We start from the raw sequence: 115,343 nt of genomic DNA on the forward strand, positions 1-115,343 counted from the left end.
CATACTGTCAAAAAAGGTCTGCATAGGAGTCTTACCGTAGCAATACTTACCAGAATGAGGTCTAGCTCTATTGTAAGAATGCAACTAATGATCAACATCTAACTGAAGCTCTTCCAAAGTACTATAAATCTTTTTCCTAAAGATAATATTGTAACATTCGTCTTGCATAGTTCTATGAAGCCTTTCACATATACCATTAGTCTGTGGAGAATAAGCTTTGGTTCTAGAGTGATCAATATTTTCTATTCCCAAATATAGCTGGTACGCATGATTCCCTGGTTTGCCACAATACTCCGTACCTCTATCGGTTAAAATGCGTAGCAATGGAACTTTCTGTTCATCAAAAAATGGTATAACTCTATCATTGAGAAGATCTGCAGCTGTTATGGCAGTTTTCTCCGTATAAAGCTTAGCGAAGGCCACTCTAGAGTAGGTATCAATAAAAGTTTGTTGATAAATTCGTCCAATACATTTGATATTGCCTACATAATAGGTATCTTGACTACCTAAGTATCCAGGGTGTTGTGTCTCAATTTCGCCATGTGCCTCTTTTTGTTCCTTAGCTTTTTCTAAAGCAGTAACTTGCTCCTCTGTCAAAATTATACCATCTTGTACTACCTTCGCTTCCAGCGCTTTCAATCTCTTTTTAAAATTTTCAAGATCGTTTCTTTGCCATATTGATCTTATCCCGCTAGCAGATATTAGAATTCCTCTCTTTTTCAGTTCATTTGCTGCTCTTTCTTGTCCATATGCTGGAAATTCTATTGCTATTTCAACTACTGCTTTTTCTATATTCTCTGATACTCTATTTGCATATAATGGCTTACTTTTACTTATCTCATGTAATCCCTCTTCTCCTCCTGTTTCATATAGTTCTTTGAATCGGTAAAATGTATCTCTCGAATATCCCATCACTTTACATGCCTGCGATACATTCCCTAATTGTTTTGCAAGTTCTAGCAATCCTAACTTTGGTTTTAATATTTTTTCTTGTGTTGTACTCATATCTGACACTCCTTTAAAATTTGTTTATATTTTTATCTTACTCTATTCGCTTGTCAGATTAAGTCTAAACTATTACAGCTTCCAATGACCGCTTTTCAGCTGACATGTGATGCTGCAGAAGAAAAGTTCATCATACTCCAAAAATCATAAGCATAGGAATGACTTTTTTAGAAATTATCTTAAGTTATTAACTTAATAGGGTTTTCCCAACAAAAAAATACAAAAGGAAGGTAAAAGGTGGCCCTACCTCCGCTTGACTGTAGGGCTTTTGTTATCAAGCTAGCTCTTTCCAGGTACTTGTTGTTGGTTAGCTATTCCTAAGGGAGGTTCATCTAACTTAAGCACTGAATATGTAGTGCCACCAGCAATAACTCCTATTACTAACGCAGCTGCTACAGCTATACCAACTATAGCCAATATTGATAATTCAACACCGATAACACCGCATCCAATACCCACTGTCAGTGCAGTTATAACACCACAAACACTACCTGTTATCATTGCTTTACTACGTGATTGAGCATTTTCTATCTCTTGTAAAAGATCTATCTTACTTCCAATATAAAATTGGTCCCATAAATGAAAACTAATCAATTTAAGATTTGGAAAGTTATCACTTTTTAATAATGCTTTTGCACCTTGAAGATCAATAAAGTTACATTCTAAATTAAGCGTAGTAAGATTTTTAAGGTTCTCGCTCTTAGCTAAAGCCTCTGCTCCTTTGTTACCGATCTTGTTCCATTTTAAATTAAGCGTAGTAAGATTTTTAAGGTTCTCACTCTTAGCTAAAGCCTCTGCTCCTTCTTTACCAAGCTCATTATCTTCTAAATTAAGCGTAGTAAGACTTTTAAGGTTCTCGCTCTTAGCTAAAGCCTCTGCTCCTTCTTTACCGATCTTGTTCCATTCTAAATTAAGCGTAGTAAGATTTTTAAGGTTCTCGCTCTTAGCTAAAGCCTCTGCTCCTTCTTTACCAATACCACAACAGCTGAGAGAAAGTTGTGTAATATTTTTTTTCTCTTGCAAAAAGCTTAGCAATTTCTTGATATCTACTCTTTGATTCTCCAACAATAATTCGTTGTCATTAACATGCTTATTGAAATTCATTTCTATATCTCCTTATACTTCATTAGTTATTATATTAGCAAATATTTTAATGATTATCAATTATGTTAACAAACTAATAAAAGATTGTAGAAAACACCACACTCCGTAGCGTTACAAAAAATTTGATCGTTTACTTTTTATAAAAAACACAAAAAAAGATCGTATATTTGTGAGAATAATTTAAACAAAAGCGGCGTTGTGTAAATAAAAACGTGAAATTGTTACAGCAAAGTTAGGCAATTTGGTTCGTATGTAAATGTGGTAAAAGTAGGCTAATATAGCTAGTTTTAAGATATAGTAGAATTATTATGTAGAAAAGTTCGTATGGTACACATGGTAGACCGGCGGATTCCAAAACGAACTCTTCTCACCGCCCTTGGTTTTTGGTGCTGGAAATGGTCATATTGTTTAGGTTCTTAATAATACTTAATACTAAATTAACAGTAATCCATTTGAGAATAGCAAAGAAAGATCAGGATGAATTTATAGCGAAAATGAATCTTTTTTGTTAGCATGGTTGGGCTTATTTTAACTTTACTCGCGTATGGAGTTTTCCACTACTGACTTTTTCATTACTACAGCCTAACTTTCTCACCATTTTTTTTCGATAAAGCCAAAACTTATAATCTAAAAAAGGTTGTTGTATACCAAAAATATTTATGCTATAGGTACTGAAGTTTACACAATTTAGTAACAGCTTTATAGTGTAAAGAAAGGCTAGTATCATTAGAGGGTTTATGCAAATATCTGAGCTTACCACAGAAACTTCAACAACTATAACAGAGGCTTCTATTGAGAGCCCAAACAGCGAGTTATTTGATGCTGTAAAAGAAGGTAACCTTGATAGGGTTAAGGAGCTTATAGAAAGAGGAGCCAGCATTAACACTAAAGGTAGTGATGGCAATACCCCTTTACACTTAGCTGCTAAAGTTGGCAATTTGAGTATAGTAACTTACCTTGTAGGTAAAAGAAATGCTGATCTTTATGTAAAAAATAAATATGGACAAACACCTATATATCTTGCTGCTAAAAATAATCACTTAGACACAGTAAAATATCTTGAAGGTATTGTTCCTGTTCTTGAAGGGATAGATGCTATTGTTGGGATAGCCGGCGGGGTTGTAGATATACTTCAAAAATTTGGTGTATTGCCAAGTGAAGAATCCAAGGACTTTCAGAAGGTTTTTGATGCTTTAGGTAAAAATTATGCTGCTATTGAAGAGGTTGGAAATAAAGTAGACAGAAATTTTGCAGAAATGAAAGAGGTCTATTATATGGTTAGTAGGACTTTACTAGCTATAGAAGGAACAAGGCTTGAGATGCGTCAAGGGTTTCAACGTGTTCTTGATAGTATAAGGGAATTAGGGACGATTGATAAAGTATCAGATATCATCACATTTATAGATGATTTCACAGAGAGTGTAAAATTTATAGAAGGGCTTCATTCAAAGGAACGTGTTGATGAACTTGAAAGGAATGATAATATTTTAGATACGTTAAATAAAGATATTACATTAGATGGTAAATTACGTGGTAATTTAAAGAATATTATACATTATCATGCCTTTCCACAAAATGCAGAAGATAGCACGGGGTTTGCGGCATTTCATGTATTGTATTATGGAACGCAAATTTGTGTTTCAGCAGCGTTTTTTGTACTTGAGCAATATTCTTACCTTGCTGATTACTACTATAATAAAGGTGAAATAGATAGATATAATAAAAATTGTAGTCTTCTTCAATTAAGGTTTAAGAATTTTAAAGGGCTGCTTTTTGGCCAGGATGGTATAATCGATAAGGTAATTGATATACTGGTCAGGGTACAACAAGATCCAGACTTTGTCTTCGTTAGGAATGCAAGAGAAGATGTATTTAAACTTCTGCCAGAAAGGATTACATCTCTCGAGCAAATTAAGGACAAGCTTCAAAATATGGAGTTACCTATAACAGAAAACCAACCGAAAAAAAGAACGGGAGTACCAGACTTTAGCAAATCAAACGTAACAACACCTATTGGACAATGGAAAGAGGGTATAAAAGTAAGTTATGCAATACAATATAGAGAAAATAGTACTTACTCACAAATAGGTGAGTGGTCTGATCCAGTTGCAATACACAAAAAAGCAAATCCATTTCTTATAATACCTGGAGCAGGAAAAGAAGGTAGGGAAAGACTCATTTTTAGGAAATTTAATAATGGCGAGTCGCCAGAATTGGTTGGAGTAATAAAAGGTAAAGACGAAATAAGTTTCAGAGATATCAGTAGGGATGTCTATGATGCTGCACTAAGTTCAGATGAAGATAGCGCTAGGGGTGAGATCAAAGTTTTACTGTGCAATGGTGCTGATATAAATGAAACTTTTGATTATGGAAGAAAAGCAATTCATGCTGCTGCTCAAAGTAATAACTTTAATATTACGCTAGACCTTTTAAGTTTAAACGGGACTAACATCAATGTGCAAGATGCAGATGGTTATACACCGATCTATATAGCTGCTGAAGCTGGATACGTAGATTTTGTAAAATCTTTGATAGATCATGGGGCAGATCCCAATATAAAGACTAATAAAAGTAACCTCACCCCTTTACATATTGCTGCCTACCAAGGTTATTTTCCAGTTGTTGAAACTTTAATGCTAAGCAATAAAGCTGATATAAATGCAAAAGACAAAGATGATTTTACTCCTTTACATAGTGCTACGTTTAGTGATTCTTCTCCTACTATTCGTGTTTTATTAAATAGCAATAATACTGACGTTAACGCAAATTCTAAAGAAGGTTTAACACCTTTGCACCTAGCAGCAATTAAGAACCATGGTGATGCAACTAAAATTCTACTAGAAAGTAATAGAGCTGATGTAAATGCTGAAGCTAAAGGTAATTTGACAGCTCTCCATTTTGCAGCATCAATAGGAAACCTAGAAGTAGCTAAAGTTTTAATTGAGTATAATGAAACTAATGTAAATGCAAAATCAGCCGACAATTTAACACCACTTCATTTTGCTACTTTTCTTAAAAAAGAAGATGTTGCCTTGGAGTTGTTAAAAGCTCAGGGTATTGACGTAAATTCAAAAGGAAAAGGTGGTACTATACCTTTACACATTGCAGCAATAACTGGACAAAATAATGTTACATCATCTTTACTACAAAAGGGAGCATTAACAGAAGAAACAATCAAAGGTAATTTAACAGCTCTGCATATTGCTGCTATGCATGATAAGGATAAAATCATTTCTACTTTAATTGATGAGGGTCATGCAAAGATGGAAGCAAAGACTGTTAATGGTTCAACACCTTTACATTTAGCTTCTTTTGCTGGTGCTAGCAATTCAACATTATTGACTTTATTAAAAAGGGGTGCAGATACTAGATTATATGATAACAATGGTTACATTCCTGTTCATGTAGCGATTTTAAACGGTAAAAATGAAACTGTTAACATATTGGTAGAATATGAAGATGATCTTGTTAATGTAGCTGACAAGAATGGAGAATTCCCTCTCCATTTAGCTGCTAAAACAGGTTATGTAGATATAATAAGTTGTTTATTAAATAATAAGGCTGATTTGAATGCTAGGGACAATTATGACTTAACTCCTTTGCACTGGGCTGCCCAATACAATAATACAAAAGCAATTGAGCGTCTTGCTGCGGAGAAGGGAACTGATTTGGATATTAGAAACAATGATGGCAGAGCTCCTTTGCACTTGGCTGCCCAATACAATAGTTCAGATGCAATTAACTGCCTTGCAGCGTTAGGAGCTAATTTAAATATTCAAGATAATTCTGGCTGGACTCCTCTGCATTTAGCTGTAAAAGGTAAAAACTTAGGTGCAGTTAAGTCTTTTGTAGCAGAAGAAAAGGCTGACTTGAATATTAGAGATAATGATGGGTTCACTCCCTTGCATTGGGCTGCTAAAGACAATTACTTAAGTGCAATCAAGTACCTTGCAGAGAAGGGGGTTAAGTTAGATATTAGAGCCAATGATGGCAGGACACCTTTACACTTAGCTGTTATAGGCAATCTCTTCTATGTGATAAAATACCTTGCAGCGTTAGGAGCTGATTTAAATATTCAAGATAATTCTGGCTGGACTTGCCTGCACTTAGCTGTTCAAGGTGGAAACTTAGATGCAGTTAAATTCCTTGCAGCAGAAAAAATGATTAACTTGAATATTAGGGGTGAAAATGGCATGGCCCCTCTTCACTTAGCTACTCAAGGTGGTAATTTAGATATAGTTAAGCCTCTAGTGGAAAATGGGGCCGATGTTAATGCTAGAGATAATAGTCCGTGGTATGGTGGTATCCCTTTAAATTATGCAGCCATTTCTGGGCACTTAGATATAATTGTGTATCTTGTAGAGAAACGTGCTAAAGTTAATGCTAAAGACATATCTAATACTACACCTCTGCATTGTGCTGCTGCCTCTACACAGAGTAGCTTACCTATAGTTAAATGTTTAGTAGAGCATGGGGCTAACGTTAATGCTAGGGGCATGGATAACAAAACCCCTATTTGGGGAGGAGGAGCGGGAGCAAATTTAGATGTAATTAAATATTTGGTAGAACATGGTGCCTATACCCGTATCCCAAGTGATCAAGGTTATACTCTTGAAGAGTATATTGCTCGTGAAGTCCTTCCTCGAATTTATGATGAAGCTGTAAGAAAGTCTTACTATGAAATACTGGATTACTTACGTTTACACAGAGTTAGTGGTATTGAAAACAGTGAAGCAGATTGTAATAAGGGCAATGGTAGTCAAGTGAAGAGTGACGCAAGCATGTTATCTTCTTGGGTTAGTGATTTAGCACGTTGGGTTAAGGGTTTACTTTTTGATGGAAGCGCAGCTAATCGTCAGGAACCGGTACTTTTTTATGTTCACAATAATAATACCAATTCTAGCGCTAGGGTTATTTCGACTATACAGAACCAGACTAAAAATCAAAATAGTAGTTATCACTTATCATATAAACCTCTTCCTATAGGTTCAAATAATCAACCTGAGATAGCAGCAAGTAGTGGCACAAGACCATCTTCATGGACGAATGGTTTATTTGGTTGGGTAAAAAGCTCTATAGGTGAGTTATCAAGTTCTAAATCTGAGGAAACATCAAGCACTCCAAGTCCAATCTTACAAGTTGATGCACCAACAGATGTAAATGGTACAATAATGTTACTTGACGTGCTGGTTAGAAATGTTACGGGTCAAAAGTATATATCTTCAGTAGAAAACTCTATTTCTTTATTAGAAGTACAGAGCTATGCATTAAATGTTACAGAGGGATTTGAGAAAGTAGTAAGGCAGGCTGCAAAGGATAGCAAAATATCAATGCATCAATTAAATATTGATTTTGTGGAAATACAGAAAGAGGTTACTGGAAAGGTCATGGGCAGTAAATTTAATGAGATTCCAGGAATTTTAAAATCACATATAGAGAAAGCATGCCTCGGTAGAGGAGCAGGTAAGTTAAGTTCGAAGAAGTTTGACAAGTTTATAGCGCAATTTAATAAGGGGCTGGATGTTGTACTAAACCAATCAATACAACAGATATTACACAATGGAGATGGTACATTAGAAGTTGGTGGTGCAAAAAAACAGCAAATGAGTTTAGAGCCTCAAAGTTATTTAAGTAATGCTTCTATTCAAAGCCATTTGACTCAGGATAAGGCTAAGATAGTTTAATTTCTTAACTTTTGAATTTCATCTACCGAAAGGCCGGTAATTTGAGCTATAACATCTATAGAAACACCGGCTTTAAGTGAATTTTTTGCAACTTCAATTTTACCTTCAATTTTACCTTTTTCATGACCGACTTGTATGCCTTCTTGTCTACCTTTTTGAGTAGCATCATCAAGTTTTTGTTCTAAAATAGCCTTATTACCACCACACCAATCTATTACTTCTTCTGATTTATGTTTTCTTTTGTATCGCCACGTATACTCTTTACATAATTCTTTTCCGTACTCTATCAACCAACAGAAGTTTCCTTTTGATTGCCTTGCCAATAAAGAACAAGGATATGAGTAAGTTTATACGGAACTTCTATATTCTGATCTGTAATACTGACAAAAGGATTTGGCATTTTTAATGCTGTTGAAAAAACATTACTCAATAGTTGAGCAGTTTCTAATGGCATTTTTACTATATGCTTATCACATAACATTTGTGCTGAAATTAATGGGTTTTCATGTAATATAAAGATATTCATCTTTTGAAAGACAAAATCAACTTAAGTTTTTGATCTCATCAACTGTAAGACCAGTAGTTTGAGCTATAATATCAATAGAAACACCAGCTTTTAGCAAGTTTTTTGCAACTTCAATTTCTCTTTCTTTTCTGCCTTTTTGATGGCCGATTTGGATGCCTTCATGAAGTTTCTCTTCAAGACTAGATAAATAATCATCGGTACGTTTCTTAGCTTGGTCATAAGCAAGACGTTCTTCTTTACTCCAATTATATTGGTTCAGCTCATCATAAGCCCTGCCAATAATTAAATCACTTCCTATTATTTTTTTTAGATCCTCTTCACTTGTTTCACCGGCGTGTTTAAAAAAATAACACCATTTCTCTACTATATTTTCTAATTGATCTTCTCTTTTTTTAAATTTAGGTAACTCTATAAAAGTAAAACTAAAGTCTCTGAGATCATGTTCAAAGGTCATCTTATCAAAAGTAACGTGATCAGACTTATAAGCCAGCTTATTAGGAAATAAGATGAAATCAGCAATAGCAATAAAGATAACGCCTTTAAGATCATGATACTGGTCACCTACATCAGCTTGACTTGAATAGGCCTTAGCGGCATAATATTGGGCACGTTTTTCAAAGCCAGTAGTTTTAGCGACTTGCATCTCAATTATTGTTTTTATTCCTGTAGAATCAACACAGAGAACATCAACAATGCTTTGCTTTTGAGAGGCGATGACAGGGTCTTGAATGGGACTGAGAAAGGAGACATCTTTAATCTTATTGTCATCGGTAAGACCTAGTATATCATTGAGAAAGTGAATAAGAATATCTTTATTTTTTTCGGTACCAAAGATACGGCGAAAAGCTATATCATTGCGAGCATCAAGAAACTTGGAAAGAGCCATGATAAGTTAACCTAAAAAGCATTAATAATTATACACAATTGTGAAGAAATATTCAACTAAAATTAAACTACAGGAGAGCTTGCCATAAAATTTTAGCCTGGGTCTTTTACAATTATTTCTGTTTTGAAATTAGTGAAGATGCCTAATAGAGATTGATTTTTATTAACATTAAAGCTATATCTTCATCAGACTGAGAATTGAAAATATGGCAATAATTCTTTTAGACACAAAAACTATAAATCGTATAGCAGCGGGAGAGGTAATAGAGAGGCCAGCGAGTGTAGTAAAGGAATTAGTAGAAAATGCAATAGATGCTGGAAGTTCAGAGATAGAGATCAAAATAGAAAGTGGTGGACGTAACCTTATAACTGTGACAGATGATGGAAATGGAATAGAAAAGAACGATCTGGAACTAGCACTTATGAGGCATGCCACTTCAAAATTAAGCGATAGTGAGTTAATAGAAATCAAGCACCTTGGGTTTAGGGGAGAAGCTTTACCTTCAATTGCAGCAGTAAGCAGAATGAAATTATCATCCAAGGCAAGTGGAGCAAAGGAAGCATGGTCTATAAGATATGAGGGAGGAGAAAAAATAAGAGAGATTACCCCTTGTTCTTTGTTGCAAGGTACATATATTGAAGTTCGTGACTTATTTTTTGCTACACCAAATAGACTAAAGTTTCTAAAAACCGAAAGGGCGGAAACACAAAGTATTGTTGATATTGTGAATAACTTAGCGATGATTAATTATAGTATTGGGTTTACTCTCACTTCTGGTAATAAAAAGCTCTTAAAATATGTTAAGCAAACTTCGCTGTTCAACAGATTATGTGAAATAGAAGAAGAATTTCAAAGCAATTCACTGGAAGTTAAAGAGGAAGAAGAAGGCATCAAACTTAAGGGACACATCTGTAAACCTAATGTCAATCGTGGCAACTCAACTCAGATTTATACGTTTGTTAATGGAAGGCCAATAAAAGACAATCTACTTGTTGGTGCAATTAGATATGCGTATCACGATTTTATTCCAAACAATAGGTATCCTTTTGCAGTGTTGCATTTAGAAGTACCATATGACCAAGTAGATGTAAATGTGCATCCAAATAAATCGGAAGTAAGATTTCAGAATAAAAGGCTAATATATGAAATAGTGAGAAGAGGGATAATAAAAACACTATCAACGAGATTTGCAGCGGGTGATCAAGGTATTGAAGAGGAGCTAATTTTTAATGATAGTAAAAGCCAAGAGCAGGTTGATAGTCAAGAGAAAAAAGATCAAAAAGAGTTTTATGAAAAGAGACCAAGTCTTTTAGAAAATCGTCTAATGAAAGAATTCAATGCACCAGATGAAAGAAGGCAAAGCTTACCAGAAACGTTTAAATATGGAGAATCTCCACCCCAAAAGGGAACGATGGTTCTAGAAAGGGAGCAAATTGATTTAATAGAGGATCATCCCCTGGGATATGCACGCTGTCAGGTCTACAATACTTACATTATTGCTGAGGCTAAAGGCAAATTAATTATAGTAGATCAGCACGCAGCTCATGAGAGATTGATATACGAGTGCTTAAAGCAAAAATCAAGCATGAAAAGACAAAAACTTCTTCTTCCTGAAACAGTTGAAATTAAAAACCAAGCTGGAATGGAGATGGTTGAAACTTATAAAGATAAGCTTTTTGAAATGGGTTTTGGTATTGAAATAGAATCAGAAGATAAAGTAAGGGTGAAAGAAATACCTGCAATCTTGGGAACAATAAATGTGAAAGAGATGGTGATGAATATAGTTGATAGATTAATGGAGATAGGAGATGCTCTACCTATAGAAGAAAAAGTGTTAGCTACCATTGCGTGCCATGGAGCTGGAAGGGAAATGAAGTTGGAGGAGATGAATGAGTTGATGAGACAAATGGAGGAAACACCTTATGCTGGGCAATGCAATCACAGAAGACCAACGTATATAGAAATGAAACTAAGTGATATAGAAAAATTGTTTGAAAGGAGATGAGTTCAGTTTGTCAAAAAGGTTCCCAATTAAGTATACGTAACGGCTCTTCTGATTATGAGTATAAAATGTGAAAAAAGAGAATAAATGCTCTAATTTTTTAGATTACAAAGTAATAGGACAGGAAGTAAGAAATCGTAGGTTAGCAAAGGGATATACTCAAAAAGATTTAGCAAAAAAAATCGATACAACATATCAGGTAATACTGCAATATGAAAAAGGAACACGCAGAATTTCAATTAAGAAGTTATATGAATTAGCAGAAGCATTATCAACAACTGCTAGAGATCTAGCTTGCGTACAAGAAGTATCAAATGAGGGAAGGTATGAGGGAGAAGAGGTATTAAATCTAGTAAGAAGACATAGAGAGATTAAGGATCAAGAATTACGTGAAACGTTTTATTTATTAACTAAATTCATCCGTATTAGTGAGGAAGAAAGTGGAAAGGCGGTAAAAATAGAAGTAGCAAAGGGTTTGGTTAAGGAAGGAGTTTCTGCTCATGTTATTTCTCAAACGACCAGTTTATCTATTGATGAATATGATAATGATGAGAAAAAAATTTCCATTCCGTATAAAGTAGGTCAAAGAATAAAAGAATGGAGGTTGAGAAGAGGATACACTCAAGAAGATTTAGCAAGTAAAGTGGGTATAATAAATCAAAGAATATATGAATATGAACAAGGACGAGCTGGTGTTTCACTTGAAATGTTAGATGAAATAGCAAAGGTACTATTAATTAGTATTACAGACCTACTTCCAGAAACAACAGAAAATGAGAATAGTGAAGTGGAACTATCAAGGTTAATAGAAGAATACAAAAAGATTAAAAGCCAAGAACTACGTAATGTACTAATAAAATCTCTGTTTGAAAGCATACAAGTTTGCAAAGAGAAAGTGAAGAGAGTAGAAAAGATGAAAATTACAAAGAATTTAGTTAAGGAAGGAATTTCTATCAATATTATTTTAAAAACAGTAGACATCTCTTTGGACGAAATTCAACAAATTTAAAATAAAAAATCATTATCTATTAACATCTTTACTTTTTGATGAAAAAATAAGTAAAAAAGATTGAAAAATTGATTTGACTTCACTCAAAAGCTATGGCCTTATGCCAATGCTGACAAAAAAACAGCAGTAAATATATAAAAACATTTTGTTATTAGTGAAGGGTAATTTTTATGAATAATAAGAAAGATCGTAGAGAAGAAATAGAATTCAGAGCATTAGAAAGCAACGGTAAAGCACTACTTGATCGTGAAGTAATAGAAACGTTTCTAAGTGCAGTGCATGACAGGGAAGAAGCTCGAATTATTGCTAGAAAGCTAATAGATAGTTTTGGAATAGGAGGAATTTTAGGCCAGGAAATAGATGACTTGAAAACTATAGAAGGGATAACTGACTCTACAGTAGCAGTAATTTTATGCCTAAAGGAAGCTTCAAAGAGGGTACCAAGAGAAGAGTTAAAGAAAGGACCTATAATGGATAACTTGGAAACCATCGTAAAATATTTAAGGGTGAGTATTGGTTATTCAGAGGAGGAAAAGATGAAAATAATATATTTTGATCAAAAGTGCCGTTTAAAGGGGGAAGAAGTGTTTACTGGTACAGTGGATAAGGTACCTTTTTACATAAGAGAAGTAACAAGAAAGGCATTAATAAGAAAAGCGACGTCAATAATAATATCGCATAATCACCCAGAAGGAAGGTTAAAGCCATCTGATGAGGATCAAGCTGTAACTAAAGACTTGGCTGAAGCTTGTCAGACTATAGGGATTAGGTTACTGGATCACATTATCATTACAAGTGTTGGATATTTTAGTTTTAAAGAGCAAGGACTGTTATAAAGCAGATATTTGAAGATTTTCATGAGTTGTTTAACTACTTGAATGAAGAAAGTATTTGCAAGTACATTAACCATTGCTTCTAATTAATGAGAAAGTATATATTGAATTAATAATAAAGTCGGTTGTAGACTTAGTAAAGTATATTTAATAGCGGAGGCTAATATGAGTAATAAAATAATTGTACCTTTTGATGATCAAGAAGGAGGTACTTACGAGTTAAACATTGATCTTGATAGATTATCAAAAGGTGAGGTGTTAAATGCTATTGTAGGAATAGGTGGTACTAAGGAGCAATCCACCTTTGTAAGCAAAATTAATAAGGCTAAAAAGCCTGAAGAAATAGCACCTTTCCCTGGTAGAGAAGTTCGCGAAAACAAAATCAACTATGGGAAAGGATTTGACTATGTTTATGGCACAAAACCTGTAAGTGATCAAGAAGATAAAAATCCATTTGCTTCAGCTTTGAAAAAAATAAAGCCAAGTGCAGAAAAGTTGAGCTGGTTTAAGAGTGCTGTGGTAAGAGCAAAAAGTCCAAATGAACTGCACAAGGTTGTAGACGAAGCACTAGCTGCTGGAGCAAGGCTAAATGCATGTAATGATGGAGAGTGGAGCCTCGCGGAATATGTGATACTGGGCACACATTTTCATAAATTTGATAAGGCTGATCGTAAAAAGCTAATACGTAAATTAATGCTAAACGGTGCAGAGTTTCATGATACTTTATTGGAGAATAAATTGATAGGTGAAATCTATAATGAGCTACAACCAGAAGTTCAGCCACAATGAGAGACTAGAAGAACTAGAGAAAGCTGGCGAAAGTGCTGTGCAAGAAGGAGGATTAATAGATGTTGAAATAGATAATACAACATCGTATATAGAATTTTCTGGGGATAGCAAGGTAGAGGTAGCCAAAATACTGAGAGAGCTAGGAAGTAATATTTTAAAAATTGGCAATGATGCAGTTGAGGTTAAAAGTGAGAAGGGAGGTATAAGAAACTATATCGATATGTCAGATGAAAGCTCTATTATATTAGAATTTCCTACAAGCATTGGTAAGCTAAATATTATATTGTACCACGATGTAAAAAAATATGATCAAGTACAAGTCAGAGTAGAAAATAAGGAAATGTGGTCTAAATTACAAGAAAGAGGCGAAGAAATAGGAAAAAATTGTCTTTTTGCTGGAGTAAAACTTAAAGAAGCAGTAGAAAAGGGAAGTTTTATGAGATGTGGCATATGGAATAGCAAGCAGCTTATGAAGGAGGTTGATAGCCCAAGTGAAAAATTGTCTTCATGGGTAGATAAAGTACGTGAAAATAGTAAAGAAACTTTTAGGGGGCTTTAATTCATTTATTTTAAGGTTCCAGAGTCTACCATTATATCTGGAGCCTTTGAGCTATAGTAGAAAATATTATATGTATGGTTCTTTGTATGGAAAAAAGTCTAGACTGTGAGGTAGGGCAAAAAGTAAAAAATTGGAGGTTAGAGAGAGGGTATACTCAGAAGGATTTAGCGGAGAAGGTTGGTGTAAAGTACTGGGCAATACTGCAATATGAAAAAGGGAGTCGTAAAATTCCAATTAAGAAATTATATGCTATAGCAGAAGCATTATCAGTAAATGTTAAAGGTCTAGTTTGTGGAGAGACGCTACCAAATGAAAAAAGATATTTTGAAGATGAAGAAATATTAAATTTAGTAAAGGGTTATAAAGATAAAGAATTAAGCGAGGTATTTTATTTATTAACCAAATTTATTCGTTTGAGTGAGGAAAGAAGCAGAAAAGCGGTAAAAATAGAAGTAGCAAGGGGTTTGATGAAAGTAGGAGTTTCTGCTCATGTTATCTCTCGAACAACTAACTTATCTATTGGTGAGTATGAGGAGAACAAAATTCCGGTTCCATACAAAGTAGGGCAAAGGATAAAAGAGTGGAGATTGATACGAGGATATACACAAAAAGATTTAGCGAATAAAGTTGGCATAACAAATCAAGGAATATACGAATATGAACAAGGGAGAGCTGCTGTCTCACTTGAAATGTTAGATGAAATAGCAAAGGTATTATCAATCAGTATCATAGATCTACTTCCCGAATCAGATGAGGATAGTGAAGCGGAAGAAAAGCTATCAAAGTTGATAGAAGAATACAAAAAGATTGAGAGTCGGGAATTACGCGATATGCTAATCAAGTCTTTATTTGAAGGTATACATGTTTATAGAGAAAAGGTCAGAGAGGAAAAGAAGATTGAAGTTGCAAGGAATTTAGTGAAAGAAGGAATTTCTGTTGATATTATCTTGCAAACGACAGGCTTATCAAATTATATGATTGAGAAATTTTTGTGATTTCATAAAAACTTAGCCAATAGTGGATTTTTTTGTGATAGAATATATGTTTGCTTCTGTAGGAAAAACAGCTTTTAGAGGATTTATCTATGATAATTCAGAGCATATTGGCTCAGTAAGCTACGAGCTAGGGAAAAAAATAGAAGGTTGTAGGATAGTACAAGGGTATACTCAGGCAAAATTAGCAAGAAAAATTGGTTTAACACATAAGGAAATACATAACTTTGAACTAGGGTGCAAGGCTATTACAATCAAAGAATCGTATATAATAGCAGGAGCATTGTCAGTCAATGTTATAGATCTACTTCCAGGACCAACAGTACTAAGAGAAAACAGTTGGTATGAAGATGAGGATAAAGAAATAGTCTATCTAACAAAAATACATAGAGAAATTAAGGATCAGGAATTACGCAAGAAGCTGTATCCATTAGTAAGGTTTGTATATATTAGCGAGAAAATTAGCCAAGAAGAAGCGAAAATAGAAGTAGCAAAGAATCTAGTGAAAGAAGGAGTTTCAGTTGATATTATTTTCCAAGTGACTCGCTTATCTACTTATGAATATGATGATATAGAGAAAGAAATTTGTACTGATTCTATACTCTACAAAGTGGGGAAAAGGATAAAAGAGCAGAGATTAATACGGGAATACACTCAGGAGGACTTGGCAAATAAAATCGGTTCAACACCTAAAGAAATACACGACTATGAACGAGGATATACAGACATTCCAATTGAAATATTATATAAGATAGCAAAGACATTATCAGTTAACATTAAAGCTCTTGGACTAACAGAATATGAAAATGAGCCAGTTTTGAGGTTTGTAGGTAAATGCGAAAAAATTGAGGATCAAGAATTACTGGATACGGTAGCTAGATCTTTATCTGAAGGAATGCAAACTGGTAAAGAAAAGGTTAAAAAAGCAGAGAAAATCAAGATTGCAAAAGATCTAGTTAAGGAAGGTATTGCTATTGATATTATTGTGCGAGCAAGTGGCCTAACTGCTGATGAGTGTGAAAATTGAATGTGTTTAAGATATAAGTAAAGTTAGTTAATGATTTAACCAGCAGAATTTGCTAACCAACTTTTTTGGCTCAGTTGAATTTTGCTTGGTATAAATTAAGATATGAAATCGCAAAGTTTATCTATTAATTTCTGGTTGTCCTCTATCATTGCATTTGCCTCTTGCTGAAGAGATTTGATATTTTTGAGTGTAATATTGTCCATCTCAGTCGATGCTACTTTCAATTGCGATTGTATTCTTATATATTTATCGTCTATTACTTGTTCTAGTTGATAATCAACGCAATCCAATCCAGAGGCAAACATCACATTCAGTAGTGGCTTGATCCACCCTATTTTGCCAAATTTCCTTGAGTTAGCATACTTTATACTTCTATCTGTTCCACCAGTGCCTATTGATAGCAGTATAATCTCATCATTTGGAAATAACCTCTTACCACTTGCATATGCACAAGCCGCTGGATTATTTGCAAACACTCCACCATCTATCAATACTCTCTCTGTTTGGCTAATTTTCAGACGTTTTGGTGTGAAGTACGTTGGAGCAGCTGTTGTAGCTCTGAGTGCATCTTTCAACTTAATGTTTTTTTCTTTCCAACTTTTGAAGAAAAATTCACAACTATTGTGAATGTCATAACTGGTGAGTAGTAGATTACTCGCAACATCGGCCATAGTACTTTCACCAAAGTATTTGTTGAGAATAAATTCCATATTTCTATATGAGTACTGAGAACCACTCAGCCAAGAAGCAATTGATTTTCTCCAAAATGATGATTGAAAGATATATGCTCCATACTCTTGGTAAAGTTCAACCAAATCATTGGCAGAGTATTGAAGTTTATTGCTTTTACAAAGTCCAGCAACAATAATCCCACCGGTTGAGGTTCCTGCCATTAAATCAAAAATCTGGGAAATTGGCTTTTTTGTCCTAGATTCAATTTCTGCTAGAATAATGGCAGGTATTATCCCTCTAATGCCACCTCCATCTACAGATAAAATGTACTTTGTCACTGTAAAATTTATTTGTGTTTGTGAATAGCTTCAAGTTCGTTGACTTCTTCAGTGAGATTTTTCACTCTCTCTTCAAGTCGATAGACTATTTCGATTAGTTCTTGGTTTTTTTCTACAAATTTATCATGGATATGTACACGTAGGTCGAGTTTTGCCAACCACCAGATTAACCCTACAGTCTGTACAACTATTGTTATTATTACCGCTATTGGGATTTTTTGCTTTTTCATGTGAAAATATTAACTTGTTATGGATAGTTTTGGAAATTTATATGCAGATTATAGAAAACTTACAGCTTTAGTGATTACTTTTTGTTGATTCGTATTGATCTTCTGCTTTAGCAAGTAGCTTTATGATTTCCTTGTAAGGTTTATCTTTATTGTGCCTTGACCTTAATACAGCTACATCTCTTGGATTTTTTCCATCTGTGTCTCTAATGGTAGGGTCTGAACCTTTGTCTAATAAAAATCTAATTATCTCCAATTTGCCTTCATATGTAGCTGCATGTAAAGGTGTCCATCTTTCATATTTCGTAGCATTTATATCAACTCCTTTTTCTACTAGGAATTTTACAACCTCTGCACATCCCTCTTCTGCAGCATAATGTAGTGCTGTTAATTTAGGGATCTGCACATTAATATCTAATAGATTTTCTACTAAGAATTTTACAGTCTCTAAGTTACAATTTTGAGAAGCAATGCGTAATATCGTTTTATAATTATCTGCAGCCTTTGCCTTCATGTAGGAATAGGTAGCAATAATACATACTATTACTGTTATAAGCCACCAAAAATGCAGCTTGTTTTTTGTATCTTGACCCAATTTATCCATATTCAACATCTTTTTAATATTAAATAGATCATTTACTCATTTTTTATTAACATTACTTACTCAAAGATGCTGACAACATAGTAAGGTAACCTGAGCTATTTAAAGTATGCTCCGCTCTATTAACTATCCATTCACCATCTACCGCTTGGTTAAAGTCTATAAGATTAAGTTTAGCTTCTGCAAATAACTCTGGATTACCAGGTATAGTGATATCCAATACTGCATTATTTCGCTTTAGTTGTTTTAACTTAGCATTTGCTGCACTTAGTGCTGATTCTGCATTTGAGTACATTTCTAACATAATATAACTTGGCTCGCCGCTACCAACTGTTTCTTTAATAGTTTCACCCTTTTCATAGCTATGCCATTTTGCCACTACTGAATTATACTTATCACGTACGGTAAAATGCACTTTCCAGTTAATTGTATCTTGAGGTCTAATAGTCGTTGTTCCTAAAGCTTTTCCTGTGGCTGATTTTGCCATATTCTTTGAAATAAACAATATATACCCACCAGCTAATTTTGCCATTGCTTCACGCTCTGTTGCGATCTTTGTTAACAGACTTATATCACTTTCATCTGCCTGATTAATATGGGGTATCAATACATTCTTAAATTCCTCAGCGACTTTGTATCCATATCCATGTTTTTGGGCTATTTCTTTTACTAAGTTTTCTATGGTAATTTTGCGCCATTCTTTTGATACTTTTGCCTTCAAAGATATTCTTAAATTTGTTGCATGAGCTTTGATTAGTAGAGTCTTAGGTGGACCCTGTATAGTCACTTCGTTGACTGTATATATACCCATTGGAAAGATTCCAATTTCCTTATAACCTAGTGCTATGTTCAATTCATTCGGAATATCTATGCCTTCATCCCTGTAATCAACACACACTTCAACTACATCATCTATTATTCCTGATTCATCTGTAAGGTGCAATGATATAACTCTATCTTTAATTGATTCACATTTATCTATTATAAAATCTGGCTGCATTTATTCCCAGACCTTTAATTTTGACTTTTGTACTATTTTCTTAATAGTAGGAAGCTTTATCTTTAATCCTGCGGGCAAAAAGCTTCCATATTCTGCCAAACCCAAGTTCTCTGCTAGTACTAATTCCACTACTCCATCAGTAAATCCGTAATGTTTCCAGCAAATCAGATCTAACATCTCATTTTCTTTACTCACATAGTATATAGTCATCTATAGCTTTTTAAACTCAAACTAAATTCAATTTTTCTCGGTAGTCCATTAGGTAAAAAATACATCTGCTTTTCTTCTAACCTAGTAATTACGAATTGTCCTAAAATATTACCTAAACTATCTACTAAAATATGTGGTTTTTCAGTTTCTTTCACACTCTTTAATTGATTTAGCACGTTGAGATTATGCAGATAAATCATTCCTTCTAAATCTATATTTTCTACACCTTGACCGATATTTTGTAATAGTGGCATATTTTCAATACACTCAATCGTGCTCCAACGATTTTCTCTGCTATACTTTAAACTTGTGGAAGCAAACTTATACGGACCAAGAGATAGCATCAATAAAATGTCTCTACCGTATCAAATAAAACATCACGTGACTTTTCTCTTATCCTTTTTATTACTTCATCTGCAAGACTACGAACATCTTGGTTAGGTTCTGCTTTAATGCTGATAGTGTAATTATTAGTGATGTTCTGAGTTTTATTTTGTTCTTTATTTTCAAACTTACTCCTTGCAAATATCTTATCGCTCTCTGTCTCCTCAATAAGGCTTTTGACTCTGAAGCTATTTTTATTTCTCTTTGAAAATTCTTTAATTATACTGTTACCTAGCACAGGATTTCCACTGTTGAGAATATTACTTTTTAGGGGAGTGTGCACTGCTTTTACTTCAGTTTTTCTTTTTTCAAACTCTTTCAGTGGGCTATTTCCCAATACTTTTCCAAATATACTTTCACCTATCCATGAAAAAGCTTCTTCTATGGGTTTTATTATCGATTTCCAAAAGCTAGAGAAAAAGTCTTTTACCTTTTGCCAGTTAGTTATAACAAGTGCTGCGCCAGTGACAAGTCCAGTAATTAAAAGTCCTATAGGGTTACTCATTATAGCGAGTGTTACTGCTCTTAGTCCTGTTACTACTGCAGGAAAAACTGTAGCTGATAAAAATGAAAATACTCCAAGTAGGTTTGCTTTCAGACTAAAAATCGTACTTCCTAGCAATGTAAATCAGTATCCTAGTCCCACTGCTACAACTTTTAAACTTATCAAGGCTGCTACAGTACCCATGATTGCTTTGGTTAAAGTTGGATATTTTTCTGCAAATAACGCTATGCTTCTAGTTTTTTCTTGTAAAAATTCAGCTATAGATTTTAAAGTAGGCAGCATCACTGAACCCAGGTTCATACCAACTTCAGCTATTGCGTTGCGAAGAAGTCGTAATTTACTGGCTGTGGTGTCTACACGGTTTTGAAATTCTTTCTGCAACGAGCTCTTGTACTCTTCTGTGTCAGCTAGTAACCTTATAGCATTTTCGTATTTGTTAAAACTTCCAGCTAATAATGCAATATCATCTTGATATTCCTGACCGAAAAGTTTCATAAGGATTGTAGAACGTTCCTGGTTATCCATTTTCTTTAGAGTTTGAAAAAAATAGAGTAATGCTTCTTCGCCGTTTTCGCTTATTCTTTGTACTATTTCTTCTGCAGTTATGCCCATTTGCTCTAATGCTGCTTTAAAATCCCCTCCTTGTTCTTCAGCAGTCTGAAGTTTACTAAGTAGAGCATTTATAGCAGTTGCAGCTTTTGCTGGTTGTTTACCTAAACTAACGAAGGCATTTACTAAACTACTTGTTTCCTTGATGTCAAGACCAAATTGTTTTGCAGTACCACCAACTATTGCTAGAGCTTCAACCATATCTTTTGCTTTGGCAGCAGTGTTATCTGATAAGTGATTGATTACATTACCAACGTATTCCATTTTACTAACATCAATTCCATAAACGTTAGAGAGTTTAGCTATAGAATCACCTGCTTGCTCTGCAGACATATCAAATGCTGTAGACATTTTTGCCACTGTTTCTGTAAACATAAAAAGATCTTCTTTCTTGATACCAAGTTGACCACCACTTGCAGCTATTTGTGCCAGTTCTGCGGCTGATAATGGTATAGTACGTGACATCTCTTTTAACTTCTTTGCAAATTTAGTTGCTTCATCCGTTCCTTTTTTAAAATCTACCACTTTTGTAACATCAGCCATAGCACTTTCAAAGTCAATTGCAACTTTAACTGGAGCTGCAAGCGTTAGCCCTAGCCCAATAGTCTCTATAATTTGTGACTTAAAATGTGCTTTGCTTGCTAAAAAACTTTGGTGACTACGTATTGCAGATCCAAGCTTACCATACTTACCTTTTAATACTTCAATAGAAGAGCCAAGTTTATGTTGGTCACTTACTAAGTACTTAATATTTCTTCCACTTTTCCTTACTTCTTCATTAAATGAATGCAAAGCATCTCTCTTTTTCAAATATGCTTCTTTTGCTTTTATTGCAGAGGTTTTGGCCTTGTCAAATTCTGCTTTTAAGGTTTTGCTCGGTTTCTCTATTGCCTTCATTTGTTTAGCTAAAGATTTTACTTGATCTTCAAAGCCTTTCCATGACCTCTTGCTAGTCAAAACATCATGACCTAACTGCTTAAACTTTGATACTGATTTTAAAGATGAGTCAAGCTTTCTTATATTCTCACCAAGATGAGTAAGTTGACTGCTACTTCCTTTTATTGCAGTACTGAAACTGCCATCTAGGACTGCTCCAATTTTTATAGATAACGTTGACATTGTACCTTCCTCGCTGCTTCATGCCATAAGATAAATTCACTGATTTCCATATCAAGCAAAGGCTCAATTCCACTACCAATAATAGAACTGAGCTCGATTACTTCTGACCTCAAGTTTTTTGGGTAATTGGTGAAAAAAAATCCTTTAATACCTCTTGTACTTTTACATAATCAGCAATATCTAACTCTTCAATTGCTTCTTTTGCAACTGATGTTAGATTGGCAGTCAAAGTTGCTTCCTTATTCAGATCACTACCATTAATTCTCTCAATAGCTAGATAATCTCTAACTTTTGGACGTCTAATGGTAAGCTCTGATACAGAAATACCATCAACTGTTATTGGATTATCAAGTTTTACTGTTGTCATACTTTCTCCTAAAAAATAAAATTCTAAAATCTTTTTAAAACTAAACCTAAATACCTAAGACCGCTTGTAACAAAGCCATCTGATCAATACCATTTATCTTTCTCATCATATTTTCAGCATCGATTTCTATCAGCTCATTACCACCTATCGTAAGTTTATAATAATGGGCAGCTACAGTACACTTCAGCGTTGCTTTTTCAGCAGGTTTCCAGTTACCAAAATCAAATTCTTTGAATATGCCCCTAAGGTTGATAATTACTCCTTCAATATCATTACTTCCACTTCCTTGCATTCCACCTCTGAGCGTCAAAGATACAGAATTTCCATTTATCAACCCAAATAGCCGAAAGAGCTCTGTATCGTATTCAGAAAAAGTGAAATCTGCTTCAAGCTTCTCCATGCCCATATCAATATTTATTGGAATATCCATACCACCAGCTCTGTATTCCTCTGTTTTTATGGTAAGTTTTGGCAAGGTTATTTCATCTATTTTTCCTGCATAACCCCGACCATCTACGAATACATTAAAATTCTTTAAAATCTTCGGTAACATTTTTCTCCTATGATTATTGTCCAGTAAAAATTTCAAATTTTGTAAAATCTTTAAAAACCCAGTTATTTTTAAGAGTGTAGAAAATAGTTATAAGAAATTTCCTAGCAGTAGCAGTTATAGCCTTAGCAGAACCACGCTTCTTTTTTATATGTTCATAAAAGCTTTTCAAGTAAGGACTGTAACGTACAGCAATCCAAGTACATTGAACTAAAGAAGTACGCGCTATTTTTGACCCTCGTTTGGTAATTCTTCCAATTGTACATTGCTGATTAGATTGAGAAACTCTTGGCACAACTCCAAAATATGCAGTAAGTTTCTCAGGTCTACGGAAATCATTAATGTCTCCAATTGTTACAATAAAAACAGCTGCAGAAATTGGACCTATTCCCTTTATGCTGATAAGATTGCTGAACCCAGGAAGTTGTTTAGCGAAAGCTATAATTTCCTTTTCAAGCTTTTTAAGGCTTTCTCGGATAGCTTCTAAATGATAGCTAATCACTTCAATTTCAACTTTTTCTAAAGGATCCCAATTATGCTTTTGAGTAGCACGTTCAAATCCTACTTTAGTTGTAAGTACTTCTTTTTTAATTTTTATTCCATGGTAATTAAAAAGACCATGAACTTTATTGATTAAAGATACCCGTGACTTTACTAACTGATCTCTCATTTGAAGAAGAGAAGCTAACTGCTGGCATTGTTTGTTTTTGCACCTTGCCTCAGGCAACATATCTTTGCTGAGAAAGAAAGCAATAGCTCGTGCATCATGCTTATCTGTTTTGTTCACAGAGCGACGAACAACTTCAAACTGCCCAGGAGCAATTATTACTATGCGTTTAACGTAAGGTGAAACTGCATCATAAAAGAAACAGCTGTTACCTGTTGCTTCTATGGCTACTTCATCTGTTTCTTGAAGATCTTTGGTGAAATTATCCAAGTCTTTTAAGCGAAACGTTTGAATATGCTCAGGTTTCCCTTCCTGTAAGGAACAAACAGTAAAACTATTGGTATGTAAATCAACTCCAATGTGACGCATATTTTTTCCTCCAATTGCATATTTCAATATATCAGAGTAGAATATTGCCGGTTGTTCCAAACTCCTATACGAGGTCATCACATTTTGTGAGCCTCACGATGATTTTCGGTGGCAGGGGCAGTTAATCTCCCTGACCTTACCCAGAAAAAGTAGACAGAAAGTTAAGACGTTTTTGAAGTAAAATAAAACGTTTTTTCAAAGAGGTGTGGTATGACAAAAAGAAAAGAATATACAGCAGAATTCAAAATTGAAGCTATAAGACTAGTAAAAGAAACAGGTCAATCATCAGCAAAAATAGCAAGAGATTTGGGTATTAGCGGTGATTCATTAAGCAGATGGGTAAAAACATACAATGATAGAATGTCTGGAGTAGATGCGTTTCCAGGAAAAGGGAAAGTAGCTCATTGTGACAAAGAAAAGTTTGATTTAAAGAAAGAGCTGGCAAGAGTAACGAGGGAAAGAGACATTTTAAAAAAAGCCCTGGGATATTTTGCAAACCAAAAAGAGTAAAATATTCTTTTATAAAAGAACATAAAAAATGCTATAAAATACGGGAATCATGCAGATTTTTGAACGTATCTGCTTGTGGTTATTATAAATGGATTACTAAGGAAAAAAACAACAAAAAATCAATAAGAGAAGAGCTCATACAAGATATTCAGAAGGTATATCGAGCATCACAATGCAGATACGGAGCTCCTAAAATTCACGCTGAATTAAAGGCTTTAGGTAAAAATTATAACATCAAAACAGTGCAAAATGTTATGCAGAAAAATGGCATTCAAGCTAAGCTTAGACGAAAGTTTAAAAGTAAAAAACCACAAATAGACAATAGAGTTATAACTCCTAACATATTAAATCAGAATTTCATCGCTGATCAACCTAACAAGATATGGGTAACTGATATTACGTACATAAAAACTAATGAAGGATGGTTATATTTGGCAGCAATAATAGATTTATATTCACGCATGGTGATTGGCTGGTCAATGAGTAATGCAGTAAATAGGCAATTAGTTATAGATGCGTTATTCATGGCTATTGGTAGGCGCAAATCTGCTAAAAATCTACTATTTCATAGCGATCAAGGATCGCAATACACCTCTAAAAATTATCAATTTTTACTAAGTACAAAAAATATTACTTCTAGTATGAGTCACAAAGGTTGTTGTTATGATAATGCTGTTTCAGAGAGCTTTTTTAGTTCACTTAAGAGAGAGTTACTCATTGATACTTCACAACACTCTGCACAACAAGCTAAAACCGCAATATTTGAATATATAGAAATTTTTTATAATAAACAGCGTAGACATTCTACTATTAACTATTGCATTCCTGAGCTTTTTGATTCATCATTCTCATAGCAAAAACGTCTTAACTTTCTGTCTACTTTTTCTGGGTAAGGTCAGTCGGTTTTTGCTGTATCTTTATACCACTGCCCTAATTCTGTTTTGAAATAGCCATTATCATCAGACCAACCATAGTCATTATATCGATTAAGAATGCCAAACAGAAAAGGTAATGATTCAGGTTCAACCATATTGCGCTTTCTTATCTCTTTTATAATTGATGACCCATTTGGCACATCATTAATCGAGTTAAATTTAGTTGTAAGGATTTTTAATTGGTCTTCTCTAGTTTTTATTTCTTTCATAACTGATGAACCAGTTGGTATATCGCTTATGGCTTTAAGGCTATTTAATGTGTTTCTTATGCTATTTAGATCTCCGGCATTATTGATGGTGGCAACATGTGAATCTTTTCTGCTATCAAGTAGTGATAAATTTGTAATTCCTTTTTCATCTATTTTCTTTAATGACTTTCCTTCTAATTCAGAGATTGCTGCTAATGCATTGTTTTTACTACTATCTAATTTATTTAAATGACTTGTGCTACTGTCAAGAAGTTCTTTTAATTTTATGTCAGTCATCTGTACAATATCAAGTACTGTACTTTGCCCAGCAATAGACTCTAGAGATTTTGCGAGATATGCGAGTTGATCAGGGGTAGCATTTACAGATAGATCTTTCAGTCTCTGATGCAATGCATAAACTACTTCTTTGGCGATAGTCATCTGTTATTACTCCAAAAATTCAAAAAATTCTCAAAATTCAGTCGTTCAAATGCTTTTTGAAGATCGTTATGTTTACTTTCCCTCTCACTCATATCTTCATCTATTTTTTCTACCGCTTTGCGAATACGTACCACATCTTGCACAGCAATATTCTCTGGATGTGGTAAAGGATATCCGCGCCTCGTTTCATTATTTGGCATTTTTTTACGTTATAACAATCCGCAAGTTTTTTACCTTTGGCCGATAGACAACCGTTCCACTTAAAACTAATTTTATCCTTGTCTCATTGCCATTAAAGTTTGTCAGCACATGAGTTCTCTCTACCCAATTTTCTCCAATTGGTTTTCCTGATGTTAAATTTACTAATTGCCAATCCACATTTTTTTGCACATATGCTTTTACATCTGCAGTGCCAGGTATTAGCGCATCATATGTTATGGTGATCTTGGTGTTAGCTCCTGCTGTAATGCTTCTTGTAACATAATCCCCAGACTCTGAAAGATTACCTAGAACTAGCTGTAACCCTGGATATAGCACTGGACTTTTTTCTTTTGACCCTTTTAAATTTGCCTTTACTGTTAACTCTCCAGATAGTCTTTCACGCAGCGCGAGCGGCAAATTATCAGACAAAAAGTTTTCTCTTCCCTCCTTATATGTTAAAACAAGTCTTTATAAATGTTATAGAATGGCAATATAAGGACATATGGAGAAGAGGAACCGTTTCCCTTCTTGGTTATAAGAACCGTTTTTGAGCAAGGTTCTCTTCTCTGTTTTATATACTGAAAGTTCCGAACAACTGATTGAGCTTTTAGGCTCGTATATAAGGGTGGAAAATGCAGTATTCAATATTATTTTATGGAGGAATTATGAATTCACCAAATACTATTGCTGGCATTGATGTTAGCAAAACTAAACTAGACATCCACATTCATCCACTTAGTTATTATAAAACGTTTGAAAATAACGTACAAGCTATTGATCAAGTGCTTGACTTTCTACGTTTGCATAATGTAACAAAAGTTGGATTAGAAGCTACTGGTGGATACGAAAAACTATGCGCTTACACTTTACTAAGCAATGGTTTTGAAGTATATGTCATTCAACCTAGATGGGTTAGAAATTACGCAAAAAGCCTTGGTATTAGTACTAAAACTGATAAAATAGACTGTAGTATCATCTCACGTTATATTAATAATACAGACATGCGTGTTACTCCTTTAAATGTTAATAATACTGATTGTTTGAAGCAAAAACTATCTCGCAGAAATCAACTAGTGGAAATGGCAAAGATACAGAAAACCCAAGCTCACCAGATAACCGATGTATCCATAATCAAACAAATAGAAGAATTGCTTGTAATTTTACAAAATCAAATTCAAATCTTGGAAGATGAAATAATGGTATTAATTGATCAAAGTCAAGAGCTTAAAAAAAAATACATGTCAATAACTAGTATACCAGGTGCCGGTAAAACTTTGGCTATTACTATGATCTGTTACATGCCAGAACTAGGAACTCTTAAACATAAAGAAATATCTAGCCTTTCTGGAATTGCGCCATTTAATCGAGACAGCGGTTTTAGTAAAGGAAAAAGGTGTATTCAAGGCGGTAGATCGCAAATTAGAACAGTTTTGTATATGTGTATCCTTAGTGCACAAAGGTACAATTCTTATATAAAAATCTTCTTTGATAGACTATATGATCAATACAAAAAACCATATAAAGTTGCTTCTACTGCTGCCATGAGAAAATTACTTATTCTTGCTAACTCTTTAGTAAGAGATGGTAGAGTGTTCACTAAGGAATATAGCCCTAATTCTGCTTTTATCTAGTACTAGCGTAGCTGTGAATAAATACGTCTACATAAACTTTAAGTATTTATTCACAGCTACATCAATTTTTCTATTGACTTTTAACACAACTGCTCATCTGTTAAGATAAATTCTACGTTGGTGTCAAATGCTACTTTTTCGACGTTCGTCAAAACAATTAAATCTGACACATTATTTGCAGTAACTTTTCTCAGATCAATAACGTGAGAATTTTCACTAAATTTTGCAGCTAGTAGTCGAAACATTAAATCTAAGTTTTGATGTGGTGTCCAGGTGCTTGCATTGCTAGATGACAGTAATACTCCTACTTGATATGGTTGACTTGTTACCCAACGGCTATTTACTGCATCATACTTGCCAAGCTCTGCTATTTTTACTGCAGTATCTGCATCATCAGTAAGTAGTACTATCGCATACTCCTCTCCTGCATGGCAAAACATTGGTGACCATTCTATACGTGTTGCTGTGCCATCTATCTTTATATCTTTTGGCTCAATATAACTTTCAGCAATGACAGTCTGCGAGGGCATTCCCACTGCTGTTTCTCTAATCTGCACAACAACACGTTTTTTGCCTTTATTTATGAACCATAGCTCTACACCTCCTATGTGCCTGCTTTCGTTTAGAGTAAATGTCTGGGCTAAAGGATCAACTCTTCTTGCTGCGATAACTCTTCTTCTTTCCTCTATGGTAATTGTTTTTTTACCAGTATACGTTGCTTCTCCATAACTGCCTTTATCACCGAAGAACTGCACTAACTTAGTCCCAGCAGGAATGTTTCTTGGTACAGTAAATCTTCCTTTTATTTTTCCTCTGTTATCAGCAATAAATGTTGCGATCATGTTTTTCTTTCAAATATTTTCTATGCTTTAGGTTGAATAAAAATTCCATCAAACTTTAATTCCTTAAGCTTTTCACCAGTTGCAAAACCTTCAATTTCAAAATCTTGTATTGCCTCTCGCATAAACTCTTCCTCTTTTGTACTACTGGATAAAAGTTCAGAAACTTCAGAAGTAGTAAATTCTCTGGTTACTGGACTTTTCCAGTTTGTTCTGACTTCTGTCCAGTGATCAATGTTTTTATTTATGGTAACTTTTGCCGGGACTGGATCAAAAGCTTGATATGGATTGATCTTTTCTCCTTTGGTCTGTAAAAGCTGCTCCAGTACCGGTTCAAGTTCATATGGCAAAAGATATCTTTCCCCACCTTTTTCAATATCTGCAACTTCTACATCTATTGGCAGAACTAGCTCTCTATTTACTATCGCTGCAGTCTGCGAAATTCCTTGATCACGCATATCATCATCGAAGAACGGATCTACAAATACTCCTTTTTTGGTGGTAGGTTCTCTTGAATTTGCATCATTGCGTAAACGTTCCTGTGCAACAAGTGCATAAAGATCATTTATTCCTTTTTTCATTGCTTCAAGCTCATTCATCGGTACAGCATGAATAGCATTATTCACTATTTTTACCCCTTCGCCTTTTTTCCACGTCTGATGAATGTAGCAGAGCAAAAGTTGTCCACTAGGCGCTCTAGGCATTGATGGTCGCCAAGGGTGAGAAATTCCTTTTATTCTTCTTACCACTCCTTTGCTATCGATAGTAATTAAATCATAGCGGGGCATTTTCCAGGTGTAATCAATCAGAACCAAGCTGTTATCAACTGCTCCTTTTACTTTGCATCCCTGTTCACTTATATCTTCAGGGCTTACATGAGTACGACAGCGGTAAGTTATTTGATAACTACTTCCAGGAGCTGGTTCTTTACCTGGTAATGACCAATCAACGTTTCCTGCGTTTAATTTGTAATCTATACTATTTTCATAAATAACATTGCCTTGTTTAACTTGAATAATCTCAAGTACTGCAGAGTCAGGTATCGGATCAATAGCTCCAGAGTATGAACCATGAGTAACAGTAATGGTTTTCTGAACAGTTATATCTACTTTTTTAATTTCACTTATTGGAAAATCATTAACCTTCAGTTCCATTACTCTTTGGCTATTTGGCTGAAAAGTATGTGGTTCTGATTCAACTGATTTTATATCCGGATCTTCATCAAAAGAAACACGAATACTGTGAGGAAGTTCAATCTCATAGCCATCAACATGAGCTTTGCCCTCATTAATCACAAATATTTTTTTTCCTCCTTCTCCCTCTTCCTTTTGCAGGAACATTACTTCAAGACCATTTACGACGTAGGAACCATTTGCTTCTTTGTCATAACGAGCAAGAGCAGTAGTTACTATGTTTGCTTGTGGAGGTGGTGAATGTTCTATTAATACTCCATTTTCAATGTTATAGATTGGATAAAACTTTCCTTCAGAAAAACGTGGAGAAAGACCTTCTGCTTGATAACCCCAAATGGTGGAAACTTTAAGCCTTGCAGCTCCTACTTCTTGATAATTACGCGTACCAACTGCAGGATCACGAAGATTTTCATCCTCTAGTTCTGTAATGGTGGATTCTATATAATAAACACCTATGCGAACTGTAATATTAAGTGGAATAACAAACTCCTCTTTTTCGACTTTTCTAACTGCTCCACGAAGATAGATTTTTCCAGCTTCAAGTGTAACTTTTTCCCCATCTATGATGCAATTAGCCCCAGTTATAACATCACCATCACGGAATATCGCATCTCCTATGCCTTTGAGCCTCAAAAGGGCGTAATCTTGAATCTCATTTAATTCTGCTGACTGCAAACCTCTTCCTGCAAGGAACAAGCTTTTTTCGTATTCTTTGTCAGAGCGATTATAATAGTTATTCAAGGTCATCAATTAACCTCTGCCTTATAAGGTATTATTACCATAATCTCCTCTATTTTATCTGCATTAGTTGCTTTTATAACCCAATCACTTTCTAACGGTTACTTTATGGGTATTTCTATCCCAAACATTACTACCAAGTTTTATATCCACCTGACTTTCATCTGAGATCTTTGGTATGAGGTAAATACCGTTATAACTTAAATCAATTTCTGGGTTTTTAATCTCTGCGGGAAAAGTAGGTTTAAACTTAAGCTCTGATGATTGTTTAAATCTTTGCCACTCTTCTTGATCAAACTCGCTTAACTTCACTGCCAGCATATCATTTCAGTTTTGGCAGAGCTTTTACTTTATTGCAGAGCTCCTCGCCACCATCAAACGCAGTATAATCAAGATGAACAATTACATCAGAAACCTTCGTAGCATTTCGCAGTTTCAATATCCAATCAGATACCGCCCCTGTACCTTCAAATGGTAGATAACGTTCATCATTGAAGTTTAATTCAAATAATCCACTGTCTGCTTGGTTTCCTTTTGATATTGCTATCTGTTGACCTGTTTTCCAATTTACCCTTATCGACTTATTTGATTCATCACTTTCACCAAGTAATGATTTTATTGCCTCAATGTCAGGTTTAAGTACTACTCTATTGCCTGTTTGCTGCAAAGTAGCATGAATATCCTGATAAGGAGCAACTTCTGCTCTAATAGTAATCCTTATACTCTTGATCTTACGGCAATAATGACCTGGAAAATCAAGGTCAAACATCTTTTCTGTTAATGCAAACTTACAGCTTCCTTTTGTTTTTAAGTCATTGATTGCAATAGGGTTTAAAGGTATGGTCTTAGTAATTTCTAGAGCTCTTTCATTGTTATCAAGATACTCTTTAGCCATCTGCTCAAGAGCAAATTTCAAGCTATGACCTGCAAGTAATCCTTCTTTTAAGCTATTCCAAGAGCTTGCTGTAATAAATACTCTATCGTTATTCAGCTCATACTGATAAGTTTTTTCCACTTGTTTTACCATCTCCAAGGCCATCTTATAAGCTTGGAAATATATTATCGCTATTTGCCCTTTCATCCAGTCATAGAGCTCTTTACTTGTAAATTTACTTTCAAAGAATTCTCTTTTTTCCTGGTTTTGTTTGATTGACTCCTTATGTACTTTAAAGTCTTGCTCAGCAATAGCTTGGTTAATTTGATTAGCCTCTATTGTATGATTAATCTGCTTCACATCACAGGTAGCTAACTTTTTCTGTAAATCCCAATCCTCATCACGTCTTTGATAACTTGCTATAATGTTGCATAATTCAGCACCCTCTCTCATATTATCTGCTAAGGCACTGACAGATTCTGCTCCTGCTTCTACGGAAAAACCGGGATGAAAACCGCCATTAGAAAAGCCAAATATTGTAGGTGTCCAATGAGTTAACGCTGCAGCTCCAAATGTACCAGAAGCTCCAAGTCTTGTTGCAATTGCTCCAGAACGCAAAGTTACTCCTGTTAATTCAAGAGCTGATAAACCATGGAGTAATCCACTAAGAATTGGTAAATCAGAAAATTACTGACCTTACCCAGAAAAAGTAGACAGAAAGTTAAGACGTTTTTGAAGTAAAATAAAACGTTTTTTCAAAGAGGTGTGGTATGACAAAAAGAAAAGAATATACAGCAGAATTCAAAATTGAAGCTATAAGACTAGTAAAAGAAACAGGTCAATCATCAGCAAAAATAGCAAGAGATTTGGGTATTAGCGGTGATTCATTAAGCAGATGGGTAAAAACATACAATGATAGAATGTCTGGAGTAGATGCGTTTCCAGGAAAAGGGAAAGTAGCTCATTGTGACAAAGAAAAGTTTGATTTAAAGAAAGAGCTGGCAAGAGTAACGAGGGAAAGAGACATTTTAAAAAAAGCCCTGGGATATTTTGCAAACCAAAAAGAGTAAAATATTCTTTTATAAAAGAACATAAAAAATGCTATAAAATACGGGAATCATGCAGATTTTTGAACGTATCTGCTTGTGGTTATTATAAATGGATTACTAAGGAAAAAAACAACAAAAAATCAATAAGAGAAGAGCTCATACAAGATATTCAGAAGGTATATCGAGCATCACAATGCAGATACGGAGCTCCTAAAATTCACGCTGAATTAAAGGCTTTAGGTAAAAATTATAACATCAAAACAGTGCAAAATGTTATGCAGAAAAATGGCATTCAAGCTAAGCTTAGACGAAAGTTTAAAAGTAAAAAACCACAAATAGACAATAGAGTTATAACTCCTAACATATTAAATCAGAATTTCATCGCTGATCAACCTAACAAGATATGGGTAACTGATATTACGTACATAAAAACTAATGAAGGATGGTTATATTTGGCAGCAATAATAGATTTATATTCACGCATGGTGATTGGCTGGTCAATGAGTAATGCAGTAAATAGGCAATTAGTTATAGATGCGTTATTCATGGCTATTGGTAGGCGCAAATCTGCTAAAAATCTACTATTTCATAGCGATCAAGGATCGCAATACACCTCTAAAAATTATCAATTTTTACTAAGTACAAAAAATATTACTTCTAGTATGAGTCACAAAGGTTGTTGTTATGATAATGCTGTTTCAGAGAGCTTTTTTAGTTCACTTAAGAGAGAGTTACTCATTGATACTTCACAACACTCTGCACAACAAGCTAAAACCGCAATATTTGAATATATAGAAATTTTTTATAATAAACAGCGTAGACATTCTACTATTAACTATTGCATTCCTGAGCTTTTTGATTCATCATTCTCATAGCAAAAACGTCTTAACTTTCTGTCTACTTTTTCTGGGTAAGGTCAACTGAGAAATGTTATCAATCCAGATTCGGGCATAATACTCACTCACCATACAAAAAAACTATCCAAAAAAATGTTAGAAGAAGATCCATTTCAAGGCCTAAGTGGTGCTGGATCTTTACGTGGATTTTATAGCACTGGCATGGTGATGTTTGCTCATGATGAGGAAAGCACTGTCCGTCAAATAGTATTTGAGCTTCGTAATGGTGAACGTGTAGCAAATAAGCTTGTTGATAAGATAGATGGTCGTTGGAAGCTTGCAGACCAATGGAGTAACTGATTTTTACTTAATTTATAGGAGACAATATGTTATCAGATTTTTTAACTGATTTTAATAACGCAAAACTGCAGAGCAATTTAATACCAAAAGGTACAATAGTCAAGGTAAAAATGGCAATTAAACCAGGAGGTTATGAAAATTGGTTCACTAAAAGCTACACTACTGGCAGCATCTATTTAAACGTTGAATTTACTGTCACTGAAGGTCCATATGCAAAACGCAAGATTTTTCAAGTAATTGGTATTAAAAGTGGCAAAGCAAGAGTTGAAGGAGAAGATACTTGGGGAGAATCTGGTCGTTCTATGCTTAGAAGTATTTTGGAGTCAGCACGGAACATTCATTCAAATGACACTTCAGAAAAAGCAGCTATTGCTAGAAAAGTCAACTCTATAGCTGACTTTAACGGGGTAGAGTTTACTGCAAAAGTTGGTATTGAAGCTGATCGGTATGGAGAAAAGAACAAGATTGCTACGGTTATTACTCCAGAACAATCTGAAGTTGATTGGTTGCCATTTTGAAGTACGACGAAGAGAAGCTCTGGATTGCTGTAATTGAGAGAGCTATCAAAGATGCAGCAGGAAAAAATCCAGAGCTAAAGAAAGAAGCAATTAAATGGTTTGATTCAGAGTCTTTTGAAACTGTTTGTGAGCTAGCTAATCTCAGCTCTAAGCGTATGAAAAGTATGTATGGGGGTTTTATGCAGAGAAAGGAAATAAAAGGATTATTGATTGATAATATTAAGAAGTGTGTACCTTACCTAATTCCAAACGGTAATTTTTATCGAGAGAGGACTTATGTTGGCAATTTTGATGGGAATACGATTACAGTTAAAATAGTAGGTAAAGAAACTGGAAACTGGCGTAATTTTACTAAAGGAATCAGTGGTGATATTATCGATCTTTGGACTTTAGTTAAAGGTGATATAAATTCCGCTAAGAAGTGGTTAAATACTAAAGAAAACACAACAGAACATAAAATTACATCGTTTTCAGCAAGGCATTACTTGAATGATAAATCACCAATGCCAAAAGATATAATAGGCCCAAGAATTTTAACTCCAGGCGGTCTTTTGGTTATAGGCGGAACTCCCAAAATAGGAAAAAGTAATTTTCTACTTTCCATGTTAGTACATTTAGCTGCTGGAGTATCATTTCTTGGTATGAAGCCTGCAAAGCCACTTAAGATATTCTATCTACAGGATGAAATGGAATATGATTACATAAGAGAGCGCTTACAGAAGCTAAGAATCAGCAAGAAAATCCTTGGTGAAGGAACAGAAAACTTAGTTATTACTAAAAAAGTACAGTTAACTTTGAATGTGGAAAAAATAAAAGAAATTATGTCGGAAAATCTCGATGTAAAAACAGTTGATCTTATAGTGATAGACTCTCTTTTTGATTATAGGAGTATGATCTCTTTTTTGCAAAATGGTATTGATGAACTACGCTCTATCTATGGCTGGAGTAATAGTTACACATTATACCAAAAAAGTGTCAACAACCACGTTAAAAAAGAATCCATTTCAAGCATTGAGTGGTGCTAATGTTTTAAGAAGTTTATATACATCTGGAGTAATGATATTTAGGCCAGAAAGGAATACTCTGCAATTGATATACGAACTTAAAAACGGCAAACCAATACCAACAAAATTCATAAATATGGTTAACGGACGCTGGATAGCTACAGCTTAACCAAATTTCTAAACTTTAAATATATTGGAGATTTTATGGGTATCTATTGTGATTTTAATACTGCAGCTCCACGAAAAAATGCACCGTTAGTAGAAAAAGAACAACTTAAAGCTCAGCTTCTGTTAAATATCAGATCATGCCTTTCTTATCTATTGCCAAGAGGGATTTTTTGTGGTGATAAGTTTTATGTAGGCAATATACAAGGTGATAAAGGCAAGAGTCTAGTAGTAGAATTAAGTGGCAGTGAAGCTGGCCTATGGCATGATTTTGCAACAGGAGAAGGTGGTGATATCATTGATCTTTGGGCAGGAGTACATAGAAAAAGTACGAGAATAGAGTTTCCTGAAGTAATGGACTCTATAGCTGAATGGCTTGGTCATTTTAAAAAGATCAAAACTGACAAAACTGCAGGTAATCCAACTGCATATTGGGATTATTACGATGAAAACGGCCAAGCTATTGTTAGAGTCTATCGTTATGATGATAATAATGGAAAGCGATATCTTCCTTTTAATATAAAAAAGTCCGACTTTGGTGCACCGAAGATAAGGCCACTCTATAATATTCCAGGTATTTTGAAGTCCGATAAAGTTATTCTTGTTGAAGGAGAAAAATGTGCAGAAGCGCTGATAGAGAAAGGAATAACTGCAACAACAGCAATGTCAGGAGCAAATGCACCTATTGAGAAGACAGATTGGACTCCACTTAAAGGTAAACACATTATTATATGGCCAGATGATGATGAACCAGGCAAACGATATGCTGAAAATGCTGCAAAAAAGCTGTTAGACCTTGGAGTTGCATCACTTGCTGTGCTTGAAATTCCTCAAGATAAGCCTGAGAAATGGGATGCCGCTGATTGTGTAAAGGAGGGTATAAGCATTGAAGAATTTTTAGCTTCAACTCCTTTACTTACTATTGATACCCCATCTACTGACATTCCAAATACTTCAAATATGAAAAGTTTAGAAAGATCTACAAAACAGCCGCTTAACATTTTAGACTGGAGTGTGAGTCGTTATTTAGGTTCAGTACCAATACAAAGGTTTCTTGTTGAAGGTTTATTTCCTTTAGGTGTTACCTCAATAGTAGCTGCTATGGGAGATACAGGTAAAGGTATGCTACTCCTTGACTTGGCACTTAAGGTTGCAAGTGATGCAGATCAGATATGTGGTTTTGGTTCCCTTGTTACAGAGCATGGATCAGTGGTGATTTTTTCAGCAGAAGATGATGCAGGTGAGATACACCGTCGTCTTGATCGTCTTGATCCTGGTAGCAAGAGAGCAGAATATCAAAATCGATTATTTATTATACCTATTCCAAATACGGGAGAGCCCTTTTCTATAGTGAAAAGCAACATGCGTGGTAAATGTCCTGAAACTTCAGATAAATTTGAAGACATCTGTAGACAATTAGATAAAGTAAAAGATCTAAAACTAATAGTATTTGATCCACTAGTATCATTTGTCCATGCTAATATAAACTCAGATCCAGAAATGGGGTATTACGCAATGGGGTTACTTGCAAACTTAGCAAATGAAACAGGAGCAGCTGTAATTGTAGCACATCATATGAGAAAACCCAAGTGCAGTGAACCGATTACGACTGTGGAACAGGCAAGAGATGCGATAAGAGGTACAACTGCACTTGTTGATGGTGTGAGGTGTTCTTTTGCATTATGGCCTGCTTCAAAAGAGCATCAGAATACTGTGTTTAATACATTAAAGGTTAGTAAAGTTAATAATGCAGTATACCAAGGAGCTATAGTTAAGTCTAATGGAGCAACAGATAGGAATATAAGAACTTACTTACGCTCCTCAACTGGCTTGCTTGAGGATATATCTGAGGAATTTAAGCTTGGAAAATTATCTGATGAATACTTAAAAAAGATACTGATGCAAGCTATTGCAGTGTCAGCAGAAGAAGGTCATCCGTTTACTCATACAGGTGGACCAGGAGTGTTTCAACAACGGCATAGATTACCAGCTGCATTTCATGGTGTTAGTAGGCATAGACTTGAACGTTTAGCACAGGAACTATTAAACGAAAGAAAAATAGTAAAAGGTATGGCTACAAACTCAAAAGAGGATAAATGGCTTGATATCAAAACTGGTTCTTTTGCCAGAGGAGAAGGTAAGTTTAAGCTAGGTGCAGGAAGGTTTGAAATAGGTAACTTCTAAAAAATACTTAAAGCTCACTTATGAAAGTTTTGTGGGTTCATTTTGTCTCTCTGAAAGTAAGGTTTTAAGAACAAAAAATGAATTCCACACGACCAAATTTCCATGATTTCCGGAAAATTTATCAAGATTTGGAAATTAGAGTATATTCACACTTAAACTATTGAAATTCGTTGATTTTTAGCCATCTAATATAAGAAATATTACGTTTCCATTTCCAAAAAATTTAGCTAATTTGGTAATACTCAAACCCGCTACAGTGGCTGATTTCCACTTTCCGAGAATCTTATATATTATATATATATAAATAATAATAAATGATATAATAATAAACTAATATAAAATACAATAACTATAGCAATGGTTCATAGTAACTTTTGAGCAAAAAGAAAGAAGTTTGGAAAAGTAGTCACTAATAAAAATACAACACAGAGACAAAAATATGAGAAACCTACTATTGCATTTTGAACAACTTGGAAAAAAAGATGAAGGACCTAAAAGTGAAAGACAAATGCTTACAAAAGACAAAACAATTTATAATAGCATTTTAAAAAGACTCTATGACCCGAGGGTTAATTATACCACCTTGACCTAAGTTAGTCATGTAGGGTAGCTTAAAACTCGATTACGAGGCATCTTAATACCCCAAACTTTTATTTATTAGAAAAAACCCTACAACTAGTCTATCATGCTTTTTGTTGATTGCAAAGAAAATTTTTTGAACCTAAAGAACAAATGGTTAGTAGACTTTTTGAAACATTATTTTTGCAATAGCTTTACTTCTACCATAAGTTTAACAGAGGCTCTAACCCTCATCTTTTTTTTAACAAACGCATAACGCTGGTCTACTGAGTTTAATAGCTGAACTAAGAATTCAGATCTCCGGATTTTCCGGAATACTCAATAACTTCCAAGTGAGCTGGGTCTAGTTGCTTTAATAAGGCTTTTATGCAAGCGCGATGAAGACTTGAGGTAGAAAAGATTGAAGAAAGCAAAATAAACAGCTTTATATTCTTAATTTTTTTAGATGAGGCAAAAGCTGCATTTTAAAGCTATCTGTAACTTTAGGGTGTAAACACTTACTAGCCACACTAAAGAACGCTTATAATGCCCTCTAAAACGCAAATAAAAGGCATCTTTAGTAAACTAACTAGTAAGTTTAACACATTTTTTACACTTTGCAAAGAAAATTTTTCAAAAAAGATTGAACAACTTATGGTGAGTATAAGGGGTTATGGAGACTATTATGGGAATACAACAACTTTTATCGCAAACCTCTGAGCAATTAATTGCAAAACTCTCAGTAATGAAATTAGCAAATTGTAGAGGTAGCTCAAGGAAAAAAGTTTGAAGTTACTGCCATAGAAGAAGAAACAGAAGCTCGTAAAACTTGATTGCCCCTTAAAATGGAGACAAAGATCTAAATTTATTTATTTACGTCTCTAATTTTATCTAGTATAATGGAGACAAAGATTTATATTTTGTGTTTTATGTCTCCATCATTTATTGGTAGGCAAACTGAGTTAAAACAACTACTGGAGCTTACAGACAAAAATACTGCATCTTTTGTAGTAGTCAAAGGAAGGCGTCGTATAGGAAAAAGTCGTTTAATTCAAGAGTTTGGTAAGTATTTTGAACAATATTACTCCTTTATAGGTTTGCCACCAGAAAGGCATACTACAACGTCCTACCAACTTAATGAATTTTCTAGACAAGTTGCTAGACAATTTAATACATCTTTTGCTAGGTATGATGACTGGAGCGATTTACTATGGGCAGTTGGTGAACGTCTACTATCAGGAAAAACATTATTGCTGTTTGATGAAATTTCTTGGATGGGCTCAAAAGATCCAACCTTTTTAGGCAAAATAAAAAATTTTTGGGATACGCAGCTAAAAAATAATAACAAGTTAATTTTCGTTGTTTGTGGATCAGCTTCATCCTGGATCGAGAAAAATATACTTAGCAGCACTGGTTTCGTAGGGAGAATATCGTTAACTTTAACACTCGGAGAATTATCACTTTCTGATTGCAATGAATTTTGGCCGAAAAATATTTCAGCATATGAAAAATTTAAGGTGCTTGCAGTAACTGGCGGAATTCCAAAGTATTTAGAGGAGGTAAATTTTAAACATAGCGCTGAAGAAAATATTAAAAGGCTTTGTTTTACAAAAGGTGGGTTTTTAGTTGAAGAATTTAATCAAATATTCTCAGATTTATTCATGCGAAAAACGGCTTTTTATAAGCAAATAGTCAGAGCTCTTTCTACTGGAGCTAAAGAACAAGAAGAAATTTGTGCTACTTTAAATATCGTAAGACATGGACGCATTTCTGAGTATCTACATGAGCTTGAGCTTGCTGGTTTTATTGCAAAGGATCATACTTGGAGTATAAAAACGGGTACTGATTCACGACTCAGGAGGTACAGACTTCAAGATAATTATTTAAGGTTTTATCTAAAATATATCGAAAAAGATCTAGGGAAAATTAATCGTGACACCTACTCTATAGGGTTCTTACCAGAGTGGTATACAATTATTGGGCTTCAATTTGAAAATTTGGTGCTGAACAATAGAAAGAGTATACATAATATCTTAGGAATTGATGGAATAATAAGCGAAAATCCATTTTTTCAGAAAAGAACGCGTAATAGTGCAGGCTGTCAAATTGATTATATGATTCAAACGAAGTTTAACACTCTCTACATTTGCGAAATCAAATTTTCAAAAGATAAAATTGGTCATTCAATAATACAAGAGGTACAAAAGAAAATAGATGCACTAAATCGTCCAAAAGGCTTTTCATGTCGTCCAGTCCTTATCCACGTCAATGATGTAAGTGATGATGTTATAGATAGTGATTACTTTTCAAACATAATTGATTTTGGAGAATTGTTGAATTGTAAGTGATGTTTTTTCTGACTTTAAAAAATAATAGTTTCTACAGTTATTCTTAAGTTTATAGAGTTTGCTAACATTAGTATCTTTAGCTTTACAAGAAGGGAATGGAGCCAAAATAATCTCTCTACTACAATACCATTCTTTAAAACGTCTTTAGAGGGCTATTATAGCGTTATTGATGATTTAGATAGGTTTTGTATGTTTTTACCAAAAACTCATGTAATCTCTTTTCAGCTCAAGTAAAAAGTTGTTTCCAAAATGGAAAGGACTCAAATAGCGAAGATTTCTGTTGTAAAAGACATAATGCTCTTTTTAATTTCTTAGCTGTCTTAAAATTATTTTAACTTTTTTTCAGAAACTCCCGGAAAAAGTGGTCGGTATATATTAGTATAGGGGCATTGAATGTAGATGTGCTTCAAACACAAAAGTCGGCAAACGAACAGAGTAGAAAAGATTGAAGAAAGCAAAAGAAATTTAGGCTTTTACGTAATTGAGAATTTGTATTTTTTTTAGATAAGGCAAAAACTGTATTTTAAAGCTAGATGTGACTTTAGGGTAAAATACCAACCAAAGAACGCTTCTTTAAAACTTGATCACAAGCCTTGTCACAAATTTTACTTTTTCCATTGTAACATCTTTTACTTCTCTTCAACACAGTTAACGAACTACTTTTATCAGCACAGTGAAAGGGTTAATACGGTAGCCATAATCTTTACGCGATGATCCAGGCCAACCAACTGTTTGAATCACATCATTACGTTCGATGTTTAATCCTAACTTTTTAGCTAAGGTGGTTTTTATTGTTCTTTGGATTGTGTTTAGTGGTTTTCTGATGTGATGTTCTGGGTCTGCTTCTGGATCAAGATTTAGGCGTTTTTCTATTTCAGTTATGCTAAGCAACATGTGTTTTTCAGGAGGTAATTCTTTTTTACAATCATGCAAAAATTGTTCAAATAATATGCGAAAAACCTTCATACATGCTACAGCTTTCTTATTTAGAATCTCTATATTGTTTACGTAAAGTGAGCCCTCTATCAATTGCAACTTTAATAATTCCTTCTCTTTAGGAGGTTCAATTAGATTAAGTGCAGTATGTAAGATTTGCATTGAAGTATTTGGTATTAACTCTGGTACTCCTCTTTGTACTGCTTCTTGGAATACTTCAATTAAAGTCTTATGCTGAAAGAAAAGGTCAACCATTTTTACTGTGGGCAAATCAAGAGGTATGTTTGATGGATTTTTTCTCAGTATTATTAATACAGTTGGATTAGCTTTAAGCTTATCTATCGTTAAGAATGTTGGATTGGTGCAAAAATCAAGTATGATTAAACTTACAATCTTACCTTGTCCACCAACATGATAAACTCCGCTTTCCACTTTTTGCCACATAAAATTTGTATCACTTAGCTGACCTTCAAACCAATGCATGATTTTCTCTGGGTTTAAATATACAGATAAGCGATGAAATCTTTGCTTCTTGTAGGTATTAGGTAAAATATCACGGTTGCAATTTTCACAAATTATATTATCGCATGCTTCGTTAAAGTCCTCATCAATGAAAATCTCATTGTTACAGTATGGATCAACTATATTTGGCCAATCTAATTTATCTTGTCTACGAGAGCAGATAATGTAAGACCTCTCTTGCATCTTAATTAATTCAAGATCTGACAAATACCTTGCTGCTTCGATGTAATTTTGATTTGGATTAACCCAAGAGCTGCCAGAATTAAGAAGATCAGAGATTTGCTCTTGGCAAGATTGTAAGACCATAAAATTGTTTTATGTATGCTTTAAAATCCTCTCTTTCCCTTTTATTCAGAGGATGTTCAGAGTAGTAAATTGCTATGTACTCATCACTTCGCTTAAAAAATAAGCCTATCTTTTTGCCTTGAAATATTACTTTAATCGACTCTATAAATGGCACTATGTCTCCTACAAATGGCTTTAAAACATGTAATTCCGGTGCAATAGGATCATATGGAGCAACAGTCAAAGTGATATTAGTATAGCTGTAATTGAAACGATTTGACTGAAACTTTAACTCAAAAACACGAATATTTGAATCAGATTCATTAATACAAGTTTCTATAAATTTATGCACCTGTTCCGCGAAGTTTTTATCCTGCACATCTACAAAAATACATTCGCAGCCAAAGTAACAACTTGCAATGCTATTTGCTATTTCTATAGCTTGATCGATATTTCTAGCACCAAGATCTACCTGAGTGCCATTTAGTAGAAAATCCAAAATCATCCACTCTGCCTTATGGCCATGAATAACTTTGTTTGAATTTAACAACAAATCTATATCGCTAGCTTTTCGTATTAACACATATAAACGATTCTGATGATAGAAGAAACCTTGTAGTTGATTCTCGAAACTGTCATTTCTCTTAATGTTATCTTCTTTCAGTATTTGTTGTATGATTTCCTCTGAGATAAAGTCCTTAAATGGAGTACTTGGTCGTCTTGGTATTTTTTGTAAGGCAAAAGACATGAAACTCTTTCTTTGTATTTTTTCAAAGTGATAGACAGACTTTAAAAGATTGTAATCTGCATGAAACAGTAGAAACAGCAAAGACTTCTTATCATATTTATTATTATTTTTTACAAGGTAGGATTTCATGAGTTCTGTAGTTAATGCAGATCTTGCAATTTCACTGACAGTAATTTCTAGTTTTGCACGGTCAAAACAGGTAATCAAGTAGTAAGTAACGAGAGAATCGGAATAATTAGCAATCACTTTACGTTTGTATTGTACAGATGTATTATCGTAACTTTCATCATCAAAGAGTTGAGCATTTAATTTATCTTTAAAGGAGTTTTGAAAAATAATATTTAATTGCTTACCAGAAAGTGAATCTATCCAAGACTGACGTATTTTTGTATTGTGAAAACGGTCAAGCAAATGGTTAACAGGGACTTCTAAATCATCTTCCCAAAATTTACGATTTGGATAAATGTTCATAAGAAACTAACCACACCATGATAACATAATAGACTATTTAAATAGTTAAGATAGAAATCTGAAAGTCTTGACCAATAATTATGCAAGGGCTGTTTACTGATTTTTAACCAAGTTTTTTCTAAAAAGTTTGCTTAAGAAGAAGATTTTTTGGACAAAAATTTTTCAAATCCTGAATATATATTATATAGCACTCTAGCGAAACAAATTCTGAATATAAATGTCAATCCTAACACTGGACCTTGGCAAGCAAACGGGCTGGGCAATTCTAACAGATGGAATAATTGAAAGTGGAAGCAAAGGCTTTCATGGTAGTCGTTTTAGCGGAGGTGGCATGTGCTTCTTGAATTTTCGTAATTGGCTTAATTCTTTGAAACATGAGTTCACTGCAGTGTATTTTGAAGAAGTGAGAAGACATCTAGGAACTGATGCAGCGCATTGCTATGGCGGTTTTCTCGCAGTTCTGTCTGCTTGGTGTGAAGAACATCATGTGCCATACAAAGGTGTTAATGTTAAAACTATAAAACGCTTTATAGCAGGCAAAGGTAATGCAAGTAAGAGTGAAGTTATTGAAGCGATACGTGAAAAAAGTTTTTTACCTAGAGATGATAATGAGGCCGATGCTTTGGCATTAATGTTCTATATTAGTAAAGATATTAATAAGACGAAAAATCCATAAAAAGTGGGTCCTTTCGGCCATACTGGCGGGTTTAGTGGGTTTGACCCCAGGCCTTCTTTAGCGTCAGAGATATTTTGAATATTAACTTTTTAATTATTAAGATATGAATTTAGCAATCCACTACTATCCTGTTGAAAACCTCGTCGAATATAAGCGTAATCCTCGTAAAAATGATGACGTAGTAAACAGAATGTGTGCTTCTATTCGAGAATTCGGTTTTCGTATTCCAATAGTTGCAAAAAGCGATGGAACTGTGGTTGATGGTCATTTAAGACTTAAAGCAGCAAGAAAACTTGGTATGGAGAGTATTCCAGTTGTTTTAAGTGATAATTTAAATGAACCACAAACCAAAGCTTTTCGATTACTGGCAAATCAATCAGCTAATTGGGCAAAGTGGGATGATGATCTTTTAAAGGTAGAAATTCAAGAGTTAGAAGATTTGCAGTTTGATCTTAAAATGACTGGATTTGAATTAGAAAAAGTTCAAAACTTTCTTGATGATTTAGATGATGAAAAAGAAGATCTTTCTGACTTAGTTGTTGATGACAAAAAGGTAGAAATAACAAAACCAGCTGATCTATGGATTTTAGGTGATCATCGAATCTATTGTGGTGATAGCTCTTTAGTTGAATCATATAAAGCGGTATTAGATAATAAAATGGCAGATATTACCGTATGTGATCCTCCATATAACGTTGATTACGGTAGCAGTCAGGAGAGAGAAGAGAAAAAAATATTAAATGATAATCAAGGTGAAAAGTACGAACTTTTTCTCTACGACATCTGTTCCCATATTTTAGCATATACGAAAGGTGCAATTTACATCTGCATATCATCATCAGAGTTTTCAACGTTACAAAAAGTATTTGAGGAAGCGGGAGGGAAATGGTCAACATTTATCATTTGGGCAAAGAATCACTTTACGCTAGGAAGATCAGATTATCAAAGACAATACGAAGCAATGCTCTATGGATGGAAAAGCGGCAATAAACGTGAGTGGCATGGAGGTAGAAATCAAAGTGACCTGTGGTTTTATGATAAGCCAATACATAACTCACTGCACCCAACAATGAAGCCAGTAGAGCTAATGGAGAAAGCAATAGTTAATAGCAGCAGACCTGGGGATACTGTACTTGATCCATTTAGCGGTTCTGGCAGCACACTGATTGCATGTGAGAGAACAGGAAGAATTTGTAGAACAATAGAGCTAGATTCAAAGTTTGTAGATGTAACCATAAAACGTTGGCAAATATACACAGGTAGGGAGGCAATTCTTTCTGGTACTGGTAAAACTTTTGCAGAAATTCAAGAAGAAAAACAGTAAGAAAAAAGTGGAAGGGATAATGCAAATAGAAATTTAGTAAGCCTGAGTAGTTGTAATATTAATTTACTGGTATATACTGTATTTTAATAAGTTTAGCGTAACAAATAACTTTGGATTAAATGTGATGCACTCAATGAATCAAGCAAAGACGTCAGCTGGAGTAGTAACGTCGCAAACAAGTAATGAAACATCGTTGTTTTCTGAAGAAGTAGAAAATAATGTTTCAGATTCTACACTATCTGTTAAGAAGAGAATTGAATTGTTTGAAAAAGGTACGAAGCAAACACCTATTATTAAGGAGAAACATATGAAGCAAACTTGTGGTAGTCATGATCTGAAGCAGTGCAACACTGAATACAAGGCAGCTTTGTTTTCTGAAGAAGTAGAAAATAATGTTTCAGATTCTACACTATCTGTTAAGAAGAGAATTGAATTGTTTGAAAAAGGTACGAAGCAAACACCTATTATTAAGGAGAAACATATGAAGCAAACTTGTGGTAGTCACGATCTGAAGCAGTGCAACACTGAATACAAGGCAGCTTTTTCGAATGTGATTAGAAATGGTAGTGATAGCAGTATTACACTAGAAATGGATGAGGCAGGTGCTGATCAATTTGATGCACTTTCATCATTAGATGAGGGTGAAGACATAGAGGACGAATTGAATGCAGTTTGTGAGGCAAATGGAATAGGATATAACGGTGGATATTATCCTGATCAGTTTAATGTGGCATTCAGCACATCTTCCAACTGCCAAACATATGACAAAATAGATGTGCATGAAGAGGATAGAAAATCAGGGGATAAGCCAAAGTCATCACCTAAAATCGTACAGCAGGACAATAGTAGGAGTGTGGCTCCACCTTCACCTAGAACAGCAAAAAATCATGTGTCAAATGTTATACAGTCTATTGCACCATCAAAATCATCATTAGAAGTAAAATCATATAACGAGGAAAATATAGAGGAACTAGCTAATGGCGAGCTTATTTATTCAAAAATAAACCAAGATACAAAATCTCCAAAAAAGGTTTTAGAAGGGAGTGATAGTGGAATAAGTGGTAATAGCTTTGGAGTACAAAGATCAGATCTACAGAAACTGAAAGATAACTCAATATCTGATAGAGAGGGAGCATCAGAAAGGTCATCTATTGACACACTTAGTGATATATCTTCAAATATTTTGCTACATGAAAGTGATCAAACAAATAGTGGAGGAGTGAATTCAGAAACTCCATTAATTAAAAAAGAAAAGAAAACAAATAGAATTTTGCCAAGAGTAAAATATACAGTGCAGCAGAAGGAATTTATAATTTTCGGTATAGCTGCTGTTGCACTTAGCGTTTCTGCAGCTTTGGTATATTTACAGAATAAAGCACAATTAATTGCATTTTTTGCAAACAGCCCTCTCTATATTACCATGCCAATGATAGCAATTACTTCATTGCTTGCAATTAGCACAATATTTTGTGGAATAAAGCAATTTAGAGATACTGAGGAGTGTCAAATAGGGGGAAAGAATGCGAATGAAACTTTGAATCAGGTGCTAAAGTATCAACCAAAAGATAAAGTAATAAAATCAGTCAAACTGGAATACAGCAATGGTACTCATTCACATTTTACACTTAACGCTTGGAAGGGTAAGAACAACTTCATTAATATTGACGACAAAGTCATTAGTAGAAGAAATAAAGTAGAATCAGTAATCAAAGATAGGCCATTATTTACAGCATTATTAAGCAGTTTGGTTGCTGCAAATATAGTATTGCCTTTATTACTGTATGTAGAAGGTGGTATTAATAGTGTACAGAAGTTTTACCAGAACGCTTTGATTAATAACGTAGGGTTATCACTACTTATAGGCTCGAGTATACTTGCACTATCAGTGATATTCCTTGGAGTACATTACTACAGAAAAACAAATTGCACAAATCTTGTATATTGTGAGGAAAGAATTGAACCAGAAAAAGTTAATGGAAAGTTCATTGAGGAAATAAAGGAAGCAAGGACAAAAGTGCTTGAAGAAAACCATAGTAAAGATGCCAAATGCAGCAGTTTAACGCTAGAGCAAGTAGTGGTTGAATCTCATAACTACAAAGATGCAATTTATAGTATTAGTTGAAAATAGCCAAATTTCACTATGTAAAAAGAAAGCAGCTATAAACCGGAGTACTTCGCTCTATGTTAGTAAAATATCTCTAAGACGCTGGCAAGTATAAACAGGTAGGGAATTGCTGATACTGGCAAAACCTTTTCAGAGATTCAAGAAGAAAATTCGTAAAAAGGAGCAAAAAGAGAGGAGGAAAAGAGTGGAAAAAATCACACAAACGGAATGGGCAAGAGAGATAGGAGTATCAAAGCAATATGTCTGTTATTTAGTAAAAAATTGACCAAGAAATAGCAGAAGATCAAAAGCGTGCTGATTCTCTCAACCTTTTCTTTGATTCTGATGTCAGGACACAAACAAAATAAGTCTCGTGTAATAGTTTAGACTTAATCTGACAAGCATGAATTATCTGACAGAAGAATCGACGAAGTCAAAACCGATATCAGAATCTGCTTTAATGTTATCAATATTTTTTTGGTAAGCAATATGCATACTGTCAAAAAAGGTCTGCATAGGAGTCTTACCGTAGCAATACTTACCAGAATGAGGTCTAGCTCTATTGTAAGAATGCAACTAATGATCAACATCTAACTGAAGCTCTTCCAAAGTACTATAAATCTTTTTCCTAAAGATAATATTGTAACATTCGTCTTGCATAGTTCTATGAAGCCTTTCACATATACCATTAGTCTGTGGAGAATAAGCTTTGGTTCTAGAGTGATCAATATTTTCTATTCCCAAATATAGCTGGTACGCATGATTCCCTGGTTTGCCACAATACTCCGTACCTCTATCGGTTAAAATGCGTAGCAATGGAACTTTCTGTTCATCAAAAAATGGTATAACTCTATCATTGAGAAGATCTGCAGCTGTTATGGCAGTTTTCTCCGTATAAAGCTTAGCGAAGGCCACTCTAGAGTAGGTATCAATAAAAGTTTGTTGATAAATTCGTCCAATACATTTGATATTGCCTACATAATAGGTATCTTGACTACCTAAGTATCCAGGGTGTTGTGTCTCAATTTCGCCATGTGCCTCTTTTTGTTCCTTAGCTTTTTCTAAAGCAGTAACTTGCTCCTCTGTCAAAATTATACCATCTTGTACTACCTTCGCTTCCAGCGCTTTCAATCTCTTTTTAAAATTTTCAAGATCGTTTCTTTGCCATATTGATCTTATCCCGCTAGCAGATATTAGAATTCCTCTCTTTTTCAGTTCATTTGCTGCTCTTTCTTGTCCATATGCTGGAAATTCTATTGCTATTTCAACTACTGCTTTTTCTATATTCTCTGATACTCTATTTGCATATAATGGCTTACTTTTACTTATCTCATGTAATCCCTCTTCTCCTCCTGTTTCATATAGTTCTTTGAATCGGTAAAATGTATCTCTCGAATATCCCATCACTTTACATGCCTGCGATACATTCCCTAATTGTTTTGCAAGTTCTAGCAATCCTAACTTTGGTTTTAATATTTTTTCTTGTGTTGTACTCATATCTGACACTCCTTTAAAATTTGTTTATATTTTTATCTTACTCTATTCGCTTGTCAGATTAAGTCTAAACTATTACAGACTCCTTTAAAACTTGTCTATATTTTTATCTTACTTTGTTTGCCTGTCAGATCAAGTCTAAACTATTACACAACTAATTCACTACGGCAACTGCACCGTGACAGTGTTTGTATTTTTTTCCAGAGTTACAAGGGCACTTGTCATTTCTTGAAACTTTTGGAAGTCTGCTATTTTTAGTAGAGCGTGACCTATTGCCTATTTCTTGATTGTCTAGCAACTTAAAGTGCGCTAGGCGGTGAATGGTAAGCTCCCTCCACTTTTCAAGCATCGACTCAAACATTAAGAAAGCTTCGCGTTTAAATTCATTCAGTGGGTCTTTTTGCCCCATGGCACGCAAATTTATGCTTTGTCTTAGGCTCTCTAAGACCGAAAGGTGCTCCCTCCATAAATGATCAAGTGTCATGATCATCACTTGTTTCACTATCGTATTCCACAAATCTGTAGTTTGTTGACTATTGAAATATTTTTCTTTCTCAGTAAAAAATTCTTGTATCTTGTCATTTATATAATCCAAGGCTTCTTGTTTATTCAAAAACTCTGCTAGATTAAGCGTTATCCCGTATCTTATGTGGAATTCTTTTGCAATATCTTCAACATAATCTTCGTAATAACCACTTTGTACTATACCTTCTATTATATCCTCATTTACTTCACTATATACTTCAACTAAATCATTGATTTCATTGTTTAAAATATGATTTCTCTGCTTAAAAATAACTTTACGTTGATTGTTGATTACATCATCAAACTTTAGCAAAGACTTCCGCACATCATAATTTCTAACTTCAACTTTCTTCTGTGCTTTTTCAAGTGCTTTATTAATCCATGGATGATGAATAACCTCGTTGTTCTTTAGTCCCACTCTTTGCAAAAAATTCCTCATTCTATCAGAACCAAATATCCTCATTAAATCATCTTCAAGTGATAGAAAGAACTTAGAAAGTCCAGGGTCACCTTGGCGGCCAGAACGTCCACGTAATTGATCATCTATTCTCCTGCTTTCATGCCTTTCGGTTCCAATAACACATAAGCCACCAGCTTTTATAGCAATTTCCTTATCTTTTTTTACTCTTTCGACTATTTCTTGATATTTTTTTTCTCTTTCATCAGCATTTTTTATTTTCTCGAGCTCTATTTTTGCAATCATTTCAACATTTCCACCAAGCTGAATATCAGTTCCACGTCCTGCCATGTTTGTTGCTATAGTAATGCTGCCTGGTATTCCAGCTTGCGCTATTATATACGCTTCTTGTTCATGATAACGAGCATTCAATACTGAATGCTTAAGAGAATGGCTTTTCAAAAGATCGGAAAGTTTTTCAGAATTTTCAATACTCACAGTGCCAACAAGCACTGGTTGAAGACGTTTGTGACATTCCGCTATAAACTTCAATACAGCACTAAATTTTTCTTTTTCTGTGCCATAAATTTCATCATCAACATCTATTCTTTTAACAGGCACATTAGTTGGAATTTTTACTACATTTAATCTATATATATCACGAAATTCTTCTGCCTCTGTTGCTGCTGTTCCTGTCATACCAGAAAGTTTGTTGTACATACGAAAGTAGTTCTGAAATGTGACTGATGCTAAAGTTTGACTTTCATGCTGAATTTCAAGATTCTCCTTTGCCTCCAGTGCCTGGTGAAGACCATCAGAATATCTCCTACCTTCCATCATGCGCCCAGTAAACTCATCAATAATTACTACCTTACCGTTTTTCACTATATAATCTTTATCAGCAGTAAACAGCTTATGTGCACGAAGTGCTTGATCTATATAATGAGTCAGTATAATATTGCTAGTATCATAGAGCGAGGAATTTCCAGGAATGAGGTTATACGATTTTAGTAATTCCTCCACTCGTGAAATGCCATTTTCAGTGAGGAACACTGCTCTACTCTTTTCATCGACTTCATAGTCAGAATCAACTAATTTGATTACTATTTTATTGATATGCTTATATATCTGATTATTTTCCTCAAGTGGGCCAGAAATAATGAGCGGAGTACGCGCTTCATCAATCAGTATGGAGTCTACTTCGTCTACTATTGCATAATTGAAGCCTCTCTGAACCATATCTTCTTGAGAAAATTTCATATTATCTCGTAGATAATCAAAGGCAAGTTCATTATTTGTTGAGTATACTATATCTGCGCTATAAGCCTTTTTTCTCTCGTCGTCTTTCAAATTATTTGTAATAAATGCAACAGAAACTCCAAGAGAATTATATAATTTACTCATCCACTCTGTATCTCGTTTTGCAAGATAGTCGTTAACAGTTACGACGTGCACACCTTTTCCTTCTAAAGAATTTAGATATGCAGCTAAAGTTGCGACTAGTGTCTTTCCTTCTCCTGTTTTCATTTCTGATATCATGCCATTATGGAGAACCATGCCACCAATTAGCTGAACGTCGAAATGCCTCATGTTAAGGAATCTTCGTGATGCTTCTCGTACAACCGCAAATGCAGGTACGAGAAGGTCATTTAGTGTTTTTCCATTTTTCAGTTCTTGTTTTAATTCCGCAGTTTTACTAGCAAGATCCTCATCAGATAAGCTCTGCATTTCTTGCTCTAGCGCATTAATCTGCTGAGCAATTTTTCTGAAGGATTTTATTATCTTCTTGTTCATTGATCCAAATATCCTTTTTATAAAAAAAAGTGACAACGTAAAGATGAAGAATATAAGAATAGTTGTTAAAACTAACGTAGAGTCTGGCATAAACTTAGGTAAAGTTTTATTTAATATGAGATTATATTACTAAACGTAATCTGCGGCAATTAGATTCAGAAAATCTTTATTTACAAACTAAGGAAAAGATTCTTGCAGATGAAATGTAAAAGAGTCTATTTATTTTATTAAATATTATAATTAATAATTAAACTTTCTTGATAAATTATTAAAACAGTGTTAAGCTACATGTATAAAACGGTTAGTGGAGTTACAATGTTAAGCAATATTATAAAAGTAAAATTAGAGAAAAATAGTTGTCCTTTTGAAGAATTAGAAGAATTTTTTGCTTCATTAAAATTTGGTATAGCTGTTCTCATAATAGTGGAAACAAATGAAGAAAAGCAGAATCGACAGCTTGACGAAAAGATTTAAAAAGAGGAATGTTTTTCCTGGCTCTGTTTTTTATAGCAAACCAATGATGCTCAATTTTATTGAAATCTGGAGAATATGGAGGCAGATACAGAATGTCTGCACCAACCCTTTTGGCAAATTCGACAATCTTTTTAGACTTATGAAAAGTTGCATTATCTAAAATCACTGTTTGTCCAGGCTGTAAAATTGGTGCCAGAAATTGCTCGAACCAGCCATTAAAAACCTCTGTATCACAATAGCCTTCAAACGTCATAGGTGCAACATTTTTCCCTTATTTAAAGCTGCAATCATGCTAACTCTCTGAGTTTTCTTACCTGATTTTAGTGCATTCTCCCTTTCTGCAATATCCGTATAGAGAAGGGTGCTAACCCAAAAGCTACTGATGGTGGTGGCAAAACTCCTCTGCAAAGGGCTACTCAGAAAGGTCATTCAGATATAGTTGAATACCTCAAGGGGAAAGTGCCACGAATCACAGAGAGACAACAAGTTGCAACAGAAGTGCCGCAAATTACAGAAGATTATAGCAATATATCTTTACACTTTGCTGCTGAGCAAGGTAATTTAAACGCAGTGAAATATTTTGTAGAAAAAGGTGCTGATATTAATGCTAATAATTGGTATGGCGGACACTGACCTTACCCAGAAAAAGTAGACAGAAAGTTAAGACGTTTTTGAAGTAAAATAAAACGTTTTTTCAAAGAGGTGTGGTATGACAAAAAGAAAAGAATATACAGCAGAATTCAAAATTGAAGCTATAAGACTAGTAAAAGAAACAGGTCAATCATCAGCAAAAATAGCAAGAGATTTGGGTATTAGCGGTGATTCATTAAGCAGATGGGTAAAAACATACAATGATAGAATGTCTGGAGTAGATGCGTTTCCAGGAAAAGGGAAAGTAGCTCATTGTGACAAAGAAAAGTTTGATTTAAAGAAAGAGCTGGCAAGAGTAACGAGGGAAAGAGACATTTTAAAAAAAGCCCTGGGATATTTTGCAAACCAAAAAGAGTAAAATATTCTTTTATAAAAGAACATAAAAAATGCTATAAAATACGGGAATCATGCAGATTTTTGAACGTATCTGCTTGTGGTTATTATAAATGGATTACTAAGGAAAAAAACAACAAAAAATCAATAAGAGAAGAGCTCATACAAGATATTCAGAAGGTATATCGAGCATCACAATGCAGATACGGAGCTCCTAAAATTCACGCTGAATTAAAGGCTTTAGGTAAAAATTATAACATCAAAACAGTGCAAAATGTTATGCAGAAAAATGGCATTCAAGCTAAGCTTAGACGAAAGTTTAAAAGTAAAAAACCACAAATAGACAATAGAGTTATAACTCCTAACATATTAAATCAGAATTTTATCGCTGATCAACCTAACAAGATATGGGTAACTGATATTACGTACATAAAAACTAATGAAGGATGGTTATATTTGGCAGCAATAATAGATTTATATTCACGCATGGTGATTGGCTGGTCAATGAGTAATGCAGTAAATAGGCAATTAGTTATAGATGCGTTATTCATGGCTATTGGTAGGCGCAAATCTGCTAAAAATCTACTATTTCATAGCGATCAAGGATCGCAATACACCTCTAAAAATTATCAATTTTTACTAAGTACAAAAAATATTACTTCTAGTATGAGTCACAAAGGTTGTTGTTATGATAATGCTGTTTCAGAGAGCTTTTTTAGTTCACTTAAGAGAGAGTTACTCATTGATACTTCACAACACTCTGCACAACAAGCTAAAACCGCAATATTTGAATATATAGAAATTTTTTATAATAAACAGCGTAGACATTCTACTATTAACTATTGCATTCCTGAGCTTTTTGATTCATCATTCTCATAGCAAAAACGTCTTAACTTTCTATCTACTTTTTCTGGGTAAGGTCAGTAGTAGAAAAGCTCATAGAGAAAGGTGCTGATGTTAATGTTAAAAATAATAACGGTCAAATACCATTAGATATTGCAAGAAGCAGAGGCTATTCACAAATTGTTGAATTTCTGTCATCTTATCAGCATGAGAGTCGTAATCGTCGTGATATAGTACCAAGCAATTCATGGATGAACAATAGTGTTGTCAGTTGGGTTAAAGGTCTAATATCGTCTACAGGATCTCCAGCTTTACTTACTTCTAGAGGACACAATAGTACTACTGTTACTTCTGTACCGGAAATAAACTACTACTGTAGTAAATAACACACTATTATTAGGTATTCTAGCTGCTAGTCTGTTTAACAAAACACAATATAAGCAACCAATTCATGAAAGTCTTTTATCACCAAGAGAGCAGCTTATGAGGAATATAGACGACTCAAGTAGACTTTTGGAGGAATCTCTACAAAAAGCTAAAGAAGAGGAATGGGATAGTGCTAGTACTGATGTGAATGAAGTAAAAATTAGTGACAATAAGACTGGAATGTGGAAATGAATGGGGATTTCTCTAGCTTAATATTTATTCTTTTTCGAGATTGTGTTGGGCTAAAAGAAAACTACAGGCTGATCTATTTCTTCGATCTTTGTACTCGGCCTTAGCGTATTATACAGCTCAGTATGCTAATATAACCAATCATTTTCCGTATTAAAGGTTACAGCGTCACTATAAAACATGGCTAAGCGAGAGAAGGAATGTTTGGCTCTTACGCAATAACTTTGGAGTTCTGGGATTGTTTCATATGCATGTTTAAGATTATCACTATTTTTATTATATAATTAAGTTTCAGTTCCTGTAACACTAGTTTACCTCCATTCTTTAATGTAATCCGTAATCGAACTAATAGAAGATTTATCTGTACTGAAATTGGAAAAACAGATTTGCAAACACGCATCACTCAACTGCCAGTAAAGAAGAAAATTTCTCTAGAAGTTAATAAAGGTAGAAACCAAAGATCAAGGAAAGCTAATATTGAAGTTAAGTATATGAAAGCCTATCAGATCTTCTTCAATTTATGGATCAAAAGACACAGTGCATAAAATAAGTGATAAAATCCCTGTATATGTTGGTAAGTGCAAAAGAAACAAATCCTCCTGAAGGATTGGAAGCTATTGATTGGACTTTGCTGACTAATGTACCAGTTAATAGCACTTTAGATGCTATAGAAAGGATAAATTGGTATAAGCTAAGATAGAAAATTGAGGAGTATTTCAGGGTTTTAAAATCAGGATGTAAAATAGAAAGCTCTCGTTTAACTACAAAGGAAAGGCTACAGAAATTAATTGCTATAAAGAGCATTATTGCATTTAAAATTTTATATTTAACAAAAGTCGCTTTATCAAATCCCATGGAAACCTGTACTAAAATTTTAAGCAATGAAGAGTGGAAGGCCCTTTTCATACGTGAGCATAAAGTAGCTACATTGCCAGAAGAACCTCCAAACATAAAACAAGCTATTATTTGGTTAGGAAAATTAGGTGGATTTATGAATAGAAAAAGTGATAATTTACCAGGGGCTATGACTCTATGGCGGGGCTATGAAAATCTTAAGGAGAGCATAGTTATGCTTCACATCATGACCTCTCAAAATTGTGGGTAAAAGTGAGGATTTAAATCTGGCGAGTATGGAGGCAAGAACAAAATTTTACACCCAATATTTTCTATCAAATTTTTTGTCCTTGCAGATTTATAAAAACTCGCATTGTCGAGAACAATAGTCTGTCCAGGTTTAAATACAGGAACAAGTATATTTTCTACATAAGCATCAAAAATCTCGCTGTTGCAGTAGCCTTCAGGAAGCTTTAACTTTTCCTTCATTCAGTGCTCCAATTATGCTTACCCTCTTTCTTTGAAACCCTGGGCAAATAACCTCTTTCCTCTTTGAGACCACCCATATTCATAAAATTCATTTATTCCAAACTCATCTATGTATATCAAGTTTTCTTTATTTCTTTCTTCTACTTTTTTTATGAACTCTTTGCGTTTCTCTTTATCTCTTTCTCGATAAAGAAAAGTTTTTTTTATATGTATAGTTTACTTTGCTAAGGTAGTTATATACTGTGCTTCTACACATATTACCAAATTCTTCAATTATCTTTTCAATTCTAATATCCTGATTTCCATCCAGAAATTTGATAAATCTATCCATATCTTTAATCTTATGGCCATATCCTTTGTGATAGCCTGAAGATGGTTTCTGTTTCTTTTTTCCTTTTCCTCCACAAATATATTGGTTTTATGCTCACTTTGAATATTTGACTGATTTTTTTTATCGTCACTGTTTTTTTATCGACTCCTTTGAAAACACGTTCTTTCAGATCCTCACTATATGGACTTGGCATCTTCTTCTTTCTCATTACTTATTATACCATTCTAACCAATTTTGCCATATAGCTAAACCTTTCTTGGGTTAGCTATAGATGATAAAATATTTGATTCTAGTTCTTTATAGTCTACTAATCCGGTAGTTCTATTTGCTTGACTCATTTCAAACCTCCATTTTTTATATCAATTTATTACTTTTCTTTTCGGCTTGACACACTTTTTTGAACGTTCCCCACTTTTTCTATCAACTTTTCAAATTCTTCTACAGTTAAGCCTGTTATATTACGAAAATTTCTTGGGTGTTTCTTTATATTGTAGTAACTAAAGCTCATTTTTTTACCTTACTCTATCTGCTTATTCCTCTTCTACCTCTCTCCCATCATTTTATCATTACCTTTTGCAGCAGGTCTATTGATGCATGAGTCTGGAATCTAGGAATTCTGATTATATATTAAGTTAGTAAGTATAAAAGTTATGTAAAAATACAACGTTTTTAGTGAGATTACGGAAAGCCAGCGTCACACGCTGGAATGACATCTTTCTTGGTGGACTCAAATCATAATGTTTGTACGGTTGTGGACTTATAACTAAAGCAATCTAGAAAATTAATGATATTTTATTCCCCGGAGAACGCTCTATTTTGTTTTCCAACTCTAGTTCTAAAAGAGCCATTAGAGCTATGTTGGCAGAAAGTCCACTTGCTAATATAAGTTCATCTATATCAACAGGTACAGAGTTAATATGATCAACTATAACATATTTTGCCTGTTGCAATTTTTCTTGTTTTTGGTCAGCAACGGTATCAAATAGATTTTTTTGCTGCAGAGGTAAACTAAATCTCACGCTCTCTACTATATCATCAGCGGATTCAACAAGTTTAGCGCCGTTCTTAATTAAATAATTACTACCACTACAGCGTGAATCTAAAGGGAAACCAGAAACTGCAAACACCTCTCTTCCTTGATTCAAAGCAAAATCTGCTGTGATGAGAGAACCAGACTTTTTTGATGCTTCAATTACCACAACACCGAGTGAAAGGCCAGATATAATTCGGTTTCTTTGGGGAAAATACTGAGGCTTTGGTTTAGTAGCAAATGGAAGCTCAGTAATTACTAATCCGCCATTTTCAGTGATTCTTTTGTATAGATCAAAATTTTCTCTTGGGTATACTACGTCAATTCCGCTTGCTGTAACAGCAATAGTGGGGTAATTTTTGTATATTACACTGTTTGCTGCAGTATCAATCTCTCTTGCAAGACCAGAAATTATGATGAAACCAGCTTCGCTTAAATCGAGTGCCAACTTATTGGCAAAATTTCTTCCATTCATTGAAGAATTACGTCCACCGATTATTGCAATTATCTCACGACTTAATAATGATACATCACCAAGTGTAGTTATTACAGGAGGACAACCAGAGATATTCCTTAAAATTTCAGGGTAATCTGGATCACATGCTGGTGTTATTTTGGCTCCAATTTTTTCTGCATTCTTAATTTCTTCCCGTGCATTTTGAATTCCATAATCCTTGTTAGTCAACTTATTAAGATATTTAAGCACTTCATATAGCGACCCACATGCTCTAAGTATACTAAAGAACTTTACTGGTCCCACAGTTCTAGCCAAGCTTAGCCATATTTCTAATTCTTCGTTATTTAATTTATTTATCTTCATAAAAGGCTTGAATTTCTTATCAATTTAGTGTACCCAAGATAATGTAAATATACAGTGTTTTATGACGCATTTTGTTACAGATAAATGCATAAAATGTAAATATACGGACTGTGTAGAAGTATGTCCCGTTGACTGCTTTTATGAAGGTAAAAATATGCTTGTGATTAACCCAGATGAGTGCATTGATTGTGGAGTATGTATACCTGAGTGTCCAGTGGATGCGATTGTAACTGATGATTCCATAAAAGATATTATAGAACTAGACGAAGGCTTGCTGAACAATGAACAAAAAATCTTTAAATCATTTTACAACATAAACGTAGAATATTCGCAAAAATGGCCAAACATTACAGCTAAAAAGCAACCCCTAGATGCAGCAGAAGAGTATAAAGAAAAAAAGGATAAGACAGCTTATTTTGATGAAAATTTAGGGTCATAGAGTACAAAAATAGACTTACATTTTTTTGATTAAATAGACATTGAATTGTAAGCGTCTATTTCATCTGCCATAGACGATAATTGTGCACTCTCAAAACGGAGATTGTTTGCAATATCTACTAATTTCTCACTAATTTGTGAACGAGGTTCAGGCACTGGAAAGAAAGCGTCACATCTAGTCTTGCATAGAGGTTTATCTGTTTCATTGAACGCCTCTTCACAGTTTTTGTGGCAAATATGAAATAGGTTACGTGCCTGAGACGTTAATGAATTCGAGTTTTGTGTAGGTATAACCATAATATACTCCTAAATTAAAAAACTAACGCCACGGTAGCATTTATGTGTTAATAAAATTGTAATATTTATATCAGCATAATTACTTTCCAGATAAGTTTACTTTCTTGAAAATTTCAGGAAAATATTGTACAATTACTCATGAACTTTGGTAAAACTTACGGCAAATGCTAATGTATCTTTCAGTAAAAAAACTTTACAGCATTTTACTAAACTAGTTGAGCTTACTAAGCAGCCCACTCAAGAATTAGCAGAAAGGTTATTTAATAGATCATGAAATGGAACTATCTGTAGTTGCTGATCAATATGACATTGAAGGTGTAGAAACAGTTGATTACAAAGATGTAAAGTGGAAATCAAGTGGATTACAAAATTAAATTTTTAAAGAATATTACTGAAAAAGATCTTCCAGTTTTACTTGCAATCTGGTGTCTGATCATAAAGGAACCAGTTTGCATGACACCATCTGCAAGTTTCAATATCTGTACAGCTGTGGAATTTTTCAAAGCGTTTTTTCTATTGAAGATAAAAGTATCTTTTATATATGATATATAGCAAAATATTAGGGTGCTTATGGTTCCAACTATAGCAATTTTAAGTGGTGGATTTTCTTGCGAAAGAGAAATATCGCTTATGAGCGGAAAAGCAGTAAAGAAGGCGCTTGATAGCCTTTCATATAATGCAATAGAAATAGATGTTGATAGCAACATTGCTCAAAAGCTTAAAAAAACTAATCCCGCTCTTGCTTTTATTGCTCTACATGGACCTTATGGTGAAGATGGCTGTATTCAAGGTTTACTGGAGATTTTAGGTATAAAATATACACACTCAGAAGTTATGGCTTCGGCTGTTGCTATGAATAAAGTGATGTCAAAGCATATATTCCATTCTCTTAATATCGACACTCCAAGAGGCTATGTAATTAGTCGAGAAGATGTGCTAAAAAATAATATTAAAGTTGATTATCCGTACGTCTTAAAACCGATTAACGAAGGCTCAAGCATTGGAGTACACATGATTTTCTCACATGAGGATTACTTAGAGCTGAAAAATAACAGTTCTACTATAATGGAAAAGATGATCATAGAAGAATACATACCGGGTATAGAGTTACATACTGCTGTGTTGCTGAACGAAGCAATTGGCACTATGGAAATACGACCAAAAAATAAATTCTATGATTATGAAGCAAAGTATACAGATGGATTTGCAGAACATATATTTCCTGCTAAAATTCCTGACAACATATATAGAATGACCTTGGAACACGCACTAAAAGTTCATCAATTTTTAGGATGCAAAACTGTTTCCCGCTCAGACTTCCGTTATAATCCCCAAAATAACACTTTAAAAATGCTTGAGATTAATACACATCCTGGCTTTACTGAATTATCGTTAATACCAGAAATTGCAAAATTGACAAAAGGAATTGATTTTAATGAATTAATTAAAATTATTGTCAAAGACAGTTTACACCACAAGAATATTAGAGATCAAGCCGATGTTGAACAATGTTACTAGAAGACAAAGGAGTTTTTTGCGCAAGTGTGCTTTCATGATTATAACTGCACTTTTCCTTACACTAGTACTTTATAGTTCACTTGATAAAATAACAAATCGATTCAATTACTACTTTACTTGGTGTAACGATCGCTTATCGAGCTTATTAATTAGCAATGGATTTTCAATCGACAAAGTAACCGTTACTGGAAACAAATTTACAAATGAACAGGACATTCTAAGTTTAGTAGATAGAACACAACCTATCATGTATGTATCACTCTCAAAACTAACAGATAATATACAATCTGTAAGCGAATGGATAAAACATGTAAGAATTTATAGGATTTTACCCAACACCTTACGCATTGATGTAAATGAACACAAACCTTTTGCTCTTTGGAAAGATGATAACAAAACTTCAGTAATTGACTCTGAAGGTAAAGTAATCGTAGATGATTACCAGATAGATAACCTCGTTATAATCAAAGGACAAAATTCGTTATCAAGCCTAAAATTCATTAAATATATACTAGAGAGGAAAACTCAATTAAGTGATCATATTTCTTCTTGTGTTTATGTAGGCAATAGAAGATGGAATATCATACTCGATGACAGTGCCACAGTAAAATTGCCTGAAGATAATCCTTATAGCGCATGGGATTATTTAAGCCACTTGCAAAATACAACCGACTTTACTTTTAGCAATTGGAGCATAATTGATATACGTGTTGCTGATAAGATCCTTGTGAAGAAGTGATCTGCTCGGTGCTCCTTTTCATGTCATGCAAGTAGCCCTTTCTCTGACCTGACCTTACCCAGAAAAAGTAGACAGAAAGTTAAGACGTTTTTGCTATGAGAATGATGAATCAAAAAGCTCAGGAATGCAATAGTTAATAGTAGAATGTCTACGCTGTTTATTATAAAAAATTTCTATATATTCAAATATTGCGGTTTTAGCTTGTTGTGCAGAGTGTTGTGAAGTATCAATGAGTAACTCTCTCTTAAGTGAACTAAAAAAGCTCTCTGAAACAGCATTATCATAACAACAACCTTTGTGACTCATACTAGAAGTAATATTTTTTGTACTTAGTAAAAATTTTTTGTAATAGTTTAGACTTAATCTGACAAGCGAATAGAGTAAGATAAAAATATAAACAAATTTTAAAGGAGTGTCAGATATGAGTACAACACAAGAAAAAATATTAAAACCAAAGTTAGGATTGCTAGAACTTGCAAAACAATTAGGGAATGTATCGCAGGCATGTAAAGTGATGGGATATTCGAGAGATACATTTTACCGATTCAAAGAACTATATGAAACAGGAGGAGAAGAGGGATTACATGAGATAAGTAAAAGTAAGCCATTATATGCAAATAGAGTATCAGAGAATATAGAAAAAGCAGTAGTTGAAATAGCAATAGAATTTCCAGCATATGGACAAGAAAGAGCAGCAAATGAACTGAAAAAGAGAGGAATTCTAATATCTGCTAGCGGGATAAGATCAATATGGCAAAGAAACGATCTTGAAAATTTTAAAAAGAGATTGAAAGCGCTGGAAGCGAAGGTAGTACAAGATGGTATAATTTTGACAGAGGAGCAAGTTACTGCTTTAGAAAAAGCTAAGGAACAAAAAGAGGCACATGGCGAAATTGAGACACAACACCCTGGATACTTAGGTAGTCAAGATACCTATTATGTAGGCAATATCAAATGTATTGGACGAATTTATCAACAAACTTTTATTGATACCTACTCTAGAGTGGCCTTCGCTAAGCTTTATACGGAGAAAACTGCCATAACAGCTGCAGATCTTCTCAATGATAGAGTTATACCATTTTTTGATGAACAGAAAGTTCCATTGCTACGCATTTTAACCGATAGAGGTACGGAGTATTGTGGCAAACCAGGGAATCATGCGTACCAGCTATATTTGGGAATAGAAAATATTGATCACTCTAGAACCAAAGCTTATTCTCCACAGACTAATGGTATATGTGAAAGGCTTCATAGAACTATGCAAGACGAATGTTACAATATTATCTTTAGGAAAAAGATTTATAGTACTTTGGAAGAGCTTCAGTTAGATGTTGATCATTAGTTGCATTCTTACAATAGAGCTAGACCTCATTCTGGTAAGTATTGCTACGGTAAGACTCCTATGCAGACCTTTTTTGACAGTATGCATATTGCTTACCAAAAAAATATTGATAACATTAAAGCAGATTCTGATATCGGTTTTGACTTCGTCGATTCTTCTGTCAGATAATTCATGCTTGTCAGATTAAGTCTAAACTATTACAGCCCTTCCCAGGCTTTGTTGAATAGCGAGTAGAGATGGGAGGCTTTGTTGAATGGCAAGGAATGAGGAGGAGTAATGAAAGGAATTTACGAGGCAAATTTGAAAATAGGCATACCTATATCAGTAAAGTTATTAATCAAATAGCATTTTAAAAGCACCTCTTGAGAGCGATTTACCTCAGATTTATTCTTAAAACTAAATCCAAATGTTTTTTTGAGCCTCAGGAAAAAACTCTCGATACGTGAACGTATTTCATACCTTGTCTTCTTTTTCCAGTGGGTAAGTTTTCCTTATACTAATGTTGTTGTTTCTTTCTGATAGATAATCTATATTGCTGCAGATTTTTTCTTGGCTTTATGATGGGTTTCAAGTTGTATTGATTGCACAACTTATATAAATTATCTGTATCATAAGCTCCATCTGCACGCAGAGACTTAATCTTATAGATATCACCCATTTCCTTTAGTATTTTAGATGCTATCATGTGAAAGAAAATTAGTATATCGAATTGCTATTGCCTTTTTGCTGTTTACGTCCAAAGCAACATGTAGCTTTCTTATTTGATCTGTACCATTATACTTCCTTATCTTGGCGTTATCTTTGTTATGTTGAGTACTGTTACTATAAATATGCATTACAGTACTATCTATAGCAATTTCAATATTCTCTATGTCATTTTTATCTGTTCTGTGGTCACATAATTTCAAATTAAGTTTGACGAGAAGCTTGTGAATACTTGGAGATTCTTCACTATACTTTGTAAATATCCTTTTATAAATCCAACTGCTTGCCTTAAGCCTATTCTAAATAGATTAACGACTATATGTACTGCAATAACAACCTTATCGCTATAAATCTCCAGGAATTTTTTCTGAACTTTCGTACCAGTTTTCTATAGCTTCATCGATAAAATGAAAGACATTTCCTCTTTTTTCTAAAAATTGATTATACTCTTTAATGATTACTGACTTTCATCTTCTTTGGCATATACTCTACAAAATGTTCATTTCTTAATAAAGTAACCACTTTCTTTAGATTTTCTCCCTTTTTTCTCCCATCTCTACTCGCTATGCAACAAAGCCAACTCGGGTTACCTTACTATGTTGTCAGCATCTTTGAGTAAGTAATGTTAATAAAAAATGAGTAAATGATCTATTTAATATTAAAAAGATGTTGAATATGGATAAATTGAGTCAAGATACAAAAAACAAGCTGCATTTTTGGTGGCTTATAACAGTAATAGTATGTATTATTGCTACCTATTACTACATGAAGGCAAAAGCTGCAGATAATTATAAAACGATATTACGCATTGCTTCTCAAAATTGTAACTTAGAAACTGTAAAATTCTCAGTAAAAAATTTATTAGATACTGATACACACATGCCTAAGTTAACTGCGTTACATTACGCTGCAGAAGGGGATGTTTAGAGATAGTTAGGTTTTTAATAGATGAGGGAGTTAACGTAAACATTATTAACAAGTATGTAAGCACAGCACTACATAATGCTGCATATTATGGTGATTTAAGGATTATCAAATTTTTGCTAGAAAAAGGCGCTAATCCTAACATTATAAACGATGATGGAAAAAAACCTAGAAATGTAGCTGTGTTAAGGTCAAGGCATAACAAAGATAAGCCCTACGATCAAATATTCAACCACTATGGATTTCAATCCATAGTGGTTGAATGCTGAATGACTTTAAGTTTAAAATTGAGAAAGTAGTTGTTATATATATCAGCAAGTATGAGTTAAATTTGTATTATGGACTTGAATAAATTTACCGAAAAAGCAAAAAGCCTAATCCAGAGCGCTCAAATGAAAGCATTGGGAGCTGGGCATCAGATTTTTATGCCTGAACATTTACTTAAAGTAATGCTTGAAGATGAGTCAGGTTTAGTTCAGGATTTGATAGGCACTTGTGGTGGAAATATTCAGAATATTTCTGATGCTGTGAGTAGTACAATTAAAAAGTTTCCAGTGGTTGGAGGACCAGGTAGTGGTGGACTTCAGCTTTCAAGAGAGGTAGCAAAAGTTTTTGATGATTCAATTGGTATTGCGAGGAGAAATAAAGACACATTTGTTACTGTTGAGCGGTTGTTGCAGGGCCTTGCTGCACAAAAAGATGAAATTGTAGGTAAAATTTTAGCAGAAGGTGGTGTAACACCGCAAAAATTAAATTCAGTTATTGCAGAAATGAGAAAAGGTGGCAGTGCAGACTCTCCAAATAGCGAGGAAAAATTAAATGCGGCAAAGAGGTATACAAAAGATATTACAGAGCTTGCTATGCAAGGTAAGCTTGATCCTGTAATTGGTCGTGATGAGGAAATCAGAAGAACTATGCAGGTATCGTTGAGGCGAACAAAAAATAATCCAGTACTGATAGGTGAACCTGGTGTTGGAAAAACTGCAATAGTTGAAGGTTTAGCAAACAGAATTGTTGCAAATGATGTACCACTTGGTTTGCGTGATGCAAAAGTTTTAGCTTTGGATCTTGGTGCATTAATTGCTGGAACAAAATTTAGAGGGGAGTTTGAAGAGAGACTAAAAGCAGTGATTAATGAGATTTCAAAAGCAGAGGGAAAAGTTATTTTGTTTATAGATGAGCTTCATACTTTAGTGGGAGCAGGAGCAACAAGTGGTGCGATGGATGCTTCAAATTTGCTCAAGCCTGCTCTTGCGCGTGGAGAAATTCGCTGTATAGGGGCTACAACTTTGGATGAGTATCGTCAACATATAGAGAAAGACCCTGCGCTTGCAAGGCGTTTTCAGCCTGTGTTTATTTCTCAACCGACTGAGACTGATACTATTTCAATACTGAGGGGTTTGAAGGAGAGGTATGAGGTGCACCATGGTATTAGAATCACAGATGGTGCAATAATCGCTGCTGCAACGCTTTCTAATAGATATATAACAGATAGGTTTTTACCTGATAAAGCGATCGATTTAATTGATGAAGCAGCAAGTAGGGTTAGAATTGAAATGGACAGCAAGCCTGAGGTTGTTGATGAGCTTGAAAGAAAGATTATACAGCTGAAAATTGAGTCAGAGGCTTTGAAAAAAGAAAGTGATGAAAACTCTAGGCAACGTTTAAAAAAGATAAATGAGGAAATTGAGAGTCTAAACAGTAAATTTGCTGACTTAAGCAGTAAATGGCAGATGGAAAAGAATAAAATAGCTAAAATACAAGAAACTGCTGAAAAATTGGATAACGCGAGGAAAGAGCTAGAATTGGCTCAGCGCAATGGAAATTTAGGAAGGGCAGGGGAGTTGATGTATGGTGTGATTCCTCAACTTGAAAATGAGTTAAAAAATCAGGAAAAAGTTACTGATAGTTTCCTAAAGAAAGAAGTTACTGAGAGTGATATTGCAAATATTGTTTCAAAATGGACAGGCATTCCAGTTGATAACATGATGCATAGTGAAAAGGAAAAGCTCCTTAACATGGAAAATGAAATAGGAAAAAGAGTAATAGGGCAGAGAGATGCAATTGAAGCGATAAGTAATGCAGTAAGGCGCTCCCGTTCTGGTGTTCAGGATACTAATCGACCTTTTGGTTCATTTTTATTCTTAGGTCCAACCGGAGTTGGAAAAACAGAGTTAGCAAAATCTCTTGCCGAATTTTTGTTTGATGATCAATCAGCACTTCTACGCTTTGATATGTCAGAGTATATGGAAAAACACTCCGTTTCAAAGTTAATTGGTGCGCCTCCAGGATATGTTGGTTATGAACAAGGTGGCAGATTAACCGAAGCAGTAAGGAGAAGACCATATCAGGTAATTTTGTTTGATGAGATAGAAAAGGCAAATCCAGACATATTTAATATATTACTGCAGATTTTGGATGAAGGTAGACTCACCGATAGCCATGGCAAATTAATTGATTTTCGTAATACCATACTAATTTTAACTTCTAACCTTGGAGCTGAGATGATGCTAAGAGGAGCTACCGAATCTGTGAAAGATGAGGTGATGAAAATAGTTAAGTCAGCGTTTCGTCCAGAATTTTTAAATAGACTGGATGAAATTATTATATTCCACAGCTTAACCAAAGATGACATTGATAAAATTATAGATGTTCAATTCTCTTATTTACAAAAGATGCTTGCTAAGCGTAAACTGAGTATTAGTTTATCGCAAGAAGCTAAAGAACTAATAGCACAAACTGGATATGACCCTGAATATGGAGCGCGGCCTCTGAAAAGGGTAATACAAGAATGCATTCAGAATAATCTAGCTAAGTTAGTTTTATCGGGGGAAATAGTAGAAGGAGATGAGCTAATAGTGTATACTTCTGGTAACGAAATCTTAGTTAAAAAGATCTAGATTCGCTGTGTATTTTTGTTTTGAAAAATGTGTATAAATCATAATGTTAATGTTGAGTCTTTATTTAAGCTAGTTGATCAAGGGAATAAAAAAGAGAAAGAAAAAATTAAAGAGTTTATACAGTACTTTTATAATTTTGTTTATAATAGTGACCTAAAAGTCAACGATAAATTTCTTTTATACATTGCAGAAGATGCATACAACTTCATTCTTAAAAAAGAAAAAGAAGAAAGTAAATTGGCAGTAAGTAATGTAAATGATATTTCAGGAATAGAAGGCAATTTCACTATAATTAAAATCACAAATTATGACATGCCCTTTTTAGTGGATTCTGTCATTTCCACTATTAAGTCACACGGTTTAACTATATGCTATTATAGTAACAGCATAATTAATGTTCAAAGAAAAAATAGCCTAATAGATAAAATTCATCTTTTGGAAGAAAGTAATGGAATCAAAGAGTCAGTAATATATGTAATTATTAAAGGCATAAGTGGTAGCTTTGTTGATACACTAGAAGAATCTCTACGAAAGACGCTAAAAGCAGTTAACTGCGTTGTAAAGGACTGGCAATTGATGCTCAAGAAGCTTCTTGAGCATCCGGCATTGGATGCTGGAAGCAGAGATTTTCTAGCTTGGTTGAAAAATAACAATTTTGTATTTTTAGGTTATCAAGAATACATTACTAATAAAGAAGGAAAGCTTGCTCTAAGTGGTAAGGAAAGCCTCGGGTTAATGAGAGCAAGTGAAGAGTACCAAAATTCATCAATTTCTTCTGAAAGCTTGAATTCTTTATACATACTAAGATCAGACCTAATCTCAATAGTTCATCGGCGTACCTATATGAATTGTATAGGAGTGAAAGAATTTAATGATCAGGGTGATGTAATAAGGGAACAGCATTTTTTTGGGCTATTTACTTCTATAGCAGAAGTGCAAGATATTCGAACTATTCCGGTAATAAAGGATAAGATTACAACAATAGAAAAAAAGGCAGGATTTGTTCCTGGTGGCCATAACAATAAAGCTTTAATTTCCATTTTACAGTCATTTTCTTGTGACGAATTATTCCAATCAAATGAAGACGAGTTATTTGAAACTTGCACCTCGATCATGTCTCTTGCGATTAGACCAAAAGTCAAGTTATTTTTGAGAAAGCTAGGGAACTTTATTAGTTGCATAGTACTGATACCGATGCGTTATGCTAGCGCTAGGCTAATGTTCAAGATACGTGATATATTGAAGGATGAAACAAGTGCAGGAAGTTCAGATATTTATAACAATCACATTATCAATGAATATGATCTGATGAAATTACATGTAGTACTAAAGGCCAAAAATGCTAGCGTTCTTGATGATGAAGTTTTGCATATCGAAAACAAATTAAGAAACATTACGGAAAAGTGGGAAGATCGTTTTATAGACAATTTATATAATACTTTTAGCACTGTTGAGGATGTATTCATCCGCTATTCCAATGCATTTCCGGTAAGCTATCAAGAGGATTTTGAACCTCATGATGCATATTACGACATGAAAAAATTGGAGATAGTAAGGAAGAAAGGAGTAAGTGAGGTTGATTTGAGACTTACTTGTGACAATCTTAACTATCAGTTAAAAGTTTACACTCCAAGCAATGGTGGTCTTGAATTATCAAAGATATTAAAAATTACTAAGAATTTAGGGGCAAAAATTCTATCTCATAATGGTTATTATATAGAAATCAATGGTGGAATATGGATACACCACTTTGTGTTGTCAAGAGTCGATGAGTTAATAAGTGACATTACTCTGAAAGAGCAATTTGAAATAACGCTTGCAAAAGTGTTCAACAAGGAAATTAAAAATGACTATTTCAACAGTTTGATCATTATTGCTGGGCTCAAATGGAAGGAAGTGCTTCTTATTAGGGTGCTAAGTGCCTATCTAAAGCAGACGTTATTTAACTATAACCCAGAATATATCCAAAAAGTGGTCTCAGAGTACCCAAAAATAGTGAAATATCTGATACAGCTATTTCGTGCAAGATTCAATCCTAATATAGATATTGATAGAGCAGAAACTACTAACATTTTCCAGGAAAAAATTGAAGAACTACTAAAAGAGATCAGCAACGTTTCACATGATTACGTTTTGCGTTCGATATTTAACTTGATAATGGCAATTTTGAGAACCAGTTATTATCAAGATGATAAGCCATACTTATCTATCAAATTTGATTCAAGTAAAATAAATGGTTTACCTGACCCGCGCCCATACCGTGAATTGTATGTTTATTCAAACCTTTTTGAGGGAATACATCTAAGAGGAGGGAAGTTGGCTCGTGGTGGTTTGAGATGGTCGGATAGAACGGAAGATTTTCGCACTGAAGTTTTGGGACTCATGAAAGCCCAGATGACAAAAAATGCGGTCATTGTACCTGTTGGCGCAAAGGGTGGGTTTGTAATAAAGCAAGTTTATAAAGACAAAAACATTTTAAGGGAGAAAGGTGTTGAATGCTATAAGAATTTCATCAGAGGAATGCTTGATATTACTGATAATGTAGTTGATGGCAAAATAACTCCACCAGAAAATGTGATTAGGTATGACGAAGATGATCCATATTTGGTAGTTGCAGCAGATAAAGGCACTGCTTCATTTTCTGATTATGCAAACGAAGTATCCTCTGAATGTAACTTTTGGCTCGAAGATGCATTTGCATCTGGTGGATCAGCAGGTTATGACCACAAAAAGATGGGTATTACAGCAAGAGGTGCATGGATTGCAGCACAACGCCATTTTTGGAGAATGAATAAGGATATTTACCAGGATACAACTGTTATTGGAATTGGAGATATGGCTGGCGATCTGTTTGGAAATGGCATACTGCTTTCAAGAAATATACGTTTAATCGGCGCATTTAACCATATGCATATTTTCATTGATCCAAATCCTGATTCAGCAAAGGGTTTCGCAGAGCGTAAACGCCTTTTTGAATTACCGTTTTCAACTTGGATGGATTACAGCAAAGATTTGATTTCTCGTGGTGGCGGGGTATTTGAGCGTAGCAGCAAGCAAGTAGACATTTCTCAAGAAATGAAAAAGTGCTTTGATATAACGGAAGATACACTATCTCCAAATGACTTGATCCGATATCTGCTCAAGGCAAAAGTGGATTTCATATGGAATGGAGGAATTGGCACATTCGTTAAGGCAAAGAGTGAAAGTCACGTTATGGTTGGTGATAAAGCAAACGATGAATTAAGAGTAAACGGTCAGGATATTAGAGCTTCTATGTTTATAGAGGGTGGTAACCTTGGTTGCACGCAGCTTGGAAGGGTAGAATATGCTAAAATAGGTGGGTATATCAATGCAGATTTTGTCGATAATTCAGCAGGAGTAATATGTTCCGATCTTGAAGTTAATATCAAAATTGCTTTTATGAAAGTAGGGAAAATTTCCTTAGAAAAAAGGAATGAAATACTGACTAGCATGATAGACGATGTTGCATTTAAGGTGCTTGAAGACCATAACAGGATTGAAACAAAAGCATTGCTTCTTGAGTGCTTACAAGCTAAAGAAAGATTAGAGCAGCACCATAAATTATTACTCAGTTTAGAGAAATTTGGGCTGCTAAACCGAGATGTAGAATTTCTTCCAACTGAAGAAGAGGTAGCAAGAATGTTAACTGATGGAGAAGGTTTCTGTTCTCCTCAGCTTTCTGTTCTGATGTCTTATGCAAGAACAGCAATAAAAAATGAAGTTATACACTCTGAGCTACCTGAAAAAGATTTTTTGTGCTGTGATTACTTACTAAATTACTTTCCACAAAGGATAGTAACAGAGTTCAAGGATTCCATATTGAAACACCAACTTTGTAGGGAAATTATTTCTACTTGCATTACAAACGATGTAGTAAATAGGATGGGCTGTATATTTATTAATAATTTGGTTGAGAGTACTGGAATTAAAGTACATGAAGCAGTTAACATATATATCGTTGTTAATCACCTATATAATTTAAGTAGCCTTTGGCAGAAAATTGATGAATTGGATGGAAAAATTGATGTTGATTCATATTTGCAAGTAGTGAGAAGTGTGCAAAAATTTATTGGTAGGGTATCATTTTGGTTAGTAAAAAATCTTGGTAAGCTTAATCTTGTAGAACTAGATGGTGTTACAAAATTTAGGGGTGCAATTGAAACTTTAGGCCATGATATTTTAGATGAGCACCTATTAGAGGTCTATAATCATGGATTAGCTTCTTTGTTAGAGCTTAACATAAATAAAGATCTAGCAAAAAGGGTTGCTGATCTACGTATTCTTATTTATGCGCTGGACGTTATATCTGTTGCTGAGCAGACATCTTTGTCCATCCTTGAGGCTGGTAGAATATACTTTGAATTAAAGTCGCTGCTAAGATTTGATATGATTAGAACAGTTGCTGGCAAGATGAAAAGCCATTCTTCCTATTGGGATCGCAGCTTAATTAATGATTTATTAGATGATTTAAGCAATTATCAACATAAGCTAGCTGTTAAAGTTATAAAAGCTACTGATAATCATGTAGACAAGGTTCAAACTTGGGCTATTAATGATAAGGATTATATAGAGCGCTACAATAGCTTTTTAGATGAGATGGTCGCTTATAAACTTGATTTAAGTAAATTAATACTCATAATCAGAAGAGTTAAAATACTTGCTTCATAGGAAAAATGTTTAATATAGGTCTGTCAGAAGTTTTAGTTGTAGCTTTAGTGAGTATAGTTGTTCTTGATAAGAGTAAAGTACCTGTGTTCCTTAGTCTTATTAAGAATATATACAGGTATTTTATGGTTATAAAATCAAGGTTCAGGAGTTTAATGAAAGATGCAGGAATTGAAGACTTATATAGTGAGTGTGACGTTGAAAAAGTCAATTATATAGTTGGTAAAGATGGTAAACTTTATCCTACCTATGATGTAGATAATACAAAAAATGACAGCAAAGATCCTAGTAGTAGATGATATACCATCTAATGTTAAGCTTTTGGAGGCTCAGCTAAAAGCAGAGTACTATACAGTTATTGTAGCTTATGATGGCGAGGAGGCGATAGATTTAGTAGCGGAACAGCAGCCAGATATTATCTTACTTGATGTCATGATGCCAAAAATGAGTGGTTTTGAGGTTTGTAAGAAGCTAAAGAATGATCCCTTAACGACTTATATTCCAATAATTATGGTAACTGCGCTGCATGACACTCATGATAGAGTGGAAGGAATTAATGCTGGTGCGGATGACTTTCTAACTAAGCCGATAGATGAAACTGCTTTATCTGCAAGAATTAAGTCTCTTGTGCGCTTAAAGATGATAATAGATGAGTTGTGCTTGAGAGGAGAAACTAATGCTGAGATTGGTGGAGTAGCAGAAAGCAGTATTATGGATTATTCTAATCAGATTTTTGATGCTAACATACTTGTTGTAGATGAGGACACCTTTCAAGCAGAGCAGATACACAATGTTCTAAAGCAACGCTTCAGATCAATTAAAATACTGCACGATCCAAAAGAAGCATTAAAGGTTGGTATTAAGGATAATTACGACCTGATTATTTCTGACATGCAGTTTTCAAAAACTGACGGCCTACGGTTGTGTTCTAAGTTTCGTAGTAAAGTAGAAACACGTTATACACCAATTCTGATCCTTTCTGAAGATTATGATAAAAGCAATTTAGTAAAGGCACTTGATGTAGGTGCTAATGATTATTTAACAGTACCTTTAGATGAGAGTGAATTAATAGCTAGGGTTAATTTGCAAGTGAAACGCAAAAGGTATCAAGATGCCTTGAGAATGAATTTATTTAATAATGTAGAAATGTCTATAAAGGATCCATTAACTAACTGTTATAATAGAAGATATTTTGATGCACACTTAAGAAATATTGTTAAGGATTCTGTGGAAAAAGATAGAAGTTTATCTCTTATGATACTTGATATAGATTATTTTAAGATGGTGAATGATAACTTTGGGCATAATGCTGGAGATGAACTTTTAAAGGAAATACAGAAAAGAATTTCTGAAAATATCAGAGTGACAGATTTATTAGCTAGGTTTGGTGGTGAGGAATTTGTTGTTGTAATGCCAGATACCAATGTATCAGATGCGTATACTATTGCAGAGAGAATAAGGAAAATTATTGCCAAAGAACCTTTTATACTTGTGGGTAAAAATACAACCCATAATGTAACTGTGAGCATTGGAATTTCAGCAATGCAAAGATCTGACCTTGATGATGTTAAAAAATTTATAGTACGTGCTGACAAATATTTATATAAAGCAAAAAACAGTGGTAGAAATAGAGTGGTTACTGGTTGAAGTTCTTTCAAATAAGTAGTAACTAAGATTCAAATGATAGCATAAAATTTCTCAACTCCGGAAATTTCGCATTTAACTGCAGAAATAGATATTTATTTAAAAAATACCCTGTAATTTTTAACCCTAGTCTGAATTCTTGATATGAGTAGCTATTTTGTAGGTTGTTATTGTATACATCATGCAACATCTGTGGAAAAGGTAGTAATTTATCTGCATAACAGTCACCTACTTTTTTTGACACTGCTCTACCAGTTTTTGGAGAAATAAATTGTAGATTTTCTTTCACACCTGTTACAGCACATTTTGATAGGTCTAACTTAAATCCAAGTTGCGTAAGAAGCAGAAGCTCTAAGTTAAGGTAATGACTTTGCCAAAACTGGCTATTATGTTTTATTACATCGATGAAGTGTCTAAAATTATCATACAACTTGATGCAGGATTCACTTTCTGGAAGCACTTTTTCTAATATAGACGAGAAAGAAACAATAGCAATGCTTTTTAACCTATCTTGAAAGAAATGATGAAATGGAGATTCAATCAATTCGCACTTTAAAAAACCTAGATTTTCAGGTAGCTTAGCACTCCATTCTGCATGTAATAGATTACTTATTTGAAACTTATAATTGCTATTGTTTGTTAACCTAGTTAATCCTCTGCACTTTCCATGATTTTTTGTAAATAGAGAAAGAATTAAATTTTTATCACCGTATTTTTTAACAGCTATAATAACACCTTCATCTTTCCATCTCATTTAGAGTATATTGACCATATGATATTATAGAGATAATAAAATTAGTGTAGCAAATTTGAGTTTAAGTCAACTGAAATATATTGACTTTATGTGCAATATTAGCTTTAAACCAGTAAAACAAGCTGCTTAACATATGCGCCCTCTCTATTTTAATTATATTCTTCTTTTGTTTCTATGTTGTTTTTTGCTTTTTTCAATGAAAGCCCAAACGGATGATTCGTCAGTTATTCCTATACCACAAAGAAAAAAAGAATTAGTTGAGTTAGTACAACCGAGGCAAATTATTGAAATACAGGAAATTGATGAGGGTATTCCAATTCCCAAAAGAAAAAAGGGTGTAGAAAGAAAACTAAGAGAAGACATCAAAGAGGTGAAAAATGAAATAAGAGATAAGAAAAATATTGAGAACAAAGATGATCAATTGGCTGTAACAGAAATTATTAATTCTATAAGGGATAAACTGACAGAGTGTTGGAGCATTCCTGAGGGCATAGTTTATAAAGAAAATTTTAGTATAAAAATTAACTTATTATTATCCAGTAAAGGCGAGATCGTTGTAGCCAACGTAGCAGATAGTAGTTCTTATCAAAATAATCCTCTTTTTAGATCAGCAGCAGATAATGCAATGCGTGCAGTATATAAATGTAGCCCGTTAATTGGCTTACCTGCTGAGCAGCATCACATTTGGCGCGAAGTCACGTTAGATTTTATTGTCCCAAATTTGAGAGAAAAACCCTGGACTTAAAGTCCATCCTTTTAAGAATATAATTTTAAGGTGAAAAATCTCAAAGAATGTGGAATATTATAGAAAAAGCAGTCACTCTGTATATATATCACATAGTGTGGATAACAAAATATCGATATCCAGTATTAGTTGGAGATATTGGACAGAAAGCTAAAGAAGTTGTACAAGAAGTATGTGCAAATAATCAAGTAGAGAGGTAGAGTTGCGTCAACATGTATACGTTTCTGTACCCCCATACTTGAGTATTAGTAAGTTAGTGCAGTTAAATTGTAATAGTTTAGACTTAATCTGACAAGCGAATAGAGTAAGATAAAAATATAAACAAATTTTAAAGGAGTGTCAGATATGAGTACAACACAAGAAAAAATATTAAAACCAAAGTTAGGATTGCTAGAACTTGCAAAACAATTAGGGAATGTATCGCAGGCATGTAAAGTGATGGGATATTCGAGAGATACATTTTACCGATTCAAAGAACTATATGAAACAGGAGGAGAAGAGGGATTACATGAGATAAGTAAAAGTAAGCCATTATATGCAAATAGAGTATCAGAGAATATAGAAAAAGCAGTAGTTGAAATAGCAATAGAATTTCCAGCATATGGACAAGAAAGAGCAGCAAATGAACTGAAAAAGAGAGGAATTCTAATATCTGCTAGCGGGATAAGATCAATATGGCAAAGAAACGATCTTGAAAATTTTAAAAAGAGATTGAAAGCGCTGGAAGCGAAGGTAGTACAAGATGGTATAATTTTGACAGAGGAGCAAGTTACTGCTTTAGAAAAAGCTAAGGAACAAAAAGAGGCACATGGCGAAATTGAGACACAACACCCTGGATACTTAGGTAGTCAAGATACCTATTATGTAGGCAATATCAAATGTATTGGACGAATTTATCAACAAACTTTTATTGATACCTACTCTAGAGTGGCCTTCGCTAAGCTTTATACGGAGAAAACTGCCATAACAGCTGCAGATCTTCTCAATGATAGAGTTATACCATTTTTTGATGAACAGAAAGTTCCATTGCTACGCATTTTAACCGATAGAGGTACGGAGTATTGTGGCAAACCAGGGAATCATGCGTACCAGCTATATTTGGGAATAGAAAATATTGATCACTCTAGAACCAAAGCTTATTCTCCACAGACTAATGGTATATGTGAAAGGCTTCATAGAACTATGCAAGACGAATGTTACAATATTATCTTTAGGAAAAAGATTTATAGTACTTTGGAAGAGCTTCAGTTAGATGTTGATCATTAGTTGCATTCTTACAATAGAGCTAGACCTCATTCTGGTAAGTATTGCTACGGTAAGACTCCTATGCAGACCTTTTTTGACAGTATGCATATTGCTTACCAAAAAAATATTGATAACATTAAAGCAGATTCTGATATCGGTTTTGACTTCGTCGATTCTTCTGTCAGATAATTCATGCTTGTCAGATTAAGTCTAAACTATTACAAGTAGTGTACACACTAGACAGACTATCAAGAGAAACAAAAGACAGCATCGAAGTAACATCATTTTTTAGAAGACATAGAGTAAATTTTGTAGCAGTAACGCAGATATTTGACAATAATACGCCAATGGGAAAATTTGTACAAACGGTATTGTCAGGAGCAGCACAACTAGAAAGAGAAATGATAGTAGAGAGAGTAAAAAATAAAATAGCAACATCAAAGGAGCAGGGATTGTGGATGGATGGAACTTTACCGCTTGGATATGATGTAAAGGATAAAGAATTAATAATAAATGAGAAAGAAGCAAAGTTGGTAAAACATATATTTGAGAGGTATATAGAGCTGAAGTCAATGGCAGAATTGGCAAGGGAGTTAAATAGCCAAGGTTACAGAACAAAATCAGATATCTTTAAAAAGGCCACGGTGAGAAGAATAATAACAAATCCAATATATATGGGAAAAATACGGCATTATGAGAAAGAGTATGAGGGAAAGCATGAAGCAATAATAAAAGAGGAAAAATGGCAAAAAGCGCAGGAATTGATAAAGAATCAACCATATAGAAAGGCGAAATACGAGGAAGCGTTGCTAAAGGGAATAATTAAGTGCAAGGGCTGTGATGTAAACATGACTCTGACATACTCAAAAAAAGAGAATAAAAGGTATCGATATTATGTGTGCAACAATCATTTAAGGGGAAAGAATTGTGAATCAGTAAATCGAACAATAGTTGCTGGAGAAGTAGAAAAAGAAGTGATGAAGAAAGCGGAACACCTATATGAAAATTGGGGAGGAAAAGCGGAAGAGTGGAAAAATTTAAGTTTTGGAAAGCAGAAAGAAATAGTGAAGAAATTAATAAAAGGAGTAATGGTAAAAGAAGGTGGAATAGAAGTGAGTTCTGAATCAGAGGAAAAATTTATACCAATGAATTTAAAGAAGAAAGGAAACAAATGTGTGGTAATAGAGCCAGAAGGGAAAATAAACAATGCGCTACTCAAAGCAGTGGTAAAAGCCCACCTATGGAAACGTCAGCTAGAAGATGGAAAATACGCCAGTGTGAAGGAGATGAGTGTTAAAATTAAGATAAGCATGAGGAGAATACAGCAAATTTTAAGGTTAAATTATTTAGCACCAAAGATTAAGGAAGACGTGGTAAATGGGAGGCAGCCAAGAGGTTTGAAGTTAGTGAATTTAAGAGAAATACCGATGTTGTGGAGTGAGCAGTTGAAGAAATTTTATGGGTAGTGCTTGATTGAGAAATTAATAAGTTATTAATGAAAAAAGTATATACAAGTAAAAATTGTAGAGGAAGAAATATAATGCCACAGTTCAAAAATATCGAAAACAGGAAAAATATAACCTATAAGTTAGCATGTAATGAGGGTAAATTAACAAGTAAAGACAAAAAAATTCTTAATTTGGCAAAGAAAATAGAGAAAGATGCAAATGTTGTCAAAGAACTCAAAAAACTTGATAAAATAGAGGAGATTTTAATGGTAGAGATAGTTCGCAGATGTGAAGGTAGAAGAGAGAGACTTACGCTATTACAGCAAGCTTTACTTTATAGTCAAAATGCAACTTTGGGATATGTTATTAAAAGAGCTGAGGAATACAAACTTTTTGAAAAGATTTCTGGTAAGAGAATTGTCTCAGAGCATTTAGGTGATCATGGAGAGCTAATAAACACAGCTTACAGTACTGTTGTATGTGAAAATGGTGTAGTACAAAGAAAAACTTTAACTTGTGATAGGCAAGAAGATATTAGGGAAGCTGTTGATGATTATAGAAATAATTTTGATTTCAAAGAGCAAAAAGTTACAGAAACTGGTACTCAATCACATAAGGATATTAATGAAGATAAAGAAGATTTTCAACTGACATTTGAAAAGAAGGAGAAAGCTGAAACCGAGGTTCTTCTTCCTAAAGAAAAAATGGTGTCAACACAAAGACTAATATCATTAGATCCAGTATTATTAAACGACGAATATATAGGTAATGTTAATCTAACAATGATAGAACATGCTGAAGAAAAAGCGATGTCAACAAGAAGACTGATAAAAGTAGATAGGTCATTATTAGACAATGAAGATAACAAAGACTTTCAACTGACATTTGGAAACAGCAAAAAAGCCCAAAACTCCTCAATAGAAACGCCAAATGCTACTGACAGCTCCTCTTTAGTCGTATGTTTTGATGGCGATGCAACAGACAAAAAAGACAACCCATCAACCAAAACAACGCAGCAAAGACAAGTAATCCTAGCTGGTTTTGTTGGTACAGCGTTATTCGTAAGTAGTGCTGCGTTGTATATCCTGGAAATGCACGTTATAGTCGTAGTTGGCGGGATTGTTGGATTGGTTTGTATAGGTTTTGCACTACATAATTCATTCAAGCTGAATACCAAGCTTGAGAAAGTATAGAACATTCCGCTCATTCTTCTTTAAATTGTTAATCAACTAATAACAGGTAGACTTTTTTTGACTTAAGTTTATATCTTAAATCATATACCTTTAATGACCGAGGACACACTGCAAACAGTAGGTTTTACGCCTTCCAGATGAGTGTTTACCTTCAAAGCATTATCTAAATTATGTTTTATTTGTGTATTTATTTCGAAATTAAATCCTAATTTTTCACAGAGTTTTTGAAAAATTTCTCTAATAACATCAAACAAGTTCTTACCTCCCTCTTTATAATTTTTTAATTCCTTAGGAATAGTAAGTGACAATTCGCCATCTTTATAAGTTACACCATCTTTACTATCTTTAGACTCAAGTGTAAATTCAAGTGATGTAGATAGATCACACACTTTTTCTTCTGGATTATCAAGCTTAGTTACAGGTATTTCCATATCAGACTTTACTGTTATTTTATTATGGTCAGTATAATGAATATTCATTACTTTTTCAGGGTCTCTTGGCGTTAGTTGATGATTGATCAGTGCAGCATGAAACTGAATAAACATACCAGCTCCATATCCTGCTTGATTACAATTAGTAACTAACTCTTCTAAGATAGAGTTACTGGGAACACCTTCTGCAGCGTATCGAAATATTTCCTTAAAAACTTCTTTAGCAAATTGCCGGTAGTTTCTACTCTCATCCTCTGCTTTTGGTAATAGATGGGTATACTCTCTTCCAGCATTGTAAAATCTCTCAAAATCTTTTCTATAAGATTCAGTTTTCTGATAGTTAGGAGTCTCAGGATCTTCAAAGTGATTTTTCCATAACTCAAGTAATGCATTCTGAGCAAGTTCTTTTTCAAGACTTTCCAGAACTGAATTAACAAAAGCTTTACCACGATCCGTGTCTATCTCTCTTTCTTTTTTATTCTTAGAATTATATATATCGTCACTACTAAAAAGTTTGCTACCGTGATATTTAGCTCCTTCTATCAGAGTACTAATTAAAATCTTGTCTATAACCTTTCCATTGATAACAAAATTCATTCTAGGAAAATCCAAATACATAGTTTCACCAGAATATGCTAATTTATTATTGTTATCAGCATTTAATTTACTAAAACCAAATTCTTTGATTTGAGCCTTTAATGTAATTATTGGATTAGCTTCTGTCATAATACCCCTTTGTCAAAGCCTTAAAGCTGATTATACTATAAGAATTATTAATGAACTACTAACAATATATGAGCGTGGCAAAGGCTTTGTATTTTGCAAGAGTTGCTCTAGCTTTATATACCCAGGTCATATGTAACAAATACAGCGAGACAAGAATTTAATTATAACAGCAATATTATAAATAATATGACATCCTTCTTATAATAGCAAGCCTCCAAGCTGGAAGCCTGCTATTGGTTACTTTACATCAATTTTCTTAACATGTTTTTCAGACTTAGGTACACTTATATGTAATACTCCGTCTGAGAAATTAGCAGATATTTTATCTTGGTCCACATTAGCTGGAAGTTGAAAAGACCTATAGAAAGAGCCATGATACCTCTCACGATGGTAATATTGCTTATCTTCTGACTCTTTTTCGCATTTCTTTTCACCTTTCACTATTAAATTATCACCAGATACACTAATATCTACATTTTCTTTAGAGATACCTGGCAATTCTAAAGATAGGCAATAGTTTTGCTCTGTTTCATATAAGTCACAAGCTGGCAATACACTGCCATCTCTTCTGAGAAGTCCAGGGTTAGTTCCCATAAAGAAGCTATTGAACATGTCATCAACAGCTTTTTGCAGACCCCTTAAGCTAAAACTATCGCGATTATTGTTTTTATTTGAATGAACTAGATTACTCATGTTATACCTCCTTGTCATTACTCATGCATTATATAATCATTCTATTCACAAGTTTCAATATTGTGTTATATAGTTAAAATAAACGTGGACAAGATTTTCTAAAACTAAATTGATGTCACGCTTTTTAGTAATACTTGGTTTACTGATTACAGGAATAGGTCTTGTTTATCCTCTAATAGAAAAACTTGGCATAACAGGGGATATCTATATTGAAAAAGGTGTTTTATTTTCCGATCACTACTTCACTTTTGATAAGCTTTATAATAAGCCTCGTTATGCTACTAATGAATAAGTTTCGTTAGTGGAATTGAATTTCTGCCAAAGTAACCTTCGCCTTAATATTTCAAGATAGGCAACAATAGAGAAGTTTAAGTTATGCAGGTGTGGTTTAGAAGTTTTTAGTGAGTATCAAAATTTACTCAAAGTATTAGAATTTTATGTAAAAAAAAGATATTGACTTGTGATTTAATGATAACTAAGGTATACTGATTAATGATGAGAGGGTAGTATGCCAAGTTTTTTTGATAATTCGGTAAAGAAACAGCTAGAACTAGCAATTGATAGAAAAGATCCTAAGTTAGTCCAGATTCTCTTGGGATCGGAATTCTGTCAGCTTTGGCAATATTGGTTAGCACATGCAATGATTTCGTATAACATGTTAGCGATAGAACGAGATACACAGTGTAATTTACCTTTAAAAATTATCGAAAGGCAAAGAGAGGTTCTAGAAGGATCGTTGGAATTACTTAGAAGTAGAAAGCGAGCGTTAGACGAAGGTGGACAAGTTGTTCTGTTACGAGAGGAAGAAAGACGCTTAACTGATATACAAGATTTGATTTCTAAGCTATTTAGAGATGCACGTCAAATAGTTGAGGATCATAAAAGAATTATAGAGCAAGAAAATGTACCAGGTACAAATTTTCTATACTGTACTCAGAATGAGGCTATTATGAGCGAAAGTAATAGCACTGGTGCAGTTGGAGACAATGAAGTAGGGATTCCAGAGTACACAGCTCATTCATTACGTAATGTAAGCACAGTCACTCAGTTAAATTTTGTAGAAGGATGTAATGTTCTTGTTGATGAAATGGAAAAGATGATTGTAAGCACAGTATGGGAGCAAACTAATTTCTCTACTAGGGTTGGGTACTATTTAAATGAAATAAATAATTATGTAAGAGGTGAAAATGGTCAGGTTTTAGATGAAGCTGTAAATTACATACCAAACAACAGGTACTCTGATCTACTTAGAGGATGTTTAGCAGTGTTTAGGCCATTAGTTAATGGAATGCAAGTGGTAAACAACTATATGAATAATAATTTACAAAATATAAGTTGTGTAGACAGTAAAATAAAGGAAGTAAGTGGAATAAACAGTAAGCTAAGTAGTGTTGCAGCAGAAAAGAGTAGGTTGAAAAAGAAGCTATTGGAAGCAAGGGAAGAAGTAAAGGAAAAAGCAGTTGATAGAATGACAGACGGGAAGTTATTTGATAAAGAATTTGTACATACAATGTACGAAAAGTTGTTAGATTACTATCTAATGAAAGCGAGGAAAGATAACAAGAGTGTGTTACACAGTGATATAGAAAACAATGGTGTAGATGAGGTAAAAAGGAAAATTCTCAACCAAACTAAGGAGGTGAATGTTGATACTATTGCTGATCTATATAAAGTATGCATTGAATAAAGAGCAGGAAGCTAGTGTAAAAGTAGTCAGTGTGTTGCTGCTCAATCTTGCTCATATTGGGGATGTTTGTAAGGGCCATATAGAAATATGTCAAAATGAAGAAGTAAGGAATTTAAGCAAAAAGTCAAATAACACAATAATGATAGATGTGCACGATAGTTTATTTGATTTTGATGATAAGTTAGTAAATTTAGTATCGGTATTTCCAACAAAAGAGGGTCATTTTGAGAAAAGAAGCAGTGAAGATAAGATTATGCTGGAACAAATAGGTGGAGAGAAATACAAGGATATAGTTAAGGAGCTAAAAAGATTAAAGGATGAATTAGAAGAGAAAAGGAAGATATAGGAAAATAAAGAGAATCGAAGTGAATGGTGGATTTTTAAACCATTTTATATGATTTACGATTTGATTTATCAAGGTCTGAGCGAAGGACAATATTCAGTGATAGATAGCCAAGCTGTAGAGTTACATAGAAGGGCATTGTATGCAGATCGGTTTGCTGATGAAGGAATTATGTATGATTATGTAGAAAAAGCAAAAATAGGAAATGTAACAGGTGATAAAGAGGTAAAAAAGTATATAGGACGTTTATATGGTATTGCAAATCAAGGCTGGGGGAAAGCAAAAGGACAGTATACATTTGGTAGCTTTTTAGAAGATACGGGTAGAATGGCAGAGGAATTAAGGAAGCGTAAATTGCAAGAGGAAACTGAAAAGTCTCGAAGGGAAGTATGTGGAAGGCAAGAGGCGGAACAAAGGGCAGAGCAGGAAGCTCAAGCAAGACAAAGTGCAGAACAAAAGGCTCAACAAGAGGCTCAAAAGGCTCAACAAGAGGCTCAAAGGGCAGAACAGCTTAAGCAAGCATTGGAGCAAAAAGATTTAGAGAGAAAAGTAATGAAAAGTTGTGTGAAAAAGTTAGCAAAATTTGATGAAGAACTACAAAGTGCAATAGATGAAGAAAGTGAGGGCAAAATTGTAAAAGCAGCTATAGATTGTAGGGTAAGGTCTCCAGAAGAGGTAATTGATGCAATAATAAAAGAGATAGAAGTTAATAGGGAGAAAATAATAAAAGAGGGAAGAGTAAGTGATGAGATAATCGAAGCAAGTGTAAGAAGTTTCTCAAATCAGGGTACTTCACTTAGTGATATAGACGTCAGTCAAGGTATAAGTGTAGGAATGGGTAAAGATAGTAGAGCAGGTTTTTCCTAAAATATCTGTTCAGTAATGTAAATTTGCCTGAATAGTTTTTGGACGTATGAAATAAACTGCCAGGCATAGTAGAAAAGTGTTTTTTATGGGCAAAATGTTTTTAAATAGACATCTCATTTAGCACCATAAAAAGTTGAATTATTTACTTTTTTCAAAAATATAAAAATAGTACGTATATTTGTGAGAACGCGTTGTGTAAAAATAGGTTTATAAAAATAAAAGTGCAAAGTTATTGCAACAAAGCCAAAGAAGTTAGTTCATATGTAAATATGGTGGAAGTGAGCTAGTATAGGTGGTTTTAGGGTATAGCAGAGTTGTTATAAATAAAAGTTCACACGAATCCGGCGGTAGACCAATCCATCCCAAGAAAAACAGTTCTCACGTTCCTTGATTTTAACCACTGGAAATAGTTATTTTACTTAAATTTTTAGTAAAATATATTGCTAGGTTAGCATTAATTCATTTGATATGAGAACGAAAAACTGAGGTAAGTCTATAGTGAAATAGATACCTGTTCAAATTTTCAGCTTTTTGCATAAAATACTAAAAATTAGATAAATTATATTTAATCTATCTTAGCCTTACGACCTTGCCTATGTAATCATTTTCTACCACGTCGCTAATAGATACTAAATTAGGTAAATCTTTCTTGTCAGTAAATTTATTTGACCTGACAAGGCTGGCTTTAGCTTAAGAAGATGTTAAAGTAAACCCTCTTCTTCAAGAATCTTATCTTTCTTCCTTCAACCTTACTTACACTCTCTGGACTAAATATGTACGTTTCACTACAAGTACACCCAAATCGTGAGCACTTCCATTGGTAAAGATTATCTATAAAACTGTCCTAAGTTATCTCGTACGTTAAGAACATCCTTAACCGATATTAGAGTATCTGGTCCTCGTGCACCGTTATTGAATACAGCATACGATAAAACCATTTGATCTCCATCAGTAACACGTTCACATCCTCCACATTGCGTATATCGTTGTAATTGTCGATTCGCTTCTGCACTTCTTTGTCGTACCTGCCCTGCAGTTCTGGCAAATTTTAGCTCTATCCCAATTGGATGAGTATCATCTCTTTCCACAAATCTTGACAACACTAGATCTATTCTTCCACCTCTTTCTAATTGAAACTCAATAATTACTCTAGCAGGATTGCCAAGAGTATAAAATAACCCATGTAATACAGCTTGAAATTCAGCTTCACTTGTTACCAATCCTTGCCTTAACGGAAACAACACATTAGAAATTTCCTGAAATAATTGCGTATGCCTGTTGACATCTTGCCAGCCAGTATTCATCATTACACTTGCGGCTCTGTGCACTTGTCCAACACCACCTATTCGTGAAAGATTACCTTGGAAATGCCCAAGATAATTTCTTGAATAATCATCAGGTGACTGAAATGGTGTTAAAACAACGTTTACTTGAGGATTACCATCAACCATTTCACACAATATTTCACGCACTCTAGCACCTTGCCAATGTGGACGTAACAGATCTAAGGCCATTACTGGAAATTGGTGACGCAATATTCGACGGATATTAAGCACAACTAGTGAATTAATATTTAGTGCAAATAGAACCATGGTCAAAGCTCTCTCTCGAACATTTATTCCTGTAGCTCTTTGTCCTTGCTGGCCTAGCATTCTATCATCATTATGGTAATTAAATAGATATTTTGTTACTCTTACCAAATTTCCACCTATCCGAGCAGTACCTTTTTCAAATGCAATACTTGCAAATGCAAACCTAGATGTGTAGGAAAATGGATTAGAACCAGGTACCGCACGTGTACAAGAGGCTGGATATAATAAATAATTTTCTACTGACCTTACCCAGAAAAAGTAGACAGAAAGTTAAGACGTTTTTGCTATGAGAATGATGAATCAAAAAGCTCAGGAATGCAATAGTTAATAGTAGAATGTCTACGCTGTTTATTATAAAAAATTTCTATATATTCAAATATTGCGGTTTTAGCTTGTTGTGCAGAGTGTTGTGAAGTATCAATGAGTAACTCTCTCTTAAGTGAACTAAAAAAGCTCTCTGAAACAGCATTATCATAACAACAACCTTTGTGACTCATACTAGAAGTAATATTTTTTGTACTTAGTAAAAATTGATAATTTTTAGAGGTGTATTGCGATCCTTGATCGCTATGAAATAGTAGATTTTTAGCAGATTTGCGCCTACCAATAGCCATGAATAACGCATCTATAACTAATTGCCTATTTACTGCATTACTCATTGACCAGCCAATCACCATGCGTGAATATAAATCTATTATTGCTGCCAAATATAACCATCCTTCATTAGTTTTTATGTACGTAATATCAGTTACCCATATCTTGTTAGGTTGATCAGCGATGAAATTCTGATTTAATATGTTAGGAGTTATAACTCTATTGTCTATTTGTGGTTTTTTACTTTTAAACTTTCGTCTAAGCTTAGCTTGAATGCCATTTTTCTGCATAACATTTTGCACTGTTTTGATGTTATAATTTTTACCTAAAGCCTTTAATTCAGCGTGAATTTTAGGAGCTCCGTATCTGCATTGTGATGCTCGATATACCTTCTGAATATCTTGTATGAGCTCTTCTCTTATTGATTTTTTGTTGTTTTTTTCCTTAGTAATCCATTTATAATAACCACAAGCAGATACGTTCAAAAATCTGCATGATTCCCGTATTTTATAGCATTTTTTATGTTCTTTTATAAAAGAATATTTTACTCTTTTTGGTTTGCAAAATATCCCAGGGCTTTTTTTAAAATGTCTCTTTCCCTCGTTACTCTTGCCAGCTCTTTCTTTAAATCAAACTTTTCTTTGTCACAATGAGCTACTTTCCCTTTTCCTGGAAACGCATCTACTCCAGACATTCTATCATTGTATGTTTTTACCCATCTGCTTAATGAATCACCGCTAATACCCAAATCTCTTGCTATTTTTGCTGATGATTGACCTGTTTCTTTTACTAGTCTTATAGCTTCAATTTTGAATTCTGCTGTATATTCTTTTCTTTTTGTCATACCACACCTCTTTGAAAAAACGTTTTATTTTACTTCAAAAACGTCTTAACTTTCTGTCTACTTTTTCTGGGTAAGGTCAGGGCTATCAAGTGGCATCTATGAGGCAAATTTTAAGCTAAACAAGTCAATCAATATAGCTACTTTGCCAAAAATTGGCTATTATATGCTCAGTAGTGAGCTTGTTGTACGTAATCATATTACGAAAGAGGAAGTAAAGATCCCTAGAGATTTTCATTATCTTAAAGTTGTTAAATCCAATCACGATGATTGTAAGTTAACGTTTTGTAATTTTTTAGGTAATGAGTTTTTTGAATATAAAAAGTATGATCCACAATATTCTGGTATCTCAGATGAATATAAATTCGTGGATTTTGGTAGTGTAAAAAAGACTAATAATCTAAAATTTAAGGAGTATGTTGGTCATGCACCTAAGTTTTTTGCTGTAGAAGGCTCTATTGAGCCTGGATCTGAAAACCATGTAATTGATCTATTTGAGCTAGTAAGAGACGGTAAAGGCAAAAAAGTGGGAACACTTGCTGATGAATTTGGTTATTTTGATGATCAAAATAAATTACACTACTATAATTATCACAAAAGTGCAGAAAGTAATACTTATGATCCTGAAAACTTCAGTGTAAAAATGATAAATTTAGATGTGAAGAAAATTGATAAATTTCATCTTATTGCAGAACAAGGTGATATAATCATTCATCCTATTTTGGAAAATTTAGACATATTTTAAAGTTTTTTTAGAGTTATTATAATTAGGTTATGGAAGTTGAATCAGTAAAAAACAAAAGTTATTTCAGGAAAGCAGTAGAATGGTATTGCCACAGATACCTGTTCTGCGTTGTAGAAAGATCTTGGATGGCGTTAATAGCGTTACTTCTCTTAGTATGTTTGTTTTTATCATTACTAAACATATACCTATTACTTCCTGTTAAAAAAGATTTAAATTTTGTGAAGTACACGAACCACACAGAAGATGAGTTTTCTACAATACATAAACTTAGTTTTAGTGAAAAAGAAGATGAATACACTTCCATAGCAAGGTACTTGGTAAGTCAATACGTTGAAGCATACGAGTCCTCTCAGATCGTTGAATCAAAGTATCAAGAAAATTTTATAAAAAACAATTCTACATATAAAATCTATCAAGACTTTCAGGAAAAAGTAAACAATGAAGCTGTTTCATCCACAAGAAAAATTACCAACACAAACGTAACAACACTATCTATTGACCGATCGATCAAGGACTTAGTTACATTTGCTGGAAATGCAACTGTAGTTTTTGCAGCTGAGCAAAATAAGAAAATGAAAGACTATGCTGTGGAGGTTAGCTTTACTTTATCAAACATGAAAGCAACTCTAACTGGTATAATACCATTTAAATTTATTGTTAACGGCTATAAATACAGGTGATTACATTTAAAAAATTACTTGGTAGCTAAAAAAATAACTAAAGTGCATACAGCAGTAACAACTGGAGGTAAAATTAGAAGCATTGGTGTCTTTTTAATAAAATAATTTCTAGAAGGTTTTAAGAAAAAGGCATTGTAAATTATCGGTAAGAAGTATAGAGCGTTGAGTATAGTACTGACAATTAACACCAGAGCTACAAATACAGAAAGTGTTACATTACTAGAGTTAAAAACAGCTTGAAAAATGAAAAATTTGCTCCAAAAAGTCGGAGCAGGTGGTACCCCTATCATGGACAATGCACCTATAGTAAATGCTATCATACTAATTGGCATACTACGTCCTATACCGTGAATTCTATCTATGTATTTCTCACCTGTTTTCGTTATTATTGCTCCAGCAGTGAAAAACAAAGTGATTTTTGCAAATGCGTGGCAAACTAATTGAAAAATTGCAACCCTCATGCTGAGCTCACTAAAAATTGAAGCAAATAATATAATGTAGGACAACTGAGAGATGGTAGAATAAGCAAGCAATTTCTTTAATTCCTTTTGTTTTAACGCAATCAATGATGCAGTAATAATAGTAAATCCAGCAGCGTACGGAAGCCATCCTCCAGCAAACCAACTTTGCTGTGCAAAACGTTGCATATTATCGACGCCGAAAGTGTATAATATAACTTTGATAATGATGAAAACTCCGGATTTCACAACAGCAACAGCATGTAGTAGTGCGCTTACAGGAGTTGGTGCAACCATTGCTTTTGGCAACCAAAAATGCATTGGCATTAATGCAGCTTTTCCTATTCCATAAATCAGCATAGCAAAACACACTGCAATAAAAGTTATGAACGAAGTATCAAACTTGAATATTCCACCTCTTACAAAGTCTAAAGTATGGAATTCATTATATAAGAGGCCTATTGCAGGAAAAAATAACACTAAAGAAGAGAAAAATAGTAAACCAAAGTAATAGCGTCCTGCAATTACTGATTCATTTGTTGAGTTGTAAGTAATCAGAGGGTATGTACTAATAGTTAGAAGCTCGTAAAAGACAAATGTAGTGAGCAAATCTCCAGAAAAAGCAATAAACATTGCACAGCTAATCGCTATTGAAAAAAAGCATAGAAAACTCGAGTAGTTACTATCAGCATAGTTATTTCGCATATAACATATTGCATACATACTGGTTAGTACCCACAAAAATGATATTAATAAACTGAATATTGCTCCACTAGACTCTAACTTTAAACTAATATGCAAATTATTACCAAAGTCCATGAGAATAAATTGAGAATGATCACCATACACCAAATATAAAGTGCATAGAGATGTATATGCAAATAGAAGCATAGAAGAAACAACAGTAATGCTATTGTTCACTCTGGGCCATTTACTAGTAAAAGAAATAGCTAATGCACTTAAAAGTGGGATCAACGCAGTAATTAACAAATAATTCTCAGTAATAAAAAGTGGCAAGGAAAGAGATATTAAAACAAAATCCATTAAGTAATTCATCTTTCTGTTTAGGTAAAGCTAAAATTATATTCAAGTTATAGAGAATTTGCTATTTTTTAGTTGTATATCGGAAGTGTTAAATAAACCATACGCATCAAGTTAAGAAAAAGTGGCGTAAGGAAGAAAGGAAATAGGAAAAAACTATTTTATATATTAAGTAATAAAGTTAGTAATTTATAGATCTTTCTAAAAAATTATCTTATCCTAGATAAGAATTTCCTAAAAAAATAAATGTAACAAATAAAATGCCAATCTTAAATATTGCTATGTTTCACGATAGCTTCTTAATTTGGCACGTATGGTTTGTTAAACACTTCCAGAATTACTCAAAACCGCTACAGACTATATCTTTCTGTATAATCTTTAAATGCACCTCTATTGGAGTCAAAATGTAGCTTCACACTGCCAATTGGCCCGTTTCTTTGTTTTGCAATGATCAGCTCTGCAATATTTCTAATTTTCTCCATTTTCTCTTGCCACTCTCGATGTTTATTACTTCCTTCATTTGGTTGCTTTCTTAATTCATAATATTCTTCTCTATAGAGGAACATTACTATATCCGCATCCTGCTCTATGCTTCCTGAATCACGTAAATCAGAAAGTTGTGGTTTTTTATCATCCCTTTGCTCAACAGAACGAGAGAGCTGTGATAGTGCAACAATGGGAATATTTAGTTCCTTTGCAATTGCTTTTAAACCCTGCGTCACTTCTGAGATTTCTTGCACTCTATTTTCACTACTCCTTTTTGTTGTTCCTCGAATTAACTGCAGATAATCGATAAAGACCACCTCTACATTATATAGTTGATAGAGAAGACGTATTCTGGTACGAAGAGCACTAATTGATAATGCAGGAGTGTCATCTATGATGAAAGGTAATTCGGATAGATCTGTACTAGCATTAATGAATTCGTGTAATTCAAAATCACTAATTCTCCCAGTCAGTGCCTTATAATAACCAATGCCTGAATCTATAGTAATCAATCTTGCAGTCAATTGCTCTGCTGACATTTCAAGTGAGAAAAACGCTACGTAGTGTTGTTTATCTGTTCTTTTTTGCAAAATCTTACAAGCATTAAGTGCGATGTTCAGCGCCAATGCTGTCTTTCCCATTGAGGGCCTTGCAGCTATAATTAACAGATCAGATTTCTGCAAACCACCAAGAAGCTGGTTTAGGTCTTGAAGTCCGGTTGTAATACCTAGAGCCTCTGGGTTATTCTTCAGCTTGCTGATCTTCTCAACCACATCTTTAATTGAACTTGCAAGCTTTATATATGTCTTATCACCTTGCTTTTTTACTGCTAAGTTGAACAACTTTGTCATTGCCTGCTCAATTTGTACCTGTGCAGGATTTTCAATATCGTAGTTGTAACTATCGTCAACTATCTCCTGCCCGAGCTTGATTAAGCATCTCCTTAAATAAGTATCACGGATTATTCTGGTCAAGCTATAGATATCAAGCGCAATGCTTGCCTTTGCTGCAAGTTTTGCTAGGTACTCAACTCCACCACATTCGGCAAATGCTTTATCATTTTCAAAAAACATCTTTAGGCTTAGTTCATTGGCGACTATGCCGTGTTTTCTGGTTTTAGATATCTGGGTAAAAATGCTTTGATGTAGTGGATCATAGAAATTATCTGCTGTGATTATGTCTTCAACTGCATCACAAATTCTATTATCTCGAATCATTGCACCAATGAGCATTTGCTCTGCTTCTAAATTGTGTGGCAATTTACATATTTCTTCTCTTGAATCAATAAGATTAGCTAATTCATTCATTTTAAGTTTTCAGAGTAATGATTGATTATTGTAGAATATTCAGTCCTTACTTAAAAGATAAAAAATTTGACTAATCTTGTATTGCTTATAGCATTAAAGTAGGCCCCTGTGGTGGAATGGTAGACACAGCAGACTCAAAATCTGTTGCTTGCAAGAGCATGCTGGTTCAAGTCCGGCCAGGGGCACTCAAACATTGGAAAATGCATATATGTTACATAAATTTTTTAATCGTTTATTTTCCATTCTTTCTTCTATAAATGCTATTCAAAAAGTGAAAAAGGATGATAATGGAATATGCTATGTAACGGGACTTAGACGCTATTTGTCAGTGCTGCTTGATTTAATCATCATCGTTTTATTTTTGCAGTTTTGCGGTCAGGCCTTAAATCAACTCTTCATGAGCTCGGAGAGCAGTAAAATATTAGGCCAAATTGCTGCAAAATATCAAATGCAGGTGCCACTATCTGCAGAGGAAACAGCAATGCAGAGTAAACTAATCAAGTTACTAATTCTAAATCAAATAGTTCAATTCATTATGCTTTTTAGTTATGTGGCATATATGTGGATAAGGTTTGGTGCTACACCTGGAAAGTTATTACTTGGGCTTAGAGTTGTGAGTGCACAAACTTTTGAAAAATTGACTCTAAAACAAGCAATAAAGAGGTTTTTTTCCTTTATATTGTCAACAGCACCACTATTCTTGGGTTTTATATGGGCAAACTTCGACAAACGCTGCCAAACTTGGCACGATAAGATCGCAGACACAGTGGTTGTCATAAATAAGAGTCTTAAGCGTGATAAAATGAACTAAATTCGTTAAAAATAAGAAAATTTTAATAGCTTTATTGATTCATTTTAGTATATCATTAATTAATGATATACTAAAATGAAATAGTAGGTAAAAAATATGCCAAGTATTACCCATGGTCAAAGTATGGATTCTATTAGCGATAGTATTGTACATATTGGTGGTAATGAAATAAAAGAATGCGCAATTGAGGCGCTAGAACCATTTAAGAACGAATTAGAAGCTCAAAGTTTTAACCTTAATGGGCTAGGAACTTCTGACCTAGTTAAAGCATGGAAGAAGATAGAAGATTTTAAAGATGCTGAGTTAAAGAATGCTTCTGACCTTGCTGATCTGATAAAAGGGCAAATTGCAGGATTTGATGAAGAAAAATTACTAGAAATGTGTACCTTCAGCAAAATTTCCTATGGTAATGTGGATAGAAAATTAGAAAAAGGTAAATATAAAACTAAAAGACAGTTTGAAGAAGAAGGTTATCAGATTATAAGATTTTACGACAATGATCTCATCGAAGACAAGTATTCTTTGGATACTGATTATAAATTAGAACAACATGATATTGGCTATGCTTTAACTGGTAGCAATTCATATAATCGAGATGCTGGTTATATTTTTATTAAAGATAAGGAAGTAATTATAGCTTATCACGGCACTCGTGATTTAAATGATGTAAAGGAAGATCTTCGTGCATCTTTAGCTAAATTGTCATTTTTACCTGAAGATCATCGTGTCCATTCTGGTTTTTACTCTTTATTCAAACGCTCTTGGCCCAGTGTGCATAAGATATTAAAAGGGCATGCTAATGATAAAGGATTAGCAATCAAAGATTTGAAAATTAATGTTACAGGTCATAGCATGGGGGGTGCTCTTGCTAGTATAGCTGCTTTATGTCTTAATAAAACAGAAGATGCCGAAGATGTTCATGTTGCAACTTTTGGCTCCCCAAGAGTATTCTACAATGGTGCAGCTGACGTTTACGATAAGTGTCTTGGAAATAAGACTATTAGGGTAGCTTGTCAATCAGATCCGGTACCATGTTTGCCACATGGTAATGCCGGTATACACTATAAACATGTCGGTAAACCATTAAAATTAGAAACGGGTAAAACTCTAGAGTATTTAGAGCCACACTATCATAAAATTGACACCTATTATAACCTTATTCAGGAAGTACAGCGGGAAAATTTTAAATCAGATAATAATCTATCTAAGTATCGCCATATTGCTTATATTTGTGGCCTATTTTACCATGCAGTTTTGTCATATGTCGATGTGGATGATAAGGAATTCTTTGAAGAAGTCAGAGAAGAAAATAAAGGCATTAAGTTTTCTGAGATACCAATTGAATATGCTCCAAAATTAGAAGAGAAAATTAAACGACTAGAACAAGAAGTAGCTCAGCTTACTAACGACAAAACTCAATTAGAGAAAAGGTTAAAGAATATACAACAAAGCTTGGCTGAAAAAACTAAAGAGCTAGATGATGAAAAAGGAAAATTAACACAAGAACAACAGAAGAATAGTAAACTCGATGGTCAAGTAGATCAACTTACTAAAGAACTTAAAGGGATAAAAGATCAGCTTGTAGGAAAGAAAGCAGAGCTGGATGAACAAACTAGAAAAGTAACCAAGCTTAACAGTACTATAGATGGGTTTAAGGAAACAAATGCTGAATTAGGAAGAAAGAATAATAATCTAACTAGTCAATTGGAAAAATTTAAGAAAGCAAAAACTAAGCTAGAAGAAAAGGTAGAATTTGCAGAAAAAGAGCTAAAAGATGCTAAAGCTCAACTCAGAAAGAGTGAGGGAGGGCTAGATGTTACAAAGAAAAATGTTTCACAATTAAAAGAAGAGCTAGAGCAAGCACAAAAAAACTTAACTGCAAAAATAAAGGAATTTAAAAATGTAGTTGATAAGTTGCAGAAAGGATTGAATGAAAAGACTAGCGAAGCAGCTCAGCTTAGGGAAGTAAAAGTTCAACTTGAACAGGAAAATAGTAATTTGGCTAGTCAAGCAAGGGAGCTTGAAGGGAAGGAAAAAGTGATTAGAGAGCTAAATGATCAAGTAGCTCAACTATCTGCAGAAAAGACTCAACTGGAAGGGCAGTTGAATGATGCAAGGCAAGATTTGACTAATAAAATTAATGGAATGATTCAGCTCAAAAATGAAAATAATGATCTGAGGATAAAGCTTCAGGAATCTGAAAATAAAAGTGAAGTACTAGAGAAGAATCTACAGAAGCAATTTGAAAGCAAGAATGAAGAGCTCAATGAAAAATTCTTGAAAGCAAAAATTCATAGTAAAAGGCAAGGTAATTATGCCTCTGTTTCTTTTGTATTATCTGGAGCATTTACTGTTGGTGCAAGTTTAACAATGCTTCATTTAGCAATGTGTATTTCTCTTGCTATAGCTGCATTAACTTTGCTTGCAGTAGGATGTTACTGTTCTTATAAGGCAAATACCGCACTTAATAATGTTAAAATCGAAAATGATAGTTATAGAATAGCTGCTTGAGTATTAATTTAAATATTCTTCAGAGCTATAACTGCTTTTTCATGACGTTCTTCTGTAGTGCGAATAAAATCATCATAACCAAAGTTCATTATTGCTAGTTATTATACCATCACTTTAATTTGGTTGTGTTTTACTAAAAAAACTTTAGATTTATTTTGTAATTGATACTTAAATATAATGACACAATCTTGGAATTTATTGCAGAAAGGCCAAAAGGAAGGCTATAAAATTGCGTATATCAATGCTCGTATTATTGACCCGGAAACTAAACTTGATATAAAAGGTTCATTATTGACTGAAGGGGATAAAATTGTTGATTTTAGCGAATCATTACTTTCAACAAGTGGAGTTGATGAAACAATAGACTGTAAAGGGCTTGCTCTAATGCCAGGCCTGATTGACATTCACGTGCATTTTCGTGAACCAGGTCAAGAGCATAAAGAAACTATACATACGGGTAGCAAATCTGCAGCTGCAGGAGGCGTTACAACTGTAGTTTGTCAGCCAAACACTGTTCCAGCAATTGATAGTGTTGTCTTGGCTAAATATTTGAAATATAGAGCACTTGAAACTTCACATGTGAATGTTGAATTTTACGCCAAAATTACCACTTCGGAAGAAAAATTAACTGAAATGGCGCTTTTAAAGGAAGCAGGTGCGGTTGGGTTCACCGATGATGGTATGCCAGTTATGAATCCAATGATTATGAGACAGGCACTGCTTTATTCAAGTATGCTTGGTGTTCCTATTGCTCAACATGCAGAAGATTTAAATCTATCTGCTGGTGGCGCAATTAATGAGGGTAAGATTTCTGAAGAATTGGGAGTAAAGGGAATCTTGAGTGCATCAGAATCGGTTATGGTAACTCGTGATATACTACTAATGAAGGACATAGAAAATGTACACTACCATATTTTACATGTCTCTTCAAAAGATTCACTTGATGCTATTAAACGAGCGAAAGATTTGGAGTTAAATGTTACATGTGAAGTAACTCCTCATCACTTTACTTTAACTGAAGATATAGTAAAGCAACATGGAGCAATCGCAAAAATGAATCCGCCACTGCGTACAGAGGAAGATCGTTTAGCTATGATTGAAGGTTTAAAGACAGGTGTGATTGATTGTATTGCAACCGATCATGCTCCGCATGATCTTAGTTCTAAAGATTTGCCACTTGAAAATGCTGCATTTGGTATTATTGGCCTTGAAACAATGCTGCCCATTTCACTTGAACTATATCACAGTGGACAAATGGGTCTACTTGATGTGCTTGCAAAATTGACATATAAGCCTGCAGATATCATACATGCGCCACGTGGCCGCATACAGAAAAACCTTGCAGCGGACTTAATTTTAGTTGATTTGGATCATGAATGGAAAATTAAAGTTGACAACTTTGCTAGTAAATCAAAAAATTCCCCTTTCGATGGACGCAAAGTGAAAGGGCGCGTAATACGTACCGTTGTGTCTGGCAAAACTGTATATTTACAGAAGAGTTAGTTATCATATAGTTGTGCTTTGAATTTCAACCAATTGTAGAGATTGAATATAAGTGGTAAAATATAGCCACTGAATAAAAAATATATGCTAATTAGTACGATATCGGAGCTGGAGAATGCATGTGAAGAATTGATGGCAAAAGATCCAAAATTTATAGCAGTGGACACAGAGTTCATTAGAAACAATTTAACCTACTATCCTAGATTATCACTAATTCAAATTTCTTACGGAGAGAAGAGTTTTATTGTAGATGTGTTAGTACCGGGAATTGACTTATCGCTTATTAAGAAAATAATGCTGAATCGAGAAATAACCAAAGTTTTTCATAGTTGTCGGCAAGACATAGAATCCTTACTCACCGTGCTTAAATGTGTTCCTACTCCCATTTTTGATACCCAAGTTGCTGCTATGTTTTGTCATTATTATCACGACTTTATTGGTTATTCAAAAGTAGTAGAGCAATATCAGGGGGTAGCGCTGGATAAAATTAAAGCTAAAAATTCAGACTGGTTAAAACGGCCATTATCTGAGGATCAATTAGATTATGCAGTAAATGACGTGATACACCTATATGACCTACACCAAATATTGTGCAATAAACTTGAAGAAAATAATAGGATGGGCTGGTTTCAAGAAGAGATGGAATCAATAGTTGATGTCAATAAGTATTTGCATAATCCAAAAGATGCATGGAAGAGGATTAAATTTAATTATGAAGCAAATCCAAGGTTGATGTTAACTGTTAAAGCAGTTAGTGAGTGGCAAGAGACCTTAGCACAGCGTTACAATATAAATCGTAATAAGGTAGTCAATAATGCCGTAATAAATGGTTTAATTGAAAAAAACGTGGAACATATTGATGACATTTTAGATGACCTTAAGAGAAACACAAAAAATATAAAAGAGGAAGATTTATTAGAATTTATAGATATTTTCAATGAGAATGAGAAGGAATTTGTGCAGCAAAATTATACTCTGTCAGATAATTATGATAAATCTGTATTTGATATACTCTCGATTATTTTGGAGAGCAAATGTAAGGAAAATAACATATCGAGAAAGTTAGTTTCGTCAAAAGATGAGTTAGCTGGATCAATATCTGGGAAGATAGATAAATTGTTCAAGGGATGGAGATATGATTTTTTTGGCAGATCAGTAGAATCGTTTTTGAATGCAGGCTCAAGGTTTGAAATTTTAATGGTAAAATCTGCTGATAGTACAGCTAAAATTCGGAGTAATCTCGTGAAAAATAACCGTATCACGTGCTGAGGTCTAACGAGTTTATTATGTCGTTCACTTGAGAAAAAACATTTGCGCTGCTATTGATGATGAAGTCACTCATTTGCCTTTTTTCTTCAATAGGTAGCTGAATACTGGACATTAGATCTAGCTTTTCTTTATCCGTATTACGCTCACTAATCCTTTGAGCTTGCACAACGCTATCTGCATGGATAAAAACAATAAAATCGCAATACAAATGGAATCTCGTTTCCAGCAGGAGTGGAATGTCTAGAACTAGAAGTTTTCTGTTGTTTTCTTTCTCATGAGCAATAAAAAATTCTAATTCATTTCGCACAGCGGAATGTACTAAAGATTGGAATTGCTTCCAATTTTCATCATAGGCTAAAAAATATTTAGACAATACTGTTCTATCAATTTTTCCATTTACTACTACCCCAGGAAATTTTTCTTCTGCATAACTTATTATGTTTTTGTCCACTTTATAAAGCTGGTGCACGACAGAGTCAGCATCAAACAAAGCGGCACCAAATTCTTTAAAGCAATTGGCTACAAAGCTCTTTCCGACTGCAATTCCACCTGTTAGACCTATTATCATATATCAAAGACTTCTTAAAAAGAATATGTGCCGTAGCTGTTATGTCTACTTAAAACTGAATTTGTGTGCATTAAAAGAAAAGCTATTATTTTTTTAGCAATTAAGTAAAATAGAGTGAAAGATTAAGAGGAAATTTTGAAAAATAAGATAAAAAAGATAGCAATTTCAGGGAAGGAAGTATGGCCAATCATCGAGGGCGGTAAAGGCATTGCAATCAGTAATGGAAGATCAAGTGGGGCATTTGCTGCAGCGAATGCTGTTGGTACATTTTCTGGTGCAAATGCTAAACTTATCGATAATAACGGCGAGTTAGTGCCACTAATTTATAAAGGTAAAACAAGAAATGACAAACACAAGGAGTTAATTGAGTATAGTATCGAGGCTGGAGTTAGTCAAGCAAAAATAGCGAATGAAATATCAAAAGGCCGTGGAAGAATACATATGAACGTGCTTTGGGAAATGGGAGCAGCAGAGCAAGTCCTTCATGGCATATTAGAAAAAGCAAAAGGCTTAGTTCATGGCATCACTTGCGGTGCTGGTATGCCTTACAAGCTCGGAGAAATTGCAGCTAAATATCAAGTTTATTATTACCCTATTATCTCATCGGCACGCGCTTTTAAAGCGTTATGGAAACGTGCTTACCAAAAAATATCTTCTTTTTTACTTGGTGGAGTAGTATACGAGGATCCTTGGCTTGCTGGTGGTCACAATGGACTCAGTAATAGTGAAGATCTAGAATTACCACAGGCTCCATTTGAAAGAGTTGCAGAGCTTAGATCTTTCATGAATGAGGTTGGTCTTGCTGAAACGCCAATTGTTATGGCGGGGGGAGTGTGGCATTTGAAGGATTGGGAACATTGGTTTGAAAATTCACAAATCGGACCAATAGCTTTTCAATTTGGTACTCGTCCGCTTTTGACGAAAGAAAGCCCGATTTCTACAGAGTGGAAAAAGAAGCTACTTATTTTAGAAGAAGGTGATGTATTTTTAAACAAGTTTAGTCCAACAGGGTTCTACTCATCTGCAGTAAAAAATAACTTCATACGTGAGTTACAGGAACGAAATTCACGTCAAATAAAATTTTCAGAAAGTGCGAGTGGAGAGTTTAATAATGAATTTGCAATAGGTAGCAGAGGTAGAAAGATTTACCTCACTGCAAAAGACAAAGAGCTAGCAAATGCATGGATTAAAGCAGGGTATATAGAGGTAATGAAAACTCCAGATGCAACTGTTATTTTTGTGACACCAGGCAAATTTGCGGAGATAAGACAAGATCAAATTAATTGCATGGGATGTTTGAGCCATTGTCTGTTTAGCAATTGGAAAGATCATGGTGACCATTCAACAGGGCGAAAGCCAGATCCACGGAGTTTCTGTATACAAAAGACACTGCAAAACATTGTACATGACGGCAATGTTGAAAATGAACTCATGTTTTCTGGACACAATGTTTACAGATTTAAGCAAGACCCATTTTATGAGAATGGCTACGTACCGACAGTAAAAGAACTGGTGGAAAGGATATTAACTGGGTATTAGGTTATGGTTGAATTGACAAGTAAACTTTACTTTGTTATAATAAATGTTTATTAATTTAATCTTAATTTAGGGGGAACTTTTATGCGTGATAGTGTTTTAGAAAGGTATGCACTTGCCTATATAAAAGAAACTGGCAGTGACAATGGTGTTCAAGAATTTTTACGTTCTCGTGGTATGCAAAATATTGAGAACTGGAGTGATAAAAATTTTGAAAATGCGTATAAGGAATTTAAGCTCAGTAATCTAACTAATGAGCAGCACAGTACAGAATATGATAGAAGCAATAGGCAACAACCTACAGACCCTCAAGTCATACATATACATAATAGTAGTAGAGGTTTAGATTTTTGGGATTATTTTCTACTTCGTAGCCTGTTTAGTGGTAATACTACAGTGATAAATAACCTTGGTTCCGGTAGCAGTAACCAGCCAAACAGAGAAGATAAGAAAAAAGACGCAGAAGACAACAGGAAATTATTAGCTTTAGGGATAGTAGCTGTAGTTGCGTGTGTTGCTTTCCATGCTTTAATGTGTGTGTGGTACAACAGCAGCGAAAAAACGGCTAGAGAATCAGAAAAGGTAGATTACCTGGATAATAAACTTAAAATGTTCAGAAATATAGAATTTGCAGTTGGTGCAATTTCTTTAGCAGCTTTGGTAGGTTGCGCTATTAACCCAGTCTTACCAGTTTGGGGTTTAGTCATTCTTGGCATTAATTCTCTTGTGTGTCTTGCTGGTGGTGTGGCTTTTCATATGAAACATGAGAAAGAGTCAGAAAATATTAAGAAAGCTGAAGAAGCGGTAGGTAATTATCGTAGAGATCCTTCGTATCGTGAACCACCACCTGCTTACTCTCCTCAAGATCCTAATGCTGCTCCAAGTGCTCCTCCTCAAGGTGTATTTAATAATCCTTACCCGGAGCAATGTGTTGGAGGTTATGGACCTTACTCTAAAGCGTAAATCACTTACAGGATACCGCTGCAAAACGCAGCGGTATAATGGCTTTTCAGATTGCTTGTACGATAGGATATATATTGATTTTTATTACTAGTGCAGATACGATAAAGCTTTAAACAGTACAAAATGGAGCAATTTGAGAGCTTTTACGTCACTACGCCAATATATTACGTAAACGACAAGCCACATATCGGCCACGCATATACTTCCCTTATCTGTGATGTTACAGCTAGATTTATGAAATTAGCTGGAAAGAACGTCAAATTTACTACTGGTACAGATGAACATGGACATAAAATTGAAAAAGCGGCTAAGGTAAAGGGAATAGAGCCAAAAGAATTTACAGATGAAATAAGTGTTACGTTCAGAAAATTGGCTGAGCTAATGAACTTTGATTATGATGATTTTATTCGCACCACAGAAGAACGTCATGAAAAAGCAGTTATAGCTCTATGGAATAGGCTTGAAGAGAGAGGGCAAATATATCTGGATTCTTACTCAGGTTGGTATTCAGTTCGTGATGAAGCGTTTTATCAGGAATCAGAGTTGATAGATGGCAGAGCACCAACAGGTGCTGAAGTTCAGTGGATAAAAGAAGAGAGCTACTTTTTTCGTTTGTCAAGTTGGCAAAATAAATTACTAGAGTTATACGAAAATCAGCCGAATTTCATCTTTCCTGAGAGCAGAAAAAACGAGGTGGTATCGTTTGTAAAATCAGGACTTACTGACCTTTCGATTTCTCGTACTAGTTTTAATTGGGGAATAAGAGTACCAGGGAATGACAAGCACGTAATTTACGTTTGGATAGATGCGCTCACTAACTATCTCACGTCAATAGGCTTTCCTAATATAGAAGATGAGGAATATAAGAAATTTTGGGCAAACTCTTTTAACGTTCATGTAATCGGTAAAGACATATTGCGCTTTCATGCTGTATACTGGCCAGCGATTCTTCTTGCAGCAGATTTATCACTGCCAAAGCAAATTGCAGTTCATGGTTGGTGGCTAAACGAGGGAGAAAAAATATCCAAATCCCTTGGTAACGTTATAGATCCAATTGGTCTGGCAGAAGAGTTTGGTGTTGATCAACTGCGCTATTTTCTCCTTCGGGAAGCAAGTTTCGGTCAAGATGGTAATTTCAGTAAGAAGAACATGATCAGCCGCATAAACTCAGAGCTGGCAAACAATATAGGCAATTTAGTGCAAAGAACAATTTCATTTCTGCACAAGCAATGCTTTGGAGTTGTACCAGTGGTCGATCGCAATTTGCTTAAAGATGATGAGAGTTTACCAAATTGCAAAGCCATAATTGATCAAGTAATGGATCATCTATCAAAGTATGAATTTAACCAGATTATACTCCTGATTATCAATATCTCTTCCAAGGCCAATGCTTACATAGATAAAAGTGCACCCTGGACGTTAAGAAAAACCGATAGAAAGCTCATGGATTTAGTAATCTACAAATTACTGGAATATATAAGGATAATTGGCATTTTGCTGCAGCCAATTGTTCCCAAGTCAGCAGAAATGATACTTGACCAATTACAGATCCCAAAAGAACAACGTAATCTACAATCTCTGTGCAATGCGTGCGTAAGCTTAGGTGTTACATTACCTAAGCCTACGCCGATTTTTTTGAGGTTTGATATTTAAAGAATCCTTAGTAAGCCGTTACAAGACTAGACTGAGTTGGCCGTTCTGTAGTTAGCCTTTTTAATTCAACAGAGTCAAAAAAAGTCCCTTGGCGTTTTGATGTATCTATACCGTTATCTACTTTGGAAGAAATGATTGAGATGCACCGAAATTATTTTTAGCACTCTTAAAAGAAGAATTTAACATTTCGTGAGACTCATCAACTTTACTTTTCAACATAGTCTGTGGAGTAGGTACATGGTGAGCAGATGGTAAATTTACAGTAGAATTACCATCAGCTTGGCCTAGATGTGCCTGCTGCTCAGATAATCCAGAAGCAGGATCTAAAGTACATACGAGAGTTGTGGAAACAACTTTGATGCTAAAGCTGCTACTATAACTGATGCGTACGTTGCAATACTACTAAATTTTACAATCTGAGTTGTTCTATCTTTTAGTTTCGGTTAATCACCTGTTTCTTTTGCTACTGCATGCAATTTTGATTGCTAAGAGCTTCAGAATCTAAAACTTCTTCTTGATTTCTTTTTTTACGCTCTTGATGCATTTTCTTAGCATCTTCATCAGAATTAATAATGTATTCTACCTTTTTATCTAGTTGTTTTTGCATTTTAGCTTTTTCTTTGACATTTTGAGCATCTAAACAAGAAGAAGTAATTGTTAGCTCTTTGCAGTGCAGCTGAAAGCGCAAAAACTAGAGCAGAAAATACAGCACCACTAATAATAAATGGAAGGCCAACACTTAACGCTGCAACTGGAGCTAAGAAACTAACATAAGGAGCTGCAGCAAACACTCCTGATGCTAACAAAGTTGCTATAGCTAAAGTTACTACCCCTTTTTTACAGTAAAGGTAGCAAAAAAAGCTACAAATCTATGTAGTATTTAAATTCGCTCCTACTGGGACCTGAACCTAATCCACTACAACATATCAGAAAACATTATCTCTATTTTTTCTGGTTACACAATGAATTTTTTCTCAGCATAATGATTATGAGATTGCTTTTTAGCTTGGTTTTACTCAACTAAAGCTAAGTTATTAGAAATTACCTGGTTTATTTGAGCGTTAGCAATATGAGTATCTTGTTGTTTACATTTAGTACAATACATAATAGATGCAGCAATTAAGGCAATTTGATTAAAGTCTTTGTTATAACCTTGGTTAAATCCTTCACTGTAGCCTTTTTTGTAGCCCTCCATATAACCATCTTCATAACTTTTTTGTTGTGCAAAAAAATCATAAGCGTATGTAAATAATGCTCCTCCTGCAGCGTAAAATATACCCTGTATTCCAGGTTTGATTATGTCTGGAACAAGCCTAACGCCATTCTTTATTTCTTGTACTATAGAAATTGTTGTTAAGTTCTTTATGTTAAAATCATTGATATTCATTGCTTTTTGTAAAAAAAATTAAGCTATATACTTTATATCTTAACATTAATTTAGTTTTAAAACAAATTAATATTTTAATATAAGTTTTCTCTTTTGTAGAGAATCTGCTTTTTCTTGTTTTGTATGAACTTAGAAAATTTTTATTGTCCCAAATTTGGGAGAAAAACCCTGGACCATCCTTTTAAGAATATAATTTTAAGGTGAAAAATCTCAAAGAATGTGGAATATTATAGAAAAAGCAGTCACTCTGTATATATATCACATAGTGTGGATAACAAAATATCGATATCCAGTATTAGTTGGAGATATTGGACAGAAAGCTAAAGAAGTTGTACAAGAAGTATGTGCAAATAATCAAGTAGAGAGGTAGAGTTGCGTCAACATGTATACGTTTCTGTACCCCCATACTTGAGTATTAGTAGGTTAGTGCAGTTAATAAAAGGAAAAAGTTCCAGAAAAAAATCCAGCAAAACTTTCCAGAGCTGAAAAAAAGATACTGGGTTATGGGCATTTGTCAGGAATAGCGGAAATTTAACTGACGAAATGATAAAAAATTATATTGAAAATCACTCTAAAAAAGAAGATAAATTTGGTAAGTCGAAAGTTAGCATTATATGCCCTCTCTCAATCTTTGGATTTCAATCCATAGTGGTTGAATCTAAATAGGTGAATTTACGTTACCTAAATTAGTTACTTGTGATGAAAAATAGATCAGCAAATTTTCAGTCAACAACAGCTAAAGACCTTTCTGCAACGTTGATTTCTCTTATATCTGTAACTTCGTCATTCTGATTAAACGAAATTTGCAGAGACTTACTACTGTACTTCCTTTTTCCCAAGAAGTTAGCTTGTTTAATTTTATATGAGACATAGTACCAAACATTTTCGTCGAACTTTGATACTAATGTTGGCAATCCTAAAGTATGAACCACTTTTTCTCTATCATCACCTACTTTTATTTTGCTCCACAGTTCAACATTAATGCCAGGAGCTCCGTGATTGTGAATAGTGTGAGTGCAGCTCACTGTAAATAATAAAATAAAAGATATTAATACTCGCATTTTGTCAATTAATTATTTGAAATCATAATACACTGATAAACTATCTGTCGTCAAATTTCAAAAAAGTTAAATTGACTGATTCTCAATACCATTTAATATAATATTTACTTCAAAATAATTAGGTACCTTATGTCATTGCTAGAAGCAGATCCAATATACAAGCCTTTTAATTATCCTTGGGCATATGATGCATGGTTGCAGCAACAAAGGATACACTGGATACCTGAAGAAGTTCCGCTTGCTGATGATGTGAAAGATTGGAAAACTAAACTTTCAAATGTAGAGAAAAATTTATTGACCCAGATTTTTAGGTTTTTTACTCAAGCAGATATTGAAGTAAATAACTGCTATATGAGGCATTATTCAAATATATTTAAGCCAACAGAAATATGTATGATGCTTGCAAGCTTTTCCAATATGGAGACTATACACATTGCAGCCTATTCATACCTTCTAGATACGATTAGTATGCCAGAAAGTGAATATCAAGCATTCTTAAAATATGATGCTATGAGAAAGAAGTATGAATACATGTTAGAATTTGAGGAAAGTAAAAAGCACGATAAAAAACATGTTGCTAAAACTTTAGCAGTATTTGGTGCCTTCACTGAAGGATTGCAGTTATTTGCATCATTTGCAATTTTGCTCAATTTTCAACGGTTTGGAAAAATGAAAGGTATGGGGCAAATAATTGCTTGGTCAGCACGTGACGAAACCTTGCACACCAATTCAATTATCAATTTGTTCAATACGTTTATTAAAGAGAATAATGAAATTTGGAATGACGAGTTCAAAGAAGAATTATATTCTGCATGTCGCACTATTGTTGAACTTGAAGATGAATTTATAAGTCTTGCTTTTGATTTAGGAGATGTTGAAGGGCTATCTGCAGAGGAAGTGCGCAATTATATACGTTACATAGCAAACAGAAGGTTAACGCAATTAGGTCTTAAATCTATATATAATGTTAAAGATAACCCTATTCCGTGGCTTGATGAAATACTAAATGGCGTGGAACATACAAATTTCTTTGAAAATAGAGTAACAGAGTATAGCCGTGCAGCAACTCAAGGTACTTGGGAGGAAGCTTTTGCTAAAAACGATACAAAAAGTGAATAGCAGTAACTTCACCCTTTTTTATCGTTTCAACGGAAGCTTGCGATACATATCAAAGGTGGAAGGAGGAAGAATTTGATATAAATCATCTATTTAGCTTAGAGAAAAGAGAGTATAGATATAAAGTTACATTATTGCATGTAATAGTTGGAGGTTTTGATTGCTTAGAGAAGGAGAAGAAGAAGTTAATACGATATCTATTAGACAAAGGTGCTAATGTTAATGCACGAGATTCTTTTGGAAAAACTCCTTTGCACAATAGTCATGACAAAGAGGTAACACAAATTTTACTAGATGCAGGTGCTAATCTTTTTATAAAGGATCATTATGGAATTACTGCAAGAAAACATGCCCGTGATGAATCAAAGCAGCTTTTAAAAAAGGCAGAAGATAAATACAAGCATAAAGCAATGAAATTTGGTGCTATTGTTGGTATTACGGCTGGAATGGGAGTTAGTAGTGGACTTTTTGCTGCTGCTGGTCTTTAATTACTAATATCGGCTTTTATTGGCGCAGCTGTTTCTATAGCAATAGGGTTTGTTGTTTTTGGTATTACATATAAAATGTCAAAGCCTAGTGAGAATGTAGATAATGTTGATCTACTATCAGAAGAAATTTATGCAAGTCTAGGCGTGTAACAGTGTAGTTAAGTAAAAAAAGGAAGAAGTCTCTTCTTCCTTTTTTCTCCAAATTTTATATATATAATTGAGAATAAAAAAACTGTGGATAACTCTGAAAAAGATCAAAGAAGACATCAAAAAGAGTATGATTAGATTGAAATATTTACAGAAAAACTTACTCAATTGATAAATATCTTAATACTTTTTAAAAAAAGACAAATAAAGGACTATGCTAGAACTAAAAATTGAAATTTTAAGTGTTTTTAAAGTAGCAATTTAATCTTAAAGAGGTACTTTAATAGTTCCTTTTACGTACTAATCCGGAGGTTCAACAGGTTGTTGTTTAAAAGATTGGGAAATAGTTTTATTAGTATTGAAAATTACATAATGTGTATTATGGAAAATATAAGAAACACAAGCTTTCAGCAAGAGAAAATGCAATTTTTGCTCTTCTCAAACAGCATAAAAAAGTGCCTGTTGAACTCCCAGATTAGCATCCAAAAACACTCAAGTATTACTTTAAGAGTATTTAAAATCTTCACTTAAAGACCATTCCTTACTCCCTTATTGGCTCTTATTAGAAAAATATCAAAATCACAACTAAAAAAGATTAAAATTGATATAATTTTTTAGAGTTGTCCACTTTATTATGAATCTCCGAAGTACTCATAATGCGTAAAATATGTATTTCTCTGGGTTATCAACTGAGTTATTCACAATACTGTGGATAACTATCACAAACACTTAAACAAGAAAAAGGGGCTTTTACTCGAATAGATATTTTATAACGTCTTAATGCTAACTCCACCGACATATAAATTTGCGTGGCTTTTTCCAGTATTAAGCAATGCAAGTCCAATATTGTCGACACTAGAGCGTAGTTCTCCTACTTCTTCATTATGTTCACTGATTACTTTAGTGCCAATATTTGGAAGTGTATTTTTTCCCTCAACAAGGTAAAGTTTCCTTCTGAATTTTTCTTGTCTGCTCATTCGATTTACAACTTCCTGACCTATATAGCACCCTTTATTAAAGCTTATACCATTTATCTTATCGATTAAATATTGCAGCGGAAATGATGAATTTTGCACCATATCTTTTGCTCCATCTGGGACAAGGTTTTTAATTCTAACTTTTTCATACTGAATAAAATCTCCAACCGGTTCTTTTATTTCATCTTCATGTATGATCCTCATTCCTAGCAGCTTGTGCCTTGGATCTTGAAAAATAACTTGTGACTTACTACTACACTCCGCCAACTTAGCATCAAACAAAACTCCAACCTTATATAGTGAACTAATGTCTTTAATCCTCACTCTAAGGTAAGTTTTGAGCAAGTCTAATTTTTCAATTATTTGCTGTAGATGGGCATTTTCACACTCCAAATAAATATATTTATCATGCTCAATGAGGAAAAAATCGTACAGATATTTTCCCTGAGGGTTGAGTAATAAAGAGTAAATTGCCTGCTGGCTACTTAGTTTATTAATATCATTTGTTATAACACCCTGAAGAAAATCTCTCGTATCTGGTCCGTATAAAGATATTAGACTACGGTTTGCTAGCGGTATGTAACCCATAAAACTTCTGTTCAAACCTTAATTATACACTTTTACTAACTCCAACCCTTGAAATGTAACCTTTAGATGACTACATAGAGTTGTAGGTTAATCTATTAATGAGGAAACAAATGTCAAGTGTAAATTTGGATGTGTTAGATGATAACGTGCTAATAAAGCCTATTACTGAAGAAAAACAAGGTGGAATTGTACTACCATCAAGTGCTGAAAAGAAGCCTACTAAAGGTGAAGTTATAGCAATTGGTAGTGGTTCACGCAACTCAAGCGGAGAGCGTATAGCTTTAACTGTAAAAACTGGTGATAAGGTTTTCTACAGGCAGTGGGCTGGAACAGAAGTAGAACATGATAATGAAAAGTATGTCGTGATGAAGGAGTCAGACCTACTTGCTGTTATCAAGTAGGTATCCCTATTTTACTAAGCTAATGCGCTATATAGTGCATTATGTATTTTAATATTCTAAATTTTTTATTAATTTAAGGAGTGATAAAAATGGCTAACATAGTAGTATCAGGCGAACAGTTGCAAGAAGCCTTTCGTGAAGTTGCAGCAATGGTTGACTCAACGGTGGGAGCAACTGCAGGGCCTAGGGGAAATACAATAGGAATTAGCAAGCCATATGGTGGACCAGAGGTCACAAAGGATGGCTATAAGGTAATGAAAGGTATAAAGCCTGAAAAACCATTACACTCTGCGATAGTAAGCACCGTTGCTCAAAGTGCTTCTCAGTGTAATGACAAAGTTGGTGATGGTACCACAACATGCTCAATACTGACTAGCAATATGATAATGGAAGCTTCAAAGTCAATTGCAGCTGGAAATGATCGCATTTGTATCAAAAATGGAATACAGAAGGCAAAAGATGTGATATTAAAGGAAATTACATCAATGTCCCGCACAATTTCTTTAGAGAAAATGGATGAAGTTGCACAAGTTGCAATAATTTCTGCAAATGGTGATAAAGATATTGGTAATAGCATTGCTGATGCTGTTAAAAAGGTTGGAAAAGAAGGCGTCATCACTGTTGAAGAGAGTAAGGGTTCAAAAGAATTAGAAGTTGAACTTACAACTGGTATGCAGTTTGACCGTGGTTATCTCTCTCCATACTTTGTTACAAATAATGAAAAGATGAGCGTGGAGCTTGATGATCCATATTTGCTGATTACAGAAAAAAAACTTAATATTATTCAACCTTTACTTCCTATTCTTGAGGCTATTTTTAAGTCTGGTAAACCTTTGTTTATCATTGCAGAAGATGTTGAAGGTGAAGCATTAAGCACTTTAGTGATCAACAAATTACGTGGTCTAAAAGTTGCTGCAGTAAAAGCTCCAGGTTTTGGTGATAGGAGAAAGGAGATGCTCGAAGATATAGCAGCTTTAACAGGTGCTAAGTATGTCATAAAAGATGAGCTTGGAATCAAGATGGAAGATTTGACTCTTGAAGATCTTGGTACTGCCAAAAATGTTAAAATCACTAAAGACAATACTACAATTGTTAGTGAAGACAGCGACTGTGACAAACAAAACAGAGTAAATGCTAGAATTAACCAGATTAAATCTCAGATTGAAACTTCAACCTCTGATTATGATAAAGAAAAGCTGAAAGAGCGTTTAGCGAAATTATCAGGCGGCGTTGCTGTGCTCAAAGTTGGTGGAGCAACCGAAGTAGAAGTAAAAGAACGCAGAGATAGAGTTGAAGATGCACTTCACGCAACAAGAGCTGCAATTGAAGAAGGGATAGTTCCAGGTGGAGGAGTTGCACTTCTTTACGCTGCATCTGCTCTTGATAAGCTAAAAGCTTCAAGCGATGAAGAGCAAATAGGTATCAACATTGTCAAAAAAGTTCTCAGTGCTCCAATCAAAAGATTGGTTAAAAATGCTGGTCTTGAATCTGCTGTTATAATTGACTATTTGATTAAGCAGAATGATAAAGAGCTTATATACAACGTTGAGGCTATGAACTACGCTAATGCATCAACAGCTGGTGTAATTGATCCGGCAAAAGTAGTTCGTATTGCTTTTGAAACGGCAGTGTCTGTAGCAAGCGCACTTATTACTACTGAATCTATGATAGTTGATCTACCAAACAAAGAAGAAAATGCTTCATCACCTATGGGTGCAGGAGCAATGGGCGGAATGGGTGGATTCTAAGTAAAAAAGAGCCTTGGAGCAACTTGCTCCAAGGTATCTTTCTAGTTCTAAAAAGTCTTACCTTTATAAAGGAAATAAATTTGTGATTTTCTATGCAAAGCCACTACTATTTATATTTGTTACGTCTCTTTAATATTATAACTGCTTAAAAATAAAAAAATAATATATGAAAGTTATAATTGCTACTATATTTGTATTAGCATAATATTATATTAACAAATGATTTATATAATATTTTTATTATAATAGATAGAACTTAAATTATTTTCTTCATAAATAGAGTATTTATGAAAATACGTATATACTCAATCCTACTTTTACTTTTTTCTTGCACTCAATTGTGCGCTGAAGAAGAAGTTGCAAAATTTGATCTGCTCATTGGTAAGGTAAATAAAGCAAACCTTACCATTGAAGGCGCAATAAAGGTTACAATAAAACCAGGTTGGCATATATATTACAAAGACCCTGGAGATTTCGGCCTTCCTACTTCCTTTGACTGTCAGGGTAACATATCAAATATAGATATTCATTGGCCTACTCCCAAGGAACATGAAGATAAAGTTGGGGAAGTTACATTTGTTAGTAACATATATGAAGATATGGTGTTATTTCCCTTTAAAAACAATATCATTCCAAATCAGGAATACGCTGATATTAACTTTCATATAAAGTACGCAATATGTAAAGATAGGTGTATCCCTAAAAATGCCGAGATAAAAACCAGTCAACCACTAAAGGATTTTATAGATTCTGATATCAATAAACTCATAAATGAGTGGTATGAAAAATAGAGCTCCCAGAGAGCAAGTGATAGTTATACGACAGCTTAAAAATGTTATTCCTGTCCCTGAATTTTCCAATAAAGATCTTTCCAAAAATTTCGATCATGAAGCCTTTTGGTCCCCAAAAGGCTTCATTTCAATCAATAACGAAAATTATAACTTTGAAAGAGCTGCTTGCTTATTAACTCCTGTAGTAATTTGTATGCTTTCCACACTTGTTGGAGGATAAAATCCTTTTATTACTTCAGAGTCTTCTCGTTTTAAATATGACAATGCTTCATACAAAGGCTTTGCTTCATATTGTCTTCCTACTTTTACTTCTTTATGTGCAGCTAATTGATCCCAAGTAACACCATTGCTTTCAATAAACTCTACAGAACCATTATCGCTAATGCTAATTTTCATTTTACACTCTTTCCCCTCAACATACCAATTTAAATTCATATAATATGAGCCATTAGCTACTTCATAAATTCTTACTCCATTCTCATCAACTCTGCAGCGTATTCCCCTTGTTTCACACTTGCTTTTACTAGGCAGTAATAATGTAATTCCATCTACACCATATTTTCTGCATAGATCACTATTTAAAACATCAACCACATTTATTGATTTTGTAGGATCGCCAAGCATAATTCTGAGTGCAGGCTTAATCTTACCTTTCTTTCTACTTTCTTTAATTCCTCTATATATTCTAAAGTATTGTCTTTTATACTTTCAATTACATCTTGTGCAATTTTTTTAGCAATTTTGCCTACAATATTTTTGCTATCGTACTTATTGGCATACTTGTATTCATACCTGCCATTAACTTCATATCTATACTTTTCCTGTCCTTCTTCACTAGGAACCACAGTAGAAAAGTGTTTAAACCACACTTCATCATCATCAATACTAACTTCTTCGTTCTTATCTTCAGAATCTATAGATACTTTACTATCTGGGCTCAGATTTTTAAAAAAATTATCTTTTAAGCGCAAATAAAAACGATTACTTTTATCAAAATAATCCTGATTATTAACTGCTTTTGGATTATCTACCACCACATTACCTCCACACATTAGCTATATAGAGGTATATATCAGTGTTGACCTTCTAGGTCAACACTAAACAATAACGAAAACTATAGTTGTTTCTTTTTACCTGCTAAAGATTGTGCTTGTGCTCCATCTACACTTGTTGAATGTTGCTTCAATATGTGATTTAGATATTCTCGTACTTCATCAGTGTATTTAATGCTCTTGTAGCTTAAACTTCTTATCAACACCTTGCCTAAATGAAAAATATTTCCTCTTTCTTGGAGAAATTTGTTATATTCATTGCAGTTACTGACTTTCATTTGCTGTGGCATATTTTTTCTTCAATGGTTAAATGGCTATTCTATAATGAATTTTGTCAGTAACTGCCAGTTCTTTTCTCTTGAGTGATGCAACAAAGCCATCCCAGTGTCAAGCACTGGAATGACACCCATTTTTTTCTAGTGTCCCCTTTCTTGTCATTCAAGTATCCTTTTCTTATCATCCGAGTAGCTAAAACTAGGATCCATTGTTCATTTTCTGGATTCCAGTGGGCTTTGTTGCATAGCACCTTAAGCAGTGATGGTTTACGACAAATTTATGTAATGATTTCAAATTTAGCCATACCAATACCAGTGAATTTGTTGAGCAAATAGCACTTAATTAGTAATTCTTTTTCACGGTTTACTTCAGATTTATTCCTAAACAAATACTTGCTTCAACCTTGAGAAAAATCCTTCTATGTAAGATCTTTTTCCATAAATTGCTTCCTTTTTCCACTCTTTTACACCATCTTGTCCATATAATTTTATTAACCTAATAGCAGCATTTCTGTCAGACATATAATCTATTTTTGAATGTTCTGCTGCATCCTTTTTTGGTAGAACTTTTGTCTTTATATCGTATTTCTTACACAATTTATAAAGTTTTTGCCTATCGTATGCCCTATCTGCATATAATGCTTTTATTTTGTGCTGAAAATTAACTTCTTCAAGCAAGCTCCATAGTGGTCAGAGTAGACGCCATTACTGTATCTTGCAGCTATAGCTTTTTTACTATTCACACTTAACATAACATGTAACTTTCTTACTTGCTCGTAGCTTCGGTACTTTCTATCTGCACTGTTTTCCTTACTGTGGCCAGGAGTGTTACTGTAAATTTGTACTATCTATGATAATTTCAATATTTTCCATGTTGCTTTTATCAATCCTGCAATCATTTATCTTAATATTAAGTTTTTTTTGATGCTTGTGAATAGCTGATAACTGCCAAATTTTTTCCTATTTGTTGCAGATATCCTTTTACAAACCCTACCGTTTGTCTTAAGCCAATTCTAAAAAGATTAACGATTATATGCACCAAAATCACAACTTTATCACTATAAATATAGTTGCCGCCCTGCATTTTTGGACTATTTTCATACCAATTTTCGATAGCTTCATCGATGTAACGAAAAATATTCCCCCTTTTTTCAAGGAATTTGTTATATTCGTTTTGGTTACTGACTTTCATTTTCTGTGGCATATTTTTTCTTCAACAGTTAAATGGCTGTTTTATAATGAATTTTATCAGTAGCCACCAGATTTTTTCAGTTGCTATGCAACAAAGCCTACTGGGATCCAGAACAGGCAATCAGAACTGGTCACGCGCTGGAATGACAAGAAAAAGGGTACTGGCATGACATTAGATGATTTTCCTTATTTTAGCATTAAACGCGATGAAGAAAATCATTTATAATCGCTATAGCAACTAGTGTTGAAACCTGACGTACCTTTTGGCTTGACAAACGAGAGTTTTTATCTGATTTGACAACAAGGGCTTCTAGATGACTTTGAAAGTAAATATTACCATGCTTATCTTCGATAGCTTCTATTACCCCGTCATTGGCAAATGCTGCAATTTTATATCCAAGTAGCTCTAGCCTTCTTCTATTCTCTGTAGTATTACTTACTGTACCTGAATGAGCATTCGGAAAATAAGTTGAAAACCAGCCATTTTGATTAGGTAGTAAAAATCTAGCTACCACTTTTTCCAAACTACTACCTGGAACAATTTTTATCTGCTGAAGAGGTATATTCTCTTTTTGTGGATAGGATGCTGATTTTAAATGATTCTTCTCATCATTAACAACATTTGTTATTTCAATTTCTTTTGCATGCATAATGTCTTGTAAACCACCACATATGGCAAGCAAATGAATTGTAGGATTGTCATCTACTATTTTTACAATTGCTTCATTCACAAGCTGGCGGTAAGGGTTAAGAGCTGAATGAAAGTTATCTGAAATAAATATTCTGTTTATCTTTTGCTCTTTGATAAATTTTGCAACTTCAACTTTTATTCGATCTAGTATCAGCTTTTTTGCCAATATTTCATCTTGTTTTGCGAACTCTTCTTGGATTTCTTTTAGATTAATTATTTTGTCGTAGTCAATGAATATAGTTTTAACCCCAAAATTATTGAATATCTCATAGATATTGTGAGATTCATCTGTTTGCAATAAACCAAAAATTATATTATAATTTACTGCATTTTCCGCTGTCAAAGCAGATAATTCTTTGTTTACTTTTTCACTATAAGCGATATTACTTAATAGTAGAAATGTAATTAATAGTATACTAAATATTCTATTGTAACATTTATACATTATCTCTAAACAATTATATTAATATTATAATATATTATAGAACATTAAGAAAAAGAATGTGGCCTGAGCAGGAATCGAACCAGCGACACAAGGATTTTCAGTCCTTTGCTCTACCAACTGAGCTATCAGGCCAACTATGTACTTTCATTTTTAGACAAAAAACGTTATCATGTCCATCAAAAGTTTTTGCAGTATAGAAACAAAGAATGAACATTAATAACAAAATAGGAATTTATCCTGGTACGTTTGATCCTATAACTTTTGGGCACCTTGACATAATAAAAAGAGCATGTAAGCTAGTCGATAAGTTGATAGTCGGTGTTGCAGAAAATGTTAACAAACATACTACCTTTAGCATAAAGCTACGCACAAGCATGGCTGAAAATGAAGTTAAAGGAGCAGAAATTAATGCAGATGTTATATCTTTTAATGGGTTGCTCGTGAAGTTTGCCAAAGAGCAAAATGCCTCTGTTATTATCAGAGGACTGAGGGCAGTATCAGATTTTGATTATGAATTTCAAATGAGTTGGGTAAATTATAAGCTCTCCCATGAAATCGAAACCATATTTCTTCCTGCATCTGAAGATACTCAATTTATCTCATCAAGTTTTGTGAAAGAAATAGCGAGATTAGGAGAAGATGTTAGCAGCTTTGTATCACAAAATGTCCAAACCGAATTGATTAATCTAAATAGGGTAAAAAATGGAGAATAAGTATTTATTGTCTTTTTTATTTCCAAACGAGTATGTTCGATATATAAAATACTATAAACTAAAGGAGCGAAATGTCAGAAGTGAGGG

At 34.1% G+C, this 115,343-nt stretch carries 99 protein-coding genes, 2 tRNA genes and 17 pseudogenes (2 of these 118 only partly in view); 62 read left to right on the forward strand and 56 right to left on the reverse strand.

Features of this window, described 5'->3' with window-relative positions; all coding sequences use genetic code 11:
* Both ABWU52_RS02680 and ABWU52_RS02685 read right to left on the reverse strand, forming a co-directional pair.
* Positions 1–1,005: pseudogene (locus tag ABWU52_RS02680) on the reverse strand (IS481 family transposase); it reaches 84 nt to the left of the window's first position.
* Between the two features lie 279 nt (positions 1,006–1,284).
* The gene (locus ABWU52_RS02685) at positions 1,285–2,109 is read right to left on the reverse strand and encodes a hypothetical protein (protein ID WP_353277465.1); all 825 of its coding nucleotides are present in this window, start codon (positions 2,107–2,109) and stop codon (positions 1,285–1,287) included.
* Positions 2,110–2,846: 737 nt separating this feature from the next.
* Here ABWU52_RS02685 and ABWU52_RS02690 point away from each other — a divergent pair.
* Positions 2,847–7,793, forward strand: a complete 4,947-nt coding sequence (locus ABWU52_RS02690) for an ankyrin repeat domain-containing protein (RefSeq protein ID WP_353277467.1) — start codon at positions 2,847–2,849, stop codon at positions 7,791–7,793.
* On the opposite strand, the pseudogene ABWU52_RS02695 reads toward ABWU52_RS02690, so the two are convergent.
* From ABWU52_RS02695 to ABWU52_RS02705, 3 genes and pseudogenes are all read right to left on the reverse strand, one after another.
* Positions 7,790–7,984: pseudogene (locus ABWU52_RS02695) on the reverse strand (transposase); the annotation flags it as partial. The gene ABWU52_RS02690 and the pseudogene ABWU52_RS02695 sit on opposite strands and share 4 nt — an antisense overlap.
* Positions 7,976–8,319: pseudogene (locus tag ABWU52_RS02700) on the reverse strand (pyrimidine dimer DNA glycosylase/endonuclease V); the annotation flags it as partial. The pseudogenes ABWU52_RS02695 and ABWU52_RS02700, both read right to left, overlap by 9 nt.
* Before the next feature lie 16 nt (positions 8,320–8,335).
* Positions 8,336–9,205 carry an Rpn family recombination-promoting nuclease/putative transposase gene (locus ABWU52_RS02705; protein ID WP_353277469.1) on the reverse strand — a complete coding sequence of 290 codons (870 nt, stop codon included), beginning with the start codon at positions 9,203–9,205 and terminating at the stop codon, positions 8,336–8,338.
* A gap of 205 nt (positions 9,206–9,410) precedes the next feature.
* Here ABWU52_RS02705 and mutL point away from each other — a divergent pair, with 205 nt between their 5' ends.
* The 6 genes and pseudogenes from mutL to ABWU52_RS02735 all read left to right on the forward strand — a co-directional run bounded on the left by mutL (position 9,411) and on the right by ABWU52_RS02735 (position 16,416).
* Entirely contained in the window at positions 9,411–11,210 is a 1,800-nt protein-coding gene (gene mutL, locus ABWU52_RS02710) for a DNA mismatch repair endonuclease MutL (protein WP_353277383.1), read from the forward strand.
* 67 nt (positions 11,211–11,277) lie between these two features.
* Positions 11,278–12,216 carry a helix-turn-helix domain-containing protein gene (locus ABWU52_RS02715; protein WP_213863494.1) on the forward strand — a complete coding sequence of 313 codons (939 nt, stop codon included), beginning with the start codon at positions 11,278–11,280 and terminating at the stop codon, positions 12,214–12,216.
* A gap of 170 nt (positions 12,217–12,386) precedes the next feature.
* Complete coding sequence (locus tag ABWU52_RS02720) at positions 12,387–13,052, forward strand: RadC family protein (protein ID WP_265017289.1); 666 nt, start codon at positions 12,387–12,389, stop codon at positions 13,050–13,052.
* A 162-nt stretch (positions 13,053–13,214) separates the two neighbouring features.
* Positions 13,215–14,397: pseudogene (locus tag ABWU52_RS02725) on the forward strand (hypothetical protein).
* Between the two features lie 86 nt (positions 14,398–14,483).
* The gene (locus ABWU52_RS02730) at positions 14,484–15,392 is read left to right on the forward strand and encodes a helix-turn-helix domain-containing protein (protein WP_006013992.1); all 909 of its coding nucleotides are present in this window, start codon (positions 14,484–14,486) and stop codon (positions 15,390–15,392) included.
* Positions 15,393–15,438: 46 nt separating this feature from the next.
* Entirely contained in the window at positions 15,439–16,416 is a 978-nt protein-coding gene (locus ABWU52_RS02735; RefSeq protein ID WP_353277686.1) for a helix-turn-helix domain-containing protein, read from the forward strand.
* Positions 16,417–16,511: 95 nt separating this feature from the next.
* Here ABWU52_RS02735 and ABWU52_RS02740 read toward each other — a convergent pair whose 3' ends face one another.
* The 10 genes and pseudogenes from ABWU52_RS02740 to ABWU52_RS02785 form a co-directional block, all read right to left on the reverse strand.
* A complete protein-coding gene (locus ABWU52_RS02740) occupies positions 16,512–17,426 on the reverse strand; it encodes a patatin-like phospholipase family protein (RefSeq protein WP_019236454.1) in 915 nt (304 codons plus the stop codon).
* An 8-nt stretch (positions 17,427–17,434) separates the two neighbouring features.
* Positions 17,435–17,656 (reverse strand): hypothetical protein, encoded by a 222-nt coding sequence (locus ABWU52_RS02745; protein WP_108783956.1) that lies wholly within the window; start codon positions 17,654–17,656, stop codon positions 17,435–17,437.
* A 67-nt stretch (positions 17,657–17,723) separates the two neighbouring features.
* Positions 17,724–18,257 carry an ankyrin repeat domain-containing protein gene (locus ABWU52_RS02750; RefSeq protein WP_353277386.1) on the reverse strand — a complete coding sequence of 178 codons (534 nt, stop codon included), beginning with the start codon at positions 18,255–18,257 and terminating at the stop codon, positions 17,724–17,726.
* A gap of 52 nt (positions 18,258–18,309) precedes the next feature.
* Entirely contained in the window at positions 18,310–19,254 is a 945-nt protein-coding gene (locus ABWU52_RS02755; protein WP_353277388.1) for a phage tail protein, read from the reverse strand.
* Positions 19,255–19,464 (reverse strand): tail protein X, encoded by a 210-nt coding sequence (locus tag ABWU52_RS02760; RefSeq protein WP_010081876.1) that lies wholly within the window; start codon positions 19,462–19,464, stop codon positions 19,255–19,257. It abuts the gene before it with no gap.
* The gene (locus tag ABWU52_RS02765) at positions 19,461–19,808 is read right to left on the reverse strand and encodes a phage tail protein (protein WP_275021086.1); all 348 of its coding nucleotides are present in this window, start codon (positions 19,806–19,808) and stop codon (positions 19,461–19,463) included. Before ABWU52_RS02765 ends, ABWU52_RS02760 begins: the two co-directional genes overlap by 4 nt.
* Positions 19,808–22,081 (reverse strand): annotated as a pseudogene (locus ABWU52_RS02770) (phage tail tape measure protein). The gene ABWU52_RS02765 and the pseudogene ABWU52_RS02770 overlap by 1 nt, the downstream one beginning before the upstream one ends.
* A gap of 109 nt (positions 22,082–22,190) precedes the next feature.
* Positions 22,191–22,448 (reverse strand): phage tail assembly protein, encoded by a 258-nt coding sequence (locus ABWU52_RS02775; protein WP_353277471.1) that lies wholly within the window; start codon positions 22,446–22,448, stop codon positions 22,191–22,193.
* Positions 22,449–22,494: 46 nt separating this feature from the next.
* On the reverse strand, positions 22,495–23,001 hold the full coding sequence (locus tag ABWU52_RS02780) for a phage major tail tube protein (RefSeq protein WP_353277473.1): 507 nt from the start codon (positions 22,999–23,001) through the stop codon (positions 22,495–22,497).
* Between the two features lie 13 nt (positions 23,002–23,014).
* Positions 23,015–24,034 (reverse strand): IS110 family transposase, encoded by a 1,020-nt coding sequence (locus ABWU52_RS02785; protein WP_353277694.1) that lies wholly within the window; start codon positions 24,032–24,034, stop codon positions 23,015–23,017.
* A 210-nt stretch (positions 24,035–24,244) separates the two neighbouring features.
* On the opposite strand from ABWU52_RS02785, the gene ABWU52_RS02790 reads away from it, so the two are divergent.
* Together ABWU52_RS02790 and ABWU52_RS02795 are read left to right on the forward strand one after the other, a co-directional pair.
* Positions 24,245–24,544 (forward strand): transposase, encoded by a 300-nt coding sequence (locus ABWU52_RS02790; protein ID WP_064085359.1) that lies wholly within the window; start codon positions 24,245–24,247, stop codon positions 24,542–24,544.
* A complete protein-coding gene (locus ABWU52_RS02795; RefSeq protein ID WP_353277659.1) occupies positions 24,520–25,398 on the forward strand; it encodes an IS3 family transposase in 879 nt (292 codons plus the stop codon). Before ABWU52_RS02790 ends, ABWU52_RS02795 begins: the two co-directional genes overlap by 25 nt.
* 41 nt (positions 25,399–25,439) lie before the next feature.
* On the opposite strand, the gene ABWU52_RS02800 is transcribed toward ABWU52_RS02795, so the two are convergent.
* From ABWU52_RS02800 to ABWU52_RS02810, 3 genes and pseudogenes are all read right to left on the reverse strand, one after another.
* Positions 25,440–26,108 (reverse strand): hypothetical protein, encoded by a 669-nt coding sequence (locus tag ABWU52_RS02800; protein ID WP_353277475.1) that lies wholly within the window; start codon positions 26,106–26,108, stop codon positions 25,440–25,442.
* The gene (locus ABWU52_RS02805; RefSeq protein ID WP_108784583.1) at positions 26,105–26,308 is read right to left on the reverse strand and encodes a hypothetical protein; all 204 of its coding nucleotides are present in this window, start codon (positions 26,306–26,308) and stop codon (positions 26,105–26,107) included. Before ABWU52_RS02805 ends, ABWU52_RS02800 begins: the two co-directional genes overlap by 4 nt.
* Positions 26,309–26,312: 4 nt before the next feature.
* A pseudogene (locus ABWU52_RS02810) lies at positions 26,313–26,771 on the reverse strand (hypothetical protein); the annotation flags it as partial.
* 203 nt (positions 26,772–26,974) lie between these two features.
* On the opposite strand from ABWU52_RS02810, the gene ABWU52_RS02815 reads away from it, so the two are divergent.
* Positions 26,975–27,940: an IS110 family transposase gene (locus ABWU52_RS02815; RefSeq protein ID WP_353276609.1), complete on the forward strand. Its 966-nt coding sequence runs from the start codon at positions 26,975–26,977 to the stop codon at positions 27,938–27,940.
* Positions 27,941–28,029: 89 nt separating this feature from the next.
* Here ABWU52_RS02815 and ABWU52_RS02820 read toward each other — a convergent pair.
* The 4 genes and pseudogenes from ABWU52_RS02820 to ABWU52_RS02835 form a co-directional block, all read right to left on the reverse strand.
* Positions 28,030–28,782 (reverse strand): annotated as a pseudogene (locus ABWU52_RS02820) (hypothetical protein); the annotation flags it as partial.
* 20 nt (positions 28,783–28,802) lie between these two features.
* Positions 28,803–30,719 carry a DUF4815 domain-containing protein gene (locus tag ABWU52_RS02825; RefSeq protein WP_353277696.1) on the reverse strand — a complete coding sequence of 639 codons (1,917 nt, stop codon included), beginning with the start codon at positions 30,717–30,719 and terminating at the stop codon, positions 28,803–28,805.
* A gap of 78 nt (positions 30,720–30,797) precedes the next feature.
* Positions 30,798–31,031 (reverse strand): hypothetical protein, encoded by a 234-nt coding sequence (locus ABWU52_RS02830; RefSeq protein ID WP_353277476.1) that lies wholly within the window; start codon positions 31,029–31,031, stop codon positions 30,798–30,800.
* Position 31,032: 1 nt separating this feature from the next.
* Positions 31,033–32,202, reverse strand: coding sequence for a hypothetical protein (locus tag ABWU52_RS02835; protein WP_353277478.1), 1,170 nt, complete (start codon positions 32,200–32,202; stop codon positions 31,033–31,035).
* A 152-nt stretch (positions 32,203–32,354) separates the two neighbouring features.
* Between ABWU52_RS02835 and ABWU52_RS02840 the strand changes: the two genes are divergently transcribed.
* From ABWU52_RS02840 to ABWU52_RS02870, 7 genes and pseudogenes are all read left to right on the forward strand, one after another.
* On the forward strand, positions 32,355–32,654 hold the full coding sequence (locus tag ABWU52_RS02840) for a transposase (protein ID WP_064085359.1): 300 nt from the start codon (positions 32,355–32,357) through the stop codon (positions 32,652–32,654).
* Positions 32,630–33,508 carry an IS3 family transposase gene (locus ABWU52_RS02845; protein WP_353277659.1) on the forward strand — a complete coding sequence of 293 codons (879 nt, stop codon included), beginning with the start codon at positions 32,630–32,632 and terminating at the stop codon, positions 33,506–33,508. The genes ABWU52_RS02840 and ABWU52_RS02845 overlap by 25 nt, the downstream gene beginning before the upstream one ends.
* Before the next feature lie 42 nt (positions 33,509–33,550).
* Positions 33,551–33,829: pseudogene (locus tag ABWU52_RS02850) on the forward strand (hypothetical protein); the annotation flags it as partial.
* 26 nt (positions 33,830–33,855) lie between these two features.
* Complete coding sequence (locus tag ABWU52_RS02855) at positions 33,856–34,347, forward strand: hypothetical protein (protein WP_353277479.1); 492 nt, start codon at positions 33,856–33,858, stop codon at positions 34,345–34,347.
* A complete protein-coding gene (locus tag ABWU52_RS02860) occupies positions 34,332–35,372 on the forward strand; it encodes an AAA family ATPase (protein WP_353277481.1) in 1,041 nt (346 codons plus the stop codon). Before ABWU52_RS02855 ends, ABWU52_RS02860 begins: the two co-directional genes overlap by 16 nt.
* Before the next feature lie 183 nt (positions 35,373–35,555).
* Positions 35,556–37,700 carry an AAA family ATPase gene (locus ABWU52_RS02865; RefSeq protein ID WP_353277483.1) on the forward strand — a complete coding sequence of 715 codons (2,145 nt, stop codon included), beginning with the start codon at positions 35,556–35,558 and terminating at the stop codon, positions 37,698–37,700.
* Between the two features lie 1,487 nt (positions 37,701–39,187).
* Complete coding sequence (locus tag ABWU52_RS02870; protein WP_114517500.1) at positions 39,188–40,606, forward strand: AAA family ATPase; 1,419 nt, start codon at positions 39,188–39,190, stop codon at positions 40,604–40,606.
* 648 nt (positions 40,607–41,254) lie between these two features.
* On the opposite strand, the gene ABWU52_RS02875 is transcribed toward ABWU52_RS02870, so the two are convergent.
* Positions 41,255–42,370, reverse strand: a complete 1,116-nt coding sequence (locus ABWU52_RS02875) for a hypothetical protein (RefSeq protein ID WP_353277485.1) — start codon at positions 42,368–42,370, stop codon at positions 41,255–41,257.
* A complete protein-coding gene (locus tag ABWU52_RS02880; protein ID WP_264724079.1) occupies positions 42,336–43,568 on the reverse strand; it encodes a hypothetical protein in 1,233 nt (410 codons plus the stop codon). The genes ABWU52_RS02875 and ABWU52_RS02880 overlap by 35 nt, the downstream gene beginning before the upstream one ends.
* Before the next feature lie 217 nt (positions 43,569–43,785).
* Between ABWU52_RS02880 and ABWU52_RS02885 the strand changes: the two genes are divergently transcribed.
* The 3 genes from ABWU52_RS02885 to ABWU52_RS02895 all read left to right on the forward strand — a co-directional run bounded on the left by ABWU52_RS02885 (position 43,786) and on the right by ABWU52_RS02895 (position 47,690).
* Complete coding sequence (locus ABWU52_RS02885) at positions 43,786–44,244, forward strand: crossover junction endodeoxyribonuclease RuvC (RefSeq protein ID WP_353277487.1); 459 nt, start codon at positions 43,786–43,788, stop codon at positions 44,242–44,244.
* Positions 44,245–44,347: 103 nt separating this feature from the next.
* Positions 44,348–45,568 (forward strand): DNA modification methylase, encoded by a 1,221-nt coding sequence (locus tag ABWU52_RS02890; protein WP_353277489.1) that lies wholly within the window; start codon positions 44,348–44,350, stop codon positions 45,566–45,568.
* 133 nt (positions 45,569–45,701) lie between these two features.
* Positions 45,702–47,690, forward strand: coding sequence for a hypothetical protein (locus ABWU52_RS02895; protein ID WP_353277491.1), 1,989 nt, complete (start codon positions 45,702–45,704; stop codon positions 47,688–47,690).
* Positions 47,691–48,080: 390 nt separating this feature from the next.
* On the opposite strand, the pseudogene ABWU52_RS02900 reads toward ABWU52_RS02895, so the two are convergent.
* The 3 genes and pseudogenes from ABWU52_RS02900 to ABWU52_RS02910 all read right to left on the reverse strand — a co-directional run.
* Positions 48,081–49,169, reverse strand: a pseudogene (locus tag ABWU52_RS02900) (IS481 family transposase).
* Positions 49,170–49,320: 151 nt separating this feature from the next.
* Positions 49,321–51,972: a preprotein translocase subunit SecA gene (secA, locus tag ABWU52_RS02905; protein ID WP_353277493.1), complete on the reverse strand. Its 2,652-nt coding sequence runs from the start codon at positions 51,970–51,972 to the stop codon at positions 49,321–49,323.
* Positions 51,973–52,297: 325 nt separating this feature from the next.
* A pseudogene (locus ABWU52_RS02910) lies at positions 52,298–52,708 on the reverse strand (IS630 family transposase); the annotation flags it as partial.
* Here ABWU52_RS02910 and ABWU52_RS02915 point away from each other — a divergent pair.
* From ABWU52_RS02915 to ABWU52_RS02935, 5 genes are all read left to right on the forward strand, one after another.
* The gene (locus tag ABWU52_RS02915) at positions 52,708–52,989 is read left to right on the forward strand and encodes an ankyrin repeat domain-containing protein (protein WP_353277697.1); all 282 of its coding nucleotides are present in this window, start codon (positions 52,708–52,710) and stop codon (positions 52,987–52,989) included. The pseudogene ABWU52_RS02910 and the gene ABWU52_RS02915 sit on opposite strands and share 1 nt — an antisense overlap.
* A gap of 76 nt (positions 52,990–53,065) precedes the next feature.
* Positions 53,066–53,365, forward strand: a complete 300-nt coding sequence (locus ABWU52_RS02920) for a transposase (RefSeq protein WP_064085359.1) — start codon at positions 53,066–53,068, stop codon at positions 53,363–53,365.
* Entirely contained in the window at positions 53,341–54,219 is an 879-nt protein-coding gene (locus tag ABWU52_RS02925) for an IS3 family transposase (RefSeq protein ID WP_353277659.1), read from the forward strand. The genes ABWU52_RS02920 and ABWU52_RS02925 overlap by 25 nt, the downstream gene beginning before the upstream one ends.
* Before the next feature lie 59 nt (positions 54,220–54,278).
* Positions 54,279–54,569, forward strand: coding sequence for an ankyrin repeat domain-containing protein (locus ABWU52_RS02930; RefSeq protein ID WP_353277699.1), 291 nt, complete (start codon positions 54,279–54,281; stop codon positions 54,567–54,569).
* 97 nt (positions 54,570–54,666) lie between these two features.
* Complete coding sequence (locus ABWU52_RS02935; RefSeq protein WP_353277494.1) at positions 54,667–54,801, forward strand: hypothetical protein; 135 nt, start codon at positions 54,667–54,669, stop codon at positions 54,799–54,801.
* A gap of 522 nt (positions 54,802–55,323) precedes the next feature.
* Here the strand turns inward: ABWU52_RS02935 and ABWU52_RS02940 are convergent.
* On the reverse strand, positions 55,324–55,653 hold the full coding sequence (locus ABWU52_RS02940) for a hypothetical protein (RefSeq protein ID WP_353277496.1): 330 nt from the start codon (positions 55,651–55,653) through the stop codon (positions 55,324–55,326).
* Here ABWU52_RS02940 and ABWU52_RS02945 point away from each other — a divergent pair.
* Positions 55,652–55,903, forward strand: coding sequence for an IS4 family transposase (locus tag ABWU52_RS02945; protein WP_353275179.1), 252 nt, complete (start codon positions 55,652–55,654; stop codon positions 55,901–55,903). The genes ABWU52_RS02940 and ABWU52_RS02945 overlap by 2 nt on opposite strands.
* Here the strand turns inward: ABWU52_RS02945 and ABWU52_RS02950 are convergent.
* The 4 genes from ABWU52_RS02950 to dprA form a co-directional block, all read right to left on the reverse strand.
* Positions 55,888–56,121 carry a transposase gene (locus ABWU52_RS02950; protein ID WP_353277497.1) on the reverse strand — a complete coding sequence of 78 codons (234 nt, stop codon included), beginning with the start codon at positions 56,119–56,121 and terminating at the stop codon, positions 55,888–55,890. The two genes, ABWU52_RS02945 and ABWU52_RS02950, sit on opposite strands and share 16 nt — an antisense overlap.
* Before the next feature lie 341 nt (positions 56,122–56,462).
* Positions 56,463–56,660, reverse strand: coding sequence for an IS630 transposase-related protein (locus tag ABWU52_RS02955; RefSeq protein ID WP_353277499.1), 198 nt, complete (start codon positions 56,658–56,660; stop codon positions 56,463–56,465).
* 159 nt (positions 56,661–56,819) lie between these two features.
* Positions 56,820–56,960, reverse strand: a complete 141-nt coding sequence (locus ABWU52_RS02960) for a hypothetical protein (protein WP_019078789.1) — start codon at positions 56,958–56,960, stop codon at positions 56,820–56,822.
* Between the two features lie 265 nt (positions 56,961–57,225).
* Positions 57,226–58,302: a DNA-processing protein DprA gene (gene dprA / locus ABWU52_RS02965; RefSeq protein ID WP_353277501.1), complete on the reverse strand. Its 1,077-nt coding sequence runs from the start codon at positions 58,300–58,302 to the stop codon at positions 57,226–57,228.
* A gap of 61 nt (positions 58,303–58,363) precedes the next feature.
* Between dprA and ABWU52_RS02970 the strand changes: the two genes are divergently transcribed.
* The gene (locus ABWU52_RS02970; RefSeq protein ID WP_353277503.1) at positions 58,364–58,741 is read left to right on the forward strand and encodes a ferredoxin family protein; all 378 of its coding nucleotides are present in this window, start codon (positions 58,364–58,366) and stop codon (positions 58,739–58,741) included.
* A 29-nt stretch (positions 58,742–58,770) separates the two neighbouring features.
* On the opposite strand, the gene ABWU52_RS02975 is transcribed toward ABWU52_RS02970, so the two are convergent.
* A complete protein-coding gene (locus ABWU52_RS02975; protein ID WP_353277504.1) occupies positions 58,771–59,037 on the reverse strand; it encodes a hypothetical protein in 267 nt (88 codons plus the stop codon).
* A 564-nt stretch (positions 59,038–59,601) separates the two neighbouring features.
* Between ABWU52_RS02975 and ABWU52_RS02980 the strand changes: the two genes are divergently transcribed.
* Together ABWU52_RS02980 and ABWU52_RS02985 are read left to right on the forward strand one after the other, a co-directional pair.
* Positions 59,602–60,555 (forward strand): D-alanine--D-alanine ligase, encoded by a 954-nt coding sequence (locus ABWU52_RS02980; protein WP_353277505.1) that lies wholly within the window; start codon positions 59,602–59,604, stop codon positions 60,553–60,555.
* Positions 60,536–61,294, forward strand: coding sequence for a cell division protein FtsQ/DivIB (locus ABWU52_RS02985; RefSeq protein ID WP_353277507.1), 759 nt, complete (start codon positions 60,536–60,538; stop codon positions 61,292–61,294). Before ABWU52_RS02980 ends, ABWU52_RS02985 begins: the two co-directional genes overlap by 20 nt.
* A 93-nt stretch (positions 61,295–61,387) precedes the next feature.
* Here ABWU52_RS02985 and ABWU52_RS02990 read toward each other — a convergent pair.
* Positions 61,388–61,603, reverse strand: a pseudogene (locus tag ABWU52_RS02990) (integrase core domain-containing protein); the annotation flags it as partial.
* A gap of 112 nt (positions 61,604–61,715) precedes the next feature.
* On the opposite strand from ABWU52_RS02990, the pseudogene ABWU52_RS02995 reads away from it, so the two are divergent.
* A pseudogene (locus ABWU52_RS02995) lies at positions 61,716–62,804 on the forward strand (IS481 family transposase).
* Positions 62,805–63,132: 328 nt separating this feature from the next.
* Here ABWU52_RS02995 and ABWU52_RS03000 read toward each other — a convergent pair.
* Positions 63,133–63,321, reverse strand: coding sequence for a transposase (locus ABWU52_RS03000; RefSeq protein WP_139686480.1), 189 nt, complete (start codon positions 63,319–63,321; stop codon positions 63,133–63,135).
* The gene (locus ABWU52_RS03005) at positions 63,308–63,544 is read right to left on the reverse strand and encodes a hypothetical protein (RefSeq protein WP_211908071.1); all 237 of its coding nucleotides are present in this window, start codon (positions 63,542–63,544) and stop codon (positions 63,308–63,310) included. The genes ABWU52_RS03000 and ABWU52_RS03005 overlap by 14 nt, the downstream gene beginning before the upstream one ends.
* 472 nt (positions 63,545–64,016) lie before the next feature.
* Between ABWU52_RS03005 and ABWU52_RS03010 the strand changes: the two are divergent.
* The 5 genes and pseudogenes from ABWU52_RS03010 to ABWU52_RS03030 all read left to right on the forward strand — a co-directional run bounded on the left by ABWU52_RS03010 (position 64,017) and on the right by ABWU52_RS03030 (position 73,498).
* Positions 64,017–64,534, forward strand: a pseudogene (locus ABWU52_RS03010) (ankyrin repeat domain-containing protein).
* Between the two features lie 69 nt (positions 64,535–64,603).
* Complete coding sequence (clpB, locus tag ABWU52_RS03015) at positions 64,604–67,165, forward strand: ATP-dependent chaperone ClpB (RefSeq protein WP_353277510.1); 2,562 nt, start codon at positions 64,604–64,606, stop codon at positions 67,163–67,165.
* 27 nt (positions 67,166–67,192) lie between these two features.
* A complete protein-coding gene (locus tag ABWU52_RS03020; RefSeq protein WP_353277512.1) occupies positions 67,193–71,854 on the forward strand; it encodes an NAD-glutamate dehydrogenase in 4,662 nt (1,553 codons plus the stop codon).
* A 5-nt stretch (positions 71,855–71,859) separates the two neighbouring features.
* Entirely contained in the window at positions 71,860–72,150 is a 291-nt protein-coding gene (locus ABWU52_RS03025) for a hypothetical protein (RefSeq protein ID WP_353277514.1), read from the forward strand.
* Entirely contained in the window at positions 72,122–73,498 is a 1,377-nt protein-coding gene (locus ABWU52_RS03030; RefSeq protein ID WP_007302914.1) for a PleD family two-component system response regulator, read from the forward strand. The genes ABWU52_RS03025 and ABWU52_RS03030 overlap by 29 nt, the downstream gene beginning before the upstream one ends.
* A gap of 22 nt (positions 73,499–73,520) precedes the next feature.
* Here ABWU52_RS03030 and recO read toward each other — a convergent pair whose 3' ends face one another.
* Complete coding sequence (gene recO, locus ABWU52_RS03035) at positions 73,521–74,249, reverse strand: DNA repair protein RecO (RefSeq protein ID WP_007302913.1); 729 nt, start codon at positions 74,247–74,249, stop codon at positions 73,521–73,523.
* 196 nt (positions 74,250–74,445) lie between these two features.
* Between recO and ABWU52_RS03040 the strand changes: the two genes are divergently transcribed.
* The 5 genes and pseudogenes from ABWU52_RS03040 to ABWU52_RS03060 all read left to right on the forward strand — a co-directional run bounded on the left by ABWU52_RS03040 (position 74,446) and on the right by ABWU52_RS03060 (position 78,880).
* Positions 74,446–74,994 carry a hypothetical protein gene (locus ABWU52_RS03040; protein ID WP_353277516.1) on the forward strand — a complete coding sequence of 183 codons (549 nt, stop codon included), beginning with the start codon at positions 74,446–74,448 and terminating at the stop codon, positions 74,992–74,994.
* Between the two features lie 49 nt (positions 74,995–75,043).
* A pseudogene (locus tag ABWU52_RS03045) lies at positions 75,044–75,259 on the forward strand (transposase); the annotation flags it as partial.
* 80 nt (positions 75,260–75,339) lie between these two features.
* A pseudogene (locus tag ABWU52_RS03050) lies at positions 75,340–76,428 on the forward strand (IS481 family transposase).
* A 35-nt stretch (positions 76,429–76,463) separates the two neighbouring features.
* Positions 76,464–77,705 (forward strand): annotated as a pseudogene (locus ABWU52_RS03055) (recombinase family protein); the annotation flags it as partial.
* A gap of 74 nt (positions 77,706–77,779) precedes the next feature.
* Entirely contained in the window at positions 77,780–78,880 is a 1,101-nt protein-coding gene (locus ABWU52_RS03060; protein WP_353277518.1) for a hypothetical protein, read from the forward strand.
* An 80-nt stretch (positions 78,881–78,960) separates the two neighbouring features.
* Here ABWU52_RS03060 and ABWU52_RS03065 read toward each other — a convergent pair whose 3' ends face one another.
* A complete protein-coding gene (locus ABWU52_RS03065) occupies positions 78,961–80,037 on the reverse strand; it encodes a hypothetical protein (RefSeq protein ID WP_353277520.1) in 1,077 nt (358 codons plus the stop codon).
* A gap of 237 nt (positions 80,038–80,274) precedes the next feature.
* Positions 80,275–80,730, reverse strand: a complete 456-nt coding sequence (locus ABWU52_RS03070; RefSeq protein WP_353277522.1) for an Hsp20/alpha crystallin family protein — start codon at positions 80,728–80,730, stop codon at positions 80,275–80,277.
* A 218-nt stretch (positions 80,731–80,948) separates the two neighbouring features.
* On the opposite strand from ABWU52_RS03070, the gene ABWU52_RS03075 reads away from it, so the two are divergent.
* The 4 genes from ABWU52_RS03075 to ABWU52_RS03090 all read left to right on the forward strand — a co-directional run bounded on the left by ABWU52_RS03075 (position 80,949) and on the right by ABWU52_RS03090 (position 83,627).
* Positions 80,949–81,032, forward strand: coding sequence for a hypothetical protein (locus tag ABWU52_RS03075; RefSeq protein WP_353277700.1), 84 nt, complete (start codon positions 80,949–80,951; stop codon positions 81,030–81,032).
* A 206-nt stretch (positions 81,033–81,238) separates the two neighbouring features.
* Positions 81,239–82,417, forward strand: a complete 1,179-nt coding sequence (locus ABWU52_RS03080) for a hypothetical protein (protein ID WP_353277524.1) — start codon at positions 81,239–81,241, stop codon at positions 82,415–82,417.
* Complete coding sequence (locus ABWU52_RS03085) at positions 82,410–82,763, forward strand: hypothetical protein (RefSeq protein ID WP_353277526.1); 354 nt, start codon at positions 82,410–82,412, stop codon at positions 82,761–82,763. Before ABWU52_RS03080 ends, ABWU52_RS03085 begins: the two co-directional genes overlap by 8 nt.
* 48 nt (positions 82,764–82,811) lie before the next feature.
* Positions 82,812–83,627 carry a hypothetical protein gene (locus ABWU52_RS03090; RefSeq protein ID WP_353277528.1) on the forward strand — a complete coding sequence of 272 codons (816 nt, stop codon included), beginning with the start codon at positions 82,812–82,814 and terminating at the stop codon, positions 83,625–83,627.
* Between the two features lie 827 nt (positions 83,628–84,454).
* Here ABWU52_RS03090 and ABWU52_RS03095 read toward each other — a convergent pair.
* From ABWU52_RS03095 to ABWU52_RS03105, 3 genes are all read right to left on the reverse strand, one after another.
* On the reverse strand, positions 84,455–85,327 hold the full coding sequence (locus tag ABWU52_RS03095; protein ID WP_353277530.1) for a hypothetical protein: 873 nt from the start codon (positions 85,325–85,327) through the stop codon (positions 84,455–84,457).
* A gap of 176 nt (positions 85,328–85,503) precedes the next feature.
* Complete coding sequence (locus ABWU52_RS03100) at positions 85,504–86,382, reverse strand: IS3 family transposase (protein WP_353277659.1); 879 nt, start codon at positions 86,380–86,382, stop codon at positions 85,504–85,506.
* The gene (locus tag ABWU52_RS03105) at positions 86,358–86,657 is read right to left on the reverse strand and encodes a transposase (protein WP_064085359.1); all 300 of its coding nucleotides are present in this window, start codon (positions 86,655–86,657) and stop codon (positions 86,358–86,360) included. Before ABWU52_RS03105 ends, ABWU52_RS03100 begins: the two co-directional genes overlap by 25 nt.
* A gap of 94 nt (positions 86,658–86,751) precedes the next feature.
* Here ABWU52_RS03105 and ABWU52_RS03110 point away from each other — a divergent pair, with 94 nt between their 5' ends.
* Positions 86,752–87,399 carry a hypothetical protein gene (locus ABWU52_RS03110; protein WP_353277702.1) on the forward strand — a complete coding sequence of 216 codons (648 nt, stop codon included), beginning with the start codon at positions 86,752–86,754 and terminating at the stop codon, positions 87,397–87,399.
* A gap of 29 nt (positions 87,400–87,428) precedes the next feature.
* A complete protein-coding gene (locus ABWU52_RS03115; protein ID WP_353277532.1) occupies positions 87,429–88,079 on the forward strand; it encodes a VirB8/TrbF family protein in 651 nt (216 codons plus the stop codon).
* A 14-nt stretch (positions 88,080–88,093) separates the two neighbouring features.
* On the opposite strand, the gene ABWU52_RS03120 is transcribed toward ABWU52_RS03115, so the two are convergent.
* Both ABWU52_RS03120 and ABWU52_RS03125 read right to left on the reverse strand, forming a co-directional pair.
* On the reverse strand, positions 88,094–89,581 hold the full coding sequence (locus ABWU52_RS03120; protein ID WP_353277534.1) for a proton-conducting transporter membrane subunit: 1,488 nt from the start codon (positions 89,579–89,581) through the stop codon (positions 88,094–88,096).
* Between the two features lie 347 nt (positions 89,582–89,928).
* Entirely contained in the window at positions 89,929–91,371 is a 1,443-nt protein-coding gene (locus tag ABWU52_RS03125; RefSeq protein WP_353277536.1) for a replicative DNA helicase, read from the reverse strand.
* Positions 91,372–91,473: 102 nt separating this feature from the next.
* Between ABWU52_RS03125 and ABWU52_RS03130 the strand changes: the two genes are divergently transcribed.
* From ABWU52_RS03130 to ABWU52_RS03150, 5 genes are all read left to right on the forward strand, one after another.
* Positions 91,474–91,556: transfer RNA gene (locus tag ABWU52_RS03130), tRNA-Leu, on the forward strand.
* A gap of 23 nt (positions 91,557–91,579) precedes the next feature.
* On the forward strand, positions 91,580–92,182 hold the full coding sequence (locus ABWU52_RS03135) for an RDD family protein (RefSeq protein ID WP_353277537.1): 603 nt from the start codon (positions 91,580–91,582) through the stop codon (positions 92,180–92,182).
* A 96-nt stretch (positions 92,183–92,278) separates the two neighbouring features.
* Complete coding sequence (locus tag ABWU52_RS03140; RefSeq protein ID WP_353277539.1) at positions 92,279–94,693, forward strand: lipase family protein; 2,415 nt, start codon at positions 92,279–92,281, stop codon at positions 94,691–94,693.
* Positions 94,694–94,870: 177 nt separating this feature from the next.
* Positions 94,871–96,196: a dihydroorotase gene (locus tag ABWU52_RS03145; protein ID WP_353277540.1), complete on the forward strand. Its 1,326-nt coding sequence runs from the start codon at positions 94,871–94,873 to the stop codon at positions 96,194–96,196.
* An 84-nt stretch (positions 96,197–96,280) separates the two neighbouring features.
* A complete protein-coding gene (locus ABWU52_RS03150; protein WP_353277542.1) occupies positions 96,281–97,465 on the forward strand; it encodes a ribonuclease D in 1,185 nt (394 codons plus the stop codon).
* Here ABWU52_RS03150 and coaE read toward each other — a convergent pair.
* Positions 97,455–98,033, reverse strand: a complete 579-nt coding sequence (gene coaE / locus ABWU52_RS03155; RefSeq protein ID WP_353277544.1) for a dephospho-CoA kinase — start codon at positions 98,031–98,033, stop codon at positions 97,455–97,457. The two genes, ABWU52_RS03150 and coaE, sit on opposite strands and share 11 nt — an antisense overlap.
* 135 nt (positions 98,034–98,168) lie before the next feature.
* On the opposite strand from coaE, the gene ABWU52_RS03160 reads away from it, so the two are divergent.
* The 3 genes from ABWU52_RS03160 to metG all read left to right on the forward strand — a co-directional run bounded on the left by ABWU52_RS03160 (position 98,169) and on the right by metG (position 102,185).
* Positions 98,169–99,572 (forward strand): NAD(P)H-dependent flavin oxidoreductase, encoded by a 1,404-nt coding sequence (locus ABWU52_RS03160; RefSeq protein WP_353277546.1) that lies wholly within the window; start codon positions 98,169–98,171, stop codon positions 99,570–99,572.
* A gap of 81 nt (positions 99,573–99,653) precedes the next feature.
* The gene (locus tag ABWU52_RS03165) at positions 99,654–100,532 is read left to right on the forward strand and encodes a hypothetical protein (RefSeq protein ID WP_353277548.1); all 879 of its coding nucleotides are present in this window, start codon (positions 99,654–99,656) and stop codon (positions 100,530–100,532) included.
* A 123-nt stretch (positions 100,533–100,655) separates the two neighbouring features.
* The gene (gene metG, locus ABWU52_RS03170; protein ID WP_353277550.1) at positions 100,656–102,185 is read left to right on the forward strand and encodes a methionine--tRNA ligase; all 1,530 of its coding nucleotides are present in this window, start codon (positions 100,656–100,658) and stop codon (positions 102,183–102,185) included.
* Positions 102,186–102,648: 463 nt separating this feature from the next.
* Here the strand turns inward: metG and ABWU52_RS03175 are convergent, their stop codons facing one another.
* Both ABWU52_RS03175 and ABWU52_RS03180 read right to left on the reverse strand, forming a co-directional pair.
* Positions 102,649–102,792, reverse strand: coding sequence for a hypothetical protein (locus ABWU52_RS03175; protein WP_353277552.1), 144 nt, complete (start codon positions 102,790–102,792; stop codon positions 102,649–102,651).
* Positions 102,793–103,197: 405 nt separating this feature from the next.
* The gene (locus tag ABWU52_RS03180; protein ID WP_353277554.1) at positions 103,198–103,572 is read right to left on the reverse strand and encodes a hypothetical protein; all 375 of its coding nucleotides are present in this window, start codon (positions 103,570–103,572) and stop codon (positions 103,198–103,200) included.
* A gap of 219 nt (positions 103,573–103,791) precedes the next feature.
* On the opposite strand from ABWU52_RS03180, the pseudogene tnpA reads away from it, so the two are divergent.
* Positions 103,792–104,238 (forward strand): annotated as a pseudogene (gene tnpA, locus ABWU52_RS03185) (IS200/IS605 family transposase).
* A gap of 56 nt (positions 104,239–104,294) precedes the next feature.
* Here the strand turns inward: tnpA and ABWU52_RS03190 are convergent.
* Positions 104,295–104,633 carry an outer membrane protein assembly factor BamE gene (locus ABWU52_RS03190; RefSeq protein WP_353277556.1) on the reverse strand — a complete coding sequence of 113 codons (339 nt, stop codon included), beginning with the start codon at positions 104,631–104,633 and terminating at the stop codon, positions 104,295–104,297.
* A gap of 129 nt (positions 104,634–104,762) precedes the next feature.
* Here ABWU52_RS03190 and ABWU52_RS03195 point away from each other — a divergent pair, with 129 nt between their 5' ends.
* Both ABWU52_RS03195 and ABWU52_RS03200 read left to right on the forward strand, forming a co-directional pair.
* Positions 104,763–105,752: a ribonucleotide-diphosphate reductase subunit beta gene (locus tag ABWU52_RS03195; RefSeq protein ID WP_353277558.1), complete on the forward strand. Its 990-nt coding sequence runs from the start codon at positions 104,763–104,765 to the stop codon at positions 105,750–105,752.
* Positions 105,753–105,883: 131 nt separating this feature from the next.
* A complete protein-coding gene (locus tag ABWU52_RS03200; protein ID WP_353277559.1) occupies positions 105,884–106,237 on the forward strand; it encodes an ankyrin repeat domain-containing protein in 354 nt (117 codons plus the stop codon).
* A gap of 914 nt (positions 106,238–107,151) precedes the next feature.
* Here the strand turns inward: ABWU52_RS03200 and ABWU52_RS03205 are convergent.
* Entirely contained in the window at positions 107,152–107,949 is a 798-nt protein-coding gene (locus tag ABWU52_RS03205; RefSeq protein WP_353277561.1) for a YgfZ/GcvT domain-containing protein, read from the reverse strand.
* Between the two features lie 110 nt (positions 107,950–108,059).
* Here ABWU52_RS03205 and ABWU52_RS03210 point away from each other — a divergent pair, with 110 nt between their 5' ends.
* The 3 genes from ABWU52_RS03210 (at position 108,060) to ABWU52_RS03220 (ending at position 110,889) form a co-directional block, all read left to right on the forward strand.
* Positions 108,060–108,350: a co-chaperone GroES gene (locus tag ABWU52_RS03210; RefSeq protein ID WP_353277563.1), complete on the forward strand. Its 291-nt coding sequence runs from the start codon at positions 108,060–108,062 to the stop codon at positions 108,348–108,350.
* A gap of 89 nt (positions 108,351–108,439) precedes the next feature.
* Entirely contained in the window at positions 108,440–110,098 is a 1,659-nt protein-coding gene (groL, locus tag ABWU52_RS03215) for a chaperonin GroEL (protein ID WP_353277565.1), read from the forward strand.
* A 287-nt stretch (positions 110,099–110,385) separates the two neighbouring features.
* Positions 110,386–110,889, forward strand: coding sequence for a protein-disulfide reductase DsbD domain-containing protein (locus tag ABWU52_RS03220; RefSeq protein WP_264376423.1), 504 nt, complete (start codon positions 110,386–110,388; stop codon positions 110,887–110,889).
* 144 nt (positions 110,890–111,033) lie between these two features.
* On the opposite strand, the gene ABWU52_RS03225 is transcribed toward ABWU52_RS03220, so the two are convergent.
* The 7 genes from ABWU52_RS03225 to ABWU52_RS03255 form a co-directional block, all read right to left on the reverse strand.
* Entirely contained in the window at positions 111,034–111,513 is a 480-nt protein-coding gene (locus tag ABWU52_RS03225) for a hypothetical protein (protein ID WP_353277567.1), read from the reverse strand.
* Positions 111,486–111,923, reverse strand: coding sequence for a hypothetical protein (locus tag ABWU52_RS03230; RefSeq protein WP_353277569.1), 438 nt, complete (start codon positions 111,921–111,923; stop codon positions 111,486–111,488). Before ABWU52_RS03230 ends, ABWU52_RS03225 begins: the two co-directional genes overlap by 28 nt.
* A gap of 80 nt (positions 111,924–112,003) precedes the next feature.
* A complete protein-coding gene (locus ABWU52_RS03235; RefSeq protein WP_265015418.1) occupies positions 112,004–112,231 on the reverse strand; it encodes a hypothetical protein in 228 nt (75 codons plus the stop codon).
* A 366-nt stretch (positions 112,232–112,597) separates the two neighbouring features.
* Complete coding sequence (locus ABWU52_RS03240; RefSeq protein ID WP_246433103.1) at positions 112,598–112,894, reverse strand: transposase; 297 nt, start codon at positions 112,892–112,894, stop codon at positions 112,598–112,600.
* Positions 112,895–113,126: 232 nt separating this feature from the next.
* Positions 113,127–113,420, reverse strand: a complete 294-nt coding sequence (locus ABWU52_RS03245) for a transposase (protein ID WP_353276410.1) — start codon at positions 113,418–113,420, stop codon at positions 113,127–113,129.
* Positions 113,421–113,604: 184 nt separating this feature from the next.
* Positions 113,605–114,543 (reverse strand): gamma-glutamyl-gamma-aminobutyrate hydrolase family protein, encoded by a 939-nt coding sequence (locus tag ABWU52_RS03250; protein WP_353277571.1) that lies wholly within the window; start codon positions 114,541–114,543, stop codon positions 113,605–113,607.
* A gap of 59 nt (positions 114,544–114,602) precedes the next feature.
* Positions 114,603–114,675, reverse strand: a tRNA-Phe gene (locus ABWU52_RS03255).
* Positions 114,676–114,749: 74 nt separating this feature from the next.
* On the opposite strand from ABWU52_RS03255, the gene coaD reads away from it, so the two are divergent.
* Both coaD and ABWU52_RS03265 read left to right on the forward strand, forming a co-directional pair.
* Positions 114,750–115,256, forward strand: a complete 507-nt coding sequence (gene coaD, locus ABWU52_RS03260; protein ID WP_353277573.1) for a pantetheine-phosphate adenylyltransferase — start codon at positions 114,750–114,752, stop codon at positions 115,254–115,256.
* A gap of 71 nt (positions 115,257–115,327) precedes the next feature.
* Positions 115,328–115,343: the beginning of a zinc-finger domain-containing protein gene (locus ABWU52_RS03265; RefSeq protein ID WP_015587723.1), read on the forward strand. The gene runs 194 nt beyond the window's last position; the window shows 16 of its 210 coding nt (coding positions 1–16); its start codon is at positions 115,328–115,330; its stop codon lies off the right edge, out of view.

The organism is Wolbachia endosymbiont (group B) of Villa cingulata (genome assembly GCF_964028285.1).
Classification (GTDB): Bacteria; Pseudomonadota; Alphaproteobacteria; order Rickettsiales; family Anaplasmataceae; genus Wolbachia.

Coding starts and splice junctions, on each gene's coding strand:
- ABWU52_RS02685 (WP_353277465.1), bottom strand. CDS start 2,109: ATGAATTTCAATAAGCATGTTAATGACAACGAATTATTGTTGGAGAAT.
- ABWU52_RS02690 (WP_353277467.1), top strand. CDS start 2,847: ATGCAAATATCTGAGCTTACCACAGAAACTTCAACAACTATAACAGAG.
- ABWU52_RS02705 (WP_353277469.1), bottom strand. CDS start 9,205: ATGGCTCTTTCCAAGTTTCTTGATGCTCGCAATGATATAGCTTTTCGC.
- mutL (WP_353277383.1), top strand. CDS start 9,411: ATGGCAATAATTCTTTTAGACACAAAAACTATAAATCGTATAGCAGCG.
- ABWU52_RS02720 (WP_265017289.1), top strand. CDS start 12,387: ATGAATAATAAGAAAGATCGTAGAGAAGAAATAGAATTCAGAGCATTA.
- ABWU52_RS02730 (WP_006013992.1), top strand. CDS start 14,484: ATGGAAAAAAGTCTAGACTGTGAGGTAGGGCAAAAAGTAAAAAATTGG.
- ABWU52_RS02735 (WP_353277686.1), top strand. CDS start 15,439: ATGTTTGCTTCTGTAGGAAAAACAGCTTTTAGAGGATTTATCTATGAT.
- ABWU52_RS02745 (WP_108783956.1), bottom strand. CDS start 17,656: ATGAAAAAGCAAAAAATCCCAATAGCGGTAATAATAACAATAGTTGTA.
- ABWU52_RS02750 (WP_353277386.1), bottom strand. CDS start 18,257: ATGGATAAATTGGGTCAAGATACAAAAAACAAGCTGCATTTTTGGTGG.
- ABWU52_RS02755 (WP_353277388.1), bottom strand. CDS start 19,254: ATGCAGCCAGATTTTATAATAGATAAATGTGAATCAATTAAAGATAGA.
- ABWU52_RS02760 (WP_010081876.1), bottom strand. CDS start 19,464: ATGACTATATACTATGTGAGTAAAGAAAATGAGATGTTAGATCTGATT.
- ABWU52_RS02765 (WP_275021086.1), bottom strand. CDS start 19,808: ATGCTATCTCTTGGTCCGTATAAGTTTGCTTCCACAAGTTTAAAGTAT.
- ABWU52_RS02775 (WP_353277471.1), bottom strand. CDS start 22,448: ATGACAACAGTAAAACTTGATAATCCAATAACAGTTGATGGTATTTCT.
- ABWU52_RS02780 (WP_353277473.1), bottom strand. CDS start 23,001: ATGTTACCGAAGATTTTAAAGAATTTTAATGTATTCGTAGATGGTCGG.
- ABWU52_RS02785 (WP_353277694.1), bottom strand. CDS start 24,034: ATGCGTCACATTGGAGTTGATTTACATACCAATAGTTTTACTGTTTGT.
- ABWU52_RS02790 (WP_064085359.1), top strand. CDS start 24,245: ATGACAAAAAGAAAAGAATATACAGCAGAATTCAAAATTGAAGCTATA.
- ABWU52_RS02800 (WP_353277475.1), bottom strand. CDS start 26,108: ATGACTATCGCCAAAGAAGTAGTTTATGCATTGCATCAGAGACTGAAA.
- ABWU52_RS02805 (WP_108784583.1), bottom strand. CDS start 26,308: ATGCCAAATAATGAAACGAGGCGCGGATATCCTTTACCACATCCAGAG.
- ABWU52_RS02815 (WP_353276609.1), top strand. CDS start 26,975: ATGAATTCACCAAATACTATTGCTGGCATTGATGTTAGCAAAACTAAA.
- ABWU52_RS02825 (WP_353277696.1), bottom strand. CDS start 30,719: ATGACCTTGAATAACTATTATAATCGCTCTGACAAAGAATACGAAAAA.
- ABWU52_RS02830 (WP_353277476.1), bottom strand. CDS start 31,031: ATGCTGGCAGTGAAGTTAAGCGAGTTTGATCAAGAAGAGTGGCAAAGA.
- ABWU52_RS02840 (WP_064085359.1), top strand. CDS start 32,355: ATGACAAAAAGAAAAGAATATACAGCAGAATTCAAAATTGAAGCTATA.
- ABWU52_RS02855 (WP_353277479.1), top strand. CDS start 33,856: ATGTTATCAGATTTTTTAACTGATTTTAATAACGCAAAACTGCAGAGC.
- ABWU52_RS02865 (WP_353277483.1), top strand. CDS start 35,556: ATGGGTATCTATTGTGATTTTAATACTGCAGCTCCACGAAAAAATGCA.
- ABWU52_RS02870 (WP_114517500.1), top strand. CDS start 39,188: ATGTCTCCATCATTTATTGGTAGGCAAACTGAGTTAAAACAACTACTG.
- ABWU52_RS02875 (WP_353277485.1), bottom strand. CDS start 42,370: ATGGTCTTACAATCTTGCCAAGAGCAAATCTCTGATCTTCTTAATTCT.
- ABWU52_RS02880 (WP_264724079.1), bottom strand. CDS start 43,568: ATGAACATTTATCCAAATCGTAAATTTTGGGAAGATGATTTAGAAGTC.
- ABWU52_RS02885 (WP_353277487.1), top strand. CDS start 43,786: ATGTCAATCCTAACACTGGACCTTGGCAAGCAAACGGGCTGGGCAATT.
- ABWU52_RS02890 (WP_353277489.1), top strand. CDS start 44,348: ATGAATTTAGCAATCCACTACTATCCTGTTGAAAACCTCGTCGAATAT.
- ABWU52_RS02895 (WP_353277491.1), top strand. CDS start 45,702: ATGAATCAAGCAAAGACGTCAGCTGGAGTAGTAACGTCGCAAACAAGT.
- secA (WP_353277493.1), bottom strand. CDS start 51,972: ATGCCAGACTCTACGTTAGTTTTAACAACTATTCTTATATTCTTCATC.
- ABWU52_RS02920 (WP_064085359.1), top strand. CDS start 53,066: ATGACAAAAAGAAAAGAATATACAGCAGAATTCAAAATTGAAGCTATA.
- ABWU52_RS02935 (WP_353277494.1), top strand. CDS start 54,667: ATGAGGAATATAGACGACTCAAGTAGACTTTTGGAGGAATCTCTACAA.
- ABWU52_RS02945 (WP_353275179.1), top strand. CDS start 55,652: ATGGAAACCTGTACTAAAATTTTAAGCAATGAAGAGTGGAAGGCCCTT.
- ABWU52_RS02940 (WP_353277496.1), bottom strand. CDS start 55,653: ATGGGATTTGATAAAGCGACTTTTGTTAAATATAAAATTTTAAATGCA.
- ABWU52_RS02950 (WP_353277497.1), bottom strand. CDS start 56,121: ATGAAGGAAAAGTTAAAGCTTCCTGAAGGCTACTGCAACAGCGAGATT.
- ABWU52_RS02955 (WP_353277499.1), bottom strand. CDS start 56,660: ATGAGAAAGAAGAAGATGCCAAGTCCATATAGTGAGGATCTGAAAGAA.
- ABWU52_RS02960 (WP_019078789.1), bottom strand. CDS start 56,960: ATGAGCTTTAGTTACTACAATATAAAGAAACACCCAAGAAATTTTCGT.
- dprA (WP_353277501.1), bottom strand. CDS start 58,302: ATGAAGATAAATAAATTAAATAACGAAGAATTAGAAATATGGCTAAGC.
- ABWU52_RS02970 (WP_353277503.1), top strand. CDS start 58,364: ATGACGCATTTTGTTACAGATAAATGCATAAAATGTAAATATACGGAC.
- ABWU52_RS02975 (WP_353277504.1), bottom strand. CDS start 59,037: ATGGTTATACCTACACAAAACTCGAATTCATTAACGTCTCAGGCACGT.
- ABWU52_RS02985 (WP_353277507.1), top strand. CDS start 60,536: ATGTTGAACAATGTTACTAGAAGACAAAGGAGTTTTTTGCGCAAGTGT.
- ABWU52_RS03000 (WP_139686480.1), bottom strand. CDS start 63,321: ATGATAGCATCTAAAATACTAAAGGAAATGGGTGATATCTATAAGATT.
- clpB (WP_353277510.1), top strand. CDS start 64,604: ATGGACTTGAATAAATTTACCGAAAAAGCAAAAAGCCTAATCCAGAGC.
- ABWU52_RS03020 (WP_353277512.1), top strand. CDS start 67,193: ATGTGTATAAATCATAATGTTAATGTTGAGTCTTTATTTAAGCTAGTT.
- ABWU52_RS03025 (WP_353277514.1), top strand. CDS start 71,860: ATGTTTAATATAGGTCTGTCAGAAGTTTTAGTTGTAGCTTTAGTGAGT.
- ABWU52_RS03030 (WP_007302914.1), top strand. CDS start 72,122: ATGACAGCAAAGATCCTAGTAGTAGATGATATACCATCTAATGTTAAG.
- recO (WP_007302913.1), bottom strand. CDS start 74,249: ATGAGATGGAAAGATGAAGGTGTTATTATAGCTGTTAAAAAATACGGT.
- ABWU52_RS03040 (WP_353277516.1), top strand. CDS start 74,446: ATGAAAGCCCAAACGGATGATTCGTCAGTTATTCCTATACCACAAAGA.
- ABWU52_RS03060 (WP_353277518.1), top strand. CDS start 77,780: ATGCCACAGTTCAAAAATATCGAAAACAGGAAAAATATAACCTATAAG.
- ABWU52_RS03065 (WP_353277520.1), bottom strand. CDS start 80,037: ATGACAGAAGCTAATCCAATAATTACATTAAAGGCTCAAATCAAAGAA.
- ABWU52_RS03070 (WP_353277522.1), bottom strand. CDS start 80,730: ATGAGTAATCTAGTTCATTCAAATAAAAACAATAATCGCGATAGTTTT.
- ABWU52_RS03080 (WP_353277524.1), top strand. CDS start 81,239: ATGCCAAGTTTTTTTGATAATTCGGTAAAGAAACAGCTAGAACTAGCA.
- ABWU52_RS03090 (WP_353277528.1), top strand. CDS start 82,812: ATGATTTACGATTTGATTTATCAAGGTCTGAGCGAAGGACAATATTCA.
- ABWU52_RS03105 (WP_064085359.1), bottom strand. CDS start 86,657: ATGACAAAAAGAAAAGAATATACAGCAGAATTCAAAATTGAAGCTATA.
- ABWU52_RS03115 (WP_353277532.1), top strand. CDS start 87,429: ATGGAAGTTGAATCAGTAAAAAACAAAAGTTATTTCAGGAAAGCAGTA.
- ABWU52_RS03120 (WP_353277534.1), bottom strand. CDS start 89,581: ATGGATTTTGTTTTAATATCTCTTTCCTTGCCACTTTTTATTACTGAG.
- ABWU52_RS03125 (WP_353277536.1), bottom strand. CDS start 91,371: ATGAATGAATTAGCTAATCTTATTGATTCAAGAGAAGAAATATGTAAA.
- ABWU52_RS03135 (WP_353277537.1), top strand. CDS start 91,580: ATGTTACATAAATTTTTTAATCGTTTATTTTCCATTCTTTCTTCTATA.
- ABWU52_RS03140 (WP_353277539.1), top strand. CDS start 92,279: ATGCCAAGTATTACCCATGGTCAAAGTATGGATTCTATTAGCGATAGT.
- ABWU52_RS03145 (WP_353277540.1), top strand. CDS start 94,871: ATGACACAATCTTGGAATTTATTGCAGAAAGGCCAAAAGGAAGGCTAT.
- ABWU52_RS03150 (WP_353277542.1), top strand. CDS start 96,281: ATGCTAATTAGTACGATATCGGAGCTGGAGAATGCATGTGAAGAATTG.
- coaE (WP_353277544.1), bottom strand. CDS start 98,033: ATGATAATAGGTCTAACAGGTGGAATTGCAGTCGGAAAGAGCTTTGTA.
- ABWU52_RS03165 (WP_353277548.1), top strand. CDS start 99,654: ATGCGTGATAGTGTTTTAGAAAGGTATGCACTTGCCTATATAAAAGAA.
- metG (WP_353277550.1), top strand. CDS start 100,656: ATGGAGCAATTTGAGAGCTTTTACGTCACTACGCCAATATATTACGTA.
- ABWU52_RS03175 (WP_353277552.1), bottom strand. CDS start 102,792: ATGCAAAAACAACTAGATAAAAAGGTAGAATACATTATTAATTCTGAT.
- ABWU52_RS03180 (WP_353277554.1), bottom strand. CDS start 103,572: ATGAATATCAATGATTTTAACATAAAGAACTTAACAACAATTTCTATA.
- ABWU52_RS03190 (WP_353277556.1), bottom strand. CDS start 104,633: ATGCGAGTATTAATATCTTTTATTTTATTATTTACAGTGAGCTGCACT.
- ABWU52_RS03195 (WP_353277558.1), top strand. CDS start 104,763: ATGTCATTGCTAGAAGCAGATCCAATATACAAGCCTTTTAATTATCCT.
- ABWU52_RS03205 (WP_353277561.1), bottom strand. CDS start 107,949: ATGGGTTACATACCGCTAGCAAACCGTAGTCTAATATCTTTATACGGA.
- ABWU52_RS03210 (WP_353277563.1), top strand. CDS start 108,060: ATGTCAAGTGTAAATTTGGATGTGTTAGATGATAACGTGCTAATAAAG.
- groL (WP_353277565.1), top strand. CDS start 108,440: ATGGCTAACATAGTAGTATCAGGCGAACAGTTGCAAGAAGCCTTTCGT.
- ABWU52_RS03220 (WP_264376423.1), top strand. CDS start 110,386: ATGAAAATACGTATATACTCAATCCTACTTTTACTTTTTTCTTGCACT.
- ABWU52_RS03225 (WP_353277567.1), bottom strand. CDS start 111,513: ATGCTTGGCGATCCTACAAAATCAATAAATGTGGTTGATGTTTTAAAT.
- ABWU52_RS03235 (WP_265015418.1), bottom strand. CDS start 112,231: ATGCCACAGCAAATGAAAGTCAGTAACTGCAATGAATATAACAAATTT.
- ABWU52_RS03245 (WP_353276410.1), bottom strand. CDS start 113,420: ATGCCACAGAAAATGAAAGTCAGTAACCAAAACGAATATAACAAATTC.
- ABWU52_RS03250 (WP_353277571.1), bottom strand. CDS start 114,543: ATGTATAAATGTTACAATAGAATATTTAGTATACTATTAATTACATTT.
- coaD (WP_353277573.1), top strand. CDS start 114,750: ATGAACATTAATAACAAAATAGGAATTTATCCTGGTACGTTTGATCCT.